At 43.0% G+C, this 95,494-nt stretch carries 88 protein-coding genes and 1 pseudogene; 15 read left to right on the forward strand and 74 right to left on the reverse strand.

Annotation, left to right across the window (positions count from 1 at the left end; translation table 11 throughout):
• The first annotated feature begins 192 nt into the window (after positions 1 to 192).
• Positions 193 to 516 (forward strand): hypothetical protein, encoded by a 324-nt coding sequence (locus EDD68_RS07295; RefSeq protein WP_132371589.1) that lies wholly within the window; start codon positions 193 to 195, stop codon positions 514 to 516.
• A gap of 80 nt (positions 517 to 596) precedes the next feature.
• Here EDD68_RS07295 and EDD68_RS07300 read toward each other — a convergent pair whose 3' ends face one another.
• From EDD68_RS07300 to EDD68_RS07350, 11 genes are all read right to left on the reverse strand, one after another.
• Positions 597 to 1,850 (reverse strand): DNA polymerase IV, encoded by a 1,254-nt coding sequence (locus EDD68_RS07300; protein WP_132371590.1) that lies wholly within the window; start codon positions 1,848 to 1,850, stop codon positions 597 to 599.
• Positions 1,851 to 2,217: 367 nt separating this feature from the next.
• Entirely contained in the window at positions 2,218 to 2,550 is a 333-nt protein-coding gene (locus tag EDD68_RS07305; protein WP_132371665.1) for an HIT domain-containing protein, read from the reverse strand.
• 225 nt (positions 2,551 to 2,775) lie between these two features.
• Positions 2,776 to 2,991 carry a MerR family transcriptional regulator gene (locus tag EDD68_RS15710; protein WP_424399159.1) on the reverse strand — a complete coding sequence of 72 codons (216 nt, stop codon included), beginning with the start codon at positions 2,989 to 2,991 and terminating at the stop codon, positions 2,776 to 2,778.
• 90 nt (positions 2,992 to 3,081) lie between these two features.
• Complete coding sequence (locus EDD68_RS07315) at positions 3,082 to 3,819, reverse strand: exonuclease domain-containing protein (RefSeq protein ID WP_341540270.1); 738 nt, start codon at positions 3,817 to 3,819, stop codon at positions 3,082 to 3,084.
• Positions 3,819 to 4,790 carry a DUF294 nucleotidyltransferase-like domain-containing protein gene (locus EDD68_RS07320; RefSeq protein WP_132371592.1) on the reverse strand — a complete coding sequence of 324 codons (972 nt, stop codon included), beginning with the start codon at positions 4,788 to 4,790 and terminating at the stop codon, positions 3,819 to 3,821. The genes EDD68_RS07315 and EDD68_RS07320 overlap by 1 nt, the downstream gene beginning before the upstream one ends.
• A 29-nt stretch (positions 4,791 to 4,819) precedes the next feature.
• Positions 4,820 to 6,103: an ammonium transporter gene (locus EDD68_RS07325; protein WP_132371593.1), complete on the reverse strand. Its 1,284-nt coding sequence runs from the start codon at positions 6,101 to 6,103 to the stop codon at positions 4,820 to 4,822.
• 307 nt (positions 6,104 to 6,410) lie between these two features.
• Positions 6,411 to 7,460 (reverse strand): LLM class flavin-dependent oxidoreductase, encoded by a 1,050-nt coding sequence (locus EDD68_RS07330; RefSeq protein WP_132371594.1) that lies wholly within the window; start codon positions 7,458 to 7,460, stop codon positions 6,411 to 6,413.
• Between the two features lie 399 nt (positions 7,461 to 7,859).
• Entirely contained in the window at positions 7,860 to 8,984 is a 1,125-nt protein-coding gene (locus tag EDD68_RS07335; protein WP_132371595.1) for a tripeptidase T, read from the reverse strand.
• A 69-nt stretch (positions 8,985 to 9,053) separates the two neighbouring features.
• Positions 9,054 to 10,604: an acyl-CoA carboxylase subunit beta gene (locus tag EDD68_RS07340; RefSeq protein ID WP_132371596.1), complete on the reverse strand. Its 1,551-nt coding sequence runs from the start codon at positions 10,602 to 10,604 to the stop codon at positions 9,054 to 9,056.
• A 3-nt stretch (positions 10,605 to 10,607) separates the two neighbouring features.
• The gene (gene mce / locus EDD68_RS07345; RefSeq protein ID WP_132371597.1) at positions 10,608 to 11,429 is read right to left on the reverse strand and encodes a methylmalonyl-CoA epimerase; all 822 of its coding nucleotides are present in this window, start codon (positions 11,427 to 11,429) and stop codon (positions 10,608 to 10,610) included.
• 24 nt (positions 11,430 to 11,453) lie between these two features.
• Positions 11,454 to 13,109 carry an acyl-CoA mutase large subunit family protein gene (locus EDD68_RS07350; protein ID WP_132371598.1) on the reverse strand — a complete coding sequence of 552 codons (1,656 nt, stop codon included), beginning with the start codon at positions 13,107 to 13,109 and terminating at the stop codon, positions 11,454 to 11,456.
• A 135-nt stretch (positions 13,110 to 13,244) separates the two neighbouring features.
• Here EDD68_RS07350 and prli42 point away from each other — a divergent pair, with 135 nt between their 5' ends.
• A complete protein-coding gene (gene prli42 / locus EDD68_RS07355; RefSeq protein WP_132371599.1) occupies positions 13,245 to 13,388 on the forward strand; it encodes a stressosome-associated protein Prli42 in 144 nt (47 codons plus the stop codon).
• A gap of 118 nt (positions 13,389 to 13,506) precedes the next feature.
• Here the strand turns inward: prli42 and EDD68_RS07360 are convergent, their stop codons facing one another.
• From EDD68_RS07360 to EDD68_RS07370, 3 genes and pseudogenes are all read right to left on the reverse strand, one after another.
• Positions 13,507 to 14,475, reverse strand: coding sequence for an aromatic acid exporter family protein (locus EDD68_RS07360; RefSeq protein WP_132371600.1), 969 nt, complete (start codon positions 14,473 to 14,475; stop codon positions 13,507 to 13,509).
• Between the two features lie 120 nt (positions 14,476 to 14,595).
• Positions 14,596 to 14,979 carry a transposase gene (locus EDD68_RS07365; RefSeq protein ID WP_165902102.1) on the reverse strand — a complete coding sequence of 128 codons (384 nt, stop codon included), beginning with the start codon at positions 14,977 to 14,979 and terminating at the stop codon, positions 14,596 to 14,598.
• Positions 14,980 to 15,070: 91 nt separating this feature from the next.
• A pseudogene (locus tag EDD68_RS07370) lies at positions 15,071 to 15,271 on the reverse strand (IS110 family RNA-guided transposase); the annotation flags it as partial.
• A 638-nt stretch (positions 15,272 to 15,909) separates the two neighbouring features.
• On the opposite strand from EDD68_RS07370, the gene EDD68_RS07375 reads away from it, so the two are divergent.
• Complete coding sequence (locus tag EDD68_RS07375) at positions 15,910 to 16,341, forward strand: BrxA/BrxB family bacilliredoxin (RefSeq protein WP_132371601.1); 432 nt, start codon at positions 15,910 to 15,912, stop codon at positions 16,339 to 16,341.
• Positions 16,342 to 16,548: 207 nt separating this feature from the next.
• A complete protein-coding gene (locus EDD68_RS07380) occupies positions 16,549 to 16,833 on the forward strand; it encodes a hypothetical protein (RefSeq protein ID WP_132371602.1) in 285 nt (94 codons plus the stop codon).
• 104 nt (positions 16,834 to 16,937) lie between these two features.
• Here the strand turns inward: EDD68_RS07380 and EDD68_RS07385 are convergent, their stop codons facing one another.
• The 8 genes from EDD68_RS07385 to EDD68_RS07420 form a co-directional block, all read right to left on the reverse strand.
• On the reverse strand, positions 16,938 to 18,233 hold the full coding sequence (locus EDD68_RS07385) for a dihydrolipoamide acetyltransferase family protein (protein ID WP_132371603.1): 1,296 nt from the start codon (positions 18,231 to 18,233) through the stop codon (positions 16,938 to 16,940).
• A gap of 21 nt (positions 18,234 to 18,254) precedes the next feature.
• Positions 18,255 to 19,238 carry an alpha-ketoacid dehydrogenase subunit beta gene (locus tag EDD68_RS07390; RefSeq protein ID WP_132371604.1) on the reverse strand — a complete coding sequence of 328 codons (984 nt, stop codon included), beginning with the start codon at positions 19,236 to 19,238 and terminating at the stop codon, positions 18,255 to 18,257.
• Positions 19,239 to 19,253: 15 nt separating this feature from the next.
• Positions 19,254 to 20,246: a thiamine pyrophosphate-dependent dehydrogenase E1 component subunit alpha gene (locus EDD68_RS07395; RefSeq protein WP_132371605.1), complete on the reverse strand. Its 993-nt coding sequence runs from the start codon at positions 20,244 to 20,246 to the stop codon at positions 19,254 to 19,256.
• 18 nt (positions 20,247 to 20,264) lie between these two features.
• Positions 20,265 to 21,686 carry a dihydrolipoyl dehydrogenase gene (lpdA, locus tag EDD68_RS07400; protein WP_132371606.1) on the reverse strand — a complete coding sequence of 474 codons (1,422 nt, stop codon included), beginning with the start codon at positions 21,684 to 21,686 and terminating at the stop codon, positions 20,265 to 20,267.
• Positions 21,670 to 22,794 (reverse strand): butyrate kinase, encoded by a 1,125-nt coding sequence (buk, locus tag EDD68_RS07405; RefSeq protein WP_132371607.1) that lies wholly within the window; start codon positions 22,792 to 22,794, stop codon positions 21,670 to 21,672. The genes lpdA (EDD68_RS07400) and buk overlap by 17 nt, the downstream gene beginning before the upstream one ends.
• Positions 22,795 to 22,824: 30 nt before the next feature.
• Positions 22,825 to 23,919 carry a branched-chain amino acid dehydrogenase gene (gene bcd, locus EDD68_RS07410; RefSeq protein ID WP_132371608.1) on the reverse strand — a complete coding sequence of 365 codons (1,095 nt, stop codon included), beginning with the start codon at positions 23,917 to 23,919 and terminating at the stop codon, positions 22,825 to 22,827.
• A gap of 22 nt (positions 23,920 to 23,941) precedes the next feature.
• Positions 23,942 to 24,841, reverse strand: a complete 900-nt coding sequence (yqiS, locus tag EDD68_RS07415) for a phosphate butyryltransferase (RefSeq protein ID WP_132371609.1) — start codon at positions 24,839 to 24,841, stop codon at positions 23,942 to 23,944.
• A gap of 123 nt (positions 24,842 to 24,964) precedes the next feature.
• Positions 24,965 to 27,037, reverse strand: coding sequence for a sigma-54 interaction domain-containing protein (locus EDD68_RS07420; RefSeq protein WP_132371610.1), 2,073 nt, complete (start codon positions 27,035 to 27,037; stop codon positions 24,965 to 24,967).
• A 162-nt stretch (positions 27,038 to 27,199) separates the two neighbouring features.
• Here EDD68_RS07420 and EDD68_RS07425 point away from each other — a divergent pair, with 162 nt between their 5' ends.
• Positions 27,200 to 27,439 (forward strand): DUF2627 domain-containing protein, encoded by a 240-nt coding sequence (locus EDD68_RS07425; RefSeq protein WP_132371611.1) that lies wholly within the window; start codon positions 27,200 to 27,202, stop codon positions 27,437 to 27,439.
• 348 nt (positions 27,440 to 27,787) lie between these two features.
• Here EDD68_RS07425 and EDD68_RS07430 read toward each other — a convergent pair whose 3' ends face one another.
• The 25 genes from EDD68_RS07430 to EDD68_RS07550 all read right to left on the reverse strand — a co-directional run bounded on the left by EDD68_RS07430 (position 27,788) and on the right by EDD68_RS07550 (position 51,626).
• Positions 27,788 to 29,134: an aspartate kinase gene (locus EDD68_RS07430; RefSeq protein WP_132371612.1), complete on the reverse strand. Its 1,347-nt coding sequence runs from the start codon at positions 29,132 to 29,134 to the stop codon at positions 27,788 to 27,790.
• A 618-nt stretch (positions 29,135 to 29,752) separates the two neighbouring features.
• A complete protein-coding gene (gene spo0A / locus EDD68_RS07435; RefSeq protein ID WP_132371613.1) occupies positions 29,753 to 30,538 on the reverse strand; it encodes a sporulation transcription factor Spo0A in 786 nt (261 codons plus the stop codon).
• A 319-nt stretch (positions 30,539 to 30,857) separates the two neighbouring features.
• Positions 30,858 to 32,153 carry a SpoIVB peptidase gene (spoIVB, locus tag EDD68_RS07440; RefSeq protein ID WP_243646793.1) on the reverse strand — a complete coding sequence of 432 codons (1,296 nt, stop codon included), beginning with the start codon at positions 32,151 to 32,153 and terminating at the stop codon, positions 30,858 to 30,860.
• Positions 32,154 to 32,336: 183 nt separating this feature from the next.
• Complete coding sequence (gene recN / locus EDD68_RS07445; RefSeq protein WP_132371667.1) at positions 32,337 to 34,076, reverse strand: DNA repair protein RecN; 1,740 nt, start codon at positions 34,074 to 34,076, stop codon at positions 32,337 to 32,339.
• Between the two features lie 15 nt (positions 34,077 to 34,091).
• Positions 34,092 to 34,541, reverse strand: coding sequence for a transcriptional regulator AhrC/ArgR (gene ahrC, locus EDD68_RS07450; protein ID WP_132371615.1), 450 nt, complete (start codon positions 34,539 to 34,541; stop codon positions 34,092 to 34,094).
• A gap of 65 nt (positions 34,542 to 34,606) precedes the next feature.
• Complete coding sequence (locus EDD68_RS07455) at positions 34,607 to 35,440, reverse strand: TlyA family RNA methyltransferase (RefSeq protein ID WP_132371616.1); 834 nt, start codon at positions 35,438 to 35,440, stop codon at positions 34,607 to 34,609.
• 5 nt (positions 35,441 to 35,445) lie between these two features.
• A complete protein-coding gene (dxs, locus tag EDD68_RS07460) occupies positions 35,446 to 37,338 on the reverse strand; it encodes a 1-deoxy-D-xylulose-5-phosphate synthase (RefSeq protein WP_132371617.1) in 1,893 nt (630 codons plus the stop codon).
• 16 nt (positions 37,339 to 37,354) lie between these two features.
• A complete protein-coding gene (locus EDD68_RS07465) occupies positions 37,355 to 38,149 on the reverse strand; it encodes a hypothetical protein (protein WP_341540271.1) in 795 nt (264 codons plus the stop codon).
• A gap of 522 nt (positions 38,150 to 38,671) precedes the next feature.
• Entirely contained in the window at positions 38,672 to 39,550 is an 879-nt protein-coding gene (locus EDD68_RS07470) for a polyprenyl synthetase family protein (protein ID WP_243646794.1), read from the reverse strand.
• Positions 39,547 to 39,789: an exodeoxyribonuclease VII small subunit gene (locus EDD68_RS07475; protein ID WP_132371618.1), complete on the reverse strand. Its 243-nt coding sequence runs from the start codon at positions 39,787 to 39,789 to the stop codon at positions 39,547 to 39,549. Before EDD68_RS07475 ends, EDD68_RS07470 begins: the two co-directional genes overlap by 4 nt.
• A complete protein-coding gene (gene xseA / locus EDD68_RS07480; RefSeq protein WP_132371619.1) occupies positions 39,782 to 41,137 on the reverse strand; it encodes an exodeoxyribonuclease VII large subunit in 1,356 nt (451 codons plus the stop codon). The genes EDD68_RS07475 and xseA overlap by 8 nt, the downstream gene beginning before the upstream one ends.
• Positions 41,134 to 42,003, reverse strand: a complete 870-nt coding sequence (gene folD / locus EDD68_RS07485; protein ID WP_132371620.1) for a bifunctional methylenetetrahydrofolate dehydrogenase/methenyltetrahydrofolate cyclohydrolase FolD — start codon at positions 42,001 to 42,003, stop codon at positions 41,134 to 41,136. The genes xseA and folD overlap by 4 nt, the downstream gene beginning before the upstream one ends.
• A gap of 14 nt (positions 42,004 to 42,017) precedes the next feature.
• Positions 42,018 to 42,410, reverse strand: a complete 393-nt coding sequence (gene nusB / locus EDD68_RS07490) for a transcription antitermination factor NusB (protein ID WP_132371621.1) — start codon at positions 42,408 to 42,410, stop codon at positions 42,018 to 42,020.
• A gap of 145 nt (positions 42,411 to 42,555) precedes the next feature.
• Positions 42,556 to 42,957, reverse strand: coding sequence for an Asp23/Gls24 family envelope stress response protein (locus EDD68_RS07495; RefSeq protein ID WP_132371622.1), 402 nt, complete (start codon positions 42,955 to 42,957; stop codon positions 42,556 to 42,558).
• A gap of 19 nt (positions 42,958 to 42,976) precedes the next feature.
• Complete coding sequence (gene accC, locus EDD68_RS07500; protein ID WP_132371623.1) at positions 42,977 to 44,335, reverse strand: acetyl-CoA carboxylase biotin carboxylase subunit; 1,359 nt, start codon at positions 44,333 to 44,335, stop codon at positions 42,977 to 42,979.
• Positions 44,336 to 44,348: 13 nt separating this feature from the next.
• Entirely contained in the window at positions 44,349 to 44,870 is a 522-nt protein-coding gene (accB, locus tag EDD68_RS07505; RefSeq protein ID WP_132371624.1) for an acetyl-CoA carboxylase biotin carboxyl carrier protein, read from the reverse strand.
• 305 nt (positions 44,871 to 45,175) lie between these two features.
• Positions 45,176 to 45,751, reverse strand: a complete 576-nt coding sequence (locus tag EDD68_RS07510) for a SpoIIIAH-like family protein (protein ID WP_132371625.1) — start codon at positions 45,749 to 45,751, stop codon at positions 45,176 to 45,178.
• 18 nt (positions 45,752 to 45,769) lie between these two features.
• Positions 45,770 to 46,402, reverse strand: a complete 633-nt coding sequence (gene spoIIIAG, locus EDD68_RS07515) for a stage III sporulation protein AG (RefSeq protein WP_132371626.1) — start codon at positions 46,400 to 46,402, stop codon at positions 45,770 to 45,772.
• Positions 46,389 to 47,006, reverse strand: a complete 618-nt coding sequence (gene spoIIIAF / locus EDD68_RS07520; RefSeq protein ID WP_165902103.1) for a stage III sporulation protein AF — start codon at positions 47,004 to 47,006, stop codon at positions 46,389 to 46,391. The genes spoIIIAG and spoIIIAF overlap by 14 nt, the downstream gene beginning before the upstream one ends.
• A gap of 11 nt (positions 47,007 to 47,017) precedes the next feature.
• Positions 47,018 to 48,196 carry a stage III sporulation protein AE gene (gene spoIIIAE / locus EDD68_RS07525; protein WP_132371628.1) on the reverse strand — a complete coding sequence of 393 codons (1,179 nt, stop codon included), beginning with the start codon at positions 48,194 to 48,196 and terminating at the stop codon, positions 47,018 to 47,020.
• A 23-nt stretch (positions 48,197 to 48,219) separates the two neighbouring features.
• Positions 48,220 to 48,609, reverse strand: a complete 390-nt coding sequence (gene spoIIIAD, locus EDD68_RS07530; RefSeq protein WP_132371629.1) for a stage III sporulation protein AD — start codon at positions 48,607 to 48,609, stop codon at positions 48,220 to 48,222.
• Positions 48,610 to 48,626: 17 nt separating this feature from the next.
• Positions 48,627 to 48,830, reverse strand: a complete 204-nt coding sequence (gene spoIIIAC / locus EDD68_RS07535; RefSeq protein WP_132371630.1) for a stage III sporulation protein AC — start codon at positions 48,828 to 48,830, stop codon at positions 48,627 to 48,629.
• Positions 48,831 to 48,851: 21 nt separating this feature from the next.
• Positions 48,852 to 49,364 carry a stage III sporulation protein SpoIIIAB gene (gene spoIIIAB / locus EDD68_RS07540; protein ID WP_132371631.1) on the reverse strand — a complete coding sequence of 171 codons (513 nt, stop codon included), beginning with the start codon at positions 49,362 to 49,364 and terminating at the stop codon, positions 48,852 to 48,854.
• Positions 49,309 to 50,301 carry a stage III sporulation protein AA gene (spoIIIAA, locus tag EDD68_RS07545; protein WP_243646795.1) on the reverse strand — a complete coding sequence of 331 codons (993 nt, stop codon included), beginning with the start codon at positions 50,299 to 50,301 and terminating at the stop codon, positions 49,309 to 49,311. Before spoIIIAA ends, spoIIIAB begins: the two co-directional genes overlap by 56 nt.
• A 299-nt stretch (positions 50,302 to 50,600) precedes the next feature.
• Entirely contained in the window at positions 50,601 to 51,626 is a 1,026-nt protein-coding gene (locus tag EDD68_RS07550; RefSeq protein WP_207902556.1) for a TraB/GumN family protein, read from the reverse strand.
• Positions 51,627 to 51,798: 172 nt separating this feature from the next.
• Here EDD68_RS07550 and EDD68_RS07555 point away from each other — a divergent pair, with 172 nt between their 5' ends.
• Entirely contained in the window at positions 51,799 to 52,185 is a 387-nt protein-coding gene (locus tag EDD68_RS07555; RefSeq protein WP_132371633.1) for a DUF1885 family protein, read from the forward strand.
• A 103-nt stretch (positions 52,186 to 52,288) separates the two neighbouring features.
• On the opposite strand, the gene EDD68_RS07560 is transcribed toward EDD68_RS07555, so the two are convergent.
• Positions 52,289 to 53,182, reverse strand: coding sequence for a polysaccharide deacetylase family protein (locus EDD68_RS07560; RefSeq protein WP_243646796.1), 894 nt, complete (start codon positions 53,180 to 53,182; stop codon positions 52,289 to 52,291).
• A 122-nt stretch (positions 53,183 to 53,304) separates the two neighbouring features.
• On the opposite strand from EDD68_RS07560, the gene EDD68_RS07565 reads away from it, so the two are divergent.
• The 4 genes from EDD68_RS07565 to EDD68_RS07580 all read left to right on the forward strand — a co-directional run bounded on the left by EDD68_RS07565 (position 53,305) and on the right by EDD68_RS07580 (position 58,511).
• Positions 53,305 to 54,384, forward strand: a complete 1,080-nt coding sequence (locus tag EDD68_RS07565) for an FUSC family protein (protein ID WP_132371672.1) — start codon at positions 53,305 to 53,307, stop codon at positions 54,382 to 54,384.
• 545 nt (positions 54,385 to 54,929) lie between these two features.
• Positions 54,930 to 55,301 carry a hypothetical protein gene (locus EDD68_RS07570; protein WP_132371634.1) on the forward strand — a complete coding sequence of 124 codons (372 nt, stop codon included), beginning with the start codon at positions 54,930 to 54,932 and terminating at the stop codon, positions 55,299 to 55,301.
• A gap of 224 nt (positions 55,302 to 55,525) precedes the next feature.
• Complete coding sequence (locus tag EDD68_RS07575; protein ID WP_132371635.1) at positions 55,526 to 57,520, forward strand: methyl-accepting chemotaxis protein; 1,995 nt, start codon at positions 55,526 to 55,528, stop codon at positions 57,518 to 57,520.
• Positions 57,521 to 57,839: 319 nt separating this feature from the next.
• Entirely contained in the window at positions 57,840 to 58,511 is a 672-nt protein-coding gene (locus EDD68_RS07580) for a hypothetical protein (protein WP_132371636.1), read from the forward strand.
• A gap of 45 nt (positions 58,512 to 58,556) precedes the next feature.
• Here EDD68_RS07580 and lpdA (EDD68_RS07585) read toward each other — a convergent pair whose 3' ends face one another.
• The 9 genes from lpdA (EDD68_RS07585) to EDD68_RS07625 form a co-directional block, all read right to left on the reverse strand.
• Entirely contained in the window at positions 58,557 to 59,966 is a 1,410-nt protein-coding gene (lpdA, locus tag EDD68_RS07585) for a dihydrolipoyl dehydrogenase (protein ID WP_132371637.1), read from the reverse strand.
• Between the two features lie 3 nt (positions 59,967 to 59,969).
• Positions 59,970 to 61,244, reverse strand: coding sequence for a dihydrolipoamide acetyltransferase family protein (locus tag EDD68_RS07590; protein WP_132371638.1), 1,275 nt, complete (start codon positions 61,242 to 61,244; stop codon positions 59,970 to 59,972).
• Positions 61,245 to 61,267: 23 nt separating this feature from the next.
• Complete coding sequence (locus tag EDD68_RS07595) at positions 61,268 to 62,245, reverse strand: alpha-ketoacid dehydrogenase subunit beta (protein WP_132371639.1); 978 nt, start codon at positions 62,243 to 62,245, stop codon at positions 61,268 to 61,270.
• A 3-nt stretch (positions 62,246 to 62,248) separates the two neighbouring features.
• On the reverse strand, positions 62,249 to 63,322 hold the full coding sequence (pdhA, locus tag EDD68_RS07600; RefSeq protein WP_207902557.1) for a pyruvate dehydrogenase (acetyl-transferring) E1 component subunit alpha: 1,074 nt from the start codon (positions 63,320 to 63,322) through the stop codon (positions 62,249 to 62,251).
• Between the two features lie 602 nt (positions 63,323 to 63,924).
• Positions 63,925 to 65,358, reverse strand: a complete 1,434-nt coding sequence (locus EDD68_RS07605) for an aldehyde dehydrogenase family protein (RefSeq protein ID WP_132371641.1) — start codon at positions 65,356 to 65,358, stop codon at positions 63,925 to 63,927.
• A 32-nt stretch (positions 65,359 to 65,390) separates the two neighbouring features.
• Positions 65,391 to 66,431, reverse strand: a complete 1,041-nt coding sequence (locus EDD68_RS07610) for a homoserine dehydrogenase (RefSeq protein ID WP_132371642.1) — start codon at positions 66,429 to 66,431, stop codon at positions 65,391 to 65,393.
• Between the two features lie 168 nt (positions 66,432 to 66,599).
• Positions 66,600 to 67,823 (reverse strand): cystathionine gamma-synthase family protein, encoded by a 1,224-nt coding sequence (locus EDD68_RS07615; RefSeq protein WP_132371643.1) that lies wholly within the window; start codon positions 67,821 to 67,823, stop codon positions 66,600 to 66,602.
• Between the two features lie 54 nt (positions 67,824 to 67,877).
• Positions 67,878 to 68,858 (reverse strand): cyclodeaminase, encoded by a 981-nt coding sequence (locus tag EDD68_RS07620; protein WP_132371644.1) that lies wholly within the window; start codon positions 68,856 to 68,858, stop codon positions 67,878 to 67,880.
• Positions 68,845 to 70,134 (reverse strand): M24 family metallopeptidase, encoded by a 1,290-nt coding sequence (locus tag EDD68_RS07625; protein WP_132371673.1) that lies wholly within the window; start codon positions 70,132 to 70,134, stop codon positions 68,845 to 68,847. Before EDD68_RS07625 ends, EDD68_RS07620 begins: the two co-directional genes overlap by 14 nt.
• 297 nt (positions 70,135 to 70,431) lie before the next feature.
• Between EDD68_RS07625 and eutB the strand changes: the two genes are divergently transcribed.
• Both eutB and EDD68_RS07635 read left to right on the forward strand, forming a co-directional pair.
• The gene (gene eutB / locus EDD68_RS07630; protein WP_132371645.1) at positions 70,432 to 71,418 is read left to right on the forward strand and encodes a hydroxyectoine utilization dehydratase EutB; all 987 of its coding nucleotides are present in this window, start codon (positions 70,432 to 70,434) and stop codon (positions 71,416 to 71,418) included.
• A gap of 22 nt (positions 71,419 to 71,440) precedes the next feature.
• Positions 71,441 to 73,144 carry a PucR family transcriptional regulator gene (locus EDD68_RS07635; RefSeq protein ID WP_132371646.1) on the forward strand — a complete coding sequence of 568 codons (1,704 nt, stop codon included), beginning with the start codon at positions 71,441 to 71,443 and terminating at the stop codon, positions 73,142 to 73,144.
• An 87-nt stretch (positions 73,145 to 73,231) separates the two neighbouring features.
• Here EDD68_RS07635 and EDD68_RS07640 read toward each other — a convergent pair whose 3' ends face one another.
• Positions 73,232 to 73,912: a YkyA family protein gene (locus tag EDD68_RS07640; protein WP_243646797.1), complete on the reverse strand. Its 681-nt coding sequence runs from the start codon at positions 73,910 to 73,912 to the stop codon at positions 73,232 to 73,234.
• A 178-nt stretch (positions 73,913 to 74,090) separates the two neighbouring features.
• Here EDD68_RS07640 and def point away from each other — a divergent pair, with 178 nt between their 5' ends.
• The gene (gene def / locus EDD68_RS07645; protein ID WP_132371648.1) at positions 74,091 to 74,651 is read left to right on the forward strand and encodes a peptide deformylase; all 561 of its coding nucleotides are present in this window, start codon (positions 74,091 to 74,093) and stop codon (positions 74,649 to 74,651) included.
• A 38-nt stretch (positions 74,652 to 74,689) separates the two neighbouring features.
• On the opposite strand, the gene EDD68_RS07650 is transcribed toward def, so the two are convergent.
• Together EDD68_RS07650 and EDD68_RS07655 are read right to left on the reverse strand one after the other, a co-directional pair.
• Positions 74,690 to 75,445 (reverse strand): hypothetical protein, encoded by a 756-nt coding sequence (locus EDD68_RS07650; RefSeq protein WP_132371649.1) that lies wholly within the window; start codon positions 75,443 to 75,445, stop codon positions 74,690 to 74,692.
• 107 nt (positions 75,446 to 75,552) lie between these two features.
• Entirely contained in the window at positions 75,553 to 76,323 is a 771-nt protein-coding gene (locus EDD68_RS07655; protein WP_132371650.1) for a Cof-type HAD-IIB family hydrolase, read from the reverse strand.
• Between the two features lie 474 nt (positions 76,324 to 76,797).
• On the opposite strand from EDD68_RS07655, the gene EDD68_RS07660 reads away from it, so the two are divergent.
• Both EDD68_RS07660 and rnjA read left to right on the forward strand, forming a co-directional pair.
• A complete protein-coding gene (locus tag EDD68_RS07660; protein WP_132371651.1) occupies positions 76,798 to 77,010 on the forward strand; it encodes a DNA-dependent RNA polymerase subunit epsilon in 213 nt (70 codons plus the stop codon).
• A gap of 3 nt (positions 77,011 to 77,013) precedes the next feature.
• The gene (gene rnjA / locus EDD68_RS07665) at positions 77,014 to 78,681 is read left to right on the forward strand and encodes a ribonuclease J1 (RefSeq protein WP_132371652.1); all 1,668 of its coding nucleotides are present in this window, start codon (positions 77,014 to 77,016) and stop codon (positions 78,679 to 78,681) included.
• A gap of 51 nt (positions 78,682 to 78,732) precedes the next feature.
• Here the strand turns inward: rnjA and EDD68_RS07670 are convergent, their stop codons facing one another.
• The 14 genes from EDD68_RS07670 to EDD68_RS07735 all read right to left on the reverse strand — a co-directional run bounded on the left by EDD68_RS07670 (position 78,733) and on the right by EDD68_RS07735 (position 95,189).
• Positions 78,733 to 79,899 (reverse strand): acetylornithine transaminase, encoded by a 1,167-nt coding sequence (locus EDD68_RS07670; protein WP_132371653.1) that lies wholly within the window; start codon positions 79,897 to 79,899, stop codon positions 78,733 to 78,735.
• On the reverse strand, positions 79,900 to 80,700 hold the full coding sequence (gene argB, locus EDD68_RS07675; protein WP_243646798.1) for an acetylglutamate kinase: 801 nt from the start codon (positions 80,698 to 80,700) through the stop codon (positions 79,900 to 79,902). It lies immediately after the preceding gene.
• Entirely contained in the window at positions 80,669 to 81,895 is a 1,227-nt protein-coding gene (argJ, locus tag EDD68_RS07680; protein WP_132371654.1) for a bifunctional ornithine acetyltransferase/N-acetylglutamate synthase, read from the reverse strand. Before argJ ends, argB begins: the two co-directional genes overlap by 32 nt.
• 25 nt (positions 81,896 to 81,920) lie before the next feature.
• Positions 81,921 to 82,961, reverse strand: coding sequence for an N-acetyl-gamma-glutamyl-phosphate reductase (gene argC / locus EDD68_RS07685; RefSeq protein WP_132371675.1), 1,041 nt, complete (start codon positions 82,959 to 82,961; stop codon positions 81,921 to 81,923).
• A gap of 357 nt (positions 82,962 to 83,318) precedes the next feature.
• On the reverse strand, positions 83,319 to 83,987 hold the full coding sequence (locus EDD68_RS07690; RefSeq protein ID WP_132371655.1) for a potassium channel family protein: 669 nt from the start codon (positions 83,985 to 83,987) through the stop codon (positions 83,319 to 83,321).
• 260 nt (positions 83,988 to 84,247) lie between these two features.
• Entirely contained in the window at positions 84,248 to 86,080 is a 1,833-nt protein-coding gene (locus EDD68_RS07695) for an ABC transporter ATP-binding protein (protein ID WP_132371656.1), read from the reverse strand.
• A gap of 12 nt (positions 86,081 to 86,092) precedes the next feature.
• Positions 86,093 to 87,847 (reverse strand): ABC transporter ATP-binding protein, encoded by a 1,755-nt coding sequence (locus EDD68_RS07700; protein ID WP_132371657.1) that lies wholly within the window; start codon positions 87,845 to 87,847, stop codon positions 86,093 to 86,095.
• A 687-nt stretch (positions 87,848 to 88,534) separates the two neighbouring features.
• Positions 88,535 to 88,975: a TlpA family protein disulfide reductase gene (locus EDD68_RS07705; RefSeq protein WP_132371658.1), complete on the reverse strand. Its 441-nt coding sequence runs from the start codon at positions 88,973 to 88,975 to the stop codon at positions 88,535 to 88,537.
• Between the two features lie 144 nt (positions 88,976 to 89,119).
• The gene (locus tag EDD68_RS07710; protein WP_132371659.1) at positions 89,120 to 89,668 is read right to left on the reverse strand and encodes a peroxiredoxin; all 549 of its coding nucleotides are present in this window, start codon (positions 89,666 to 89,668) and stop codon (positions 89,120 to 89,122) included.
• Positions 89,669 to 89,914: 246 nt separating this feature from the next.
• On the reverse strand, positions 89,915 to 91,192 hold the full coding sequence (locus EDD68_RS07715) for a hemolysin family protein (protein WP_132371660.1): 1,278 nt from the start codon (positions 91,190 to 91,192) through the stop codon (positions 89,915 to 89,917).
• Positions 91,193 to 91,389: 197 nt separating this feature from the next.
• Positions 91,390 to 91,644 (reverse strand): YkuS family protein, encoded by a 255-nt coding sequence (locus EDD68_RS07720; RefSeq protein ID WP_132371661.1) that lies wholly within the window; start codon positions 91,642 to 91,644, stop codon positions 91,390 to 91,392.
• A gap of 63 nt (positions 91,645 to 91,707) precedes the next feature.
• Complete coding sequence (locus EDD68_RS07725) at positions 91,708 to 92,829, reverse strand: N-acetyldiaminopimelate deacetylase (RefSeq protein ID WP_132371662.1); 1,122 nt, start codon at positions 92,827 to 92,829, stop codon at positions 91,708 to 91,710.
• Positions 92,830 to 92,890: 61 nt separating this feature from the next.
• Positions 92,891 to 93,613, reverse strand: a complete 723-nt coding sequence (gene dapD, locus EDD68_RS07730; RefSeq protein ID WP_132371663.1) for a 2,3,4,5-tetrahydropyridine-2,6-dicarboxylate N-acetyltransferase — start codon at positions 93,611 to 93,613, stop codon at positions 92,891 to 92,893.
• 82 nt (positions 93,614 to 93,695) lie between these two features.
• Positions 93,696 to 95,189 carry an MDR family MFS transporter gene (locus EDD68_RS07735; RefSeq protein ID WP_481318844.1) on the reverse strand — a complete coding sequence of 498 codons (1,494 nt, stop codon included), beginning with the start codon at positions 95,187 to 95,189 and terminating at the stop codon, positions 93,696 to 93,698.
• Between the last annotated feature and the right edge of the window lie 305 nt (positions 95,190 to 95,494).

Consider the following 95,494-nt stretch of genomic DNA (forward strand, 5'->3'; position numbering starts at 1 on the left):
ATGCGTATTCGCATGGAATGTCAGCAACCAGCCTAGCATTTGAAAGCAATCATACGATAGAGGAAGAATCAAGCACATTTTGTTGCGGAGAACCTTTTATTTAACAGAAAAACCATAAATTGTTAATAAGGTGTTTCTTCCGCCATATTCTGCTATAATTCCTCTATACACGATCGATATGGAGGGAATCACATGGACTGGGAATCTCTTCCTGACTTGTTCTGGTTTTTCTATTATATTGTTTTGCTGATCACATTAGGAACCGCTATATTTCATCTAGTACAAAAAAAGGGGAAGATCATTTCGATGTTGACTATCTTTTTTACCGTCACCACCCCGATTGTCAGTTTTATGAACAGTATTGGCAGGGATAGTGGAGTGAACGAATTGGAACATTTTATGATGAATCTGACACAGGGTTCACTCTGGGCCATTTATTCTATGACGGGTTATCTGATGATCATGGTCTTCTGGATACTATTTTCCCGTCAAATATTTTCAGCAGACGACTCATAACATTCCAAATATCTCTTATTAAAAACAGCTGTAAAAACCACTCCCTGAAACAACAGGAAGTGGTTTTATAACCTTTACTATTATTCTTTATGTTTAAAATCATCGAGAAAGTCTTTCTGGAAGCTGGTAGAAATATAGCCGTCATCATCATGGGCTTCCGGTTTTTGTATAATTTCTTTTCCGTATTTTTCCGTTAGATAATCAATCGCTCGATACAATTTTTCTTTTTTTGCTTCATGCTCATATGAAAATAGATCCAGCTGTTTGGACATCTCTTCTTTTTCCACTAAATGCTGAGCAGTTACCCCGAGCAACCGAACAGCTTCTCCCGTCCAATGAGAAAGAAAAAGGTCCACAGCAACCCGATAGATATCTTCCTTATTTTCTACAAAATCATGGAGCTTGTGGCTTCGTGTAATGGTTTTGCGGTCAAAGTAGCGAATCATAATCTGGATATTTTCACAGACGACCTGTTTTCGTTTCATCCGTTCGGCAACTTTTTCCGAGAGTTGATGAAGCATCTGTTTCAGTTCTGTTTCATCAGCTGTATCGTAAGGAAAGGTCTGGGAATTGCCGATACTTTTAAACTCATGGACCGAATCAGGGTCCACTGGCCTCGGGTCAATGCCATTGGCCCTATTTTTTAGCCGTTCGCCATTAATACCCAGAAGATTTTTTAAATGAAGGACGTCTGCTTTCGCCAGATCCCCGATGGTGTATATCTGAAGCGTCTTTAGCTTGTTCGCTGTTTTTTCCCCTACCCCATACATGTCTTCAATAGGAAGAGGCCACAATTTTTCTGGAATTTCCCTTTTACGCAGGATGGTGATACCCATCGGCTTTTTCATATCCGATGCCATCTTCGCCAAAAATTTATTCGGGGCAATGCCGATGCTACAGGGAAGATCCAGTTCATCCTTAATCCGTTTTTGAAGATGTTTTGCGATATCAAGGGGTTGACCCAGATGGGCACATTCCGTCACATCCATGTATCCCTCATCGATGGAGACCGGCTCCACATAAGGAGTGATCGATGACATAATCTGAAAGATATGTTTTGATGCCTCCCGGTAGCGGGGAAAATTCGGTTTCAGAACAACGAGATTTGGGCACAATTCCCTTGCTTTCCACAATGGCATCGTTGTTCTGACCCCTTTCGCCCTGGCTTCATAACTGCTTGTCACAATAATTCCTTTCCGTTTTTCCGGATCACCGGCAATCGCCAGCGGTTTCCCCTTTAGGTCCGGGTTATAAGCCATTTCCACCGAAGCATAAAAACTGTTCATATCTACATGAAATATGATTCTTCCCTTTGTTGAAAAACGTTTATTCATGGTCATCACCTTTTAATCGGAACAGTTGTTCTAACCTGATTTTACCATAACTTTATGGTGCAATGCCCGATATTTCCTTATAAAACCCTAACATAACGGAATGCTAAAGTACCATTTCTCTAACAGCAGCCAGAAAAAGTCCGCTGAAAAAATTCGTGGGGTCAGAGAGCAGGGGGATGGGGAATGTCTGTCAGATGTTTCAAGAGAAATATAAATGAGCATGGGACAAAAATTAAAAAGACGAAAAAAAGATTTTTCAATACCTTATGCTGTTCGATTTGGGCCTCGTTTAATAACAATCATACAATAACATGGTATCAACATGTCATTCTTTATCTCCTTACTTATCGAATCCAATTTTGATGACTTACTTGATTGCATTTCCATGGACAATATGAAAGTGAAGATGTTTGGAATCCTGATAGTCCCCAAGATTCGTAATCACTCTGCAGGATCCGTGCTTTTCGGTAACCTGTTCAGCCACCTGCCTGATCACCTTAAAGAGTTCAAGGAGCAAATCGTTATCCTTATCCCCGAGGGCAATGAATGAATCGATATGCTTTTTAGGAAAAGCAACGATATGTACTGGATAGGATGGCTTCGTATGATGATAAGCCAGCACATGATCGGTTTCCATCACTTTTTGAACAGGTGTCTTTCCGCTCAGCACTTCGTCACAATAAAAATTATGAGTCATCATAGATCCTCCGTTTCCTTCTCTATCACTTCTGGTGCACATTCTAATCTTACAATCATTGATCATTATAACATTATTTTCCGTGACGTAATCGAATTTCCTTTTTTGAGGATAAAACATTTGAGGATGAGGTGGAATGCGTAAAAGAGGCAAAAATCAAAGATCAAATGAAGTATGGTACTCGCCATAGAAAAACGAGATGGATTATTGGTGTTCGGCATACAAAAATTAAGGTGATTCATTGACAGAGGAGGTGCAGTGATCCAAACGGGAGTAAATAGATCGGTATCTTTCAAGATTGCTTTTATTCCTGTAATGTTGATTCCCTGATAAATGAAGTTGTTTCACTTTCTTTAATCGTTGAATGTCCTTTAATGAATATATACGATGATTGCTGCCATTCCGACACGGTTTGATCCATCCCTGTTGTTCATCGTATCGAATTTGCCTGGCTGTTCATCCTGTTCAATTCTTTACCACGCTGATTGGAAATGTCGGTCAATCATCAGCAATTGAATGATCAATCCCCTCCCCTTAATAATGTGATTTGCTTTGGTTTCGTTTGACCAGGTAGGAATATACATCATGCAAATGAGCATAACCGAGTTGCTGTACCCGGCGAATCCCTTCTGACCACAATTTTGCTGCCGCCATCGCATCATGCAGGGCATGATGTCTCTGTTCAATGGAAATTCCATAGTAAACACAATATTCATCAAGTGTTGTTAACCCTGCCTCTGGTTCTACAATCTGTGTCAAGAAGGATGTATCAATAATACGATGCGGAAAATTGGTTTTCAGTACGGCCCAATTGGCATGCCTCATAAATTGTTTTTCGTGACTGGCATGATGGGCAACCAGCGTATCACTTTTCACAAACTGGTAAAATTTTTTCAGCACATCGTGAATAGGGGGAGCTGTTACTAATTGCTCTTTTGTAATGCCTGTCAATTTTTGAATTTCTTCTGGAAGACCTTCATCGCTGTACACATAGGAATAAAATGTATCTTTTTCAAAGATCTGTTCACCACACATTTTCACAGCACCGATCGAAAGAATCCTGTCGCCTCTGTAAGGATTAAACCCTGTGGTTTCCATATCAACCACCACCACTTTTAACTGATCAAATGGTATATTCAGGATGTCTTTTTGTTTCACTTCCCGCTGCAAGCTTCGGATATAGGCAATCTGATTCGGATCGGTCAGCGATGTGTCATCATTGGATTGAAGTCTTCCTGACAGTTGTCTGACAAATCGGATCATCTGGTTCATCACCATCGAGAGCACCCATCTTCTATGATTTTTTTCGTTTCTGAAAAAAGATCGTGTCCTTTCCTCATTAGCCATTTCAATTCTTTTTTATCTTTTTTGGACAAATCATCCAGCGATATAAAGTGAACTTGCTGATAGCTTCTTGCATTCTGCTGAAAATGGAGCCTGAAGTAAAGAAGCTGAATAAAATAGGGTTCAAAGCTATGAATATATGGATATAAATGTTTGATTTTTTGAAACCTTGAGAGCGTTGATGGCACATAAATTTTTTCTTTTAATGCCAGAAGCCTTAATGCATTGACATAAGGAAAGAATGTCGTCTGTTTGATATTGATCTGGCCTGATTGCTCTCCCCGGAACTCGGGCAAGAACTGACCGAATACTCCGATTCCCTTTTTGATCAAATCAACGTTATCGATGAAGCGTAGAAATAATTCTGGATGGTCATGAATCATGGAAAAAGAATGGTCTTTCAGGTCATGCAAAAAACGGTTGTCACCAATCAATCCCCTGGAGTCAAAAAAAGTTGAAAAATAACGCAGTGAAGTCCAGCTGGCTTCCGTTAACCAATCGGAAATCTGTTGTTTCCATCCATGTATCGATTGACACCACATGGGATTGGAGGCCATGACGTTTCCGTCACAAAGCTCATAACCGACGAGATCCAATCCTACTGCAATTTCTTTTCCTAAGGTTAAAAAATAGTCCTGACAGTGTGGACCCCCATGAAAGATCAGCCCGTGATCCTGATCACTCCAAATCCCCTGTTCAAATCGTCCTCCGCTTCCCATTAAAAAGAAGACAAAGGGAGCAGGAGGTGCCCCCCGCTCACTCTGTACTTGATCAAGCGCCCTTTTAACCGTGATCCTTATGATTTCATCATGCCATTCATTTAATGTAAAAGGATTAGCTGAAACAGTTTCCATCTTGTTTTTCCGCCATTGTTTCATCTCTGTATAACGATCCAACATAAACTGACCCCCTGTATCAACTAATCCGGTCAATTGCTATTCCATATGGCACCTTTCGATTCATCTGGATGATGGATATTTTCCGGATAACCATATCCGCCGTGTTCGCTTAAATCAAGACCTACAATTTCTTCTTCTTCGGTTACACGGATACCTCCCATCACTTTATCCATGATTTTCAGGATGACGAAGGATACGACAAAGGCGTATAAACCGCTGGCAACAACACCCATGATCTGTACCCCCAGTTGGCTGAATCCCCCACCGTAGAATAGACCAGGAAGCCCCCAGCCAATATCTGATGAGAAGGCAGGAACCGCAAACAGACCATTGGCAAGTGTTCCCCAGACACCGACTGTACCGTGAACCGACAAGGCAAAGATCGGATCATCAATTTTAGCTTTATCAAACATTTTCATGCTATAGACAACAATCACTCCACCAATCAGACCAATGATGACTGCAGCCCATGGTTCCACAAATCCTGCAGGGGCCGTAATGGCAACAAGACCGGCTAACGCCCCATTTAACGTTGTGGGAACATCGGCTTTACCAGTCAACACCCAGGCCACAAACATGGCAGCAATGGCACCAGCTGCCGCAGCCAGTTGTGTATTTAGAATCACAAATCCAAAGAATGCATCAGCCACTGCAAAAGTACTTGCTCCGTTAAAACCGAACCAGCCAACCCATAACAAGAGTACACCAAGTGCGGTATATACCTGATTGTGACCCACAATATCATTGGAAGACCCATCTTTATTGTATTTCCCGATGCGTGGTTTCAGGACAATCGTTGCTGCAAGGGCAGCCATTGCCCCTGTTAAGTGAACAACCGTTGATCCGGCAAAGTCCTGTTTTCCGTGATCAGCCAGCCATCCTCCTCCCCAGATCCAGTGAGCGATCACCGGATAGATAATCGCTGAAAACAAAATGGCAAATATGACATATGACGATAACTTCGCCCGTTCAGCAAACCCTCCAAAGGCAATGGTCATGGCAACCAGGGCAAACATCATCTGGAACATAAAATCTACTGCAGGTGATAATCCTTCTCCGCCAAATGATGCATCTCCGTAAAAGAAACCTGATAAGCCTATGAACCAGTTCCCTTCCCCATAAATAAACCCAAATCCGACAGCCCAGAATACTAAGGAACCAATACCTGCTGTAAAAATCGTTTTACCGGCAATATGCCCGGCATTTTTCATTCTCGTAGATCCGGCTTCCAGTAAAATAAAGCCTCCCAGCATCAAAAATACTAAAACTGTGCCGAGTATGACCCATAAATTATCCATAAGTGCTATTTCCATCCATCATACTCCCCTTTTGTGTTATTTTTTTTAACACCTTTTGTTAGTAAAACTGTACTATGGACTGAATATCCCTACAATTAACTTGTAAGATAATCTGACAATGTTTTTTTGGTGTATTCTGTCAGGGGAAAGCGATTACATGGCTGACGCTCTAAGAGTAGAAAATTTAAAAAATCCCCGCCAGGTGGCGAGGATCACATTAGATTTTCAGGAGCAATTACTTAAACTTTCAACATTTGGCCAGGCAGAAAAGTTGCTTTCATACAGTCCTTTATCAAAAAATCGGCAAAACCGGCTGTCCGATTTACCGTTCTTCTTCCCATCTGGCTACTTCCTCCCGTACCCTGGGGGCAACTTCTTTACCCAGCAGTTCAATGGATTTCATGACATCTTCGTGGGGCATAGAGCCAACAGGTACATGAAGCATAAAACGGGTGATGCCGACATTTTTGCGAAGATGGATAATTTTCTCGGCGACCATCTCCGGGTCCCCGACATAAAGAGCTCCTTCAAAGCTTCGGGCCGCATCGTATTGAGCTCTGTCATAAGGACCCCATCCCCTCTCGCGACCGATCACATTCATGACATATTGTGTCGGGCGGAAAAACTTCTCCGCAGCCGTTTCCGAGTCTTCTGCGATAAACCCGTGGGAATGGGAAGCAACCGGAAGACTGTCCGGATTATGGCCTGCCTGTGCGGCTGCACGCTTAAACAGCTCAACCAGGGGTGCAAATTGTACCGGTCTTCCGCCGATGATGGCCAGAACCAGGGGAAGACCGTATTTCCCCGCCCGGATGACCGACTGCGGGTTGCCTCCGCTTCCTACCCAAACCGGCAAAGGTTTCTGAACAGGGCGGGGATAGACGCCCATATTTTCAATCCCCGGGCGATGTTTACCCTTCCACGTCACCTTTTCTGACTCCCTGATTTTTAGGAGCAATTCCAGTTTTTCCTCAAACAGTTCTTCATAGTCGTTTAAATCATACCCGAACAGGGGATAGGACTCAATAAACGACCCGCGGCCAACCATAATTTCTGCCCGGCCTTCGGAGATTCCGTCGAGAGTGGCAAAGTGCTGAAACACCCTTACCGGGTCATCAGTGGAAAGTACGGTTACCGCACTGGTCAGGCGTATCCTCTTCGTCCGGGAAGCCGCAGCAGCCAGCAGCACGGCAGGGGACGAGCAGGCAAAATCTTTCCGGTGATGCTCCCCCACACCGAACACATCCAGCCCAACCTCATCCGCGAGGATAATCTCTTCCACCACTTCACGCAGACGCTGATCATGACTGATGACGTTTCCGGTTTTTATATCAGGGGTTGTTTCCACAAAGGTACTGATGCCGATTTCCAAGTTTCATTCCTCCCATTCAATATGGTATTGAACCATATATATACTCGACCAGCAAGTACTTTCATTTTGATGGTTTACCCATGGATATTCAAGTGTTTTGAAATAAAACATTCTACTCCAATATTTGAACGTTGCTACACTTTTGTATAATAAGGGATCAGCAAAGGGATACGAAGTAAGACATGCATTGGAACAATCCCCATAGAAAGCCTATCTGAAAGGCTGGAACTAGTATATCAACCGTATCTATTTTAATTTTTATACATTTCTTCTGTCCCTTTTGGTCTGTGTTTGTATTGGAGCATTGATTTCAGTTATACGCTTGAATAGCAAAAAATGCACATAAAAAGGAGCATCTGAACTGTTGAATCCCAGATGCTCTTTTTATAACTATATGATTTATTTTGCCGCTTCTTCAGAAATTGCAGTCACGAATTCTGCAATTTTCACCAGTTCTTCTACTGGCATACGCTCATTGGTGGTATGAATTTCCTCATAACCCACAGCCAGATTGACCGTTGGGATGCCGAAGCCTGCAATAATATTGGCATCGCTTCCCCCGCCACTTTTGAGCAGCTCACTTTGACGACCAATTTTTTCTGCAGCTTTTTTCGCTACTTCTACAACTTGATCGCCCTCTTTATGCTTGAATCCTGGATACATGATTTCAGATTCAAAATCAACGCTTCCGCCCATCTCTTTTGCCGCTTCTTCAAAGGCTTTGCGCATGTTTTCCACCTGGGCTTCCATTTTTTCCGGAACCAGGGAGCGGGCTTCAGCTAATATTTCCACATGATCGCATACGATATTCGTTGCCTGTCCGCCTTCGAACCGGCCGATGTTTGCGGTGGTTTCCTCATCAATGCGGCCCAGCGGCATGCGTGATATCGCTTTGGCTGCAATGGTTATAGCAGAAACGCCTTTTTCCGGTGCTACACCGGCATGGGCGGTTTTGCCTTTTACCGTCGCTTTGATTTTGGCCTGCGTAGGAGCTGCTACGACGATGTTTCCGACTTTGCCGTCACTGTCAATGGCATAGCCGTATTTGGCATGGATCAGCGATGAATCCAGCGCTTTGGCACCAACCAGACCGGATTCTTCCCCAACAGTAATGACAAACTGAATGTCTCCATGAGGAATATGGTTTTCGTTCAGGACACGGATGGCTTCCAGCATGGCAGCAAGCCCTGCTTTGTCATCAGCTCCTAAAATGGTCGTGCCATCTGATACGATATACCCGTCTTTAATGGAAGGTTTAACCCCCTTTCCTGGAACAACCGTATCCATGTGGGAAGTGAAATAAATGGGATCTGCACCGTCCTTTGTTCCTTTTAGGGTACAGACCAGATTGTTCGCTCCATGGCCCGTCGTTTCTTTAGCGTTGTCTTCTTTCACGTCCAGGCCAAGGTCGGAAAATTTCTTTTTCAACACTTCGGCAATGTCGCCTTCGTATTTGGTTTCTGAGTCGATTTGCACCAGTTCTAAAAATTCTTCTATTAAACGGTCCTGATTTACCTGTGGCATGAACCTTCCTCCTTTATCTTCCTATCTATCAGTTTCCTGTATATAACAATTGATGTCAACGATCAAACCTTACAGCGGAATGTTGCCATGCTTTTTCTCCGGACGGACTTCTTTCTTATTTTTCAGCATTTCCAGGGAGCGAATCAACGCCATTCGTGTTTCCCGGGGGTCGATGACATCATCCACCATGCCAAGGGAAGCAGCTACATAAGGGTTTGCAAATTTTTCCCGGTATTCGCTAATCTTTTCCTGTCTAGTGGCTTCCGGGTTGTCACTATTTTGAATATCCCGGGCAAAAATAATATTGGCTGCTCCTTCCGGTCCCATAACAGCAATTTCCGCATTTGGCCAGGCGTATACGAGGTCAGCCCCGATGGATTTACTGTTTAACGCCACATAGGCTCCCCCATACGCTTTTCGTGTAATAACCGTAATTTTGGGAACAGTCGCCTCTGAATAGGCATATAAGATTTTGGCTCCGTGACGGATAATGCCTCCATGTTCCTGCTTAACACCCGGGAAAAACCCGGTTACATCCTCAAAGGTAATAATCGGAATATTAAAGGCATCACAGAAGCGGATAAAACGGGATGCCTTATCACTGGAGTCAATGTCCAGTCCGCCGGCAAAATGTTTCGGCTGATTACATACTAAGCCTACTGTCTGTCCCTTCATCCGGGCAAATCCCACCACAATATTTTTTGCAAATTCCGGATGGATTTCAAAAAAGCTGTCCTGATCCACGACCTGTTCAATAATGGTTCGTACATCATACGGGCGAACAGGATCAAATGGAATTAAGTCCGTAATATCCGGACGGAAATCATCCTCTTCTTCCTCCACCTTCACCACCGGCGGCTTTTCATTCTGATTGGACGGGAGGTAACTGATCAGCTTTCTGACATAATCCAGGGCTTCTTCTTCATTTGCCGCTTTTAAGTGGGCATTCCCGCTTTTGGTGTTGTGGACATGGGCTCCACCAAGGTCTTCAGACGTAATTTTTTCTCCGGTTACCGTTTCAATCACCTTCGGGCCGGTAATAAACATTTGAGATGTCTCTTCCACCATGATGACGAAGTCCGTAATCGCCGGAGAGTATACCGCTCCGCCGGCACATGGTCCCATGATCACAGATATTTGCGGAATGACACCGGAGTAAATGGAGTTACGGTAAAAGACATGCCCATATCCGTCCAGTGAAGCTACTCCTTCCTGGATTCTCGCACCTCCAGAGTCATTCAGACCGATGAAAGGCGTGCCATTCTTCGCTGCCAGATCCATCACATGGGCAATTTTTTTTCCGTGCATCTCCCCCAGAGCGCCGCCGAACACCGTAAAGTCCTGGGCGAATAAATACACATCACGGCCATCAATTTTTCCATAACCGGTAACGACCCCTTCGCCAGGTGCTTTTTTCTTGTCCATGCCAAAATCATGGGCCCGATGTTCCATAAAGGGGTTGAGCTCCACAAAAGTGCCTTCATCCAGTAAGTATTCAATCCGTTCCCGGGCGGTCATTTTTCCCCGCTCCCGCTGTTTTTCTATTTTTTCGTCACCGCCGCCTAATTCGATTTCTCTTCGTTTGTCATAGAGTTCGTTAATTTTATCGTAGATGTCCATGGTTTATTCCCCCTTATGTTCACATAGTTCGTATAGTACACCGTTTGCAGCTTTTGGATGGAGGAAGGCAATTCTAGAATTGTATGCCCCTGCTTTAGGTGTTTCATGAATTAATGGGACGTCCTGATTTTTATACTGCTTAAGGCGTTCTTCGATGTCCTGAACCTCCAGGGCAATATGATGGATTCCTTCGCCTCTTTTTTCTATAAACTTTTGAATGGGAGAATCATCATTCATAGGCTCAAGCAATTCAATAGATGTTTCACCGATTTCAAAAAAGGCGACTTTGACCCCTTCTGAAGGAACTTCCTCAATCCCTTTGAGTTTGAGCCCCAAAATATCATGATAGAAGGACATCACATCATCCAGCTTTTGAACCGCAATGCCGATGTGAGCGATTTTTTTCGGTGGTTCCGTTACTTTCTTTGCATCCGGGTCCACGAGTTCTTGAATGAAGCGGGCAATCGTGTCCGTCGGTGTACCCGGGGTGAACACTTTTTTAATCCCCTGTTCTTCGAGATAAGGGATATCCTCATACGGAATAACGCCGCCACCAATGACTGGAATATCCTCTGCGTTCTGCTCCTTCAGCGCTGCAATCACTTTAGGAAAAAGGGTGCGGTGGGCACCGGAAAGGGAAGATAATCCGATGACATCTACATCTTCCTGGATGGCAGCCCGGGCGATCTGTCCAGGGGACTGGCGCAATCCTGTATATATGACTTCCATGCCATGGTCTCTTAAAGCCTGGGCGATCACCAGTGCACCCCGATCATGGCCATCGAGACCAGGTTTTGCAATTAATACACGAATGTTTCGATCCATGATTCATCCTCCTCCGTTTCTCCATTACATGCCTGTGTATTCGCCAAACTCATCCCGCAACACGTTGCAAATCTCACCGACTGTTGCATACGCTTTGACAGCATCAAGAATATGTGGCATCAGGTTTTCTTTTTCATCTTTTGCTGCATTTCTCAAACGGCTCAGCGTATCATTTACTTTCGACTCATCCCGGGTGTTACGGACGTTTTGAACATTTTTCTTTTGATCATGCTCTAATTTTTCATCCACACGCAGCAGTTCCGCATTCAGTTCTTCGTCAATTTGAAATTCATTCATGCCAACGACTATATCTTCTTTCGATTCGATACGTTTTTGGGCTTCATAAGCTGACTGGTGAATTTCCCGCTGCATATAGCCCTCTTCAATGGCCTGAACCGCTCCACCCAGTTCTTTAATTTTTTCAATATAGGCTTCCACTTCTTTTTCAATCTGATCGGTCAGCTCTTCTATATAATAAGAACCTCCCAGGGGATCAACGGTATCAGCTACTCCGCTTTCGTGGGCAATAATCTGCTGGGTTCGGAGGGCGATGCGGGCAGACTCCTCGGTCGGTAACGCCAGTGCTTCATCCCTGGAATTGGTGTGCAGGCTCTGGGTTCCGCCCAGTACCGCCGCAAGGGCCTGAAGCGTAACCCGAACAATATTATTGTCAGGCTGCTGAGCTGTTAAAGTAGAGCCTCCCGTCTGAGTATGGAAACGAAGCTTCCAGCTCTTCGGATTTTCCGCACCATAATGTTCTTTCATCATTTTTGCCCAGATTCTCCGTGCTGCCCGAAATTTTGCAATTTCTTCAAAGAAGTTGTTGTGGGCATTAAAGAAGAACGCCAGTCTTGGTGCAAACTGATCCACTTTTAAACCGCTTTCAAGGGCGGCATCAACATAAGCCATCCCATTCGCAAGGGTAAAGGCCACTTCCTGTACCGCTGTGGAACCCGCTTCCCGAATATGGTAGCCGGAAATACTGATGGTATTAAATTTCGGAACATGTTGCTGGCAATATTCAAAAATATTGGTAATCAGTCTCATGGATGGCTTTGGCGGGAAAATATACGTTCCCCGTGCAATATATTCTTTTAAGATATCATTCTGGATCGTTCCGGTCAGTTTTTCTTTCGAAACTCCCTGCTTCTCCCCGACGGCTATATACATCGCGAGCAAAACAGATGCTGGGGCGTTGATCGTCATGGATGTACTCACTTTATCCAGCGGGATGGCATCAAATAAATCCTCCATATCTTTCAGGGAGTCAATAGCGACCCCAACTTTGCCGACTTCCCCCTCTGCCATTGGGTCATCCGAATCATAACCGATCTGTGTCGGAAGGTCAAAGGCAACCGAAAGCCCTGTCTGGCCCTGTTCTAATAAATAGCGAAACCGCTTATTGGTTTCTTTTGCGGAGCCAAATCCGGCATATTGCCGCATCGTCCAGAAACGGCTTCGGTACATAGTCGGCTGAATACCCCGGGTATAAGGGTATTGCCCGGGAAAGCCAAGATTTTCTACATAATGTTCATCCGGATCTTCCGGTAAATAAAGCCGGTCCACAGGAATATCTGAACTCGTTGTGAATGCGTCCTTCCGTTCCGGGAACCTGCTGGTCGCTTTTTCTACTTCCTGTTCCCACTGTTTCTGTTGTTTTTCAAACCTTTTCTGTCCCATAGATCAATGAGCCTCCTTTTTAAACAATCCAGCTTTACATATGTCAATTATAATTGTTCATAACATTCTTAACCTTGTCCAATTTTTTTATATCATATAAAATAACATATAGTATAAATGAAGGAGGAAACGGTTGTGTCTAAGAAAAAGAATAAACCGAATCAGGTTTCATACCCAGGAACCTCGAAAAGACAACGAAGATTAAAATTTGTCATCTACTTGATGATTATATCCATGTTTTTAAGTGCCATTCTTACTGGTGCAGTCATGTTTTTATAAACATTCAGACTTTTGGCATAAAGCCAAAAGTCTTTTTTATACCATCACAAGGGGTATCAATTCCTGATGGATCGTACATGAAGTACAAAAGCTTCTCACTGGGAATGTTGATAACGATTCAGGTGCCCGCCTGGTATGAAATATCGCTTTTTTTAAACGAACGCTTAATGATTAAATATTGTTCAATCTCGTTTAATAGTGTGAGAAGATTGGCTCTTATTTCAAATTCATCCCGGGTTTCAGGAAGCGGCTGCTTTCGAAACTCCTGTTTCATTTCGTTGATTTCCTGCAAAAAAATAACGGCGGTATTCCCCGGATGAACGGACTCGGACAGCTTTTCGAAAAATTCACCCATCCGCTGAGACTGTTCGTTGGCCGTGGAAATCCGGCTGATTAACGGAAGCATCCGCTCTAGAATTTCAAACTGTTTGCCCCTCATTTGAAAATAATGGTAGTAGGGATGATGGCTGCGGAGCAAATGATTTTCCAGATCCCGGGACGCCAGCGATTTTGCTTCCTCCAGAAGGCGGGCAGCTTCGGTAATTTCTTTTCCTGTCCAGCTCAAGTCTCCCGTCTTCAAAAAGTAAGCCACTTCTTTTAAGATTTTCTTGAAATTTGTTTCAAGTTCCTGCTGCTTCTCTTTCAATTGATCCTCCAGGCTTGGCATATACAGATTTAACACCAGGGCCGTCCCAATTCCAACAATTATTAAAATCACCTCATTGAAAACGAGTCCCAGTGTGATGTTATTAGACTCGTATAAATGAAGCAAAATAACGGAACTGGTAACAATCCCTTCTGTGACATTTAATTGAACCGCTGTCGGTATGAACAGCAACAATAACAGACCGACCGCCACAGGATGATACCCGATCGTTTCAAAAAATACCCAGGCAAAACCAATGACAAGCAAACAGGCCGCAACCCGGTGCCAGGCACTGATCAGGGAGCGTTTTCTCGTTGGCTTTATGCATAAGATTGTCAGAATCCCTGCCGACACAAAGTTGGATAGCCCCAGAAGCTGTGCCAGAAAAATCGATATCGGTGTCCCAATGGAAGTTTTAAGGGTACGATAGCCTATTTTCACGCCATAAGTCTCCTTTTTAAAACGAATCCTCTTTTATTGTAATCGAAACTCCGCGAAACATAAACATGTCAGGAATAATTTTTCTCAAAGAGGAGGTGAGCAGGAAAAGATCATGTTTAATTAGAAGAAAAACAAAGAGTCCGGGACATAGCTATCCAAAAATAATTTAAAAATGGTTCCGAACATCGTTTTTTGATGATCGGAACCATTTTTTATGGGATTATTTTGGTTTATGGCGGTATACTTCCTCAAGTTTACCATCATGAATGCGCATCCGAATTCATTTTCGACTTTCTCCTTAACCCTTACGAACATTCTTGTGAAACGCAAATTAGCCTTCAGAGATTCAAAGACTGGTTCTACATCAATCTTGCGTTTTCTCCGTTTCTTGTTCCAAAAGCTTCTGCCTGATGTATTCTGTTTGCTGCTCCCACTTTTGATTATAATAAATTTTTGTTTCTTTCCTTCCTTCGCTTTTGTACAGCACAGCCATGTAAAGTTCAAAAAAATAAGGAAGTGGAGTTTTTTTCATAAAAAGGTACGTCTTGAAAAAGGGTGCACTAAAGAAACTCTGTACTAAATAACAATAAATGAAAGGAGGAATGTATAGTTGATCGGTTATTAGTAGCGAATAAACTAACCGGACTAGTTTTCTTGCGGTTAAGACGAGGGATCTTTTATGCTGGTGCTTGGGCACTTCCTGATACTTTTTCTGATAGTCATCTCGGTATACCGAGTCATGTTTCCGAACGGAATCCGCCGCCTGGATTAGATAATACCTTAAGTATTTATTTCCGGTTCGCATGCGCTTAGTCTTCTCGGATTCATAGTCACCGGATTCGTTTTGATCCATGCCAGCCCGGCGTATTTCGCTAAGGGACAGCGTACAGCCAACTTTTTAACGTTTATATACGCTAAGGAATTATTCTTAAAATTTATTAGGAACGGAATCATAAGGAAAAGCCAATATTCCTTTAATAAAAGAAATAAGTTGCCTTTTAAAAGGAAATTCCTACTTATTGTTAATTTATTGGGTACTCTTTTTCACTCCCATCTGATCATTTTTCGTAACTATAAACTTTTCCATCATTTGGATTCACATACAGTGCAGATATAAAACTTGACATATTACCGTTTTCTTTTTTGAAGGAAAAAAACTTCATGATTACCTCCCAATACAGAATAAATCATTCTACATATTTACTATTCTAAAAATAGAATAGCATAACCCCGAAATAAAGGGAATTAACCATTCCTAAGAGTGGTGAAGAACGTTCATAAATGTGTAATTCTCCAGTAAATACAATTAACGGGTAGGGGCAAATGATCATTTTATTTACGAAAATATCGGATGCCATGAGTTGGGTTGTTGAAAGGGATATTTAAAGTTGCTATCATGAATATAGTGAAAATACCAGTAAAGGAGAAAAATCGATGGATTTTAATATTTATATGCAAGACTTTGTAGAGCAGGCCCGTACAGAAATTCGGGAAGCAGGCTATGAAGAATTAAAAACTCCAGAGGAAGTAGACAGAGCTTTAAAACGCGATGGAACGACCTTAGTCATGGTAAACTCGATCTGCGGTTGTGCTGGCGGTGTAGCTCGGCCTGCAGCAGCCAATGCCATTCATTATGATAAACGCCCGGATCATCTGGTAACCGTATTTGCCGGACAGGACCGGGAGGCGACCGAACGTGCAAGGGAATATTTTGAAGGATATCCGCCATCCTCACCATCTTTTGCTCTTTTGAAGGACGGCAAAATTCTGACGATGGTTGAACGTCATGAAATCGAAGGAAAAGAACCGGTTGAAGTTGTGAATCACCTTCAGCAGCTGTTTGATAAGTATTGTGAGGAAGTATAAATGAACAGGGCTGTCTCATGAGACCATATTGTCTTAGAGACAGGTTGTTTTTGATGTTTTTGAAAGAGACTGGGACAAAATTTCTATGTAAATCATGAGGGGTCTGACCAAATGAACGGTCAAAATATCCAATCGAGATACGCTCATATGATGGATACACCAACTGTAAGCTAGGGACAAAGCGTTTATGGAACTACACCATCGTATATGGCTAATACAGGTAATTCCTTTGGTGTGCATCTTCACCATGAGACAAGAGTTTGTGGAAGTAGAGAGTGTGATGCAAGTAATAATTCTACTCCCATAAATCCGAATATATTTTATTCTGGATTTCAGATAGGCTCTATTGAATTAGTAAGTGCAGAAGAGGCTGATTTAGTACAATCGGAGGAACAAATTGATTTACCTGAAGACGTTTTTTACTCAACAGAGGAAATTTTAGCGATGACTAAAGAAGAACGAGAAAGTAAAGAGATACCTGAGCCTCTATAAAAAATTGTATAAAGATACTAAAACACGCCTGGAGTATTTCTTCTCCAGGCGTTTTTAATCATTAAGCTACTGAAGTGAAAACATCTGTATTCGTTTGTTCATCATCAATAAACAGAAGTATTTTCTTTGGACATGTTTTCTAATATCTCTTTAACCCGTGCCAGGAAGTGGCCGCAGATCAGGCCATCGAGAATGCGATGATCAAGGGACAGGCACAGGTTCACCATATCCCGGGCTGCAAACATGCCATCTTTGATGACCGGACGTTTTACAATGGATTCTACCTGCAGTATTGCTGCCTGTGGATGATTGATGACACCCATAGACTGGACAGATCCAAAAGATCCGGTGTTATTTACGGTGAAGGTACCGCCCTGCATGTCATCCTGTGTCAGTTTTCCAGTACGGACTTTCTGAGCCAGTTCGTTGATTTCTTTGGCAATTCCTTTGATGCTCTTTTCATCCGCATTTTTGATAACCGGTACAAACAGTTCCTCTCCTTTGGCAACGGCAATGGAAAGGTTGATGTCCTTGCGCTGAATGATTTTGTCTCCAGCCCATGTGCTGTTTAATTGCGGATATTCTTTCAACGCCTGTGCAACGGCCTTTACAAAGAACGCGAAATACGTCAGGCTAAAACCTTCTTTTTGTTTAAATTCATTTTTAATAGAATCACGGTATTCAACCAGATTGGTTACATCTACTTCCACCATCATCCAGGCATGCGGAATTTCCTGCTTGGAGCGCACCATGTTCTGGGCAATGGCCTTACGCACTCCAGTCACCGGAATTTCTACATCTCCAGGATAGGACGGTGCTTGAGGAGCCGCTGGCTGAGCTTGCTCTGGTGCTGCCTGCGGTTCTGGCTGTTTCTGCGCATGAGCAGCTGTCTTTTCGGCTCGTGCATCACCAGATTTTGGAATATTTCCAGATTCAATGATTTTCTCAAGGTCCTTTCGGGTAATTCGGCCACCCCGTCCCGTTCCTTCTACCTGGTTCAGATCGATATCATGTTCCTGAGCCAGACGCAGTACTGCCGGTGAATAACGTTTTTTCATCGGTTGATCTTCTGATGTTTCTTTCTTTGTATCTTCTTTCGTTTCAGCTGAACCTTCTTCTTTTCCTTTTTCCTCAGCGTCTACTTCTCCTTCACCAGCGCCTTCTGTTTCAATGTAGCACATCAGTTCACCTACGGAAATGGTTTCACCTTCCTGTGCAACGATTTCTTTAATGACACCAGTAAAGGACGAAGGAACTTCTGCATTCACTTTATCTGTCATAACCTCAGCAATCGGGTCATATTTATTGACCTGGTCTCCCTCTTTTACCAGCCAGGTGCTGATGGTACCTTCTGTTACACTTTCCCCGAGCTGTGGCATATTAATTTTTTCAACTGCCAAGATGTTTCCCTCCTTTAACGATTAGAATTCGGCCAGATCACGCATGGCTTTTTCAACCTTTTCCGGATTGATCATAAAGTATTTTTCCATCGTTGGTGCATATGGCATCGCAGGAACATCCGGACCAGCCAGACGTTTGATCGGAGCATCGAGGTCAAATAAGCAATGCTCTGAAATGATTGCGGATACCTCGCTCATGATGCTTCCTTCTTTGTTATCCTCGGTTACAAGCAATACTTTTCCTGTTTTTTGGGCTGCCTCAATAATTGCCTCTTTGTCGAGAGGATAAACCGTGCGGAGGTCGAGAATATGGGCAGAAATACCTTCCTCTTCAAGCTTTTCAGCAGCCTGAAGGGCAAAGTGAACACCCAGTCCATAAGTGATAACCGTGATGTCAGAACCTTCCCGCTTCACATCTGCTTTTCCGATTGGCAGTACATAGTCATCTTCTGGAACTTCTCCCTTTAATAGACGATAGGCACGTTTATGTTCAAAGAATAATACCGGATCTTCATCACGTATAGCTGCCTTTAAGAGCCCCTTCACATCATAAGGAGTGGAAGGCATCACAATTTTTAAGCCTGGCTGATTGGCAAAAACCGCTTCAACCGACTGGGAATGGTAGAGAGCTCCGTGTACACCGCCTCCATATGGGGCACGAATCGTAATCGGGCAGTTCCAGTCATTATTAGAACGATAGCGGATACGTGCAGCTTCAGAAATAATTTGATTTACTGCAGGCATAATAAAGTCAGCAAACTGAATTTCCGCTACCGGTCTCATGCCATACATCGCCGCACCAATTCCAACACCTGCAATGGCGGATTCAGCTAAAGGTGTGTCAATGACACGGTCTTCGCCGAATTCATCATATAGTCCATCGGTTGCGCGGAAAACGCCACCCCGCTTCCCAACGTCTTCACCTAAAATAAAAACCTTTTCATCACGCTTCATTTCTTCTCTTAAGGCCTGTGTGACCGCCTGTATATATGACATTACTGGCATCGAATCTCCCCCTCCTTATTCTGCATACACGTGTTTTAACGCATCTTCCGGATCTGCATACGGTGCATTTTCCGCATAATCCGTCGCTTCATTAACGAGTTTGTCAATTTCTTTATGAAGCTCTTTTTCTTTTTCTTCTGTCAGGACACCGTTATCCTTTAGATACTGGGCAAAAGTGATAATGGAGTCCTTCTTCTTCGCTTCTTCCACTTCTTCCCGTTCACGATAGGTGCGGTCATCGTCGTCACTGGAGTGTGGTGTTAAACGGTAGGAGACGGTTTCAATCAAGGTCGGTCCTTCTCCTTTTACCGCCCGTTCTCTTGCTTCTTTCACCACTTCATATACCGCCAGGGGATCATTTCCATCTACTGTATATCCCGGCATACCATAGCCGATGGCGCGATCTGACACTTTTTCACAGGCCAGCTGTTTTTTAATCGGTACGGAAATCGCATATTTGTTGTTTTCGACCATGGTAATCACGGGCAATTTGTGAACGCCCGCAAAGTTCAATCCCTCATGGAAGTCTCCCTGGTTGGATGACCCTTCTCCGAGGGTTACAAATGTAACGAAATCTTTCTTTTCCATTTTGGCAGCCAGGGCTACACCTACCGCATGGGGAACCTGTGTGGTAACAGGGGAAGATCCTGTCAGAATGCGGTTTTTCTTCTGACCAAAATGTCCGGGCATCTGGCGTCCCCCTGAGTTCGGATCTTCTTTTTTTGCAAAGCCGGACAACATGAGATCTTTAGCTGTCATCCCAAATGCCAGCACAACTCCCATGTCACGGTAATACGGTGCCACATAATCTTTTTCCCGGTCAAGAGCATAAGCAGCTCCCACCTGGGCAGCTTCCTGACCCTGACAGGAAATCACAAATGGAATTTTTCCTGCCCGGTTTAAAAGCCACATCCGTTCGTCAATCTTTCGGGCCAAAAGCATGGTACGAAACATGTCCAGCACCTGTTCATCGCTTAAACCTAACGCTTCGTGACGTTTTTTCGCCATCAAAAAACCTCCTCCTTATTAACCGTGAATTTGTTTCCCGTCAACCGCCAGTGCTGCCTCGCCAATTGCTTCAGACAGCGTAGGATGCGGGTGAATACTGTGAGCGACTTCCCATGGGGTAGCATCCAGCACTTTTGCCAGACCAGCTTCTGAAATCATATCTGTTACGTGAGGGCCAACCATATGAACCCCAAGTAAATCATCGGTATCTTTGTCCGCGACCATTTTGACAAAGCCGTCAGTTTCCCCAAATACCAGGGCTTTACCAATCGCTTTAAACGAAAACTTGCCGGTTTTGACATTGTACCCCTGTTCCTTTGCCTGTTCCTCGGTGAGACCGACACGGGCCACTTCTGGGTTGGAATAAATACAAGTAGGCACTTCATTCACATCCATTGGATATGTTTTTTCACCAGCCATATGTTCTACTGCAATAATGCCTTCATGGGAGGCGACATGGGCCAGCTGAAGACCGCCGATCACATCTCCAATGGCATAAATGTGGGACTCTTTTGTCTGGTAAAATTCGTTGGTCTGAATGAAACCGTTTTCAACAATAATGTCTGTGTTTTCCAGTCCAATGTTCTCCACATTTGCACTGCGTCCAACAGAAACAAGCATTTTTTCTGCTTTGAAGGTTTCTGTATTTCCTTTGTTCTCCGCCTGAACTTCTACACCATTTTCTTTTTTTAGGGTATCCGGGAGCACTTTAGTGCCTGTAGAAAATTTAATTCCTTTTTTCTTCAGCAGGCGCTGCATTTCCTTTGATACGTCAGGATCTTCTGTCGGTAAGATTCTGTCCATATACTCAATGACTGTAACTTCCACGCCAAAGTCAGCCAGCATGGAAGCCCATTCAATGCCAATAACGCCACCGCCAACGATTAAAATGGATCGGGGAAGCTCTTTCATTTCAAGGGCTTCGTCTGATGTCATGACATGCTCACCGTCAATATCAAGTCCGGGCAGTGTACGAGGTTTTGATCCTGTTGCAATTAATACATTCTTGGGTACGAGCATTTGATTTTCTTCACCGTTGTTCATCTCTACTGAGATCGTTCCAGGCATCGGCGAGAAAATGCTTGGCCCCAGAATTCGTCCAAACCCTTCATAAACATCGATTTTCCCTTTTTTCATCAGACCCTGAACACCTTTGTGCAGGGTGTCAATAATGTTCTGTTTTCGCTCCTGAACCTTCAAAAAATTTACTTTTGGCTGTCCGGTTTCAATGCCATAAGTGTCAGCTTCTCTTGTCTGACGGTAAACCTCCGCACTCCTTAACAAAGCTTTGGACGGGATACAACCTTTGTGAAGGCATGTTCCGCCGAGTTTGCCCTTTTCTACAACCGCTACCTTCATTCCCAGCTGGGAAGCCCGGATCGCAGCTACGTATCCGCCGGTACCTCCCCCAAGAACAACTAAATCATAATCCTGGGCCATGTTCGTCCACTCCTTCCTGATCATCTTGATTGATATATTCCTTTGCCGGTTCTTCATTTCGCAAAACCCTCAGGGTTCCTTCAGCAAGGGCGATTAATTCGTTTTCTCCCGGATATATAAAAACATCTGCAATCCACTTCACCCGCTCGGAAATGAAATGAACAAACTCTTGTCCGTAGGCAAGCCCTCCGGTCAGGACAATGCCGTCCACTTTTCCGTGTAAAACGGTGCTCATAGCCCCGATTTCCTTTGCAACCTGGTAAGCCATAGCTTCATAAACCTGACTGGCTGTTTCGTCACCTTTTTTAATTCTCTCTTCTACTTCTAATGCACTGTTTGTGTTTAAGTAAGCCATCAGGCCGCCATGTCCCACGAGTTTTTTCTTCATATCTTCACGGGAAAATTTTCCGTTAAAGCACATTTCAATCAAATCACCGGCAGGAACTGTACCTGCCCGTTCGGGAGAGAAAGGCCCTTCGCCATCCAGACCATTGTTAACATCGACCACTTTCCCATGCCTATGAGCGCCAACTGTAATTCCCCCGCCCATATGTGCAACAATCAGATTCAGCTGTTCATACGACCGGTTTAATTCCCGTGCGGCTTTTCTCGCCACCGCTTTCTGATTCAGGGCATGGAAAATGCTTTTTCGTGGTATTTCTGGAACACCTGAAATACGGGCGATTTCTTCCATTTCATCAACAACTACAGGGTCTACGATAAAAGCTGGAATATTTAATCCCGTGGCAATTTCATGTGCAAGTATGCCTCCCAGGTTGGAAGCATGTTCGCCGTTAAAGCCAATTTTTAAATCTTCAATCATTTGTTCATTCACATGATAGGTTCCGCCTTCAATAGGCCTGAGCAGCCCGCCTCTGCCACAGACGGCATCAAATTTGGAAATATTGATGCCTTCATAATCCAGAGTTTCCAGAATAACCTGTTTTCGGAAACCGTATTGATCCATTATTCTTCTGTATCGGCTGATATCTTCATGACTGTGGCGAATTGTTTTTTCAAAAATACACTGCTCATTTTCGAAGACTCCAATCTTGGTTGATGTGGACCCTGGATTGATGACCAGAATCCGAAAGTTTCGCTGTTGCAAGCTAAATACCCCCATTATGAGGTAGTCATGTTATTTTCGAGTCAAGATATTATGTTCATTTCTTAAAAATTGACTGCGGGAATTGCGTACGCGATTAATACGTTCTTCTGCCATACGGTCAGCTGCTACATATGTAGGAACCTGATCGCGTCTGGAAATTTCAATAATTTTTTCAATGGCATCATAAATTGTTTCAACCTTTTTCATCGCCCGTTCTCTGTTGTAGCCATAAAGTTCATCTGCAACGTTAATGACACCACCGGCATTAATCACGTAGTCAGGTGCATATACAATGCCTTTTTCATGAATGATGTCACCATGTTTTGATTCTTTAAGCTGATTATTTGCAGAACCAGCAATGACTTTCGCTTTAATTTGCGGAATGGTTTCATCATTGATCGTGGCACCAAGGGCACATGGTGCATAAATGTCACAGTCTACGCTGTAAATTTCATCCGGATCTACTGCTTTTGCACCAAAGTCATCTACTGCGCGCTTGACCGCTTCCTTATTAATATCTGTAACAATTAATCGGGCACCTTCTTCATGAAGGTGGCGGCATAGATGATAAGCTACATTTCCGACACCCTGAACGGCAACCACTTTACCTTCTAGCGAATCGGTACCAAAGGCTTCTTTTGCTGCTGCCTTCATTCCTCGATATACCCCGTAAGCTGTTGCAGGAGAAGGGTTTCCGGAGGATCCGAACTCAGGTGAAATTCCGGTCACATAATCCGTTTCTTGATAAATGATATCCATATCTTCTACAGTGGTTCCTACATCCTCAGCTGTAATATAACGACCATTCAGACTCTGGATGTATCGTCCAAACGCACGAAACATTTCTTCATTTTTATCTTTGCGGGGATCACCGATAATGACCGTCTTTCCACCTCCCAGGTTTAAACCTGCTGCTGCATTTTTATAAGTCATACCCCGGGCCAGGCGAAGGGCGTCAATAATTGCATCTTCTTCTGATGCATACGTCCACATTCTTGTACCGCCCAGCGCAGGTCCAAGCGTCGTGTCATGAATGGCAATGATGGCTTTCAGACCAGATTGTTCATCCTGGCAAAACACCACCTGTTCATAGTCGTATTGTTCGAGATACTTAAATAGTTCCATTTGATCTTCCTCCTCTTTCTTTTTAATTGGATGATAATAAACCTAAAACAATCGAATACAACTTAGTCTCAGCCGCATCGGCCCGAGACGTCAGTACAATCGGGGCACTGGCTCCCTTTAATATGCCGGCTACCTTGCCATTTCCAAAATAAACGAAGGATTTATACAGCGTGTTTCCTACTTCTAGAGATGGCACGACTAAAATGTCAGCATCGCCGGCTACTTCTGAATCAATTCCTTTTCGTTCTTTTGCAATGGTTGAAATGGCATTGTCAAAAGCCAGGGGACCATCAATGATACATCCTTTTAATTGCCCCCGTTTTTGCATCAGCGTTAATGCGGCCGCATCAACCGTAATCTGCATTTTCGGATTGACCGCTTCAATGGCTGTCAGGGGAGCTACTTTTGGCATTTCGATATCAATGCTGTGAGCCACTTCAACGGCATTTTGTACAATCTGAACTTTTTCTTCGAGGTTTGGTTCAATATTCATAGCTGCATCAGTAAGAAAAAGGAATTTGTGATAATTTGGCAGCTCAAAGACGGCCACATGAGAAAATATTTTTCCTGTCCGAAGGCCGTATTGTTTATTCAGAACTTCTTTCAGTAGCAATTTGGTAGAAATATTGCCTTTCATTAAAACATCAGCTTTGCCATCATGAACAAACTGCACGGCCTTCTGGGCAGCTTCTGAAGGATCTGTGTGAATGATGACAATATCGTTTAAAGTTAAATCTAATTGAATGTCCTCTGCTTTTTTTAAAATTTCTTCTTCATCACCAAACAAAATAAATGTCGCGAGACGATGTTCGGTTGCATGCTGTACAGCTCTGAGGGCTTCTTCATCCGTAGCCTGTGCTACTGCGACCTTCTTCCGTCTTTGTTGACTGAGCAGTTGATCGAGCAGATTTTTTAACTCCATTGTTCCCACCTTCGTTGTTTTTCACTCCCGCCTTTTAAATATGCAAATACTGTGCCAAGTTTTTTTATGAAAACGCTTTAATTTTTGTGGAAAAACCCATGCAATTTTTGTCATACACGAAATTTATTGCATGCTATCTTTGTCAATTTTATGTTTGTCCATTTTATAGTATAGATTTCTCACTGAGATATTTAACTGTCTGGCTGTCTCTGTCTTGTTAAAATGATTTTGTTCAAGGGCTGCAAGCAAAATTTTCCGTTCATACCGATCGAGCGCTGCCTGGAGACTTTCACCTTCCCAGGAAAGTTGAGGCTCTACACTGGATGGCTGTTCACCATTGGTCTGAGGTTTCAATTCCGGAATGTGTTTCAACTGGATCGCTTCTTCATGATTGTACATATAAATCATGGCACGTCCGATGATGTTTTCTAGTTCCCGGACATTTCCTGGAAAATGATACTGTTTTAAATAATTTAGAGCATCATCACTGATTCCTTTTACATTTCTTCCGTAATCCTGATTCAATTTCTGGATGAGATGCTCGATGAGAAACGGAAGATCCTCAGGGCGTTCTCTTAAAGGAGGAATATAAATCGGCAATCGATTGAGCCGATAATATAAATCCTCCCGGAACTCTCCTTTCATAATGGCTTTTTCCAGATTCACATTTGTAGCTGCAATAATGCGGACATCAATGGATACCGGTTTGGTTCCTCCAACCCTTACAATCTCATTCTCCTGCAGCACCCTCAGCAGTTTTGCCTGCATATTCAGGGAAAGCTCTCCAATCTCATCCAAAAAAATACTTCCGTGATTGGCTTCTTCAAATAACCCTCGTTTGCCGCCCTGCCTGGCGCCGGAAAAAGCACCTTCCTCATAACCGAACAGTTCACTTTCCAGAATCGATTCAGCAATGGCGGCACAGTTTACCCTGATAAACTTGTTGTATCTTCGGTCGCTTTCGTTGTGTATCGCATGGGCAAACAATTCTTTTCCTGTTCCAGATTCTCCCCTTAACAGAACCGTTGCAGGTGTTCTGGCCCCTACCTTTGCCTGTTCGAGGGCAACGTTCATTTCCGGGGAGGTGGCAATGATATCATCAAAGGTATATTTGGCTTCCAGGTTGCGGATGATTTGTCTCGCCCGCTTTAACTCATTCGTTAAATCACTGATTTCTGACACATCGTGAATAACTCCGACACTACCTTTAAGTTTCCCGTCCACAATGACCGGTGCCACATTGACAATCACTTCTTTTTTTGCCGGACCGACCTTCATTCTCGCCCCTCGTACTGGCCTTCTCGTCTGAAGAACTTTCATATGCATACTTTCCCCTTCAGAGATATCTGCAGTTGCCGGCTTGCCAATCACATCTTTTTCTGAAAGTCCGGTAATCCGGGTATAAGCCGGATTTACCATGAGACCTTTTCCGTTTTCATCAACGACAGATATGGCTTCATCTGACGATTGAATAATGGCTTCCAGCATAGTTTTCACTTCTTTTAAGTCTGTGATTTCCTCAGCGAGATTCACGATCTCAGTGACGTCCTTAAATACTGCAAAGGCACCCATTAAATTTCCGCCGGGTCCAATAATCGGAATTCTTGTTGTAATCACTTTTTTTCCATTTTCTAATACTAATTTTTGGTTCACTTCTTTTCGGCGTATTTTCAAAACATGGGGCAGCCTGGTTGCTGGTATGACATCTTCAACAGGCTTGTTCAGCATATCCTCCTGCTTATACCCGAGAATTTTTTCTGCACTTCGGTTCACAAACGTGATTTTAGCCTGGTTGTCAATTACGATCATTCCGTCATGAATGGCGTTTAAAATCAATTCCCTCGTTTTGGTTTGATTTTTCAATTCAGTCAAGAGGGTTTCTTTCTCATCAAGAAGCTGAGCGGTAATAAATGCAACAGATCCGGGAATGACAACACAATGATCATGACGACATTCCATGATCTCCTGAAGAACACTCTCACTGCCTGTAGCCTCCACTATAATATCTATATGACTTCCCATCATCTTTTTAAAATCTACTCCAGTGGGAATGCCCCATTCTTTCGCTAACCGTATTCCAGGGGCTGTCCTGTCAATATCGACAATTCCTTTCACTTCAAGCATATCTGTCTGGGACAGCAGCTTTAACAGGGCTGTTCCCCCTTTTCCAGCACCTACAATTAATACGTCTCTCATAGGATTCCCCCAATTTGCAAAAAATTGCATACTTTCATCATAAAGAACAGGAGTCATTTTAGCAAGTTTCTCTGTTTTCATTCCGGGGGACCATCTGGTATACTACATTTGAATTTGGTTTTCAAGAGTAAGTTTTTTTATGGAGATTGGAAGGAGATAGAAATGGGGCGTTTGATTGCTTTACTCATCCTGCTGATACCTGGACTCATTGCCACTCTGGGCATCAAGCTAATGCGTGATACATTGTTTGGCATACTGCATCCGATGTATGTTCATCTTGTGATTCAATTTTTGGCCGGACTCCTCTTTTTTATAGCAGGACTCGCTTTTGTAGGCGGATTTATTTTGCACCGGGACCGGAAACGAAATTTAACGAAAGGGCGCTTTAAAAAGAAAGCCTGAATCATCTAGGAACAATCATATGAACAAGTGGCCGAGAAAAAAAATGAACGATGGAAAAGACGAACCATTTCGCAAAACATGACGGAGTCAACCTGCTTAGACTCCAGGTCGACAAAAAACGGCCACGTCCTGTGGCCAACATTGACACTAGCACGTCCTGTGCGTCGCGGGAACAACATGAGCGAAAATCACAAAAGACAGAAGGATGAGCTGCCTAGCGAAGCCTCAAGCCTTGCCCGCTGAAAATGATGCATATTGACGAAATAAAAAATATCCGAACTTATTCATGTGATGATTGAATATCGTTCGGATATTTCATTTTCTGATGAAGGTTTATCCCGGCCTCTTTCATTTGAAAAATGTTTCGTATAATGATTTGACAGCAGGTACCAGTTTGTCCGATTTCACTCCAAACATCATAGATACCTCTGAGGAACCCTGGTTAATCATTTCAATATTCACATTCGCCCTGGCGAATGCTTCAGTAGCCCGGCTTGCCACGCCAATGGTACTGTTCATCCCTTCCCCGACAATCATAATCATGGCCAAATCTCTTTCCACACTGACGGTATCTACGTGGAGTTCTTCCCGAATCCGCTGAACCACGCGTTTTTCTTTATCTTGAGGGAATTGATTTTCTCGGATAATCACTGACATATCATCGATTCCCGATGGAGCATGTTCAAAGGAAATCTGTTCATCCACTAAAATTTCCAGCAAGTTTTTCCCAAAACCCAGTTCCCTGTTCATTAAATACTTGCTCACATAAATACTGGCAAATCCTGTGTCGCTGGCTATGCCTATGACAGGTCCGTTGGTGGCATCCCTTTCGGAAACAATCATCGTACCTGGCTTTTCAGGATGATTGGTATTTTTGATGCAGACGGGAATCTGGGCTTTAAAAGCAGGGATTAAGGCTTCATCATGAAATACCGAAAATCCAGCATAGGAAAGTTCCCGCATTTCCCGATACGTCAATTTCTTGATTTCCTTTGGATGTTTAATAATAGACGGATTCACACAATATACGGAGTCCACATCCGTAAAATTCTCGTACAGATCGGCTTTTACCCCGGCAGCTACAATCGAACCGGTAATATCAGATCCCCCCCTCGGGAAAGTCATTAATTCTCCCAGTTTCGTATAGCCGAAAAATCCAGGGATAACCGAAATTCCTTCCCTGTCCCTTAGTGCATATAGATGATCAAAACTTTCATCCAGTACCTGAGCGCTCCCCGGTTCATTACTCACCAGAATCCCCGCTTCTTTCGGGTTCACATATGATGCCTGCTTTCCGAGGGACTTCAAGTATTCGCTCAATATTTTAGCAAGAGAGTCTTCCCCCATGGCTTTTAATGCATCCAGCCGATTTGGACTGAAGTTGTCGGCCTCAAGAATATGTTGAATCGATTTCTCGATCTCATCGAGCATCTTTTCATTTAAATTCAATTCATCAATAATGGAGTGAAAACGGTCGATGATCCGGTTTAATGCCGGTTCAATGGATTCATCCTTTACATAACATTGTCCGAGTTCAATAAAAAGATCGGTAACCTTGATATCCCCTTCAAACCGTTTCCCGGGTGCAGAGACAACGACAAATTTCCGTTCAGGATCACTTAAAATAATGTCAGCTACTTTTTTCAGCATCTCTGCCGTTGCCACTGAACTTCCGCCAAATTTTGCAACTTTCATTTCCTCTCACCACTTTATCCCGTCATTGCGTTAAAATATAGATATAATTCATAATTGTAACACGGAAATTAGCAAAAATTAATATGTATTTTGAAATTTTATTCAGAATATCTTTTTACGTTTTCATAGATCATTCTTTAGATCGTTTATACGCATGCAGAGAAGAAAAAAGAAACATCTGTTTAAAAAGTGACAGGGAGCCTGAACCCATTTTGTATATATGGTACTCCATCATTTTGCACTAAAGTGAATAATATACCTTTTCTGTTAAAGCATTTTGATCAAGAGCCATAAACCATAAAGATCAATCATCAAATACATCGTCTGAGAGTGTTTAATATCCCCGAAACCGACTGAAGGTCCAATTATTGAATGAGTATCAGATGACGTGATATAGATTAGACTTTTTGAAACCTCCCTTTTTTCCAAAACACAACTGGAATAACTTCACCGTTTGTTTCAGTCCTTCAGATTCACAATGCTAAATTACATTGTCCAGATTTCATCGATAAAAAAGCCCTCCATTCATTTTTTATCATGAACAGAAGGCTTAACAAGAGTTTAACGGGTTATTAGTGTATAGGGATGAATGAAACCCAATCATGCTATGATCGGGGTTTAAGAAACCTTATGTTCCAGGCGGAGTTTGTCGGCCACCATCGCGATAAACTCACTGTTTGTCGGCTTCGCTTTTGTCATGTTGACAGTATAGCCGAACAGATTGGAAATGGATTCTACATTGCCGCGGCTCCAGGCAACTTCAATGGCATGGCGGATGGCCCGTTCCACCCTTGAAGCGGTTGTGTTATATTTTTTGGCAATATCGGGATAAAGCACTTTCGTAATGGAACCGAGCAGTTCAATATCATTGTAGACCATGGCAATGGCCTCACGGAGATACATATACCCCTTAATATGTGCTGGAACGCCAATTTCATGGATAATATTAGTAATGCTCGCATCTAGATCAAATTTGTTGCTTCTTTTACGGTCTCTAATCATAGACGGACTTTCTTTTACATTGGATGCTTTACCGTTCACCTGCAAAATTTGTTCTTTTAGGTGATCCAGATCAAACGGTTTAAGAATAAAGTAAGACGCGCCAAGATCAACAGCCTTTTTGGTCACTTCTTCCTGTCCAAAGGCGGTCAACATAATGACATTCGGCATTTTTTCTTTTTCTAATTCTTTCATCTTTTCCAAAACAGCCAGACCATCCACATGGGGCATAATAATGTCAAGAACAAGAACATCTGGATCCATTTCCTCCAGCATTTCCAGACATTCTTTCCCATTATAGGCTGTACCAATCACATCAATTTCATGCTGATCTGCAAAATAATCCTCAAGCATTTTGATCAGTTCACGGTTATCATCTGTCAGCAAGACTTTCACTTTCTCCACAAATATTTCCTCCTTGTTCCTTTTTTGTCTCCTTTCTCCCACATAATCTATTCGACACAACCTTAAAAATTCCTTTTTTTATGGAAAAAACTTTTATTTTTATGTGTTTATCTTGATTTTTCTTTATTTTTCATAATTTTTTTATGTTTTTCATCATTTTTTTTATTATTTTGTCGAAAAATCTCTCGGTTGCTGATAATTCTCTGAATGAAGGACTGTCTGAATAGTTCTAAGGAAGAAGCTGCCGGATCATGCCGGCAGCTTCTTTGCATTCCTCAGTCCATTTTTTCTCCTTCATTCTACAATACCAAACGAAAGGTTAACTTGCCTTTCGTTTGTTTTCATCTTCATAAATATTGATTCCCGCATCGTTGAGCATCCACTCGATATGAACTCCATATCCGCTTGTTGGATCGTTTACAAATACATGGGTGATCGCTCCAACCAGCTTGTCATTTTGGATAATGGGACTGCCGCTCATTCCCTGCACAATCCCTCCGGTTGCATCAAGTAATTTTTCGTCCGTAATTTTGACAATCATTCCTTTGGTGGAAGGATGTTTCTGAGGAATACTTGAAACGATTTCCACATCAAATTCCTCAACCTCTTTTCCATCAATGACGGTTAATATTTTAGCGGGTCCTTCTTTCACTTGATTGGATAGGGCGATGGGTATTGGTTCATCCATCACACCGTTTTTAATTTCTTTTTTTAATTTACCAAATATTCCGAAGGGACTATTCTTTGTAATATTTCCGATGCTTTTATCTTTGGCACTGAACTGTGCATTTTTTTCACCGGGCAATCCATTTTTTCCTTTTTCAATCGAAACCACATTCGAGTCAACAATTTTTCCTTTGTGAATTTCAATTGGTTTTTTTGTGTCCATGTCCGAAATGACATGACCAAGAGCACCATACTTTTTCGTTTTCGGATCATAAAATGTCATTGTTCCAATTCCTGCTGCCGAATCCCGGATATATAGCCCAATTCTATACTTTTGATCGTTTACGTCATAAGCAGGTTTCAGTTCTGCGTCAAATGTTTCATCATTCCGCTTAACGGTTACCTGAAGGGGCTGATCACTTTCCCCTGCCTCTTTTACAAACGTGGATACATTTTCCATTTCCTTAATTTGTTTTCCGTTAATCTTAAGCAACACATCTCCAACTTGAATCCCTGCCTTTTCTCCTGGAGATATTTTGCCGTCTTCAGTTTGTACAAGATGATGTCCGACAACCAGCACACCCAGAGTCTGGAGTCGAACCCCGATGGACTGACCGCCAGGAACGACTTTGAGATCTTTCAATACATTGATGTTCACTTTTTTTATCGGTAAACCTGCCCATTCATATACAATGCTGCTTTGTCCCTGTCTTAAAGGGATGATTTTATTGGAAGGAAGTGTCCTTACCGGCTGAATATGATCAGCATGCATGAATTCAGGTTGACTGGATGCAAATGCCGGGAGATTATATTCATCCTGTTTTTCAAAAAGGGTAATTTCATCTGGAATGGATAAATATTGCTGTACAGGATTTAAAAAAGGAAGAAACAGGAATGAAACAAGGAGGATAACTCCAATGACCTTCCGAATTTGACCTTGATCTTTCACATATTTCACTCTCCTCGCTTCTAACCCATACCAATACATCTTGTATTCATTAATTTGACCTTAAATCATTGCTTTTAAACGGAGCAAACATGAGAAATGAAACATAGTATTTCCATTCATTCTTGATCTTTAAGAAGAATAAAATAACTGCCATTATGGCAGTTATAACCGTAAACGTTTATTTTAATTGGCTGGAATGACTTTTTTATGTTTTTCCGCTAAATCAAGAAGTTCACGGGCATGGTCCTTTGTTGTTTCTGTCATTTCAGCTCCTGTTATCATTCGGCTGATCTCTTCGATTTTTTCATCATGGTTTAACTCGGTTACTTCGGTGCTTGTCCGGTTTTCATGGACATGTTTCTCGATTCGGATATGAGTATCGGCCATTGCGGCAACCTGGGGAAGATGTGTGATACACAATACCTGTGAATTAATTGAAATATCATAAATTTTTTCAGCCATAGCCTGTGCTACCCTTCCGCTTACGCCTGTATCCACTTCATCAAAAATCACACTTGTCACGCCCTGATGCCGGGCAAAAATTTTCTTTAATGCGAGCATGATTCTGGACAATTCACCGCCTGATGCAATTTTTTGCAATTCCTTTAATGGTTCTCCGGGGTTTGTGCTCAGGATGAATTTCACCTGCTCCATCCCTTTTTCCGTTAATCGCACAGGCTGTCCAGCAAATTCCACGTCATGGTCTTTTCCGGGCAGGAGTGTAAGATCTACATCAAACTGTGCTTTATCAAGATACAGATCGTTTAATTCTCTGGATATTTCTTCTTTTAATTTTTGGGCTGCTTTTGTACGCAGTTTATGGAGTTCTTCAGCCTCTAATAATACATCTTTTCGGATTTCCTTTAACTGATGTTCTAATTGCTGGAGATGGCTATCCTTGTTGGTTAATTGATCGATTTCTTCTTCAATTGCAGCAGCATATTCCATCATCTCCTGTACCGTTTGTCCATATTTTCGTTTCAGCCGATTCAATTCGTTTAACCGGCCTTCGATTTCATTTAAACGGTTGGGGTCAAATTCCATCTCATCCAATTTATTGCGGATATCAAAGGCCAGCTCTTCGATTACATAATATTGATTGGTCAGCTGTTCAGCTTTCTTTGCCAGATCTTCATCATAAGAACGAATCGTTTCCAGTGATCCCATGGCATGGGATAGCCAGTCAAGGCCTTTTTGCTCTCCATACAATGCTTGATAGGCATCATTCAGATTCTGATAAATTTTTTCGTAATTGACCAGTATTTTTCGTTCTTCTTCCAGCATAACGTCTTCATCTTCCTGAAGATCCGCTTCCTCCAGCTCTTTCAACTGAAATTGAAGCAAATCCAGGCGCTGTACAATTTCCTGTTCATTATCCCTTAAAGATTCATACCGTTTTTGAATTTTTTTGTATTCCTGGTATACATCATGATATTCTTGTTTAGCCTGTTTCATGGATGAATAATCGTATAAGTCAAGCAGATCAATATGTCTGTCCGAGTCCATCAAAGACTGGGTTTCATGCTGGGTATGGATATCGATCAGTGTCTGGCCAAATTCCTTTAAAATAGCGAGGGTTACAAGCTTGCCATTCATTCGGCAAATACTTTTCCCCTGCGAAGTGATGCTTCTCTGGAGAACAAGCATTCCGTCTTCATCTAAATCAATGCCAAATTGCTTTGCTTTTTCATAGGCTGGATGTTCGGGATGATCCAGATAAAAAAGTCCCTGAATGTCTGCACGATTTGCTCCGTGCCGAACATACTCAACAGAGCCTCTCCCACCTACAAGTAACTGAATGGCATCGATGATAATGGATTTCCCCGCACCCGTTTCTCCGGTTAAAACCGTTAATCCTTCACGAAAATGAATCTGAACCTGATCAATAATGGCGAAATCTTTAATGGAAAGTTCAGCTAACACATTGGCCACCTCAATTTATAACATTTCTAAAAATCGTTCTTTTATTTCCAGGGTATCTTCTTCGGTACGGCAGATGATTAAGCATGTATCGTCCCCACAGATGGTTCCCATAATCTGACCCCATTCCATATGATCGATTAAAGCACCGACAGCATGAGCATTCCCGGGTAATGTTTTTAGAACAATAAAATGCCCGGCCGTATCGATTTTGACAAAAGCATCCAGCATGAGGCGCTTTAACTTGTTATAGGGATTAAAGCGCTGGTCTGCAGGCAAACTATATTTATAACGTCCGCTGGCTGTGGGAACTTTGACCAGATGCAATTCTTTAATGTCTCTGGATACGGTAGCTTGAGTAACATTGTAACCCAGATTTTTCAATCGTTCCACCAGTTCATCCTGGGTTTCAATTTCGTTTTCAGCGATGATTTCTCTAATTTTTATATGGCGTTGTCCCTTATTCATCTTATTCCCTCTTTCGTTTTTCAATTTTATTTATAAAAAGGGACTACATGGTTATCCTGCAGTCCCTACGATGTGCGTGATTCCTTCTTTAAAGTTTGATGAGCTGCCAGAACGACTTCCTCCGGTTTTACTTCTGAATCCATCATTCCCTCGTTTTCATTTGAAACCTCAACATGTATAAGAAATTCGATATTGCCATCTCCACCGGTGATGGGGGAGTATGTTAAATGGTGAACAAAAAAGCCAAGGCTAAGGGAATAGGAAATGATCTTTTGAATGACTTCCAGATGAATGTCAGGGTCGCGGATAATACCTTTTTTTCCAACCTGATCCCTTCCTGCTTCAAACTGAGGTTTTATCAGCGCGAAAACATCACTTCCCGACGGCATCAATTGTTTGATGACGGGCAAAATCAATTTTAAGGAGATAAACGAGACATCAATTGTTGCAAATTCAGGGATTCCGTACGTTAAGTCTTCAGCAGTTACATAACGGAAATTCGTTTTTTCCATCACGATAACCCGCTCATCATTTCTCAGTTTCCAGGCAAGCTGATTGTAGCCTGTATCGATAGCATAAACGAGTTTTGCACCATTCTGAAGTGCGCAATCCGTAAAGCCGCCGGTCGATGAACCGACATCCATCATTATTTTCCCATCCACGGAAAGATGAAATTCTTTCAGTGCTTTTTCAAGCTTTAATCCCCCTCTGCTGACATAAGGAAGTGGATTCCCCTTTATTTTCAGGGAGATGTCAGGGTCCACTTTCATTCCTGGTTTATCCATCCGTATTTGATCGGAATAAACCAGTCCGGCCATAATGGTTCGTTTGGCTTTTTCTCTCGTTTCAGCCAAACCCCGTTCGACGAGCAACACATCCAGTCTGATTTTCTTGTTCATATGCTTCAAGCCCTCTGTTGTTTTTTGGGAATCATCTGTATGCACGTTTGAATGATATTTTCAGTAGTTAAACCAACTTCTTCTAACAATTTATTCACGCTTCCGTGTTCAATAAACCTATCTGGAATCCCCATTCTTTCCACATGTTGCTGATAAAAACCGTTCTCCTGTATAAACTCAAGAACTGTACTTCCAAAGCCGCCCTGAAGTACATGTTCTTCAATCGTGAGAATTGGTATATGTTCATTCAGTATTTGCTGAAGCATCACTTCATCGAGAGGTTTGATGAAGCGTGCATTGACAACTCTTATCGATAGTCCCATTTCCTTCAGCTGCTGACTGGCTTTCACAGCAATCGGAATCATAGTTCCGAAAGTTAAAATAGCGAGATCTGTTCCTTCTTCCAGCACTTCCCATGATCCAAGCGGAATGGTTTTCAGTTCTTCATCCATGTTTACGCCCAGTGCATTTCCCCGGGGGTAACGAATCGCGATGGGACCATCGTCATACTGTATAGCTGTGTTAACCATGTGCTGGCACTCGTTTTCATCTTTCGGCATCATCAGTACTATATTGGGAACATGACGTAAAAAAGCGATGTCAAACACACCCTGATGGGTTTCCCCGTCTGCACCGACCAGCCCTGCACGGTCAATCCCGAAAGTAACGTTTAAATTTTGTCTGCAGACATCATGAACAACCTGATCATATCCTCTCTGCAGGAAGGTGGAATAGATGGATAAAAAAGGTTTCATGCCCTGAGCAGCTATGCCGGCAGCCATTGTGGTTGCATGCTGTTCAGCAATGCCCACATCAAATAGCCGATCCGGAAATTCCTTTTTGAAATCTTCCAGTTTCGAACCCACCGTCATTGCAGGGGTAATGGCTACAATACGTTCGTCGTCCCGTGCAAGTTTCATCAAGGTATCGCTGACGACTTTACTCCAGGCGGGACCTGTACTTGCTTTTTTTAAAGTTTCTCCAGATTCAATTTTATAGGGTCCAACACCATGCCAGGTGCCCACTTTGTCCGATTCGGCTGGATGATATCCTTTGCCCTTTTTTGTGATGACATGAATGAGAACAGGACCATCCGTTTTACGGGCATAAAGCAGGTTTTCAAACAGATCTTCAAAATTATGTCCATCAACGGGGCCGAAATAGGTAAAACCGAGTTCCTCAAAAAACATACCGGGAACCATAAAATATTTCATACTGTCCTTTAGCCGTTCAGCGGCATTAGCAATTTTTCCACCGACGGCCGGTATTTTTTTGAGCAGCCATTCCATTTCATCTTTAACCCAGTGGTATTTAGATGCACTTCTCATTCGACCGAGTACATTATGAAGCGCTCCGACATTTGGAGCAATGGACATCTCATTATCATTTAATATCACGATAATATTTTTCTTTTCGTCACCGATGTGATTCAATGCTTCAAGAGCCATTCCACCTGTTAGTGCTCCATCTCCTATAATGGGTACAATGGCATAATCTTCTCCTTTTAAGTCCCTGGCAACGGCCATTCCCATCGCAGCGGAAAGGGAAGTTGAGCTATGACCCGTTTCCCAGACATCATGCTCACTCTCCGTTCGTTTGGGAAAACCGGCTAATCCCTTATACTGACGAAGGGTATCAAACTGTTTTGTACGTCCGGTCAGGATTTTATGAACATAGGATTGATGTCCCACATCCCAGATTAACTTATCCCTGGGACTTTCAAATATTTTGTGAAGGGCAATCGTCAGCTCGACGACTCCCAGATTGGGGCCAAGATGTCCACCGGTTTTCGATAGCTTCGTAATTAAAAACTCCCGGATCTCGACTGCCAGATCCTCAAGCTGTTGATTGGAGTAACTTTTCAAAAACGATGGATTTTTGATGGAATACAGATCCATCCAGGATCACTCACCTTCATCTTGATTTTTTCAAATCTGGCAATAATTTCAGATGCAACTTGTCTTCCAGAAAAGCGATGACCTTGCCGGCGAAAAGAATAATGGAGGTAGAAGCATGGATGGCAAAATATTTACCAAGGGCTTTACCGCCTACTGTCAGGGCCGCTACGACGCTGGTAAATATGACAGAAACAGTCGTGTGCATGGTTGATTCTTGCTGAAATCCTATGCCCAGAGTCAATTGCAGCACCACAAAGGCCGAAGCGGTACCGCTTACAATTCCTGATATATCACCAATCACGTCATTGCAGAATGACGCGAATTTATCTGCATTTTTCACGATGATGATCGCCTGTCTGGCACCATAGACTTTGTTGGAAGCCATGGCATTTAATGGAACCTCATCTGCTGCTGTCGAAGCTATTCCAAGCATATCAAACATGACCCCAATCAGTACAATCCCCAGCACGACGAGAATCCCGAAATACCAAAGGACCCCCTCTAACAATAGCGTCGAAACAACTGAAAAAAGTGCCGCTAACACAAAAGTGATAACGGCAATACTCAGACTAAATCGTATAGACCTTTTAAATTGATTTTTCATATATTTTCCCTCTATATCATACATCCATGTATCATTTTGTAAGTAAACCAAAGAGACGGGATGGTCATTTAAAGGGTAAATATTGCGGCTTAAGGTCCAGTAGGTTTTCCCAGGCGGATACCGTGTGTTGCCACAGCGGCGGTTCCCCTTTAAATCCACCTTAGCCCCGTCACCGAAGGCTAGACTGGACTGCCACTTAGTCCGCACTACAATCCCCTTTAAATGTCCATGACGGAACAGTCTAGGAGATTTCCTCAACAGCCTTTAGCCGTTCCCTAGCCTCTTTTGCAGTACTGATTTCATATGGTGTCGCGAGCGTTAAAACAGTGGCCAGCTGTTTTTTACACTCAATCCATAATCCCCTCAGTACCACTCAAGGCAGGCTACGCTGTGCATAGAGATGCCCAATCCCTATGACACAGGTTCATACCCCATTTCGTAATGTTCTGCACGATCACAGCACACCACAAAGATGGGCCTCCGCGGGGGCAGGGTCAACGCCCACATGCCTTTGTGGATCGCCCTACCCCCTTAACTCCCAGCACCGACCCAGGGCTGGGCGCCCCAAGCCGACACAAGGAACTTCATCGATGTGCCCTTTGGCGGATTTTTAGGCCCGCCTTCAGGAACGGAGGGCTGACTAGAATACTGCACCATCCCACCTATCTTTTTTGGTAATATTAATATATCATATGTTTCAGGTATGCTCAATGAAAATCGTCTGTATGACTAGTAGTTGCGGTTCCCAGAAAAATCGATAAATTCATACAATAACGGATGAGTGATATCAGCCTGTTTTAAAGCTTCTCTTGCTTTATTCATATAATGTTTTTTCTTTTCATTTGCTCCAGCTAGCCCAAGCAGTTTGGGGAATGTGCTTTTTTCACTACTCTCATCACTGCCAACAGGCTTTCCGATTTCATCTTTATTCCCAACAACGTCTAAAATATCATCCTGTATCTGGAAGATCATGCCTAGTGCCTTTCCGTAATGATCCATTTGTTCAAGCTGTGGCGGCGCGGCACCTCCTAGATATGCCCCTGCTCTCACAGAAAACCGTATTAATTCACCAGTTTTTAACAGATGGATGTGTTCGAGCTCAGACAAATCAATCGATTTTTTTTCAGCCTGAAGATCAAGCATTTGACCGGCCACCATTCCTTCTGGTCCGCTCGCCTTTGACAGCTCCCTGATCAAGAAAATTTTTTCTTCTGCGTTTAAAAGTGGAGAAGAGCTGATTACATAGAACGCTGCTGTCAATAACCCATCACCTGCTAAAATAGCGGTACCTTCCCCAAACTGCTTATGATTGGTCGGTTTCCCCCGCCGAAAGTCATCATCATCCATTGCTGGCAAATCATCGTGAATAAGGGAATACGTATGAATCATTTCGATAGCACAGGCGGCGGGGATCACATGTTCAGATAAAGGGCGGAAAGCTTCATAAGTAGCCATCAGTAGAATCGGCCGAAGTCTTTTGCCGCCGGCTTCGACAGAATAAATCATAGAATTTTTTAAGTGCTCTGGAATCTTTTGTTTTTCAATGGTGTCAAGCAGATGTTTGTTCATCCAGGATTGTTTTTCTGATATATACTCTAATAAGGTCACGCCTGTTCTTCCTCCTGAGGAGAAAACGGTTCAAAATCACCATTTTCCTTCATGATCTGCTCCATTTGTTTTTCCACTTTAACCAGCTTGTCATTGCATACTTTAGCCAGATTCATTCCCTCCTGATAAAAGTCAATCGCTTTTTCAAGAGGAACATCACCGTCCTCTAGTTTTTCCACGATCTCTTCCAGCTTTTCAATCGCTTCTTCAAAGGTAATGTTCAGTTTTTCCTCACTCATGGTTATCCTCCTCTTCTAATCCCCAGACCTGACAATCAAGCGTGCCATCAGCTAGTTTCACATCTATCTTATCTCCAGGCTGGATCTGTTTTACTGTTCGAACAATATGGCCTTCTTTATTAAACGGAATCGCATATCCCCTCTTCATAATGTCGAGAGGGTTTAGCAGAGAAAGTTTATCGATCTGGTTTTGAAAACTCTTTTTTTTGTAGGTGAGCTGATTTCGCATCGCCCTGTTATACCGACTGATGAGCGCATGCAGAATGTTTTCTGTCTCAGCGATTTTCCGATCCGGGTGCATGGTCTGCAGCCGTTTTCCTAATGAGTTGTGGAGCTCTACTTTCCTTGAAAAATAGTTGTTCCATTCTTTCATGAGCTTGTCATAATGGCGGTCCAGTTCCTGCTCTTTCTGTCTCATTAATACTTCAGGGTAACGGAAAGCATAGGACTGTTTCAAAGATGATAAGTAATCTTTTTTTGATTGTATGGACACATGCAACGATCGGTCGAGCCTGTTTTTTAAATACTGGATGCGCTTTAAGATTTCCTGACGGTCCGGGACTGCCAGTTCAGCAGCTCCAGTTGGTGTAGGGGCTCGAAGATCGGCGACGAAATCGCTGATTGTATAATCCGTTTCATGCCCGACAGCTGAAATCACCGGGATCCGGGATCTGGCAATAGCTCGTGCTACCATTTCTTCATTAAAACACCAGAGTTCCTCGATAGAACCTCCGCCTCGGCCAACAATAAGCACATCAAACAAGTTATGTTCATTAGCTCTTTCAATCGCATCCACAATCGATTTTGCTGCATGCTCTCCCTGAACAAGGACAGGAATTAACGTTTTTTTCACTATCGGATATCTCCGATTAAGGGTTGTCCATATATCCCGAATGGCAGCACCTGTGGGAGATGTAATAATCCCGATATGTTCAGGAAAACGGGGAATTGGCTTTTTGCGGTCGGCAGCAAAAAGCCCTTCTTTTTCCAGCTTTTTCTTCAGTTCTTCAAAAGCCAGATACAGAGCACCGACGCCTCCAGGCTGCATATCATGGACATACAGCTGGTATTGTCCGTGGGGTTCATAAACCCCCACTTCTCCCCTTACAAGTACATTCATACCATCCTTTGGCGAAAATTTTAAATGACGGTTGGAACCGGCGAACATAACCGCCTGAATCCGGGATAGATCATCCTTTAATGTAAAGTACATATGGCCTCTGGAATGACGTTTAAAATTCGAAATTTCCCCTTTGAGCCAGACCTGTTTCAGATGACTATCCATTTCGATTTTTCTTTTAATATATTTCGTCAGTGCTGTAACCGTTAAATAACGATCTTCCATCATGATGAATCCCCTTTAGCGTGTGCACGTTTTTTGGCCGCTTTCAGTGTATTATATAAAAGCATCGAAATCGTCATCGGGCCTACCCCATTCGGCACAGGAGTAATGAATGATGCTATTTCTTTTACCCGTTCAAAATCTACATCGCCTGATAATTTCCCGCTTTCATCAAAACTGTTCCCCACATCAATGACCACGGCATTTTCCTTAACCATATTAGCCTTGATGAGTCTAGATTGTCCTACAGCGGAAATTAAAATATCAGCCTGTTTTGTATAATGGGCAAGCTGTCTGGTTTTGCTGTGACAGTATGTAACTGTGGCATGTTCGTTTAACAGGAGCTGACCTGCCGGTTTTCCAACGATGTTGCTCCGACCAACAATAACCACATGTTTTCCTTCCATGGTGATGTGATATTCCTGAAGCAATTTCAAAATACCTAAAGGTGTGCAGGGAATAAAGGTATCCTGTCCTGTAGAAAGCCGGCCAATATTCAGCGGATGGAAACCGTCTACATCTTTGTCGGGAGAAATACACTGGATAATTTCCCTCTCATCAATGTGTTGCGGAAGCGGAAGCTGCACAAGAATTCCGTCAATCGCGTCATCTTCATTTAACATATCAACCACAGAGATTAATTGCTCTTTTGAAGTATCATCAGGAAGCTCAATTACTCTGGAATAAATCCCCAGTTTTTGGGAAGCTTCACTTTTTTTCTTGACATACAACCTGCTTGCTGGATTGTTTCCTGCAATAATTACAGCCAGCCCCGGAATGATTCCCTTTCGTTTCAATTCTTCTACCTGTAATTTCATTTCTTGCTGTAACCGACCGGCTACCTCTTTTCCTGATAATATGTGAGCAGACATACCGATCCCCACCTTTATTCTGTTGTAGCCATTTTTTTCAGGACACCATTGACAAACTTGCCTGACTGATCTTCCCCATATTTTTTCGCAACCTCAACTGCTTCGTTAATGGCTACCTTCTCCGGTACTTCTCGTCTTAAATAGGTCATCTCATAGACGGCAATCCTCAGAACGGTTCGTTCTACAGAGGCAATTCGGGCCAGTGACCACTTCTCTAAATGTTTGGATATGGTCTGGTCTATTTCTTCCTTATGTTCCATGACTCCATTGACCAGCCGATTTAAAAAATCCATCTCTTCCGGCTTCCCCTGTAAGACGTAATCAATGGCTTCTTCCGGAGTAATATCGTTTATGTCTATTTGAAATAAAGCCTGAAATGCTTTCTCTCTTGCTTCTCTTCGCTTCATCGTCAATCTCCTTTTTAAGAAATTTCCTATAGAATCATACCATGTTAAAAAGCGAAAAGCTATTTTTGCTAGCAAGGTTTTTCTTTCATTTTCGAATAAAGAAAAAGGCCTATAAGGGATACCTTATGGCCTTATCATAACATAATTAATCTTCCTTTGACGGCGTCTCTTGCTCCTTTTGTTCCATCTGAACTCCGACTACATGAACATTGACTTCCTGAATATCCAGAGCAGTCATATTTTTTAGCGCTTGATGGATATTCTCCTGAACCGTTTTTGCGATTTTTGGAATAGATACACCGAAATCAAATACTGCATATACATCTATCTTAATACCACTGTCAGTCAGTTCCACTTTAACACCTTTGCCATGATTTTTTTTGCCCAGGCGTTCGGTCACACTGGAAGCAAAGCTTCCCCTCATTCCTGCTACCCCTGACACTTCATTGGCCGCAATTCCTGAGATGATCTCAATGACTTCAGGCGCAATCTCGACAGAACCTAAGGCCGTATCACCACTGACATGTAATGAATTGTTTTCGCTCAACCTGTTCACTCCCTTGATATTAGTCCTCTTCTTTTATTATATTATATTTTTCTAAGTATTTCGTATTAAACTCCCCGCTCCTGAACACCGGATGGTTCATGACCCGCTGATGGAAAGGGATCGTCGTTTTAATGCCGTCAATCACAAATTCATCGAGGGCCCGTTTCATCCGATCCATGGCTTCCTCACGGGTTTTCCCGTAGGAGATCAATTTGGCAATCATGGAGTCATAGTACGGCGGAATCATCCAGCCCGAATACGCTGCCGAGTCCACACGTACCCCCAGCCCGCCCGGAGGTAGATACATTTCGATTCTTCCAGGTGAAGGCATGAAATTTTTAAATGGATCTTCCGCATTGATCCGGCATTCGATGGACCAGCCTTCAAACTGAATGTCTTCCTGTTTAAAGGATAGTTTTTCACCGTTTGCTATACGGATCTGTTCCTTGATCAGGTCAACACCCGTGACCATTTCAGTAACAGGATGCTCCACCTGTATCCGTGTATTCATTTCCATAAAATAAAATTGCTGATTTTTTTGATCGAAAATGAATTCAACGGTCCCAGCCCCCACGTAATCGACAGCCTCAGCAGCTTTGACAGCAGCCTGTCCCATTTGCTCACGAATTTTAGGAGTGACTACAGGTGACGGAGTTTCTTCAATCAATTTTTGCAAACGGCGCTGTACCGTACAATCCCGTTCCCCGAGATGCAGGGTATTTCCGTGTTTGTCTGCCAGCACCTGAATTTCCACATGACGGAAATCTTCTATGAATTTTTCAAGATAGACACCCGGATTGCCAAAGGCTGTTTCAGCTTCATTCTGTGTCACCCGGATCCCCTTGATTAATTCTTCCTTGTTTCTGGCTACACGGATTCCCTTTCCTCCTCCGCCAGCTGTCGCTTTTATAATAACAGGATAGCCGATCTCTTCAGCAACCTTCATTCCTTCTTCTTCACTTTCAATAATGCCCTGAGAACCTGGTACAACAGGAACGCCAGCTTCTCTCATAGTTTCCCTTGCCACATCTTTCGTCCCCATTTTCTGGATGGAGTACGGGGATGGACCGACAAAGGTAACATTGCATTCTTCACAGAGTTCTGCAAAGTCGGCGTTTTCAGCCAAAAATCCATATCCGGGATGAATAGCATCTACATCCCGCATCTTGGCAACACTCATGATGTTTGTCATATTTAAATAACTTTCTTTACTTGAAGCAGGGCCGATACAAAAAGCTTCATCCGCAAGCTGTACATGGAGGGAATCTTTATCCGCTTCTGAATAAACCGCTACGGTTTCAATACCCATCTCTTTGCAGGCGCGGATAATTCGCACAGCGATTTCTCCTCTGTTGGCAATTAATAATTTTTTGATCACAGACGTCAACCCCTTATTTTGTCTTTACTCTAAACAATGGTTGTCCGTATTCAACCAGCTCACCATTCTCCACGAGAATTTCTACAATTTCTCCCTGAACTTCAGCTTCGATTTCGTTAAAAAGCTTCATAGCTTCTACAATACACACAACTGTATCTGCTTTTACCTCATCTCCTACTTCAACGTAAGGGTCACTGTCAGGAGATGGGGCACGGTAAAACGTCCCGACCATCGGGGAAGTAATTTCGTGATCATAATCTTTCGTTTCCGCCGGTTTTTTTTCAGCAGATGTTTCCTGAGGTTTTTCTTCTTTGACTTCCGTTTCCTGTTTTTGCACGGCAGGCTCAGCTGGCTTTTGTTCCTGAACGAATGCAGGTTCAACAGGCGCTGCTTCATTACGCTGCTCTGCTACAATAGCCTGTCCCCCCTGCTTTTTCATAGATACTTTAGTTCCATTGGATTCATAGGAAAATTCATCAATGGAGGATTTGTCAATTAATTTAATTAACTCTCTGATTTCTTGAACTTTTAGCATGTTCTGGCACTCCTTTATTTTTAATTCCATTTATGAACTGGTATTAATAACTCCTTTTAACATTTTACGATAACTTTGACACAAACATCAACAGGCAATAGGTGCATTTGATCGAGCCGCCGGATCTATGTACTGGTTTTTCAGGAAACTGTCCAAAAACATTCAAAAGGAAAAGCCTGAGGTATACAGGCTAATACCCTTCACCTGTAAAATCGAACTCCGGGGGAGATTCTGAGCTCACGCAGGGGATGACATCAACCTGGTTATTCAATCAAAGAAAAAACCGGGTGGGTCGTCCACACCGGTTACTCAATTGGTTGATATTTTACGTTAACGACAACTTCACCAAACTCATCCCGCACCATCTGCATAATATGATTGGCATCTGTTTTGGATAATTCATTTGCTTTAACGGTGACATGGACTACATCTTCCTCAGCCCGCACAAGTACATCCTGATAATCTTTCTCTGCCATGATTGATTGCTGCAAAATTGACTCTTTCGTTGCCGTCTCCTGCAGCTGCTTCATCTTCTCCATCGCCTCATTTTTTTCTTCCGGAGAAACATTTTTGGAAGCTACAATTTCTGATAATTGCTCCTTTAATTGATCCCTTTCTGCTTCAATTTCCATTCTGATGGAAGTAAACAAGTCGTCAGTGGAAATTTCTGAAATCATGCCCTCCTCATTTTCAGAGGTCATGTCTTCAAGGTCATTCATATCTGTTGAATCCAGTTGCTGATTCGTTTCTGTTTCCTCTCCCTGATTTTCCTCATTAATAAACGCTACTTCATCTCCCTCCGGTGCTGTCATATAGTACACACTCAAAACAATTAGTAAGCTTAGCATGGTTAATAACCAGACCGTCTGTTTTTTTAGCATCAACCATCTCTCCTCCTTTTAATCTTTCGGCATGACGGATATTCTGTGGGTCGGTGCATCCAGCACACTGGAGACCGCATCCACAATCCGTTTCTGGATTTGCACATCACCTGCACCACGGGCGACGACAAGCACTCCCCGGATCGCAGGTTTCTTCGTCTGAATTAACAGGGGCATTTCCTGATTCTGGTTCCGAATAATCACCGTTTGCTCTTCCTGGGAAGAATCTTCTATCTCTCTTTCTCCACCTTTTTGATCGGTTTCTTTTGTCGTCTGCTTACCGACCATTGTATTTTTTTCGTAAACCTTTAATTTGGAAGCATCCAGATTGACCATCACATCCACATCGGTTACGCCTTCAATCTTTTCCAGAATCGTCTTCAACTCTTTTTCAAACATGTCTTCCATATCCGTTATGACACTTTCATCCCCGCTGTTTTTCTGGGAAAAAGTTTCTTCCTGATTCTCCATTTGAGTTTCGTCCCCTTTAAAGAGCTGGGGTTCTTCAGGCTGTTTATCCTTTTGGAAAAAATCCCCTGTGATCAAAAACAATAATCCAAGAAGACCTATCAGGGTCATGTAAGCGAATTTTGTAGGTTTTCCATCATCATTTTTAAACTTGATTTTTGTAAACAGCTTATGAAAATTCATGATTTTCCCCTCCTTCCCAAATCAGGTTTATTCTGTCTTGATCTACTTCCCAGAAGGAGGATAACGTTTGTTTGATTTCATCCATATCAACTTCACTTTCTTCAGGCTGTTTATCCATTTCGATAACAATTTCTTCAACAGTTGACACACCCTGTTCCTCGTAAGGTTTCAATGTGACGTGGATCATCTCCAGTTGATCCATGTTTTGAATCGTATCTTCTGTAAATTCTAATTGAATATCAGAAATGGTTACTCCAAACTGACTTATCAACTCCCCTTCTGCTTGTTTTTTTAGTTGGACAGCTATCTGGTTTAATATATATGCACGCTGGGAGGCTTGTATTTCTTTTTTCTTATTTTCGATTTGATTTTTTGTAACAGATGCCTCCTCCGCCTCCATGACAGACCACTCATCCTCTATGATTTGTGTCATATCTACTCTGAAAAGTTCGAACAGAGGCTGTAAAAAAATGAGCATTAAGATGAGCCCCAAGACAAATTTGATATATTTTTTCAACGATGTCTGTGGCAGCATCAGCTCCATGATTAAGGCGACCAGTAAAAACAAAATAATTTGCGTTACCCATTCGTTTATCCACGCCACAGTCCTACCTCCTAGCGAATCATAAGTGTGAGGTTGCTCGCAGCTACTAGAATGACGATCGCCAAGAAAAACATAATGGTAACTACTAGTAAAGCAGCAAAGATATATATAATATGTTTGCTGATTAAATCCATGGTTTTGATCACAGGTCCATCACCAATAGGCTGCATAATGGCAGCAGCCAGTTTGTAAATCATGGACAGAACGAATACTTTTACAGCTGGAAAAAGAGCGATGCCAAGCACGATGACGACCCCTGCCAATCCGACTGTATTTTTTAATAAAATAGAGGCTGATAAAACTGTATCTGTTGCATCCGTAAACATTCTTCCAAAAACAGGAATGAAGTTGCCGGTGACAAATTTTGCAGTTTTTAAAACGACTCCATCCTGAATAGCGCTCTGGGCTCCCTGTAGGGAAACGACACCCAAAAACACGGTCAGAAAAACGCCCAGCAGGGCCAGTCCCACATTTTTCAACAAATTGGCAAGCTGAGTTGCCTTCAAATGATCGGAAAGACTACTCACAATATGCAAAAGAGCGGATAGAAAAAATAATGGTAGGACGATATGGGCAATGAGTACTCCGCTGATATGAATCAAAAACAAAATAACGGGATGAAAAAAGGCTACCGCCGACAAGTTTCCGATAGCTGCCATTAAACTCATAATCAACGGTATTAGTGAAATCATAAAATGAGACATTGTTTCGATTGCTTCGTTCGTATAAGAAACGGCAAGCCGAAAACTGTTTAAGGCGAGTGTGATTAAGATTAAATAAACAACTGCATAGGCTACCTTGTTTACGGTATGGGATTCAAATGCGGTCTGAACCGTTTGAAGAATCACACTGAACAGCGTCAAAAAAATTAATGATCCGAGCAGTTTTCCATTCACAACCAGTTCGTAAAACAAATATTTAAGTATACCCTTAAGCCATTCCTTAACAGCCAGAGGGGAATCGCTGGTGACAAGATCCGTTAAGTTTTTATCCGCTATCTCAGGCATAAATTCGCTGTACTGTCTGGACCATTCATTCCAGTACCGGTGAATCTCTGAAAAGGTGCTTGAGTTGATTTGTTCCTCAGCCCATTGAACAGGACTTTCAGCCGCTGCATGTCCTGAGGAAGGAGTAAAAAAAACGATAAATAAGAGAGCAACCGCTACATATCCCTTATAACTGTCAACCACATGTCTTGCTCCCTTCCTGAAAGTTAAACGGGAATAAAATTCATGATTGTTTCAATTACCGTTGTTAAAATCGGAATGGCGAGCAGCAAAATAAACACTTTACCAGCCAATTCAATTTTTGATGCTACTGAACCTAATCCGGCATCCCTTGTTATCTGGGCTCCGAACTCTGCAATGTAGGCAATCCCGATGATTTTTAAGATCGTTTCCACATACATAAAATCCATATTTGCCTTTGCAGTCATATCTATAATCATCCGAAAAATTTCGGAAATGTACTGAATTAATATGAGAAATATTACGATTCCGGTAATCAGGACGAGAAAAAAAGCGATCGAGGGCTGCTGTTCTTTTACGATTATGGCTAAAATACTCGCGATCAGCGCAAAAGAAACGAGCTGAAAGAACTCCATGGAACCCGTCCCTTCCGTTATTGAAATAAAAAGACCGACTTGATTCTCTGGAAGAGTTCAGCCAAGTTTTCGATGACGATAAATAACACAATAATAAACCCAATCAGTGTTGCCCAGTGTGCAAGATCTTCTTTTCCCATTTGCTTCAAAACCGTATGAATCATCGCGACTACAATTCCTATCCCAGCTATCTGAAATAGAAGAGAACTGTCCAAGATCATGTTCTGATCTCCTTTCAAAAACTAAATGAGCAAAAGAACAAAAAACATTCCGATTAAAACCCCGAGACTTTTTGCCATTTTGCTGTATCGATTCATTTCATCTTCCGCATTTTTTAATTCTCTGTCCAGATGTGAGATGGCCAGGTAAATATGTTTTTGTTGCTGGGTAAAGTCATGTTGGCCAAGGGTTTTCCCAAACTGATCCATAATTTCTTTTTCTGTTTGCTTCATAGCCGTCTGTGGCCAAAAGTGGTCAAGCTCCTCCTGCCACACCTCATATAAGGATCCATGATGTTCGGTTAGTCTCTGGTATACACGTTGAAAAAATGCTCTTAACGGTTCCGGGAGCTGACTGGATAAATGAAAACAGACTTCTGAGACAGGACTTTGTCCATATACGATCTCAGCCTCCATCACCTGAAGCGCATTTTTTAACTGTCTAATTTGTCTCGGACGATTGGACAATGTTGAAGAGACATCAAATCCGATCCAGGTTGTAGCGCAAAGCAACAGGATGGCGCCGAGAATTTTCATTTTTTTTCGCCTCCATACTTCGGCTTAAAGGTTGTCCGTTGTCATCCAAAACGGACCTGACGATTCCCGGTTTTTTGTCATTGGCAAACACGATATATCTCTCAATGACCCGATGCTGGAACAATGGTTGCAGGGATGGACGCTGTTTTATTTCTTCGTAATCATCCCCATGGACAGATGCAATGACACTGACACCTGCATGCAATGCTTCCATGATGGCCTCTACATCCTGATTGCTGCCGATTTCATCTACGACAAGCACATCCGGAGACATGGAACGGATCATCATCATCATCCCTTCCGCCTTGGGACAGGCATCCATCACATCGGTTCGCATTCCTACATCCTGTTGGGGAACCCCATGTTTGCACGCCGCAATTTCTGACCGTTCATCGATTAACCCTACTTTTCTTGACGGCCATGACTGAAAGCCGTCACTAATCAGGCGGGTTAGATCACGTAAAAAGGTTGTTTTTCCGCATCGTGGCGGACCTACCAGCAATACGTTGCAGACGCGGCTGTTGTGATAAATCATGGGCAAGTACGGTACGGAAACATTTTTAACCGGTCTGGCAATCCGAATGTTCAGAGAAGAAAAGTATCGGATGTTTTTTACGTGTCCGTTTTCCATATTGACCTTCCCTGAAATTCCGACTCTGTGGCCACCATTCATCGTAATGTATCCCTGGCGTAGCTCTTCTTCCAGACGATAAATCGAATGCTGGCTCAATTGATCGATCATATACAGAACATCTTTTTCAGATGGGAGAACCTCTTTCATCAGACGCGGACCGCTGGATGAAGCAATTTCTACTGGACGGTTCACCCGAATCCGTATTTCCTCGATCTGATCCCAGCTGATGATTTTGCTCGTTAATTGTTTTTGAAGCCACGATGGAAAAATGGATACGATATCCTGCATTTTTATCTCCTTCATTCCTGACTTCGTTACTTTCAATCTATGAACGGGATGGACAAAATATGAATAGCAGAGGGGGAAAGAATATAGAGATCAAAGCAGGTACCGGGGAACATAGATGATCATGGGCAAAATGTATGCAGGTAATGGTAAGGGGCGGTCTTTCTTCATATGAGCAATCCTTCAACATTACTATTTTGAAACAGGGATCTTTCAATGAAGGCATTAACTAAACATTTTCGCTAAAATGTAAGCTGACAGACTGCCACTCAAAAAAATGGGCCTGGTATAATACCAGACCCGTTTAAATGATCCTATTAAAACTGCTTTTCTACATCATATCCTTTTTCACGCAGCAGATGAATAATTCCATTTTCACCCGGGTAATGGGCGGCTCCTACGATGACAAAATATGTTTCCTGACTCTCATCATTGAGAAAACCTTCAATTTTTTTAGCCATCCCTACATTTCGCTCATCCAGCAATGCATTCATATACGTTTCATATTCTTTGCTGCCATCTCCATCACTTTTAATCAATTCAGCAAGATCCTTTTCCTCACCTTGTTTCCATAATTTCAGTAACTGCTCCGTTTCTTGCTTGATATCGCCTTCACGATTTACAGTTAATTCAAGCAATTTTACTTGTACCTCTTCAGAAAAAGAATCAAACATATCAAGCTGAAAATCCATGCCTTCAAGTTCAATAATCTCTTTTCCATCAGCCCTGTCTAAGAAATAATAATCTACACCAAACTGTTCATTATAGCCTGATTGCTGCATGTCAAGGCCTTCGAGAAGCATCACCAGGTACCAGGGTTCAAACGGTTTGACCATCTCTATCGGAATCCCGTAGCTTTTCAGCCTGTTTTGCAAATCCTCATATAATTCCGGTGACAAATGATCTTCAAGTGTTGTGCCATCGGTATACATGGCTTTTTCCTTGATCACCTTTTGTGCTTCCAGGGGATTAAAGTTAACGATATCGGCTTCCACTGCCAGAATTTGTGAACGTTCAAATGCTGTTTCAATCTGTTCATGCATCGGATAAAAAGCTTCATCTCCGACATGCACGGACCCAAGCATATAAACAGTGTTTCCACGGTGGTCAACTTTCCAGAAAAAATTGGTTTTCGTCCGTTCTTTTTCGGTCTCTTCTTGATCGGGTTCCGTTTTTTCATCGTCTCCATCACGTTCACCAGCGGAATGCTCATCCTCCGGTGTATCTGACTGCAGGATTCCTTCATTTTGGGATTCATTTATACCTTCATCTTTTGAAGAATCATCGCAGCCGACAAGACCTGTCATTGCCAGTAACACGATCAAACCAGTGACGATTTTCATCCAGGAACTTTTCATCAAATCTACTCCTATCCTTTTTTACACCATTCTTTACGAGTCAGATGACAAATGGTTTCAATATATCCAATTGTATATCGTTTCCTCCTCCTGAGTTTTCTGAAACTTCGAAACATGGTAAAATAAAGTTAAGTAAAACATTGGAGGAGAATTCATTATGGGGCGCAGTGCATATATTTATCCAAAAAAAGGCGGCATTCAGTTGGAAAAAGTCAAAGAACTTCTTTCCTATTTTCAGCAAATCACAACAAAAACAGGGGAGCAGTTAAACTGGAAATACGATGACCGGGCATTTCCTTACACCATCGAAGAAAAAGTTGATGAAGAGCTTGGAAGCTATTTACTTCTGAAAGGAAAGGATGAAAACTACGATCATCTGTTAATTGGGGTAAACGAAAACGAGGAAGATGGTTACGTACAAATCACCCTTCCTGAGTCCGCCACCCATGGAGATAAAGGGAAAGGGAATGAACTGGCAAAATTCCTTGCGAAAAAAATAAAGGGAAACCTAAAACTTTTCAATGGGCGCGTGATGCCTTTTTAACCATTAGATCTATCTATATTGGCTAAAACACCTCTATGTTTTCGACCACGAAACACAGAGGTGTTTAATTTTGTAAACTGTCATTGCAATGAAAACCTTTGAGCTACATGTCCTCCTGAACTTCCCGTGATGTTTCAATTAAGTCGGGATCGACAAACCCAAAACCTTTCTCCCGAAGTCCTGCCACGATATCATCTAATGCCTTGAATGTCCATTCCCTGTCATGCATTAACAAATTGGATCCGTTGCCAAGTTCTTTTGCATTGACCATAATGTCTGCAAGAGCCTTTTCATTCATATATTCTTGATTCCAGTCATATCCAAAAGACCAATTCATGACGACCATTCCTTCATCTTTTGCCACCTGTTTCGAATAGTCTGTATTCACACCGAAAGGAGCCCGGAAAAATTTGGGGCGTTCCCCTGTAATTTCTTCCACCAGATCATTGACGCGGACGATTTCTTCATACTGTTCTTCTTTTGACAATTCACTTAATTTTTTATGGCTGAATGTGTGGTTCCCTATTTCAAACCCCATATCATAGATGTCCTTTAACTGCTCCCTGCCATTACCGGCTTCAATAAAAATCCCATTTACAAAAAAGATGGCCGGAACATCCAGTTCCTTTAACGTTTTTGCCATCTCAAGCCCATACTTGTCAGGAGCGTCGTCAATCGTGATCAGTACAACTTCTTCCTTCGCACCGTCAATCGGTTTTACGCTCCAATTGCCATCCACATAATACTGGGACATCATTGGTTCATCACGAGAGGGTTCATTCGATTCTTCCATTTGCTCCTCCTCCCCATTTTCTTCTGGTTCATCATTTTCATGTGAGGTCTGACCCTCAGTTCCATCGGCCTGTTCCTTTTGATTTTCCTCTATATTCCCCCCATTTGTATTTTCTTCCCCGGACGGTTCAGGATTTTGTTCAGCATGATTTGTTCCACAGCCTGCTAGGATAAATGCCATCACCAGTACGAAAATTTTTTTCACATTTCTTCCCCCTTGAAACTTTTTCGTTATAATTATTATATCTGAAAACATAACTAAATCGACGTTTTTTTACAATCAACGTTAAATATTCAAAATATAGAATCAGGTGAATACAGATGAGAATGATTCAGTCATATCGACGTTTTTTACCGATCCCGATCGGAAGTCGCACCTTAAAAACCGGAATATCGGTTTTTATAACGGCACTGATTTGCCAGCTTTTGCATTTGCCTGTTATTTTTGCTGTCATCACGGCGATTGTTACCGTTGAACATACCGCCTTTGACTCCATCCGAAAAGCAATGATTCGTTTTCCAGCATCAGCGATTGGCGCATTTCTTGCCGTATCATTTTACGGACTATTCGGAAAAAGTGCCATCACGTATGCCCTTGCTGCCATGATGACAATTGCGGTATGCCATAAGCTGAAATTAGATGAGGGAATCGTAGTTGCGACCTTAACCGCTGTTGCCATGATTCCTGAGTTCCAGAGTAACTATCTTGTTTCTTTCTTTGTCAGATTAGGAACTACATCCATCGGCATCATCGTTTCTACAGCCGTTAATTTCTTTTTATTACCGCCGGATTATACCAAAAATATTTATAAAAATGTATCTGATTTATATCAGCTCACCGCTCATCTTCTTGTTCAAACATCCCGATGGCTGTTTAAAGAAGACCATATAAAAAAACATCGTCTTGATCTGTCATATAAGCAAATTACCCGAGAAATGGAACAAACGTATAAATGGATACAGTATCAGCGGGAAGAATGGAAATATCACAAACATTCTAAAAATGAAATGAAGGTATTTCAGCATGCTCAAAAGAAACTAAACCTGTTGCAGCAGATTTTATATCATCTTGGCAATCTCCATTATATTCAATTAAAGGAACATTCATTTAAACAGGAAGAAAAAAAATTACTGCAGAGCATTGTGTATTCCATCAGTGTCATTCTGAAAACACCGGATCATCATATTCCAGATGAACATTTTAAAAAAATAAAGCAACTGGATGAGGAATTCTGGCACTGGAAAGAAGAACATGTATGTCAGACTCCGGAAAAATATCAACACCATTTTCCCCCGGAAACCATTGTGTTATATGAAATTTTATGCCTGCATGATGTACTAGAAGAATTACATCAATTAGCAAATAACAGGGATCAAATCAATGTAGATGACAGCAACAACTCTTGAAAGACTTGGTCACATCTCGAATCGAAAAGAACATAAGCGGAGATTCACTTCCCTGCTACTTTTTTTCATCTCCGGGACTATATGACCATTTGGGAAAACCACAGATGACCAAGGTAAATGCAGCCATAGGAAAGGAAAACATAAAACACCCTGAGTCCCGGATGAAACCTGAACGTTTTTCCTATATAAAAAGCAATGGTGAAAAACCAGATAAATAACAATATTTTCATAATTATATGGTCTTTGTTCGACATATGAATGATAAGCAAATAGAAACTCCAGACAATGAACAGAATTTGGATATACACCCATTTCTTCATTTCCTGTACCACCCTCTTTCCACCAATAAATTCATTCTTCTGTTTCTAAAAACTTGATTGTTATCTGACGGAAAAATAATGCATTTCCTTAAAACGGGCTAGTATAGTATATGTAAATGTTAAAGTGGTATTTTTCAATTATGTAACATTTTGTTTACAAGGTCTTTTGGCCCAGAAATATCTGGTAGAATAATAACAAATGAAATGATAATGAAGGGGATTTAAATGGAGAAAGCATGGGCTTCACTTGGTGTTCTTTTGCTGTTATTTTCAAATTCATGTACGGGCCAGCAAACACCTGCACACGCTGTGAAATTTGAATCTGAAGAGTATCAGATGATCTTTATATCGGATAATCAGCACCGTGAAAGCCAGGAAGAATACCTCGATGCCATTCTGGAAATCCAAAACAGCGACGGCTTTAATCAGTTTCAGTGGAGGCAGAAAATATTAAAAAAGGGCGAATTTCCAGATTTATCCTTCAGCAGCTTTCCGGCTTTGATCATCATGAAAGATGGACAAGTGCTCAAGTCCATTTCCGGTGATCAGCCAGGGGAAGTGATTATCAGTCAAGTTCTTGAACTGTTTTCTGAATAACCTCATTTAACCCAGTTATATAAATTTTTGAGGCGATAGTCCCGAATCCTGAATGACGGATTCGGGATTTTTTTGCTATTGGAGGGGTAAATAGGGGGATAATCGCACAAAAAAATGACTATTTCATGATATAATGAAAAATGTGACAAATTTCTATCTATTTCAGGGTGGGACTGGGTTTCGAAAATTTCGTAAAAAGAGAAAAAAAGGGGGACATTTTATACATGTTAAATAGTATCAAGACAAAGATCATCTTCACATTTACATTGCTATTTATTCTCGTTCTCGCATCCGTATCTACAATTACGTACATAAGTACAAAGAGCTCTATTGAAGAAGAAATTAAAATCTCGGCTCAGGATTCTGTCCAGGAAATGAAACGAAATATCGAACTTTATCTGAAACATTACATGAATAGTATCGAACGTTATGCAAGAAATGAAGGTCTACAAAGCTTTATTAAAGATCAGATTAATGGTGAAGACACAAGTTTTGCGCCAATCAAAAATGACTTTGCCACCTATAATGAAACCTATCCTAATGTAGAGCTCACCTATTTTGGATTAAGCAATAAAACCTTCTATTCGGAACCCGAAATCGAACTCCCTGATGACTGGGACCCAACCTCACGCCCATGGTATCAGGTAGCGGCTGAAAACCCAAAACAGGTCGTGTTTACTGATCCTTACCAGGATGTTAATACAGGGGATTACATTGTCAGTTTAGCCCGTTCCATCCATGATCCAGTTACAGATGAACTGATTGGGGTTATGGCCAATGATATCACTCTGGAGGCTTTAACTAGCATTGTTACCGAAACGAATGTTGGATATGATGGATACCCAGTTCTTCTTGATCAAAACGGACTGGCTCTGGTGCACCCTTCTAAAAAAGGGGAAAATTTATCTGACTCCTCTTTGTTCAAAAAAATGAACGAAGGAGACAAAGAAACAGGACTAATTACGATTGGGGAAAACGATCAATTAATTGCCTATCATACGATTGCCGGAACCAACTGGAAAATTGGGGCTGTTTACTCAGAGAAAAATTTATTTGAATTGTCCCGTCATTTGTTACAGACTGTCATCATCATTTCTGCGGTTGCCATCGTGATCACTTTTATTGTTACGTATTTTATTTCAAGAAGTATCACAAACCCGCTGATCCGTATGAAAAACGAGGTTAACAAAGTCGCAGATGGTGATTTAACCGCAAATGTAAATATTCATTCAAAAGACGAGATTGGCCAGCTCGCTACGAACTTTAACCAGATGGTTCATAACGTTAAAGAATTAATTGAACATGTAAATCATTCTATTGAGAAAGTCAGCGAGTCATCAGAATCATTGAGTGCCATCTCAGAAGAAACGAGTGCTTCCGGTGAGGAAATCAACCGAGCAATTTCTGAAATTGCCAGCGGTGCAACAAAACAGGCAGAAGATGTTGAAAACACAAGGCAAAAAGTTTCTTCCCTGTCTGAACAAATTCAAAAAGTAAATCAGCAAAATGACCAAATGTTGAATCTATCTACCAGGGCGAATGAAGCCAATGAAACAGGACTGAATCAGATCACTCAACTCAGTGCAAAAACAGATGAATTCCAGAAAGTTATTTCTGAAGTTAGCAGTGTTATCAGCAGTCTCGTAAATCAGGTCAAAGCCATTGAAAGTGTCATTGATTCCATTACAGATATCTCTGAGCAAACCAATTTGCTTGCTTTAAATGCTAGTATTGAAGCTGCAAGAGCAGGAGAGCATGGTAAAGGCTTTGCTGTCGTTGCGGAAGAAGTGCGAAAGCTCGCCGAGCAGTCATCCAGAGCAACCGAGCAGGTGCGTCAGACGATTAATGGTATTGAAGAAGAAACACAAAAAGCTTTAAGAGAAATGGAACAAACCGAACAAATATCGAAAGAGCAGGATGAAGTAGTTAAGGATACAGAGGATGCCTTTAATACCATTGCTGATGTCATGCAGCAGATGATTACTTCTATCGAACAGGTAAGTGAAGAAGTCAAGCAAATGATTCAATTTGAAGAAAATGTAAGGGAATCTGTCGAAAATATTGCATCCGTTTCTGAAGAGTATGCCGCCTCAACAGAGGAAGTCACAGCCTCTACTGAAGAGACCATTAAGGCGATCAGTTCCATTTCAGAATCGGCAGAACAATTAAATGAATCCAGTCAGCGCCTGCAGGAAATGATTAATCGATTTAAGCTGTAGTCCACTCAGCAGGCATCAATCCAGGAAGCTGTCTCAGACATATCTTGTCTTTGAGGCAGCTTCTTTTTTTAACGGGTAAATTCCTAAAAAAAGATAGCTTCTTGTATAGCAGAGCTTTCAATGTTTATTCTAAAGGCAAGTACCGCAAAAGAGGATTTAGATTATGCTTGGCTGCTACATAACAGAAAATATTTCGAACAACTTTGACAAGTCCAACAGAAACGGTATCTATAGGTAAAACACACCTTTTCTCAGGTTATTAGCGCATACCTTTAGGTGATCACGCTTTTTCTTTGGGCGATTAGCTCCTTGCTTTGGGTTGTCACGCAGCCACCCTGGGCCATCAGCGCTCCTCCCTGGGCTGTCACGCAGCCACTTTGGGCCATTCGTTCTTTACCTTGGGCCGTTGCGCAGCCACTTTGGGCCATCAGCGCTCATCCCTGGGCTGTCACGCTCCCACTTTGGGCCATCAGCGCTCATCCTTGGGCTGTCACGCACCCACTTTGGGCCATCAGTGCTCCTCCCTGGGCTGTCACGCTCCCACTTTGGGCCATCAGCGCTCATCCTTGGGCCGTCACACTCCCACCCTGGGCCATCGGCGCTCCTCCCTGGGCTGTCACGCACCCACTTTGGGCCATTCGCACCTTACTTTGGGCCGTTGCGCTTTTCCTTTGGGTCATTCGCTCTTTACCTTGGGCCGTCACGCACCCATCTTGGGCCATCGCAGCACCAACTTGGGCCATTCGCACCTTACTTTGGGCCGTTGCGCTTTTCCTTTGGGTCATTCGCTCTTTACCTTGGGCCGTCGCGCACCCTCCCTGGGCCATCAGCGCTCATCCCTGGGCTGTCACGCACCCACTTTGGGCCATCGCAGCACCAACTTGGGCCGTCACGCTCCCACTTTGGGCCATCAGTGCTCCTCCTTGGGCCGTCACGCTCCCACTTTGGGCCATTCGCATCTTCCTTTGGGGGACCAGAGGATTTACTGTAGCAAAAAAAGCATCCCCAAAAGGGGGATGCCTGTTTATCGTTAAACTTATTTAACAATGTGAATCGGTGTGCCAAGAGCTACCTCAGCAGCTTCCATGGTAATCTCACCTAATGTTGGGTGAGCATGTATTGTAAGGGCTAAGTCTTCTGCTGTCATGCCTGCTTCAATGGCAAGGCCAAGTTCTGCGATCATATCACTTGCATTTGGACCGGCAACCTGGGCACCAATCACCAGACCATCCTCTTTTCTAGTTACCAGTTTCACAAATCCGTCAGTATCATTTAGTGACAGCGCACGTCCATTTGCTGCAAATGGGAATTTCGCTACTTCCACATCGTATCCAGCTTCTTTTGCTTCTTTATCTGTATAGCCTACGCTGGCCAGTTCAGGATCTGAGAAGACAACGGCTGGAATGCCAATATAGTCAATTTCAGATTTTTCGCCGCTAATGGCTTCAGCCGCAATCTTACCTTCGTAAGAGGCTTTATGTGCCAGAGGCGGTCCGGCTACAATGTCACCAATAGCGTAAATGTTATCGATATTGGTGCGGCACTGTTTATCAATCTTAATCAGACCCCTATCGTCCATTTCAACGCCTACCTGTTCAAGGCCAAGTTCATCCGTGTTTGGACGGCGGCCTACGGTAACCAGTACGTAATCGGCGTCAACCGTATCTTCTTTTCCTTTAGCTTCATACGTAACCGTTACGCCATTGTCTTTTTCCTCTACACCTTTTGCCATCGCATTCGTAATCACTGTTACGCCTTTTTTCTTCAGACGGCGTTTGACGATGGATGTCATATCTTTCGGGAATCCGCCCAAAATTTCATTGGCACCTTCCAGTATCGTTACTTCTGTGCCGAAGTTTGCATAGGCCGTACCCAGTTCAGTACCAATATAGCCGCCACCGATCACGACCATCTTTTTCGGGATTTCATTGAGATTTAAAGCACCAGTTGAATCCAATACCCGATCAGAAAATTTGAACGCTGGAATTTCAATCGGACGAGAACCGGTTGCAATAATACAATTGTTAAATTTATAGGTCTGTGAATTTTTTTCATCCATTACACGGACGGTGTTTTTATCTACAAAATAGGCTTCACCTTTAATGATATCTACTTTGTTTCCTTTTAGCAGGCTTTCGACACCACCGGTAAGCTTCTTCACAATGCTTTCTTTCCACTTTTGAACTTTGGAAAAGTCAACCTTTACATTTTCCGCTGTGATTCCCATATCATCGGAATGCTGTGCATGTTCGTAGCGATGGCTGGCAGAAATCAAAGCTTTAGATGGGATACAGCCAACATTTAAGCAAACTCCACCAAGGTTCCCTTTATCTACAATGGTCACCTTTTGTCCAAGCTGAGCTGCACGAATCGCAGCAACATAACCGCCAGGTCCAGCACCTACGACAAGAGTATCAAGTTCAATTGGAAAATCTCCTACAACCATATTTTACGCCTCCATCATCATTAATTGTGGATCATTGAGCAATCGTTTCATATGATTTAATGCAAGCTGAGCTGTTGCACCATCAATCATGCGATGGTCAAAGCTTAAAGAAAGTGCCAGTACAGGAGCTACAACAACTTCACCATTACGTACTACCGGTTTTTCCGCAATACGTCCAATTCCAAGAATAGCTACTTCTGGGTGGTTGATGACCGGTGTAAACCACTGACCACCAGCGGAACCAATATTCGTAATGGAACAAGATGCTCCCTTCATTTCTTCTGGTGACAGTTTTCCGCTGCGGGCTTTTTCAGCCAGTTCATTGATTTCAGCAGAAATTTCAAACACGGATTTACGGTCTGCGTCTTTCACAACCGGAACAAGCAGACCTCGGTCAGTGTCCGCCGCAATTCCAATATTATAGTAGTGCTTATGGATAATTTCTTCTGTTTCGTCGTCAAATGAAGTGTTTAAAATCGGGTATTTCTTCAACGTTGAAACCAGAGCTTTTACCACATAAGGCAAATAGGTCAGTTTAATATTTTGTTCGGCTGCCACTTCTTTAAACTTCCTGCGGTGTGCAACTAGCTCTGTTACGTCCACGTCATCCATTAGTGTAACATGAGGAGCGGTATGTTTGGAAGTCACCATCGCTTTTGCGATTGCCCGGCGAATTCCGCTCATCTTTTCACGTGTTTCCGGATACTCACCTTGTGGTGCAGCCGGCTGTTTGATTTCTGGTGTTTCGGAAGCTCTTTCTTCCTGAACAGGTGATTCGACTGCTTGATCACCTTTTAAGTACTGGTCGATATCTTCCTTTAAAATCCGGCCATTTTTTCCTGATCCAGTGATCAGGCGAATATCAACGCCGTTATCACGTGCATATTTTCGTACCGATGGCATAGCGATTACTCTCTTATTGTCGGTGTCCTGCTCTTTCTCGCTGGCTGTTTCTTTTTCTATTTTTGGTTCTTCTTGTTTAGGTTCCTCGGATTTAACATCATCACTCTTATCCTGTTCTACCTCCGCTGTTTCATACCCTTCTGCATCAATGGTGATGATGGTATCGCCAACAACCGCCACTTCCCCTTCCTGTACCTTAATATCCTTAACGGTCCCTTCAACAGGCGATGGGATTTCCACAACGGCTTTATCATTCTGAACTTCACAGAGAACATCATCTTCTTTCACTTCATCTCCCGGCTTGACAAACCATTTGACAATTTCGCCTTCGTGAATACCCTCACCAATGTCCGGCAATTTAAATTCAAAGGCCACAAAGATTCCCTCCTATCATTCCATTAAAAGTTTATTGCTGCTTTCGCTTTTTCTACGATGTCCTTATAATTTGGAAGCCATACTTCTTCTGCTTCAGAGAACGGGTAAACGGTGTCAGGAGCAGCTACACGATATACAGGAGCCTCCAGGTGGAGAATAGCACGTTCCTGAATTTCTGCAACAACATTGGCAGCAATACCTGCCTGACGCTGGGCTTCCTGAATGACTACCGCACGGTTCGTTTTCTTGACCGATTCTACAATGGTATCCACATCAATCGGGCTTACCGTACGCAGGTCAATCACTTCTGCACTGATGCCTTCCTTTTCCAGTTCTTCTGCCGCTTTTAATGCTGAATGAACCATCGCACCGTAAGCAATCAGGGAAATATCTTTTCCTTCCCGCTTAATATCCGCTTTCCCGAGTTCAATCGTATATTCTCCTTCCGGCACTTCTTCTCGGAAGGAGCGGTAAAGTTTCATGTGTTCTAAGAAGATCACCGGGTCATTATCGCGAATAGAAGAAATTAAAAGACCTTTAGCATCATACGGTGTTGATGGAATAACTACTTTTAATCCCGGCTGTTGTGCCACAAGACCTTCTAAACTGTCGGCATGTAATTCTGGTGTATGTACACCGCCTCCAAAAGGAGAACGAATGGTCATTGGTGCACTTTTTGTATTACCGGAACGGAATCTCATTCGGGCTGCCTGACCACTAATGGCATCCATTGCTTCATACACGAAGCCAAAGAACTGGATCTCAGGCACAGGACGAAAGCCTTGAAGGACAAGACCGTTAGCAAGACCAATTATGCCGGATTCAGCAAGAGGGGTATCAAATACCCGATCTTCTCCGAATTCTTCCTGCAGACCTTCAGTAGCACGGAAAACTCCGCCGTTTTGGCCCACATCTTCACCGAAGACCAGCACATTTTCATCATTTTTTAATTCAACGCGCAGTGCATCCGTAATCGCCTGAATCATCGTCATTTGTGCCATGATCTACTTCGACTCCTTTACTTTATATTCTTCCATTTGCTCTTCCAGGTTAGATGGAAGTTCTTCATACATAATAGAAATTAAATCGGTCACTTTTTGTTTTGGAGTTTCGTCGGCTTTTTTAATTGCCGCCTTCACATCTTCTTTTGCCTTTTCGATTACTTTGTTCTCTTCTTCTTCTGACCATAAACCTTTGCTTTCTAGATATTTACGGAAACGGACAAGAGGATCTTTTCTCTCCCATTCATTTTCCGTATCCTTTGTACGATATCGGGTTGGATCGTCTCCTGCCATGGTATGCGGACCATAACGGAATGTAATCGTTTCGATCAGAGTTGGTCCTTCCCCATTCACAGCACGCTCACGGGCATCTTTTGTCACTTTATAAACAGCGAGAACATCCATGCCATCAACCTGTACTCCCGGAATACCTGCTGCTACTGCTTTTTGTGCAATTGTTCTTGCGGCTGTCTGCTTTTCCACAGGTACAGAAATCGCATACTGGTTATTTTGTACAACAAAGATAGCCGGAGCCTGATAAGCACCTGCAAAGTTGATCCCCTCATAAAAATCACCCTGGGAAGAACCTCCGTCACCTGTGTACGTGAAGGCAACAGCTTTTTCACCCCGGCGCTTCAGTCCCAGTGCAACACCGGCTGCCTGGGTAATCTGCGCACCGATAATAATCTGTGGGCTAAGGGCATTTACTCCTTCTGGCATCTGATTCCCATGAAAATGTCCACGGGAGAACAGAAATGCCTGATATAATGGCAAACCGTGCCAGATTAACTGCGGAATATCCCTGTATGCGGGCAACAGAAAATCTTCTTTCTCCATGGCATAATGGCTTCCCAGCATGGATGCTTCCTGACCTGCTGTAGGCGCATAAAACCCGAGGCGTCCCTGGCGGTTCAGGGCAATGGAGCGCTGATCCAGGATACGGGTGTAAACCATACGGGTCATCAACTCTTTAAGATCATCATCAGATAGGTCCGGCATCGCATCTTCATTGATCACTTTGCCTTCTTCATTCAAAATTTGAAACATTTCAAATTGGTTTTCAATCTTCTCTAACATGTTATTCAATTTCTTCACCTCTTCCTTTCCCAATAGAATATCCATCCATAGAATGGCCAAAAAAATAGGTTGAGATCACATCATATCCTGCTTGTTTTACCCGTAATCCCTGTTTTCATGCAAAACGATTTAAACTGTTTTAATCAAATATAAAAATATATTAGTACAATACATCTGTATGTAGTTTATCCTAAATGAGCAATCGTCGTCAAACACTTTATTTATCATAAACTTTTCACAATTGGTGTATTATAACAACCATTCAAACTAACAATCTGTATTATTCCAGAATTAGAACTGTATTATTATTCAGCAGCTACGATCTCGGCTCGATTCTGGGTGTCCACCCATTCAACTATAACTTTTCCAAAAACAAACATTTCAAACATCACGAAACTTCCGGAAAAAATATGTCCGTTTTTTCAATTGACTCATGTTTTCCTTTATAACTTACACTTCTCTTGCCAGCTCGAAAACAATCTACCAGATTCGGGAACGATAGCTCTTTTTCTTGATCAAAAATGAAACCGCCTATTATAGGCGGTCTTCATCATAGCCCTCAGTTACGTCTGTTAGCCAAAGTATACTACTCAATGATTTCTCTATATATTAAAACAAACCACTTTCTTCTCGGTCATGTCTTCGATGGCAAATTTCACGCCTTCCCTGCCCACTCCAGAACTCTTTGTGCCCCCAAATGGCATGCTGTCGATCCGAAAGTCACTGCTGTCATTAATCATTACCCCGCCAACCTCCAGCTGGCGGATCGCATAAAAAGCCTTCTGAACATTGTTTGTAAAAATGCCTGCATGAAGCCCGTAATTGGCTCGATTGGACTGGTCTATCGCTTCTTTTAAACCAGAAACTTTCTCAATTGAAACAACCGGGCCAAACGCTTCTTCTTGAAACAATCTACTTTGTTCTGGCACATCCGTCAGGACAGTGGGCAAATAAAATGAACCTTCACGTTTCCCTCCACAGAGTATTCGGGCTCCCCCTGATGCTGCCTCATCTACCCATAATTCCACCCGTTTTGCTTCGTCTTCATTAATCATTGGTCCCATGTCTGTATCCTCTGACATTTTATCACCGACCCGCAATGTTAAGGTTTTCTGAACAAACTGATCAAGAAAATCTTCAAATACCGCATCTTCAACGTAAATTCTTTGAACCCCTATGCAATTTTGTCCTGCTGCTGAAAAAGCTCCGGACACACTGGATTCTACAGCCCGATTCAAATTTGCGTCTTCCAAAACAATGACAGGAGAATTGGATCCGAGTTCCATACTGACTTTTTTAGGGCCGGCTATACGGGTAATTTCTGTACCGGCATGAAGCCCTCCTGTAAAGGATACTTTTCCAACATATGGGTGTGTGACAAGATTACGGCCGATTTCACTTCCGTAACCCGTAACAACAGATAAAACCTCTGGTGGAAGCCCCGCTTTTATAAATGCCTCCGCCAGCAACAGTGCACTGAGGGGAGTGGCAGAAGCTGGTTTTACAATGATGGCATTGCCTGAGGCTATGGCTGGTCCGACTTTGTGGGCTACTAAATTGAGGGGATCATTAAAAGGAGTAATAGCTGTGACAATGCCTACAGGAAAATAATAGTAATAGCCAATGCGGTTTTCATTTCCCGGCATTTGATCGAATGCAATCGTTTCACCATTGATTCTTCGCGCTTCTTCTGCACTGATGCGCAACGTTTCCATGCAGCGAAACACTTCTTTCCTTGCTTCCTTAATGGTTTTACTCCCTTCTCTGGCAATGGTCCTGGCAAAACGTTCTTTTTCCTCTTCAACCTGGTCTGCCGTACGGTTTAAAATGGACATCCGTTCATGGACAGACATTTTTTGAGCAATCTTTGCTCCCTCTCTGGCTTTTTCAACTGCCAGGCAGGCGTCCCGAGCGGTTGCGGCAGGAACTGTATCGATTAAACTATGATCCTGCGGGTCTTTTACCTCGATCACGCTATCACACATGACCCATTTGCCACCAATAAGCATCTGGCGTGCCGATGTTTTCCCCGTCATCCTGGAAACCACCTTTCTAAAAAAATTCAGATTTACAGATTGCCCCGTTCCATATTGATTAAGTCGATGAGCAGTGAAAAACCTGTTTCTCTACGTCCTGCCCCTGAACCGATTAGCGTTACAGGACCCATTAAATCGCTAACATAGGTGATGGCATTGGCAGCACCGGATATTCCGGCGAGGGGATCTTCCAGAGGCAATTTGACAGGGGAAACAAAAGCCCTCAACCCTTCCTTTTCTTTTTTAATTTCAGCAAGCATTTTCCACCGTTTCCCCTCTTGTGATGCTTTCTGAAGGTCTGCAGGGGATAATCTAGAAATTCCTTTACGCACAACCTGTTGGCAGGTAAGGGATTCGTCCATGACTATCCTCGCAAGAATCAAAACTTTATATACAGCATCATAACCTTCCACATCGCTCGTTGGGTCCGCTTCAGCATAACCGAGTTCCTGTGCAATCTGTAAAGCTTCCTCATATGTCAGTCCTTCTTCCATTCGGGTTAAAATATAATTGGACGTTCCATTCAAAATTCCACGAATCTCCTTGATCTCACTTCCTGCCAGTGACACCCGAGGCATGCGGAGAGCTGGAGTGCCACTCATCACTGTTCCTTCTATCCCCCATTGAACCCCTCGCTCTTTCGCAAGTGCCGAAAGTTCCTGATAAGCGAGTGCGACGGGACCTTTATTGCTTGTAACAACATGTTTTCCCCTTTGAAAAGCCCTGCGGCAATGTTCGATGGCTGGCTGACCAGTCTGAACATCAGTATAGGTGATTTCCACGATCGTATCGGCATTACTGTTTTCAATGGTTTCAAAACTGTTCCAGCCCCGAATTAACCCCGGCGTATCCGGATAATCATTTAATGTACCCGTATTCCTGATTGTCTCCAGAGCTAATTGAAGATTCAATCCATCCGGATGATAAATCGAACCTTTCATCTGATCAGAAATAGCTACAACACTTAGATCGATCCCTTCTTCTTCCCGAAGAATATCGTTTTTCTCGATCAATATTTCCGCAAACCCCTGTCCTACCGTGCCAAAACCAATTAAAGCTAATTTGTGGGGCATACTTTCATCCAACCTCCTTTTCGAAATGGTGGCCATACACCGATACTCCCGACATTCCTGGAAATAGATCAAAGACATGAAGTGCGGTTTTCTATATCAGGAAATCATAAATGAACGGTTGCGAAAAGTTGTCACGTATCATGTGTCATCAGTCTCTGAAAAACGGTTTTACACTGAATCGGAAGCATGATCGGTTTTGATGTTCAGATCGACCAGCGCCCCCTCCAGATCTTGAATTAAATCATCGGTATCTTCTATTCCGACCGAATAACGGACTAGTCCTTCAGGTATTCCCATTGCAGCTCTTTCTTCCTCACTGCATTCTACATGACTGCTGGTGCGGGGAGGGGCAGCAACTGTTTCAACCGCTCCCAGATTGGCAGCCAGATGTGCATATTTGAGGCGTGGTAGAAACATCCTCACTGCGTCCATTCCACCTTTTAAGGAAAAACTGAGAATCCCCCCAAAGCCGCGCATTTGTTTTCTGGCAATATCGTGTCCTTCATTTGATTCAAGACCAGGATAGTACACAGCTTCAACAAGGGGATGACTTTCAAGAAAACGGGCGATTTTCATGGCGCTTTCATTCTGTTGTTTAATACGGAGGTAGAGTGTTTTCATTCCTCTTAAAAGCATATAGGCTGCCATCGGGTGTAAAGTTGATCCATTAATTTCTCGAAAATGATCAATGATGTTAATGAGTTTTGCTGTACCACAAATGATACCTCCGAGCGCATCGGCATGACCTCCAAGATATTTGGTCGCACTGTGGAGAACAAGATCAGCTCCGAGAGTGAGGGGGGTTTGATTAATCGGTGTGGCAAAAGTGTTGTCAACAATGACAATAGCTCCAGCATCATGAGCAGCATCGATCAGGCGTTTTAAATCGAGGACTTTTAATGTAGGATTAGTCGGCGTCTCAAGGTATACGACGTTGCAGCCCCTGGCGATTTCTTTTTCCAGTTCTTCATGGTCCGTCGTATCACAGAGGGTTACGTCAACCTGAAAACGTGGGAGAAATTCCAGAAAAATTTTATTGGTGCCACCATACGTATCCTTCACAGAAACCACACGATCTCCCGGTGACAAAAGAGAAAAAAGGGTGTTGCTGATGGCAGCCATTCCGGTGGAAAAGCTGGTAGCCGCTTCGGCCCCTTCCAGATTACGGACTTTCTCTTCAAATACTTCAACAGTAGGATTCGAATTTCTGCCATAAATATGCCCCTTTTGTTTACCAAGGGCTACATCATGCCAGGAATCAATGTCTTCATATCCGAACGACACGCTGTGAACGATCGGGACCTGGGTGGCTCCTTGAAAAAAATATTCTTCTTCACCTCCCCATATGGTCCGAGTTCCCCAGCTGTCATTTTTATTTGATGAATTTGTCATATGAACACTCCCCTAAAATTTGTAGTTTCCTCAACATTCAAAGCGACTAACATCCTAATCCAATTTCATGCCCATATTCCTTGAACGTAACTCATGATAGGCAAAGTTAGCAATCGCTGTGTCCTGTGCGCCGGTGCCGGTTAAATCACAGACAGTAATCTGACCATCCTCTGTTCTTCCTTTTCGGACCCCGGAGGTCAGATCTCCCAGTTCAATCATGTCATCTTCTTGTGTAATGACTCCCGCTTCCAGACCATGGTGCAGTTCGCCAAGCCGGAAACACTGTTCTTTATGATCACAGACCAGAACATCTGCGTGGGTCAAAATCCCGGGGTCCAGTTCCTGCTTATGTTCAGCATCAGATCCCATCGCTGTAATGTGCAGTCCTGGATGAAGCCATTCCTGCTGAAGTAAAGGTTCCTTTGATGGTGTAGCTGTGACCACAACCTGACTGCGGTGGACCACATCTTTCGGACTCTCGGCGATATCTATATCTGCATGGACTGTTTTTTTCATGTTCCTGACCCATTTTTCCACACGTTCATTAGTACGGCCATATACCAGAACCTTTTTGAAATCACGAACCTGTTGCAGGGCATAAAGCTGATATCCTGCCTGGTTGCCCGAACCGATGATGCCGACCGTATGCACGTCTGTGGGGGCAAGGTATTTAGCAGAAACGGCTCCTGCGGCTGCTGTTCTCACATCGGTTAAATACCCATGATCCATCAGAATAGCCGCTGGCACACCTGTCTTAGCACAAATTAAAAGCATCATGCCATTTCCGCTTGGAAGACCCAGCTTCGGATTATCAAAAAAGCCTGAGGATATTTTGATGCAAAACAGGTCATAGCCTTTCAAATAAGCCGTTTTGATATCCACCTCCCCATTATATTCCTCAATATCAATCCGCATAACGGGAGGCATCACAGCATTCCCATTAGCTAGACTTGTAAATGCATCCTCTATGCCTGATATGGTTTCCCGGTTCACTTTCACCACCTTTTGTATATCTGACTGCTTAAAAATATTCATTAGGTTCACCTTCCTTTAGCAAGGGATCTTGTTTGTTGTTACGGTTCTGATTCATACCCTCATCAGAAATGACTTTCATATTGCTGACAGGAGTCTGGCGGAATCCATTGTCTTTTTTTATAAACTTGCGTGGAAAACAGGTCAGGGTTTCGATTCCATTTTCTGTTACCCGAAAGGTCTGACTGATTTCTACACCGCAATCATCCAGCCATATTCCAGGTATTAGGTGAAAAACCATATTAGGTTCGAGAATAGTTAGATCGCCCGGTCTCAGGCTGGCTGTACGTTCCCCCCAGTCCGGCGGATAACTGAGACCTGTGGAATACCCAATACGCGATTCCTTCTGATAACCATTTTTCTCGATGGACTTCCTCCAGATTCTTTCTACTTCCTCACATGTCATGCCAGGTTTGATCGAATCCAGTGTCTCATTTAACCCTTCGAGCACGACTTTTGAGAGATCCAATTCCCGGGGCGTGGGCGAATGGAGTACTACCGTACGCGCCATCGGACAGTGATATCGTTTGTAACATCCTGCCAGCTCGATGATGACAGAATCGCCGACTTTGTATCTGGAGTCCGACCAAGTCAAATGAGGTGTACTCGTTTGTTCACCCGAGGGCAGCATTGGGACAATAGCAGGGTAATCTCCGCCAAATTGGTCTGTACCGCTGATTTGTGCATGATAAATGTTTGCGACCACGTCACATTCCCTCACGCCGACATCGATCGTATCAACAGCTTTCTGCATTGCCAGATCTGCTAGAATTGCCGCTTTTCGAATATATTGGATTTCACAGGGCGATTTAATCAATCTTACCCAGTTCACAAGGACATTAGCATTTTTAAACCTGGCATCAGGAAGTCCTTTTCTCAGCCGTTCCATGCATGCTGCTGTAAAGTAATAAGCATCCATTTCTACCCCAATTGCGCTCTTGCTCTGCCCGATATCGGTTAAGATTTGGGCAATAAAATCCATTGGATGTCTACTTTCAGAATGAACATAATGATCGGCATATGGAATGATATGATTGTTGTCCAGCCAGGTTGTATACTCAGCTCCTTTCGCATCCATTCCCCTCCCGACCCAGAAAGGCTGGTCTTCATCAAGAATAATGATCAGCAATTGATGAACATAAAATGACCAGGCATCATAACCGGACAAATAATTCATGTTGGCTGGATCAGAGACTAATAGAACATCAATCCCTTCCGCTGCCATTTTTTCCTTCACATTCCTCAATCGTTCCTGATATTCCGCCAGTTCAAATGACAACACCACCAACACTCCCTTCCCGTTTCCTTCCGCTGAATGTCGAAAGGAACTCTCACTCATGAAATTTTTCCTTCATTTACATTCATCATATGAAAGATCATTGTAATCAGACAATATCAAAAATGAATGAAATTCTTTGCCAGTTTATAGACATTTTTTATCGATTTCTCATGATTCAGCATGACCGTCTCACAGCTTGGTCTCTCAATTACTTAAATAAATGAAAAAAATATAACATATAAATGTTCTATACCCCTTTTTACTTCCACATTTGAGACAATGAAAGGAGCAGGTGTTATGGTACGTTCTCCTCATGAACACATCACCATCCGCGACATCTGGGAAGCCCGGAATCGAATCAAGCCTTTCGTCCGAAAAACTCCCTTAATTCCATCCACAGGTCTAAAAGAACATACCAGTTCTCAAATTCATCTAAAATTAGAAAACCTCCAAAAGACTCACACCTTTAAAATCAGGGGGGCTGCTAATAAAATCTTAAGTCTGAGCGAAAAACAAAAGGAACTGGGGGTGACCACATTTTCCACAGGAAATCATGGCCTTGCTGTTGCCTTTGTTGCAAAGGAACTTGGAATTCGTGCTGTCATCTGTGTATCCAGAAAGGTTCCGACTGCAAAAATTGAATCCATTCGCAAGCTAGGAGCAGAGATCCTGTTCTGTGGAAACAGCCAGGATGATGCAGAATCCATGTGTTATCACCTTCAGGATGAAAAAGGTATGACCGTCGTGAAACCTTTTGATGATCCTTTTGTGATTGCCGGACAGGGAACCATTGGATTAGAAATCATGGAGCAGCTGCCCCGGGTAGACACAGTCATGATTCCCCTTTCTGGAGGGGGGCTTCTTTCAGGTGTTGCACTCGCTTTAAAAACGAACGATCCGAACATTCGTGTGATTGGTGTATCCATGGAAACATCCCCCGTGATGTATAAAAGCCTGAAAGCCGGAAAGCCCGTTGTCTTAGAGGAACAGGAAACACTGGCTGACAGCCTGCTCGGCGGGATTGGACAGAACAACCGCTATACGTTTCAGATGGTGCAAAAATATGCAGATGATGTGATTCTCATCCCTGAAAAGGATATCGCCCGTGGAATTGCTTATATGTTAAGAGAACATCGCTTCATTGTCGAAGGAGCAGCAGCTACATCAATCGGCGCCCTTTTAGATTACCGATTTAATCATGAATTTCAGGAGGCTGTCGCTTTGATCACAGGCCGCAATGTCGATCTTGATGTCATTTTAGACATTGCCCATTCCCATCTTTAGCTGTTCAGAGAGGTGTAAACCCGTGCAATTTACGGTGGAAGATGTGATGAAACTTGACGTGATGAGGCGGGGACGAATACGGACAGCGAAAAATAATGTAAAACACAGACCCGTTCGTTCCATTTCCGTCATCGAAATCCCAGTTGAAGATTTTATTGAAGAAAACGAACTGGTGCTCAGTACCGGCGTTGGATGCGGGTATGATGAAACATTGTTTCAACAATTCGTGGAAGACGTGATGAATTCCCGTGCAGCGGCACTCGCTGTAGCTACAGGAAGACATATTATGAAGATTCCGGAGAAAGTTATCCAGATAGCCGAGGAAGCTGGTTTTCCTATAGTGGAAGTGCCCTGGGAAATCCGATTTAGAGACATCATAAAAGAAGTGCTTAACCATCTGCAAGACTTTCGGACATCCGTTTTAAAAGAGTCTGAAATCATGCAAAAAGATTTGCTGAATCTGTTTATTCAGGAAAGGGATCTTTCAGTTTTTGTAAAAGTCCTTGAACAAAAACTGAAACGCCCGATTATTGTTACAGACCGGGAAGGAAAAATAAAAGGAAAAAGTGCTGGTTGCGAAAAACTGGCAAAACATTTAGGCCAACGTGTCCCGCTGATGGATCAGTCCTTGAACTGGGAGTCCCTGGGGAACCCTGGACAATTTCTGTCGTCTATATCCTGTGCCAATATGGAAGGAGAAACATTCATTCGGGTTTCTGTTGGGTTTGGCAGCAGAATACAGGGGTATCTGGTAGTTTCAATCCCTTCAGACGTATCCCCTGACACTTTTCTTGAACCAGGAAATATTCATATTCTTACCCATGCAGTTCCAGCAGCGTCGTTGTGGTTTCAGAGAGAAGAAGCTGTTCTGGAAACAGAAATGAGACTGAGGGGAGATTTTGTCTGGAGTCTAGCGCGGGGGAATTTTGATTCATGGGATTCGGTCATCTCTCAGGCGAAGTCCCTCCACTACCAATTGAACGTACCTTACGTCTCTATTATTGGGTATCCGGAAAATCTGCACGATCTTTTTACAAGACAAAAATCAGATTCCCTCTCTTTTCATGAATGGCATGAACGCATGATACGAAACGTTGAACAACAATTCATTCTGTCAGCAAAAAAATGGAACAAACACATCATGACTACTTTCCAGCAAAACCAATTTATTATCTTTCTGGAATGTGCCAGAGAACATGCCCACGAGACCATTCGGCAATTTCTTGACCGTGTTGAAGAATCGCTTAAACAAACATATCCGGAACTGATTATTTCCTGGGGAACCGGGGAAAGAAGTGCAGGAGTCAATCATTTTCATGATAGTTATCATGATGCCCGTATTGCTTTAAACATAGGAAGAAAACAAAAAGGTCCCGGCCATCGGATGAGCTATGCAAATACAGCTCTGTATCGCTTAATGGAGCAACTGGCAAAAAATGAACAAATCCGTGAAATTGCCCTCTCCACCATTGGAAAATTAATTGAATATGATCGAAAAAAAGAAATGGATCTGATTCCGACCCTTGCAACATATATCCGTTATCATCGCAATGTCAGCAAATCGGCCAGGGCCCTGAATCTTCACCGTCAATCACTGCTGTACCGCCTTCGCAAAATTGAATCTCTTACGGGAATTTCTCTGGGGGATACCGATGATTTTTTTTTGCTGGACTTTAGTATAAAACTCTGGTCTGCCGGTATAGACCAGGATTCGGAAACAGTATAAGACCCCTGGTCCAAAAATGTTTTCTGGGCCAGGGGTACGTCACGGCATGAATGGATTATTCAAAAATTAAATATGATCTTCAAGAATTTACTCCTGTTCATTTTGCTCTTCTTGTTCTTCTTCATCCTCAGGCATTTCTATATTTAATTCTGTCTGTTCATAAAACTTCATTTTTAAGTCGTTATAAGTTCGAGTAAACTCATTAAATGTTTCATTTGCAGCCATGATAGCATCATAACTTTCGTTGACCTGCTCAATCTGATTTTCAAGTTTCTCTTTTGTCAGTTCCTCATTCTGGAGCATCTTGTATAATTCCTCGTTCAGATCGAGGGATTGCAGATAGTTTTCGTATAATTCGAGGTAAGCTTCATAACGCTGATCCATGGCTTCCACCATTTGTTCAGCGGTTTCTTTTGCTTCCTCCTGATCCAGCTCTTCGATTAACGGAGTTACCTTATCAAATTCTTCTTTGGCGGCTTCAATACTTTCTTTTTCGAGATCCATAATATCCCGCCGTTCATGAATGATATCTATTGCCTGCCTGGATAGCTCTACACTTTCTTCAAATTCACTGCTCGTTTTTTGAATAATTTCATCATAAAGCTCTTTTTCCTTTCGTTCGAGCTCAAGAAGAGGTTCCTGCTGAGCAGCAAAATTTTCTTCGAGTTCTACCGCTTTTTCAAGGTGTTCATACATCTGTTCTGCAGTGGATGGACCCTGAGTGCATGCAGTAAGTATGGTGAGTATTAGGATGATGACCAATCTCAATTTCCGTTGCCTCCTTATGTAGAATAAAAAATCCGAGTTTTTTTCAGTATACCACATGTAGTTACAAGCCATATATATGATTTATAAAATCTTTTATGTTTATTATTTATTTTTCCTTATTGAAATTGGTTTATGGTACACTAGATGTGAAATCTCGAAAGGTTGAGGAGTGAATGTCATGATTACGATGGATGATATCGTACGTGAAGGTCATCCTGTTTTGCGCCAGGTGGCAGACGAGGTCTCCCTGCCTCCTTCAGAAGAAGAAAAACATACATTAACAGAAATGCTTCAATATTTAATCAACAGCCAGGACGAAGAAATGGCTGAAAAATATAACTTGCGGCCAGGAGTTGGTCTGGCTGCTCCGCAAATCGGATTATCAAAGCGTATGATCGCTGTTCATTTTACAGATTTTGATGAACAAGAATACAGCATGGGCTTATTTAATCCAAAAATCATGAGCCATTCTGTGGAAAAAACATACCTTTCAACCGGTGAAGGCTGTCTTAGCGTGGACAGGGATGTCCCCGGATATGTTCCCCGTTACGCCCGTATCACGGTAAAAGGGACTGATTTAAACGGTAATGAAGTGAAATTACGATTAAAGGGATATGCCGCCATCGTTTTCCAGCATGAAATCGATCACTTAAACGGAATTATGTTCTATGACCATATCAATAAGGAAGATCCGTTTAACGTTCCGGAAAATGCAAAGCCTGCTGACCGGGAAGAATGAGCCAGTTTCTGCTGGCTCATTTTTTGTTGTTTCCTCCATTATGCTGGTTCAATGTTCCAATCGTTCAAGGTTAGGGTGCAATTGCCCAACGTGGTGCGTGTATGGCCCAACGTGGTGCGTGTATGGCCCAAGGTGAGTGCGCGATGGCCCAAAGATAGAGCTCGACGGCCAACGTGGTGCGCTGATGGCCCAACATGGTGCGTGTATGGCCCAAGGTGAGTGCGCGATGGCCCAAGGTGGTGCGCTGATGGCCCAACGTGGTGCGCGTATGGCCCAAATTTAGGGCGCGTTGGCCCAAGGTGGGTGCGCGATGGCCCAAGGTGAGTGCGCGATGGCCCAAGGTGGTGCTGCGACGGCCCAAAGAGAAGCGCTGATGGCCCAAGGTAAGTACGTAACGGCCCAAGATAGAGAGCGACGGCCCAACGTGGTGCTGCGTTGGCCCAAAGATAGAGCGCAACCGCCCAACGTGGTGCTGCGTTGGCCCAACGTGGTGCGCTGATGGCCCAAGGTGAGTGCGCGATGGCCCAAGGTGGGTGCGCTGATGGCCCAAAGTTAGGGCGCGACGGCCCAACGTGGTGCGCTGATGGCCCAAGGTGAGTGCGCGATGGCCCAAAGTTAGGGCGCGACGGCCCAACGTGGTGCGCTGATGGCCCAAATTTAGGGCGCGACGGCCCAACGTGGTGCTGCGTTGGCCCAAAGATAGGGCGCGACGGCCCAACATAGTGCGCGCATGGCCCAAGGTGGGTGTGCGATGGCCCAAGGTGAGTACGTAACGGCCCAGAGATAGAGCGCAACCGCCCAGGACCATGCGCTGACCGCCCAAGGAAAAAGCACATGCGCCCTGGATAGTTGCTTTATCCCAAAAAATTCAGAGATTCAATATCAATGGGCGATGCTCCAATTATAATAGTCCAACTTTTTTCAGTCCTTTGGCTAAGCCAGCTTTCGAGACGTGATCCGTTACAGTATCAGCTACTTTTTTTACTTGCGGATGAGCATTTCCCATGGCAACTCCAGTCCCTACAAACTCCAGCATTTCACTGTCGTTCAATCCATCTCCGAAGGCAAAAGCATTCTCCCGATCAATATTAAGATGGTCCAGCATCTTTTGAATTCCCCGCGCTTTCGATCCCCTGGCAGGCAGTACATCCGTTGAATACTTGTGCCAGCGAACAAACCGAAAAGGTTTATATGACCGATGATATTGATCTTCCTCATGTTCTTCACAGAAGATCAGAGCCTGGTAAACCGGATGGTTTTTATAAAATACAGGATCTATAGCAGGATAAGGTAATTTTAAGCTTCCAATACTCTCGGCGATAAAAGGATGATCTTCTTCAGATGCCGTCATTTTTGTCTCATTTAAGTAAACCAATGGATGGCCCTGACGCTGAGCGTGTTCCCTTAATGTGTCCAGTTCCCTTTCCGGCAGCGCTTCTTCAAAAATGATCTCCCCCTCCAATACCACAAGCTGACCGTTAAAACTAATATAGGAATGGATACCTAATTCCTGGCGAAGATGTTCATACATAAAAGGGGCCCGTCCCGTTGCAATAGCCACATAAACCCCTTTTTCTTTCAGACGATGAACAGCCTCAACGGACTCCGCTGGAATGTTTTTATGTTCATCAAGTAAGGTCCCATCTATATCAAAGAAAACAATTTTTTCCACTTACAAACCTCTCCCTCAGTGATTTTGATCCATGTTTGTGCATGATTCCTCTTCCTGGACATCGCGTCATCTCCACAAAACCAGTTAAAAAAATTTTTGTAAAATCCTGTACAGACCCGTATATACTATCTCATAGGAGATTTTTTTTCAAAAGGATGATGCTTACCTATTCAATTCTGCATAAAAGAATACTATACTATAAGTAAGAGGGAAAGGGTCGGCATAAAAAAATAACGTTTTTTAGGCTTTTCTTTACAAATGAGGAAAGGAGATGTAAGGTAGTCATGTTGAGGCGATTAAAAGAAAGGCTCAAAAAACGTTGGAAAGGTTTAGTAGGTCGAAAAACGTATGCTTAATGATGAAAATAAATGATTCCTCCGTTTCGTTTCATACTGGTGCCAATCATCGTTATTGATCAACTCTAACGGATAGGACAAGGATAAATGGAAATACATGAAATTAGGAGAGATGTAGATGATTTTTAAAGTATTTTATCAGGAATTTCCGGAGGAAGTACCTGTACGTGAACGAACAAAAGTATTGTTTGTAGAAGAAGAAAATGAACGCAATGTCTGTAAAAAACTGGCCGATCGCAATATAAATATTGAGTATATTCAGGTGCTGGATGGTAAGCATCTGGAATACGAAAAAAATACTACCGAAGACTTCAGAGTGGAGAAACTGTAAATCATGAAATTTGTAAAAAATGATCAAACAGCCGTATTTGCACTCGGAGGTCTGGGTGAAATCGGGAAAAATATGTACGGTATCCAATTCCAGGATGAGATTATCCTGATCGATGCCGGCATCAAATTTCCAGAGGACGAACTTCTCGGAATTGATTATGTCATTCCCGATTACACATACCTCGTGCAGAACAAGGATAAAATTAAAGGATTGTTTATCACCCACGGTCACGAAGACCATATTGGCGGAATCCCTTACTTGTTGAGGGAAGTCCGTATACCAATATACGGTGGTAAACTAGCGATCGGTTTAATTAAAAATAAACTTGAGGAACACGGACTGCTGAGAGGGACAAAACTTTATACCATCGATGAAGACGATGTCATAAAGTTCCGAAAAACTTCTGTGACATTCTTCCGTACAACTCACAGTATCCCTGACTCTTTTGGCATTGTAGTGAAAACACCGCCAGGAAACATTGTTCACACAGGAGACTTTAAATTTGACTTTACACCAGTTGGCGAACCGGCTAACCTCACAAAAATGGCCGAAATCGGAAAAGAGGGCGTACTGTGTCTATTATCAGACAGTACGAACAGTGAAATTCCGGATTTCACAAAGTCAGAACGGGTTGTCGGACAGAGTATCGACGAAATTTTTAGTAAAGTTGAAGGACGGATTATATTTGCAACATTTGCTTCCAACATTCACCGGCTTCAGCAGGTGGTCGAAGCAGCTGTACGCCATAAACGCAAAGTGGCGGTGTTTGGCCGCAGCATGGAATCTTCCATTAATATTGGTTTAGAACTTGGCTATATTAAGGCACCAAAAAATACGTTTGTAGACGGTAATCAAATTAACCGACTCCCAGCCGATAAAGTTACCATTTTATGTACCGGGTCTCAGGGAGAACCAATGGCGGCCCTTTCCCGCATTGCGAACGGTACACACAGACAAATTCAAATTCAGCCTGGAGATACTGTAGTCTTTTCTTCATCGCCTATTCCAGGCAACACCATTAGTGTGAACCGAACCATCAATATGCTTTACCGTGCAGGCGCAGATGTCATTCACGGCAAATTAAGCGACATCCATACGTCTGGTCATGGAGGACAGCAAGAACAAAAGCTGATGCTCCGTTTAATCAAACCAAAATATTTCATGCCGATCCATGGAGAATACAGGATGTTAAAAGAACATACAAAGCTAGCAGAAGCATGTGATATACATCCGAAAAATTGTTTTATCATGGATAATGGCGACGTGCTAGCACTCGGAAATGACTCTGCGGCTATCGCGGGCAAAATTCCTTCAGGTTCAGTCTATGTGGACGGAAGCGGAATTGGAGATATAGGTAACATTGTCCTGCGCGACAGACGTATTCTTTCTGAAGAAGGCCTTGTGATCGTAGTTGTAAGCATCAATATGAAAGACTTTAAAATTGCAGCAGGCCCGGATATTATTTCAAGGGGATTCGTCTATATGCGAGAATCCGAAGACCTGATTAATGAGGCTCAAAAACTCGTTTCCAGACACCTTGAAAAAGTGATGGAACGCCGCACCTCACAGTGGTCTGAAATTAAAAATGAAATCACCGACACGATTGCCCCTTTCCTTTATGATAAAACGAAACGGAAACCAATGATTCTGCCAATAATAATGGAAGTCTAAACCAACAAGCACCCTGCCTCGAATGGAGGCAGGGTGTTGTTGGTTGTAAACCTATTTAACAGCTGCAGAGCTGGCTGCAACAGTGTGTAAAGCTTGTGAAATTATTTCTGCAGCCTTTTTTAATTCATCATAGGTTACGGTTAGCGGGGGAAGAAGGCGGATCACATTCGGACCTGCAGTCAGGGCCAACAATCCTTCTTTCCGCATGGCAGCAAGTACCGGCGCTCCTTCCCGAACCAGTTCGATTCCCAGCATCAGCCCCTTTCCCCGGACTTCTTTCACAAGCGGTTCCTCTTTTAGTAGATTCTTTAACAGTGCTTTGAACCAGTTTCCCTTTTCTCTGACCTTTTGTAAAAACGCAGAATGAAATATTTCATCCAGGGTAGCCTTTGCGCTGGCCACAGCAAGTGGATTTCCTCCAAAAGTGGATCCGTGGGATCCTGCTGAAAAACTGGCAATCAGTTTTCCTTTTCCAATCATCGCACCGATCGGAAATCCGCTTCCCAGACCTTTTGCAAGGGTAATGATATCCGGGCTGATACCGTAATGTTCGTAGCCGAAAGCCTTTCCGGTACGTCCGATCCCTGTCTGCACCTCATCGACGATCAGCAGTGCGTCAAGCTTCTGACATGTTTGCTCAACCGCCTGCAGAAATTCAGGTTTAGCCGGTACCACTCCCCCCTCACCCTGGATGACTTCTATCATAATGGCTGCAATATCGGAATCATTTAAAGATTTTACAGCATTTCGATCATTGTATGGTAAATAGTCAAAGGTGGGAGCCAGGGGGCCAAATCCTTCCTGTATTTTTTTTTGTCCTGTGGCTGACATGGTGGCGTACGTTCGCCCGTGAAACGACTGATAAAAAGTTATGATTTTATGTTTCCCAGTATGTTTTCTCGCCAGCTTAATGGCTGCTTCATTCGCTTCTGCCCCGCTATTGGCAAAAAAGACCGCATCTCCTGTTGAATGTTCAACCAATTTTTTCGCCAGTTCTTCCTGACCGGGAATATGAAACAGATTGGAAACATGCCAGACCTGATCCAGCTGTTTTTGAAGGGCCGTTTTGACCTGTTCTGGCTGATGACCCAGATTACAAACGGCAATTCCTGATACAAAATCCAGGTACTCTTTTCCATTTGTATCATAGATATAGACACCTCTGGCTTTTTTTACTTCTATATCCCAGCGGGCATATGTTGGAAATAAATAACTCAACTACATCACAACCTTTTTCTTCACAATTTTCGTCCCGATTAAAGTCCCCTGTTTAAAAACGGCATCTTTTCCATTCACAATCATGACCTCTTTTAATTGCCCGGACAGAACCGTCAGTGATGAAGTGACCTTTGGAATCATCCCTCCAAAAATGACTCCATCATCAATCAGCTCTTGAATTTGCTGTTCATCCGCTTCTTCGATCAATGTTCCATTTTGTAAAATACCAGGCACATCGGTGACGAACACCAGCTGCTCTGCGTTCATATTTTCGGCTACTGCTGCTGCACATAAATCAGCATTGATGTTAAGGATCTGCCCATCTTCCGTTTTTCCCAGTGGGGCAATGACCGGAACATAGGTGAGTTCCAGTAACGATAACAGGAAGTCCCGATTCACACGGCTGACTTTGCCAACCAGCCCCAAATGTTCTTCGTCCAAAAAGGAACTGGTTAATAATCGTCCATCACAGCCGGATAACCCGACAGCCTCTATTCCGTTTTTTTGGAGCCTGGCCGTTAACCACTTGTTTATTTTTCCTGCGAGTACCATTTGGACGACTTCCAGCACTTCCGGGGTTGTTTTTCGCTGACCGTTGTAAAACTGACTCTTCACTTCAAGTTTTTCAAGCATCCGGTTGATTTCCGGACCTCCGCCATGGACAAAAATCACATGCCTGGTCTTCATCAACTTCTTTATACTTGTGATAAAAGAATCCGCCAGTTCTTCGAGCATGCTTCCCCCGAGTTTAATCACTACTACCGGTTTATTACGTCCGGTAACTGGCATTGATTTTGACATAGTCATAGGTTAAATCACATCCCCACGCTTTTCCTTCTTCGTTCCCTAAATGCATAACGACAGAAATTCGTATTTCTTCCTGCTTGAGGTATTCGGCCACTTCTTCCTCTGAAAAGGATTGAGGAAGGCCGTCTTTAAACATTAAATGGGGACCGATATAGACTTCCATTTCATTCGGATTCACATCCGCTTCACTGGATCCGATCGCTCCGACAATCCGCCCCCAGTTCGCATCCGATCCGTAAATGGCTGTCTTGACCAGGGAAGAGCCGACAATGTTTTTGGCAATGACCCGTGCATCCGCTCTGGATGAAGCTCCCTGAACGGAAACTTCTACCAGTCGGGTAGCCCCCTCCCCGTCACGTGCGATCTGTTTTGCCAGATCTTCACACACTTTTCGTAGTCCTTCTTTAAACAAACCAACATCTGGATGGTGTTCATCAATCGGCTGGTGTTTTGCCTCGCCATTTGCCATAACCAGGACCATATCGTTGGTAGAGGTATCCCCGTCCACGGTAATTTGATTAAACGTCACATCGGTAACTTCTTTTAACATTTGCTGAAGAACGGTAGCAGGGACATTTGCATCTGTTGTAATAAAGGCAAGCATCGTTGCCATATTCGGATGAATCATCCCTGAACCCTTTGCTGCTCCTGCGATGGTCACTTTCTGATCATCAATCGTTAGTTCATAACAGGATCGTTTCGTAAACGTATCGGTAGTCAGGATCGCTTCCTCAAATCCTTCTGCCCCCTTTTTCGATCGGGCAAACGATACCTCTTCGATGCCTTTTTTGATCTTTTCCATGTCTAAATACTCCCCAATCACGCCGGTAGAAGCAACAGCTACAAAATGATCAGGGATGTCAAGGCGGCTGGCAGTCAATTTTCGCATGTCATAAGCATCCTTCATCCCTTTTTCTCCTGTACAGGCATTGGCAATGGCACTGTTGACAACGATCGCCTGAAGCTTCTGTTCTTTCGAGAGGCTTTCGCGGGTAACTGTAAGGGGAGCAGCCTGGACATGATTCTGAGTATAAACAGCCGCACATTCAGCAGGCACCAGGCTTACCAGCATTCCCAAATCTTTTTTTGCGTAACGGAGACCGGTGTGCATCCCACCTGCCTGAAATCCTTTTGGTGTAACAAGGGTGCCATTTTCAATTTTTTGAATGATAGCCTCCTTTGTTTTCATGTACAAATCATTCCTCCTCCTCTTTTTATGGATAAACGGGTAGTAAATGTTTCAACCCCAGTGTCTCATCAAAGCCGAATAAAAGGTTAAAATTTTGAACAGCCTGACCGGCAGCTCCTTTCATGAGATTGTCGATAACAGACACAATGGTCAACCTCCCTGTTCTCGGGTCCAGTTTCAAACCGATGTCACAGTAGTTCGAGCCATACACATCCTTCGTACCCGGAAATGAACCATCCTTTCTGACTCGTACAAAGGGCATGTTTTGATAGAATTGATTGTAAAGGTCCATCAACTGTTCCTGGGATTGATTCTCTGCAAGTTCCACATATATGGTCGCCATAATCCCTCTCGTCATTGGAATAAGATGGGTTGTAAAGGAAATAGGACCTATGTTTGGATCCATGTCCTTTAGCTCCTGTTCAATCTCAGGGATATGCTGATGCCTGTGCACTTTGTATATTTTTAGGTTTTGCTGCATTTCGGTGAAGCTCGTGCCGATTGAAGGTTTTCTTCCTGCACCCGACACACCCGACTTAGCATCAATAATAATAGATGACGATCTGACAAGCTGATGTTTCACAATTGGGGTAAGGGCGAGTAGTGTTGCCGTCGGATAGCATCCCGGATTGGCAATAATGTGAGCCTGTTCTATACAAGCCCGGTTGACTTCAGACAGGCCGTAAACCGCATTCTGAAGGAGTTCACCCGGTGCAGCGGTCTTCTGATACCATTTTTCATACTGATCTGGATCTTTCAACCTGAGGTCTCCAGATAAATCAATAATCTTAATATCTTCTGACAGGAGCCCGGGTGTTAAAGATGCTGAAACTCCAGATGGTGCGGCCAGGAAAATGACATCATGTTCATCCTTCATTTGTTCGGTTTTTATCGGATGAAGGTCAAGGGGACAGACTTCTGTCAAATGGGGATAGACACTGCTGTACTTTTTGTGCTCATCAGAAGATGTGTAAAGCGTACAGGATGAGACTTCAGGGTGATTCGATAAAATCCGGTACAGTTCAGTGCCCCCGTATCCTGTTGCACCGATAATTCCAATATTCAAAGCGATCACCTGCATTCCTTTTCTAAATTAGTTTACATTATAATATTGTATATTTATAAAATCAATTGAATATTTATAATTTTTTTGAATTAAAACGCTTTCTTGTGTTTTTCACCCACAAAGCAGATGAATCTAATGAGTTAGAGTGTTTACACTTTTTCATATACAGTAATGAAGGGTGTAAATGATTCGAAAAAAGCAAAGTTTTTATCGGGAATTAACAGAAAGATGCGTATGTGTCACGCCAGGGGAGGGTGTTGAAGGATTCACTCGGCGGTCAATACTTGAATAAAACAGCGGTAAACTTGTTTATACAAAAAAAACCCGGCGGTTAACCGGGTTTTGGTTTCAATCCTCTTAATCATCGTCGACAACCAGATGCTTTTCAAATCGGGAAATATCCCGATCTGCACCGATTACGATAAGAACATCGTCACTTCGGATGACCTCGTTGGCCATTGGGGATACAATAATATCCTTATCCCGTTTGATGGCGACGACATTACAGCCATACTTCGCACGAATGTCTAGATCAATTAGCGTGCGGCCGCTCATTTTTGTTCCTGCTTTGACTTCCACGATACTGTGTTCATCGGAAAGTTCCAGATAGTCCAGGACATTGCTGGAAATGAGATGATGGGCAATCCGTTTTCCCATGTCCCTTTCCGGATGAACAACACGATCCGCTCCAATTTTGCTTAATACTTTCGCGTGATAGTCATTCTGGGCTTTAACCGTGATTTTCTTTATGCCAAGTTCTTTTAAAATCAGCGTAGTTAAAATACTGGACTGCAAATTATCGCCGATTGCTACGATGACATGATCGATATTCGTTATGCCTAATTCCTTTAATACATGCTCATCTGTCGAATCCGCAATCACAGCATGAGAAACAATATCTTTAAATTCGTTCACTTTGTCTTCATCGACATCAATGGCAAGGACTTCCATCCCTTCCTTGCTGAGCTCTCTGCAAATGCTGCCTCCAAATCTTCCAAGTCCGATAATGGCAAATTGTTTTTTCATGATTATGCCTCCATTACTTGTTCATCGCTGCCATTAGTCTAACACATTTTGTCAGGAAAATGGAGATGAAAAATAAAGAAAAGCAGATACGCCTCGTTTCGCCCATAGACTCTGGAAGGCCCCGGGCGAAGGCTTCCGCCGCTTGAGCAGAACCGAATCCGTTTAAAGGCAGGACACCTAAGAAGTTCTGCTCAATCAACGTTTTTCACTTGAAACAAAGCCGGCAATGAAGGATTCTTCCTCCCGCCGGCTTTCGTCTACTACATAGCATCCAGCATCTGAAACTGAGCTTTCACAAGCTTGTAATATTCTCCCTTTTTCCCCATGAGTTCATCATGAGTGCCCTGTTCAATGATTTTACCGTGATCAAGTACGATGATATTGTCGGAATCACGAATGGTTGACAGCCTGTGGGCAATGACAATCGATGTTCGTCCTTTTAATAGTTTTTTCATTGCCTTCTGGATTTTTACTTCCGTTTCGGTATCAATACTTGCTGTTGCTTCATCGAGAATTAATATTTTCGGGTCGGCAAGGAGGGCTCTGGCAAAGGACAGCAATTGCCGTTCTCCTACCGATAAAATATTTCCCCGCTCTTCGACTTCGGTCTCATACCCATTAGCCAGCCGTTGAATAAAATCGTGAGCTCCGACTAATTTAGCAGCTTCAATCACTTCTTCATCTGTGGCATCAGGGCGGCCAAAGCGGATATTTTCCATGATGGTACCCGAAAAAATGAACGTATCCTGAAGGACAATGCTAATATTTTGCCGCAGACTGTCCAGTTTGATGTCCCGCAGGTCATGACCATCCACTAAGACTTTACCTGCTGTCGGATCATAAAAACGGCTCACTAAATTAGCGATAGTCGTTTTTCCTGATCCGGTATGACCAACGAGTGCCACCGTCTGACCCGGTTTCATCTCAAGGGATATGCCATCCAGAGCTGTACGCTTTTCATCATATGAAAACGTAACCTGATCAAATTGGATATGTCCCCGAACATGTTCCAGGTCGATAGCGCCTTTTCTCTCCTCCACGTTTGGCTTTTCATCCAAAAATTCAAAAATCCGTTCAGATGATGCCATCGCCATGAGCAGCTGATTATAAATTTGTCCCAGACGGGAAATAGGATCCCAGAACATTCCCAGATAAAAAGCAAAGGACACAAATACACCTGTAGAAATATCCTCTGTTTGGATAAGGTGAGCCCCATACCAGATCAATATAGCGGTTCCAATAGCATTGCTCATCTCCACGAAAGGACGGAACATGGCACTTTTTCTCGTAGCTATTCGCCAGCTTTCAAAGTTATCGGTATTCACACCGTCAAAATAAGCGGTATTTTCCTTTTCCTGTGAAAAAGACTGGGTCACGCGGATCCCCTGAATGCTTTCGTTCAAATGGGAATTGAGCCGTGACTGCTGAATCCGCACTCCCTGCCATGAACGGCGTATGTTTTTTCGCAGTTTGGTAGAAATCAGAAACATAATCGGGATAATGACCATGATGGCAAGGGTCAGTTTTGGACTCAGAATGAATAAGATGACAAGAATACCTGTTAACGTCAGAACATCCATTAACAGATTAATAATCCCGTTCGTAAAAAGTTCCTGCAGGGAATTAATATCATTCATGATCCGTACAAGAATAGATCCTGCTGAACGGGAATCAAAAAACCGGTGAGATAGCCGCTGGACATGAGAAAACAGGTGTCTGCGCAAATCAAAAATCACGTTCTGTCCCAGATGGTTGACCCAGCGTATCCTTAGGGCATTTCCTACATAGCTGATAAGGTATAATATTCCGATGATAACGACCAGCGTTATCAGCAGATCGGTATTTTTATCTTTAATGGCGTGATCGACTGTATAAACCCCTATGATAATCGGCGCTGCCAGCCGTACGGAAGTGGATGCCATCATAGCCAGCATGGCTGCCGGCAGCAGTGTGAAGGCGTAGGGTTTTAAATAACTCAACAGGCGGACGAGCTGTTTCCAGTTAAATGGTTTATCAATCGCCTGATCAATCGTGTAATGAAATCGGTTTATATGCCGGTTGACGGTTTTCTCTGCTTGTTTTCCCCTGGTCATATTCCCCCTCCTTTAACCTCTCTGTTTTTCCATAATGACATCCTTGTCCTGGTACTGAATGTCATAGATTCGCTGGTATGGACCGTTATTTTTAAGCAAATCTTCATGGACACCCCGTTCGACAATTTTTCCGTCTTCAAGAACCAGGATTTCATCAGCATGTTTCAGGGAAGAAATCCGATGGGCAATGATAAAGGTGGTTCTTCCTGTCATCACTTCTTTTAATGCCTTTTGAATCTTAAATTCCGTTTCCATATCAACGGCACTTGTGGCATTGTCCAGGATTAAAATACTTGGATTAATCAGGATGGCCCGGGCAATGGAGATTCGCTGTTTCTGACCGCCGGAAAGCCCCATTCCCCTTTCCCCTAGCATGGTGTCATATCCGTCAGGCATTTCCATGATAAAGTCGTGGGCCTGGGCCCGCTTCGCTGCATCAATGACTTCCTCCATCGAAGCTTCTGGATTACCGTAACGGATATTTTCCTTGATCGTAGTGGAGAACAAAAATGGTTCCTGCAGGACAAATCCAATATTTTTCCGCAATGTTTTCAGTGAATAATCCTTAACATTGACGCCATCAATCAAAATTTCTCCTTCATCCGGTTCATAGAAGCGGGTGATCAGCTGAGTGATCGTCGTTTTTCCTGAACCAGTTGAACCGATTAATCCGATTATTTTTCCCGGTGGTGCATCAAAGGTAATATCCTTTAAAGCGGCATCGTCATCCTGTGTATAAGTGAGTGACACATGTTTAAACGTTACATGTCCCTCAAGTCTTTCTTTTGAGATGGCACCAGGAGCTTCCTCAATATCTTCTTCAGCTTCCAGGATTTCCAGGAGGCGCTCACCGCTTGCTTTCGACTGAGAAAATAGGTTAATGACAAAACCCAGGTTCATCAAAGGCCACATAATGTACCAGACCAGACTAAAAAAGGCAACCAGTTCACCAGTATGAAGATCTCCGTTAATGACGAGATGGCCACCATAAGCAAGGAGAGCCACAACACAGATGTTTCCGATAAACTCCATCAAAGGGAAAAATTTTGACCAGATGCTGGCCGTTTGTAAATAATTCTGCCGATAATCCTCATTTTTCTCCAGGAACCGGCCAATTTCAAAATCTTCCCGTGAAAGGGATTTAACCGTATTGATTCCGCTGATATTTTCCTGGACCTTCGTATTGAGTCGCCCAAATGACTTGCGGACTCCACGAAATGCCGGATGAACCCGCTTATCAAACTGGTATACGACTACGGCCAGAAATGGCATGGCCGCCATTGTGACAAGAGTCAGCGGAACCGAGTAGTAAAACATGACCCCAAGGGTGAATGCAATCAGGAGGAAAATGCGGATCAATTCCGCAAACCCAAATGATAAAAAGAAACGAAATCCTTCTACATCTGCTGTCAGCCTTGACATCAGATCCCCCGTTCTCGCATTGTCATAATACCGAAAAGAAAGACGCTGTAATTTTTTATATAGCGCGTCACGAAGGGAATAGACAGATTGAATTCCAAACATGTCACCTAAATACTGATGAAAAAAAGTGGATATTCCCTTCACTCCCATAATCGCTATAAAGCCAATAGCTAGATATGGGATCAAGTCATACTTTCCCCCGAGGATGACCTCATCAATGGTCAGCTGAAGGACAATGGGATAAATCACTGTAATCCCTGTAACAAACAACAAGAAAAATAGAGAAATAAAAAAGAACCTTTTATAAGGCCAATAGAATTCTTTTAGTTTTTTAAACGTATTCACGCGTCCCCCTCCTTTGCGCTTTTTAAAGCGTATATATAAATATATCGGGTTCCGAAATAAATTTCCACCCATTTTTTAAAAAAATTTTAAAAAATTTTTCATCCTTTATGTTCAGCTATCCATTCGTGAACAATCCAGTGTCAGCCAACTCATTATACATCAGATTGTATGGTTTCCCCCTCGACGGAACAACCGTCTATAGACTGAATTCCACTACTCCTTTCCTCTTAGATGAGTAAAAGGAGGGGCTGATTTTTCTCCTTTTTTCCCTGAAACACCCTGACGTGTACAGGGGGGAATGCTGCTATATGAAAAAGGTTTTTGAAGAGAGTCTGTAGAATGTTGCACAGGCTTTTGGAGCCTGAAGCCCTACCCGGGTGTATCGATGACATTCGGTATGGGCAGGACGATTACGGTTCTGTGAAATGGGATGTTGATCATTAAAGGAAATGATAAATATCTCACAACATGTTCTCGCATTGTTGTCCGTCAACCCCCCCCCATCACGGACACTACGAAGAAACGTTCATCTGTTGCCTTTCCTATATAATGTGCCGTTCCAGGTAGACAATAAGACCCTTGTCTGACAAACCATACTATTTAAATAAACGTAATCATCAAAACCATGTTTACAAAATAAAAAAACTGTCTGGTTGGACGAAACCAGACAGCTATATCCCGGATGGCTTATTCACCAAGTACGCGGTTCACTCGTTTTTCGAGCATTTTCATCCCACCGCCACCGGCCTGAAAATGACGGAGCTTCCCTTCTGCATCAAATACATAATAAGCAGGCACATATTGATTTTCAAAGGCATCAGTCAGAGTATGAGTATTGTCAACATAGATCGGCTGGGTCATTCCCAGGTTTTCAGCGATTTCTTTAACCTGATCAATATCTAGATCTTTCTCAGAGCGGGGCATGTGAACAGCCACAACATTTAATTGATCTTTGTACTGATCTCTGAATTCATTTACTTTTGGCATGGCTTCCTTACAAAGCCCGCAGCTGACAGACCAGAAATGAATTAGCGTCGGCTTTTCTCCGACTAACTCTTCTTTTGTTACTTCTCCATTAATCCACTCGGTCGCCCCATCTAATTCAGGCATTGGCGTGCGCAAACGCATGACATACCACTCCCTCTGTTCATTTATATCGTACGGATTTGATTCATAAAACAAGATATATGAATCATCATCTTTGAAGAACATTATATGTTTAAAAAAAGGCCTAACACAGGACATGTTAGACCTTTTCTGTAAAAGGATGCCTTACACTTTAAGAGTTTCTTGACCTGGCTTCCAGTTTGCCGGGCAAAGTCCTCCAGTTTGCAGAGCCTGAAGTACACGAAGAACTTCATACACTTCACGGCCGATATTGTTGTGGTGGACAACCTGATATTGTAATTCACCTTCCGGATTAATGATGTACAGACCACGAAGAGCTACCCCTTCTTCTTCAATCAGTACACCATAATCACGGGAAACCGTATGGTTCGTGTCAGCAGCAAGCGGATACTTCAGCTGACCTAAACCGTTATCGTCACGTGGTGTGTTGATCCATGCAAGGTGAGTATGAATCGTGTCTGTAGAAACACCAATTACCTCAGCATCAAGATCCTCAAATTCATCATAACGGTCAGAAATGGCTGTGATTTCAGTTGGACATACAAATGTAAAGTCCATTGGATAGAAGAATAGAACGGTCCATTTTCCTTTTTTCATATTTTCTTCAAGACTCACCTTACCAAATTCTTTGTTTGGCATAACAGCATCCATTTCAAAACGAGGTGCCTGTTTACCTACCATACGTTCTGCCATATGTAATCCCTCCATGTTAAAATTTTTCTTATATCGTATTTTGGCACAGCCAATATCCATTATAACGAGGGTGTTATTTTAAGTCAATATTAAATTGTAATAAATTTAATCTGACTTTACCTAACCCTTCTATAATTTCTGCTTTATCATTATATCCCTTTTTCATTCTCATTAAACAATTTTTCTTATCAGTTGTAAAATGGTTTGCCCGTGAACCAAATGCCGATCTTTTGCATTCAAAAAATGTTATGCTTTGGTGACTTCAACTTTTTTAATATACCCCTCTTCCTTTTCTAAAACTTTAAATGCATAACCATGGGAATAGATAACCGTTTCCTCGCCAGCATCCATATTCTTCGTGAAGATCCAGCCAGAGAGGGTATCGATATCATCATCCTCCAGTTCAATTCCCAGCAATTCATCGATTTCCTGGATGGGGATTTTTCCCTGAACAATGTAATGACCCTCTTTTATTTTTTTATAGGGGAGTTCTTCTTCATGATCAAATTCATCTCTGATCTCCCCGACAATTTCTTCAAGGATATCCTCAACGGTGACGAGTCCAGATGTTCCACCGTATTCATCGATTAAAACAGCAAGATGGGTTCGGTCCTTTTGCAATCTTAACAATAAATCATGAATAGGAATATTTTCAAATACTTTGATAATTGGTCGAACAAACGGCTTGAGGGAGTCCAGCTTATCCCAATCTTCATAAAACAATTCTTTAATATGAATCATCCCAATAACGTGATCTTTATCTCCATCGATTACTGGATAGCGGGTATAGCGGCTATCCTTCACCTGGTGTAAAATTTTTTGAACGGGTTCATTCATATCAATGACTTCCATATCTGTACGGGGGATCATAATCTCTTTTGCTGTCCGATTGTCAAATTCAAAAATCCGGTCGACATATTGATACTCGGATTTGTTTATTTCCCCTTTCTGATAACTCTCACTTAAAATATAGCGCAGTTCTTCTTCACTATGGGCTTCTTCCTGCTCACTCACTGTTTTAAACCCAAGGAGACGAACAATCAGATTACCTGCGCCGTTTAAGGACCAGATGAACGGATACATAATCCGGTGAAACCAGTAAAGAGGCCTGGCTACTAATAAAGTAATTTCTTCCGCTTTTTGAATCGCAATCGTTTTAGGTGCCAGTTCTCCCAGAACCACATGTAAAAATGTAACAATCGAAAATGCAATAACAAACGATACGGTATGTGTCACGGCTTCAGGCAGCTTAAACATAGCAAAAAGTGGATATAATAAACGGTCCACGGTCGGCTCACCCAGCCAGCCAAGGCCGAGTGCCGTCACCGTAATTCCTAATTGACAGGCAGACAAGTAATCATCGAGCTGGTTTGTAATTTTCAAAGCAAGTTTGGCACTTTGCACGCCGTCACCAGCTCTCGCTTCCAGTTGACTCTTTCGCACTTTAACGATAGCGAATTCACTGGCTACAAAAAAAGCCGTTAATACAATTAATAAAGCCACAATCACTAATTTGATCACCATTGATTCTTTCCTCTCCCCTTATCATTAATATTTCATATGATAAAATCAGCAACCACCCCGGTACTCGACTTTTTACTTAGATGGGGAACCGGGGAGTTGCCAGATGAACGTGGAATGAAAAAAAGGGGAATGGTATTTTTCCAGGCTAAATCATTAAGCTTACCGTTTTACATGGTATGGTGGTTAAACCTAATGGATTATCCCTGTTCCCGGCTGATGCGCTCTTCTACTTCTCTTACCACATCTTCAGCAGTCATTCCCTTTACCTGGATTACTGAGGCATCTGGAACATCAGAAGTCATGCCCATGACGTTTTGATCCTGACCAGTTACACAGCAGCAATCACAGGTTTCAGCATCTTCCATATTTTTCAACACGACTACGTCATAACCTTTCTCTTCAAGTGCCTCTTTTACATCTGTCAGGGACTCTTCTACACCAATTCGGGTCATAAATGCATTCCTCCTGTAAATTTCATTTCTTTCTTTAAAATTCCCTGACCAGATGGAAACTATTCAAATTTGAATGGTCCGGATGACGTGTTCTACCGCTTTTACTCCTACTTCGAGTGCTTCCTCTTTCGGGGTCAGTCTGGCATGATGAAGACCATAGGGGGACTCGACACCAAGCCAGAACATAAACCCGGGGATTTCTTTTAACATGTATCCAAAGTCTTCTCCAGTCATCGCCTGACCTGCTTCAACAAAACGTATGCCGATATCTTCCATTTCCTGACGAAATTGAGCAACATATTTCCCGTCATTCCATACCTGAAAATAGCTGGCACCATAATCGACGGACGTCTCACAGTCATAACGTATTTCAATGGCCTTTACTGTCCGTTCAATCTTTTCTTTAACTTTATTCATTGTTTCAGGTTTTAATGTACGGATTGTGCCTTCCACCCGGGCATGTTCGGCAATAATATTTTGAACGGTGCCCCCGGTCATTTTCCCGATCGTGATCACTGCTGAATCAAGGGGGTCAATCATTCGGGAAATGATTTGCTGAACATCCACAACAAAGTGACTGGCTGCCAGTACCATATCTTTTGTCCGATGGGGATAGGCGGCATGTCCTCCCACCCCATGAAAATCAACATAAAGTTCACTCGTATTCGCAAAGAGCAGACCTTCACGGGAAGAAACGGTTCCTACCGGCAATTCCGGTGCAATATGTAAGGCAAAGATCATATCCGGTCGGTATTTTTTCATTGGGTCAGACTGTAGCATGGGCCATGCACCGCCAGGCCCCTCTTCGGCTGGCTGGAAAATCACCAGCACATTGGATTCAGGCGGATGCTCCGCAAGTTTTTTCAATACCCCAAGTGCAATAGTCATATGAAAATCATGACCGCATGCATGCATTTTCCCATCATGCTCGGAAGCATAGGAAAGTCCGGTTTCTTCTTGAATAGGAAGGCCATCTATATCCGTTCGATAGCCTATTGTATGTCCTCCTTTTGTGCCTTTCACAAATACGAAAATCCCCGTTTTCCACGGTTCTACAATCAGTCGTTCCTGGGGAAGATTTTGTATAAATGATAAAAGATACTGCTGGGTTTTCAACTCCTGAAACCCTAATTCCGGTATGCGATGCAGATCCCTGCGAACGGATTGCAGCTCTTCCAATTTCAAGCCCCTCACCTCTATCCATAACTTAAATGAACAGGCGGCTCACACCTGTTCATTTATGGGTTTACTCTTGATTCAGTTTGCGCAATTCCTGTTTGATTTCGGTTTTGCTTCTTGTCTGATCATCCATTTCTTTAATCTTTTTCGCAGGCGTACCGGCCACTACCGTATTTGGTGGCACATCTTCTGTTACCACAGCACCGGCAGCTACTACAGATCCCTCGCCTACGGTTACACCTTCTAAAATCACGGCATTGGCACCGATGACCACATTATCTTCTACGATTACTGGTTTAGCAGAAGGGGGTTCAATAACACCGGCGAGCACGGCACCCGCTCCGATGTGACAGTTTTTGCCAACCGTAGCACGTCCGCCGAGAACAGCGTTCATATCGATCATTGTCCCTTCGCCAACGACAGCCCCGATATTAATCATCGCTCCCATCATAATTACCGCTCCATCGCCGATTTCAACCTGATCACGAATAATCGCTCCTGGTTCAATACGGGCATTAATCCCTTTTAAGTCCAGCAGCGGAATGGCAGAATTTCTGCGATCATTTTCAATCACATAATCGGTTATGGCTCCCTTAAACTGTTCCAGCACTTCTTTTACATCTTTCCACTCACCAAACAATACACCTGTATGATCATCGACAAATGCTTTTATCTTGTCCCCGTACTGAATATCCTGCAAATAGTTCCCTTTTACAAAAACTTTCACAGGGGTTGATTTTGTACTGTTGGAAATAAAATCGATAATCTCATTGGCATCCATCATTTTCATCGCAATCTACCTCCAGTAGCTGATGTTTTATGTAAATGGTTGTTTTTCTTTACTGTACCAAAATGTCACTATATAATACAAGCTAAACCTTTTCTCCTTTTGGGAGCATGGTAATGAGGAAAAAACTGAGCACCGCGAGAATGAGCAATCCTGCATAAACATGATGCAATCCGACTGTTAAAGCATCCTGAAGAAGCCTCCGGACGTCCTCACTTAAAAGCATTCTTTGATGGGCATCCATCAGCTGATTGGCTGTATCCACCGAAATGTGATCTGACAGTCCCTCTTCTTTAATCAAGCCATTGATGCGATTATTCAAAATGCCTCCAAGCAGAGCAGCACCCAGGGCACTGCCGATGGACCGCATGAACATGTTGGAAGCTGTTGCAATCCCCCTCAACTTCCAGCCGACCGTTGTTTGAATGGAGACGATAAACGATGTGGAAGACAGTCCCATTCCTACACCAATAAAAAAGGAACCAGTTCCCGCCCAGATGGGCCCCCTGTCAGGGGAAAGCATAAAGAAAATCATCCCACCTATGATTAAGGAGACCCCTCCCAGGATAGAGGTAGTCCGAAAACCAATTGTTAATATCAATCTTCCTGCCAGTGTAGCTGCAATGGGCCAGCCAATCGACATGGTCGTCAGCGTAAATCCTGCCACCGTAGCTGAACGTTCCATCACTCCCTGAACGAAGGCTGGCAAATAACTGGATACGCCAATCAAAATCATGCCCGTTGTGAGGGAAGTCAGGTTTGCAATTGAAATCGATCGGTGTTTCCAGATGGAAAAGGGCATCATCGGCTCTTCTGCCCGTCGTTCCTGATGGAGAAACAAAATAAATCCCAGAGCACTCATCCCAAGAAGCATATACATTTCAGGAGATCCCCAGGGAATGCCCACTCCGCCTTCAACAAGGATATAAAGGAGGCTGCTTACAAATAGAATTAACCAGATCGAACCTAAAAAATCAATGGCCGGCTTCTTTTTCTCGATATTTTCATGAAAAAATAATATCACACCCGCCATCGCCAGCAGTCCCAGAGGAATGTTCATGAAAAAAACGTAGTGCCAGCTGAGTACATCGACAAAAAATCCTCCGAGAGCGGGCCCGGATACAGCCGAAATTCCCCAGACGCTGGATAAATACCCCTGAATTTTTGCCCGTTCTTCTTTAGTATAGATATCACCAACAATGGTGGTAGCAATAGGCATTAATGCACCTGCACCAATTCCCTGAATAAATCGTGCACCAATCAACATCTCCATGGTACCGGCCACGCCACACCCGACGGAACCAAGCATAAAAACCGTAATTCCGATCAAAAAAATAGGTTTCCGGCCGTACAGGTCCGACAATTTGCCAAAAATGAGGACCGTTCCGGCATTGGTCAGCAAATAAGCAGAAAATACCCAGCTGTACATAGAAAAACCACCCAAATCAGCAGCAATGCTGGGCATAGCTGTTGATACAATTGTTGCCTCGATGGCGGCCAGAAACATCGCCAGCATAATCGATGCCAGGACAAGGGGACGCTTTATTTGTCGGGGCTGTTCGTTAGGTATGGCTTCCATCATGATTCTCCTCTCAGGTCACATCCTAATTTCAACAAATGAATAGCCGACATTCAGTTTATTCTTCATTCAGGTAACAAGTTGCATCCGGAATATTATAGCAGATTCACTCATTAATGGCTCTCCCCAATGAAGTGTGTTGAAAATTGAAAAATGCAGAATCTTCCTCTATCGTTAATAGTAACCAACCAATACCGATAGAGAGGAAGTTCTGCATGTATAAACAGTTTACTACAGATATCCTTCACTTACAAAATTTTCGGTTAACCAACCAGGGAGAGCGAGTTCAGGATGGGTGGATTCTG

This window comes from Melghiribacillus thermohalophilus, assembly GCF_004342905.1.
GTDB lineage: Bacteria > Bacillota > Bacilli > Bacillales > Alkalibacillaceae > Melghiribacillus > Melghiribacillus thermohalophilus.

What these genes read in the sequence shown, in the direction of transcription:
- accB (WP_132371624.1), bottom strand. Translation starts at nt 44,870, where the DNA reads ATGCTAAAAGTTCAAGAAATCAGAGAGTTAATTAAATTAATTGACAAA.
- EDD68_RS07335 (WP_132371595.1), bottom strand. Translation starts at nt 8,984, where the DNA reads ATGCCACAGGTAAATCAGGACCGTTTAATAGAAGAATTTTTAGAACTG.
- EDD68_RS07420 (WP_132371610.1), bottom strand. Translation starts at nt 27,037, where the DNA reads ATGAGAGACGTATTAATTGTAGGTGCTGGAAAAGGGGGAACAGCCCTG.
- EDD68_RS07705 (WP_132371658.1), bottom strand. Translation starts at nt 88,975, where the DNA reads ATGCGTTTGCGCACGCCAATGCCTGAATTAGATGGGGCGACCGAGTGG.
- yqiS (WP_132371609.1), bottom strand. Translation starts at nt 24,841, where the DNA reads ATGGAGTTAAAAAATCTGCTCGATCAACTGCTCAGTCAACAAAGACGG.
- EDD68_RS07710 (WP_132371659.1), bottom strand. Translation starts at nt 89,668, where the DNA reads ATGGCAGAACGTATGGTAGGTAAACAGGCACCTCGTTTTGAAATGGAT.
- rnjA (WP_132371652.1), top strand. Translation starts at nt 77,014, where the DNA reads ATGAAATTTGTAAAAAATGATCAAACAGCCGTATTTGCACTCGGAGGT.
- EDD68_RS07550 (WP_207902556.1), bottom strand. Translation starts at nt 51,626, where the DNA reads ATGAAAATCGTCACTGGTTTGATCGTGTTACTGGCAATGACAGGTCTT.
- spoIIIAC (WP_132371630.1), bottom strand. Translation starts at nt 48,830, where the DNA reads ATGATCTTGGACAGTTCTCTTCTATTTCAGATAGCTGGGATAGGAATT.
- EDD68_RS07565 (WP_132371672.1), top strand. Translation starts at nt 53,305, where the DNA reads ATGATTCAGTCATATCGACGTTTTTTACCGATCCCGATCGGAAGTCGC.
- EDD68_RS07610 (WP_132371642.1), bottom strand. Translation starts at nt 66,431, where the DNA reads ATGCCCCACAAATTAGCTTTAATTGGTTTTGGCACGGTAGGACAGGGG.
- EDD68_RS07660 (WP_132371651.1), top strand. Translation starts at nt 76,798, where the DNA reads ATGATTTTTAAAGTATTTTATCAGGAATTTCCGGAGGAAGTACCTGTA.
- lpdA (WP_132371606.1), bottom strand. Translation starts at nt 21,686, where the DNA reads ATGGCCCAGGATTATGATTTAGTTGTTCTTGGGGGAGGTACCGGCGGA.
- spoIIIAA (WP_243646795.1), bottom strand. Translation starts at nt 50,301, where the DNA reads ATGAAGGAGATAAAAATGCAGGATATCGTATCCATTTTTCCATCGTGG.
- def (WP_132371648.1), top strand. Translation starts at nt 74,091, where the DNA reads ATGATTACGATGGATGATATCGTACGTGAAGGTCATCCTGTTTTGCGC.
- EDD68_RS07295 (WP_132371589.1), top strand. Translation starts at nt 193, where the DNA reads ATGGACTGGGAATCTCTTCCTGACTTGTTCTGGTTTTTCTATTATATT.
- dxs (WP_132371617.1), bottom strand. Translation starts at nt 37,338, where the DNA reads ATGGATCTGTATTCCATCAAAAATCCATCGTTTTTGAAAAGTTACTCC.
- EDD68_RS07735 (WP_481318844.1), bottom strand. Translation starts at nt 95,189, where the DNA reads ATGGAAGCCATACCTAACGAACAGCCCCGACAAATAAAGCGTCCCCTT.
- bcd (WP_132371608.1), bottom strand. Translation starts at nt 23,919, where the DNA reads ATGGAACTATTTAAGTATCTCGAACAATACGACTATGAACAGGTGGTG.
- EDD68_RS07605 (WP_132371641.1), bottom strand. Translation starts at nt 65,358, where the DNA reads ATGACGGGGAAAACATCGGCACGCCAGATGCTTATTGGTGGCAAATGG.
- EDD68_RS07375 (WP_132371601.1), top strand. Translation starts at nt 15,910, where the DNA reads ATGGATTTTAATATTTATATGCAAGACTTTGTAGAGCAGGCCCGTACA.
- EDD68_RS07390 (WP_132371604.1), bottom strand. Translation starts at nt 19,238, where the DNA reads ATGCCAGTAATGTCATATATACAGGCGGTCACACAGGCCTTAAGAGAA.
- EDD68_RS07690 (WP_132371655.1), bottom strand. Translation starts at nt 83,987, where the DNA reads ATGAAAAAACAATTTGCCATTATCGGACTTGGAAGATTTGGAGGCAGC.
- EDD68_RS07300 (WP_132371590.1), bottom strand. Translation starts at nt 1,850, where the DNA reads ATGAATAAACGTTTTTCAACAAAGGGAAGAATCATATTTCATGTAGAT.
- EDD68_RS07315 (WP_341540270.1), bottom strand. Translation starts at nt 3,819, where the DNA reads ATGAACCAGATGATCCGATTTGTCAGACAACTGTCAGGAAGACTTCAA.
- argB (WP_243646798.1), bottom strand. Translation starts at nt 80,700, where the DNA reads ATGTCAAAATCAATGCCAGTTACCGGACGTAATAAACCGGTAGTAGTG.
- ahrC (WP_132371615.1), bottom strand. Translation starts at nt 34,541, where the DNA reads ATGAATAAGGGACAACGCCATATAAAAATTAGAGAAATCATCGCTGAA.
- EDD68_RS07715 (WP_132371660.1), bottom strand. Translation starts at nt 91,192, where the DNA reads ATGGTGATCAAATTAGTGATTGTGGCTTTATTAATTGTATTAACGGCT.
- spoIIIAG (WP_132371626.1), bottom strand. Translation starts at nt 46,402, where the DNA reads ATGAATTTTCATAAGCTGTTTACAAAAATCAAGTTTAAAAATGATGAT.
- nusB (WP_132371621.1), bottom strand. Translation starts at nt 42,410, where the DNA reads ATGAAGCGAAGAGAAGCAAGAGAGAAAGCATTTCAGGCTTTATTTCAA.
- spoIIIAB (WP_132371631.1), bottom strand. Translation starts at nt 49,364, where the DNA reads ATGAAAATTCTCGGCGCCATCCTGTTGCTTTGCGCTACAACCTGGATC.
- EDD68_RS07595 (WP_132371639.1), bottom strand. Translation starts at nt 62,245, where the DNA reads ATGGCACAAATGACGATGATTCAGGCGATTACGGATGCACTGCGCGTT.
- EDD68_RS07620 (WP_132371644.1), bottom strand. Translation starts at nt 68,858, where the DNA reads ATGAATATTTTTAAGCAGTCAGATATACAAAAGGTGGTGAAAGTGAAC.
- EDD68_RS07395 (WP_132371605.1), bottom strand. Translation starts at nt 20,246, where the DNA reads ATGGCGAAAAAACGTCACGAAGCGTTAGGTTTAAGCGATGAACAGGTG.
- EDD68_RS07425 (WP_132371611.1), top strand. Translation starts at nt 27,200, where the DNA reads ATGGGGCGTTTGATTGCTTTACTCATCCTGCTGATACCTGGACTCATT.
- lpdA (WP_132371637.1), bottom strand. Translation starts at nt 59,966, where the DNA reads ATGGTTGTAGGAGATTTTCCAATTGAACTTGATACTCTTGTCGTAGGT.
- EDD68_RS07720 (WP_132371661.1), bottom strand. Translation starts at nt 91,644, where the DNA reads ATGACCCGAATTGGTGTAGAAGAGTCCCTGACAGATGTAAAAGAGGCA.
- EDD68_RS07695 (WP_132371656.1), bottom strand. Translation starts at nt 86,080, where the DNA reads ATGACCAGGGGAAAACAAGCAGAGAAAACCGTCAACCGGCATATAAAC.
- EDD68_RS07325 (WP_132371593.1), bottom strand. Translation starts at nt 6,103, where the DNA reads ATGGAAATAGCACTTATGGATAATTTATGGGTCATACTCGGCACAGTT.
- EDD68_RS07305 (WP_132371665.1), bottom strand. Translation starts at nt 2,550, where the DNA reads ATGATGACTCATAATTTTTATTGTGACGAAGTGCTGAGCGGAAAGACA.
- EDD68_RS07350 (WP_132371598.1), bottom strand. Translation starts at nt 13,109, where the DNA reads ATGGGACAGAAAAGGTTTGAAAAACAACAGAAACAGTGGGAACAGGAA.
- EDD68_RS07510 (WP_132371625.1), bottom strand. Translation starts at nt 45,751, where the DNA reads ATGCTAAAAAAACAGACGGTCTGGTTATTAACCATGCTAAGCTTACTA.
- xseA (WP_132371619.1), bottom strand. Translation starts at nt 41,137, where the DNA reads ATGATGGAAGATCGTTATTTAACGGTTACAGCACTGACGAAATATATT.
- argJ (WP_132371654.1), bottom strand. Translation starts at nt 81,895, where the DNA reads ATGAAAACAAAGGAGGCTATCATTCAAAAAATTGAAAATGGCACCCTT.
- EDD68_RS07380 (WP_132371602.1), top strand. Translation starts at nt 16,549, where the DNA reads ATGGCTAATACAGGTAATTCCTTTGGTGTGCATCTTCACCATGAGACA.
- folD (WP_132371620.1), bottom strand. Translation starts at nt 42,003, where the DNA reads ATGTCTGCTCACATATTATCAGGAAAAGAGGTAGCCGGTCGGTTACAG.
- EDD68_RS07615 (WP_132371643.1), bottom strand. Translation starts at nt 67,823, where the DNA reads ATGACAAATTCATCAAATAAAAATGACAGCTGGGGAACTCGGACCATA.
- EDD68_RS07555 (WP_132371633.1), top strand. Translation starts at nt 51,799, where the DNA reads ATGGGGCGCAGTGCATATATTTATCCAAAAAAAGGCGGCATTCAGTTG.
- dapD (WP_132371663.1), bottom strand. Translation starts at nt 93,613, where the DNA reads ATGAAAATGATGGATGCCAATGAGATTATCGATTTTATTTCCAACAGT.
- EDD68_RS07320 (WP_132371592.1), bottom strand. Translation starts at nt 4,790, where the DNA reads ATGTTGGATCGTTATACAGAGATGAAACAATGGCGGAAAAACAAGATG.
- EDD68_RS07475 (WP_132371618.1), bottom strand. Translation starts at nt 39,789, where the DNA reads ATGAGTGAGGAAAAACTGAACATTACCTTTGAAGAAGCGATTGAAAAG.
- EDD68_RS07430 (WP_132371612.1), bottom strand. Translation starts at nt 29,134, where the DNA reads ATGAAAGTTGCAAAATTTGGCGGAAGTTCAGTGGCAACGGCAGAGATG.
- mce (WP_132371597.1), bottom strand. Translation starts at nt 11,429, where the DNA reads ATGGATCGAAACATTCGTGTATTAATTGCAAAACCTGGTCTCGATGGC.
- eutB (WP_132371645.1), top strand. Translation starts at nt 70,432, where the DNA reads ATGGTACGTTCTCCTCATGAACACATCACCATCCGCGACATCTGGGAA.
- EDD68_RS07455 (WP_132371616.1), bottom strand. Translation starts at nt 35,440, where the DNA reads ATGAACAAGAAAATCAGACTGGATGTGTTGCTCGTCGAACGGGGTTTG.
- pdhA (WP_207902557.1), bottom strand. Translation starts at nt 63,322, where the DNA reads ATGTTAGAGAAGATTGAAAACCAATTTGAAATGTTTCAAATTTTGAAT.
- spoIIIAD (WP_132371629.1), bottom strand. Translation starts at nt 48,609, where the DNA reads ATGGAGTTCTTTCAGCTCGTTTCTTTTGCGCTGATCGCGAGTATTTTA.
- EDD68_RS07575 (WP_132371635.1), top strand. Translation starts at nt 55,526, where the DNA reads ATGTTAAATAGTATCAAGACAAAGATCATCTTCACATTTACATTGCTA.
- EDD68_RS07340 (WP_132371596.1), bottom strand. Translation starts at nt 10,604, where the DNA reads ATGGACATCTACGATAAAATTAACGAACTCTATGACAAACGAAGAGAA.
- EDD68_RS07570 (WP_132371634.1), top strand. Translation starts at nt 54,930, where the DNA reads ATGGAGAAAGCATGGGCTTCACTTGGTGTTCTTTTGCTGTTATTTTCA.